Source organism: Bradyrhizobium sp. CCGB01 (assembly GCF_024199795.1).
Classification (GTDB): Bacteria; Pseudomonadota; Alphaproteobacteria; order Rhizobiales; family Xanthobacteraceae; genus Bradyrhizobium.
This window is the reverse complement of sequence record NZ_JANADK010000001.1, coordinates 9,062,600-9,177,942: the sequence shown is the minus strand read 5'-3', so window position 1 is coordinate 9,177,942 and position 115,343 is coordinate 9,062,600. Positions and strand designations below refer to the sequence as shown.

At 65.0% G+C, this 115,343-nt stretch carries 95 protein-coding genes (2 of these 95 running past the window's edge); 41 read left to right on the top strand and 54 right to left on the bottom strand.

The genetic code is table 11. The features are described from left to right. The 7 genes from urtC to NLM25_RS43170 form a co-directional block, all read left to right on the top strand. Positions 1-636, top strand: the 3' portion of a protein-coding gene (gene urtC / locus NLM25_RS43200; RefSeq protein WP_254123999.1) for an urea ABC transporter permease subunit UrtC. Its footprint begins 507 nt before the window's first position; 636 of the gene's 1,143 nt are visible here — the last part of the coding sequence; the start codon falls outside the window, past its left edge; its stop codon occupies positions 634-636. A gap of 10 nt (positions 637-646) precedes the next feature. Beyond that, entirely contained in the window at positions 647-1,402 is a 756-nt protein-coding gene (gene urtD / locus NLM25_RS43195) for an urea ABC transporter ATP-binding protein UrtD (protein ID WP_007615920.1), read from the top strand. A gap of 11 nt (positions 1,403-1,413) precedes the next feature. Continuing rightward, a complete protein-coding gene (gene urtE / locus NLM25_RS43190) occupies positions 1,414-2,103 on the top strand; it encodes an urea ABC transporter ATP-binding subunit UrtE (RefSeq protein ID WP_254140992.1) in 690 nt (229 codons plus the stop codon). Between the two features lie 28 nt (positions 2,104-2,131). Next, positions 2,132-3,361 carry a formamidase gene (gene fmdA / locus NLM25_RS43185; protein ID WP_254140991.1) on the top strand — a complete coding sequence of 410 codons (1,230 nt, stop codon included), beginning with the start codon at positions 2,132-2,134 and terminating at the stop codon, positions 3,359-3,361. A 94-nt stretch (positions 3,362-3,455) separates the two neighbouring features. Next, entirely contained in the window at positions 3,456-3,833 is a 378-nt protein-coding gene (locus NLM25_RS43180; RefSeq protein WP_254123996.1) for a zinc ribbon domain-containing protein, read from the top strand. A 98-nt stretch (positions 3,834-3,931) separates the two neighbouring features. After that, positions 3,932-4,972: an aliphatic amidase gene (locus NLM25_RS43175; protein WP_254140990.1), complete on the top strand. Its 1,041-nt coding sequence runs from the start codon at positions 3,932-3,934 to the stop codon at positions 4,970-4,972. 201 nt (positions 4,973-5,173) lie between these two features. Beyond that, positions 5,174-8,308 carry an autotransporter domain-containing protein gene (locus NLM25_RS43170; protein WP_375167896.1) on the top strand — a complete coding sequence of 1,045 codons (3,135 nt, stop codon included), beginning with the start codon at positions 5,174-5,176 and terminating at the stop codon, positions 8,306-8,308. A gap of 51 nt (positions 8,309-8,359) precedes the next feature. Here NLM25_RS43170 and NLM25_RS43165 read toward each other — a convergent pair whose 3' ends face one another. From NLM25_RS43165 to NLM25_RS43145, 5 genes are all read right to left on the bottom strand, one after another. After that, positions 8,360-9,190 carry an MlaD family protein gene (locus NLM25_RS43165; protein ID WP_254140988.1) on the bottom strand — a complete coding sequence of 277 codons (831 nt, stop codon included), beginning with the start codon at positions 9,188-9,190 and terminating at the stop codon, positions 8,360-8,362. 140 nt (positions 9,191-9,330) lie between these two features. Then, complete coding sequence (locus tag NLM25_RS43160) at positions 9,331-11,550, bottom strand: acetate--CoA ligase family protein (protein ID WP_254140987.1); 2,220 nt, start codon at positions 11,548-11,550, stop codon at positions 9,331-9,333. A 236-nt stretch (positions 11,551-11,786) separates the two neighbouring features. Continuing rightward, on the bottom strand, positions 11,787-12,767 hold the full coding sequence (locus tag NLM25_RS43155) for a glycosyltransferase family 2 protein (protein WP_254140986.1): 981 nt from the start codon (positions 12,765-12,767) through the stop codon (positions 11,787-11,789). Positions 12,768-12,928: 161 nt separating this feature from the next. After that, the gene (locus NLM25_RS43150) at positions 12,929-13,498 is read right to left on the bottom strand and encodes a class GN sortase (RefSeq protein ID WP_254140985.1); all 570 of its coding nucleotides are present in this window, start codon (positions 13,496-13,498) and stop codon (positions 12,929-12,931) included. Between the two features lie 174 nt (positions 13,499-13,672). Further along, positions 13,673-15,934: a marine proteobacterial sortase target protein gene (locus tag NLM25_RS43145; RefSeq protein WP_254140984.1), complete on the bottom strand. Its 2,262-nt coding sequence runs from the start codon at positions 15,932-15,934 to the stop codon at positions 13,673-13,675. Between the two features lie 186 nt (positions 15,935-16,120). Between NLM25_RS43145 and NLM25_RS43140 the strand changes: the two genes are divergently transcribed. Both NLM25_RS43140 and NLM25_RS43135 read left to right on the top strand, forming a co-directional pair. Next, positions 16,121-16,891 (top strand): helix-turn-helix transcriptional regulator, encoded by a 771-nt coding sequence (locus NLM25_RS43140; protein ID WP_254140983.1) that lies wholly within the window; start codon positions 16,121-16,123, stop codon positions 16,889-16,891. Between the two features lie 48 nt (positions 16,892-16,939). Further along, the gene (locus NLM25_RS43135) at positions 16,940-18,430 is read left to right on the top strand and encodes a glycosyltransferase family 2 protein (protein ID WP_254140982.1); all 1,491 of its coding nucleotides are present in this window, start codon (positions 16,940-16,942) and stop codon (positions 18,428-18,430) included. Here NLM25_RS43135 and NLM25_RS43130 read toward each other — a convergent pair. Both NLM25_RS43130 and NLM25_RS43125 read right to left on the bottom strand, forming a co-directional pair. Next, a complete protein-coding gene (locus tag NLM25_RS43130; RefSeq protein ID WP_254123986.1) occupies positions 18,427-19,647 on the bottom strand; it encodes an ABC transporter substrate-binding protein in 1,221 nt (406 codons plus the stop codon). The genes NLM25_RS43135 and NLM25_RS43130 overlap by 4 nt on opposite strands. A 76-nt stretch (positions 19,648-19,723) precedes the next feature. Beyond that, positions 19,724-21,274, bottom strand: coding sequence for a long-chain fatty acid--CoA ligase (locus NLM25_RS43125; protein ID WP_254140981.1), 1,551 nt, complete (start codon positions 21,272-21,274; stop codon positions 19,724-19,726). Positions 21,275-21,540: 266 nt separating this feature from the next. On the opposite strand from NLM25_RS43125, the gene NLM25_RS43120 reads away from it, so the two are divergent. From NLM25_RS43120 to NLM25_RS43085, 8 genes are all read left to right on the top strand, one after another. Next, positions 21,541-22,677, top strand: a complete 1,137-nt coding sequence (locus NLM25_RS43120; RefSeq protein WP_254140980.1) for an acyl-CoA dehydrogenase family protein — start codon at positions 21,541-21,543, stop codon at positions 22,675-22,677. 118 nt (positions 22,678-22,795) lie between these two features. Then, positions 22,796-23,959 carry an acyl-CoA dehydrogenase family protein gene (locus tag NLM25_RS43115; protein ID WP_254140979.1) on the top strand — a complete coding sequence of 388 codons (1,164 nt, stop codon included), beginning with the start codon at positions 22,796-22,798 and terminating at the stop codon, positions 23,957-23,959. Further along, complete coding sequence (locus NLM25_RS43110) at positions 23,959-24,615, top strand: glutathione S-transferase family protein (RefSeq protein WP_254140978.1); 657 nt, start codon at positions 23,959-23,961, stop codon at positions 24,613-24,615. The genes NLM25_RS43115 and NLM25_RS43110 overlap by 1 nt, the downstream gene beginning before the upstream one ends. 174 nt (positions 24,616-24,789) lie before the next feature. Further along, a complete protein-coding gene (locus NLM25_RS43105) occupies positions 24,790-25,590 on the top strand; it encodes a helix-turn-helix domain-containing protein (protein ID WP_254140977.1) in 801 nt (266 codons plus the stop codon). Positions 25,591-25,810: 220 nt separating this feature from the next. Further along, a complete protein-coding gene (locus tag NLM25_RS43100) occupies positions 25,811-26,677 on the top strand; it encodes a 3-keto-5-aminohexanoate cleavage protein (protein WP_254123980.1) in 867 nt (288 codons plus the stop codon). Positions 26,678-26,788: 111 nt separating this feature from the next. After that, a complete protein-coding gene (locus NLM25_RS43095; protein ID WP_254140976.1) occupies positions 26,789-28,405 on the top strand; it encodes an acyl-CoA carboxylase subunit beta in 1,617 nt (538 codons plus the stop codon). Beyond that, entirely contained in the window at positions 28,402-30,378 is a 1,977-nt protein-coding gene (locus tag NLM25_RS43090; RefSeq protein WP_254140975.1) for an acetyl-CoA carboxylase biotin carboxylase subunit, read from the top strand. Before NLM25_RS43095 ends, NLM25_RS43090 begins: the two co-directional genes overlap by 4 nt. A gap of 251 nt (positions 30,379-30,629) precedes the next feature. Beyond that, the gene (locus tag NLM25_RS43085; RefSeq protein WP_254140974.1) at positions 30,630-31,421 is read left to right on the top strand and encodes a hypothetical protein; all 792 of its coding nucleotides are present in this window, start codon (positions 30,630-30,632) and stop codon (positions 31,419-31,421) included. Between the two features lie 49 nt (positions 31,422-31,470). Here the strand turns inward: NLM25_RS43085 and NLM25_RS43080 are convergent, their stop codons facing one another. The 7 genes from NLM25_RS43080 to NLM25_RS43050 form a co-directional block, all read right to left on the bottom strand. Further along, entirely contained in the window at positions 31,471-32,466 is a 996-nt protein-coding gene (locus NLM25_RS43080; RefSeq protein WP_254140973.1) for an ABC transporter ATP-binding protein, read from the bottom strand. Next, on the bottom strand, positions 32,463-33,470 hold the full coding sequence (locus NLM25_RS43075; RefSeq protein ID WP_254140972.1) for an ABC transporter ATP-binding protein: 1,008 nt from the start codon (positions 33,468-33,470) through the stop codon (positions 32,463-32,465). Before NLM25_RS43075 ends, NLM25_RS43080 begins: the two co-directional genes overlap by 4 nt. Further along, the gene (locus NLM25_RS43070; RefSeq protein ID WP_254123974.1) at positions 33,470-34,363 is read right to left on the bottom strand and encodes an ABC transporter permease; all 894 of its coding nucleotides are present in this window, start codon (positions 34,361-34,363) and stop codon (positions 33,470-33,472) included. The genes NLM25_RS43075 and NLM25_RS43070 overlap by 1 nt, the downstream gene beginning before the upstream one ends. A 9-nt stretch (positions 34,364-34,372) precedes the next feature. Further along, a complete protein-coding gene (locus NLM25_RS43065; RefSeq protein WP_254123973.1) occupies positions 34,373-35,320 on the bottom strand; it encodes an ABC transporter permease in 948 nt (315 codons plus the stop codon). A 35-nt stretch (positions 35,321-35,355) separates the two neighbouring features. Further along, positions 35,356-36,954, bottom strand: a complete 1,599-nt coding sequence (locus NLM25_RS43060; RefSeq protein ID WP_254123972.1) for an ABC transporter substrate-binding protein — start codon at positions 36,952-36,954, stop codon at positions 35,356-35,358. A 180-nt stretch (positions 36,955-37,134) separates the two neighbouring features. Then, the gene (locus tag NLM25_RS43055; protein WP_254140971.1) at positions 37,135-38,685 is read right to left on the bottom strand and encodes an AMP-binding protein; all 1,551 of its coding nucleotides are present in this window, start codon (positions 38,683-38,685) and stop codon (positions 37,135-37,137) included. An 18-nt stretch (positions 38,686-38,703) separates the two neighbouring features. After that, positions 38,704-39,858 carry an iron-containing alcohol dehydrogenase gene (locus tag NLM25_RS43050; RefSeq protein WP_254140970.1) on the bottom strand — a complete coding sequence of 385 codons (1,155 nt, stop codon included), beginning with the start codon at positions 39,856-39,858 and terminating at the stop codon, positions 38,704-38,706. A gap of 457 nt (positions 39,859-40,315) precedes the next feature. Here NLM25_RS43050 and NLM25_RS43045 point away from each other — a divergent pair, with 457 nt between their 5' ends. From NLM25_RS43045 to NLM25_RS43035, 3 genes are all read left to right on the top strand, one after another. Then, a complete protein-coding gene (locus tag NLM25_RS43045) occupies positions 40,316-41,533 on the top strand; it encodes an efflux RND transporter periplasmic adaptor subunit (protein ID WP_254140969.1) in 1,218 nt (405 codons plus the stop codon). Further along, positions 41,530-44,694 carry an efflux RND transporter permease subunit gene (locus NLM25_RS43040; RefSeq protein ID WP_254140968.1) on the top strand — a complete coding sequence of 1,055 codons (3,165 nt, stop codon included), beginning with the start codon at positions 41,530-41,532 and terminating at the stop codon, positions 44,692-44,694. The genes NLM25_RS43045 and NLM25_RS43040 overlap by 4 nt, the downstream gene beginning before the upstream one ends. Positions 44,695-45,006: 312 nt before the next feature. Beyond that, positions 45,007-46,200: an ABC transporter substrate-binding protein gene (locus tag NLM25_RS43035; RefSeq protein WP_254140967.1), complete on the top strand. Its 1,194-nt coding sequence runs from the start codon at positions 45,007-45,009 to the stop codon at positions 46,198-46,200. 128 nt (positions 46,201-46,328) lie between these two features. On the opposite strand, the gene NLM25_RS43030 is transcribed toward NLM25_RS43035, so the two are convergent. The 4 genes from NLM25_RS43030 to NLM25_RS43015 form a co-directional block, all read right to left on the bottom strand. Beyond that, positions 46,329-46,715 carry an MAPEG family protein gene (locus NLM25_RS43030; RefSeq protein ID WP_254140966.1) on the bottom strand — a complete coding sequence of 129 codons (387 nt, stop codon included), beginning with the start codon at positions 46,713-46,715 and terminating at the stop codon, positions 46,329-46,331. 89 nt (positions 46,716-46,804) lie between these two features. After that, a complete protein-coding gene (locus NLM25_RS43025; protein WP_254140965.1) occupies positions 46,805-47,887 on the bottom strand; it encodes a lipocalin-like domain-containing protein in 1,083 nt (360 codons plus the stop codon). Next, on the bottom strand, positions 47,877-50,339 hold the full coding sequence (locus NLM25_RS43020; protein ID WP_254140964.1) for an ABC transporter permease: 2,463 nt from the start codon (positions 50,337-50,339) through the stop codon (positions 47,877-47,879). The genes NLM25_RS43025 and NLM25_RS43020 overlap by 11 nt, the downstream gene beginning before the upstream one ends. Next, positions 50,336-50,989: an ABC transporter ATP-binding protein gene (locus NLM25_RS43015; RefSeq protein WP_254140963.1), complete on the bottom strand. Its 654-nt coding sequence runs from the start codon at positions 50,987-50,989 to the stop codon at positions 50,336-50,338. Before NLM25_RS43015 ends, NLM25_RS43020 begins: the two co-directional genes overlap by 4 nt. Before the next feature lie 146 nt (positions 50,990-51,135). Between NLM25_RS43015 and NLM25_RS43010 the strand changes: the two genes are divergently transcribed. Further along, the gene (locus NLM25_RS43010; RefSeq protein WP_254140962.1) at positions 51,136-52,473 is read left to right on the top strand and encodes an MFS transporter; all 1,338 of its coding nucleotides are present in this window, start codon (positions 51,136-51,138) and stop codon (positions 52,471-52,473) included. Between the two features lie 189 nt (positions 52,474-52,662). Here NLM25_RS43010 and NLM25_RS43005 read toward each other — a convergent pair whose 3' ends face one another. From NLM25_RS43005 to soxX, 11 genes are all read right to left on the bottom strand, one after another. After that, positions 52,663-54,378, bottom strand: a complete 1,716-nt coding sequence (locus tag NLM25_RS43005) for an amidohydrolase family protein (RefSeq protein ID WP_254140961.1) — start codon at positions 54,376-54,378, stop codon at positions 52,663-52,665. Positions 54,379-54,573: 195 nt separating this feature from the next. After that, positions 54,574-55,782, bottom strand: a complete 1,209-nt coding sequence (locus NLM25_RS43000; protein ID WP_254140960.1) for an MFS transporter — start codon at positions 55,780-55,782, stop codon at positions 54,574-54,576. A 324-nt stretch (positions 55,783-56,106) separates the two neighbouring features. Then, complete coding sequence (locus NLM25_RS42995; RefSeq protein ID WP_254140959.1) at positions 56,107-56,277, bottom strand: hypothetical protein; 171 nt, start codon at positions 56,275-56,277, stop codon at positions 56,107-56,109. An 80-nt stretch (positions 56,278-56,357) separates the two neighbouring features. Next, entirely contained in the window at positions 56,358-57,395 is a 1,038-nt protein-coding gene (locus NLM25_RS42990) for an MBL fold metallo-hydrolase (protein ID WP_254140958.1), read from the bottom strand. Between the two features lie 283 nt (positions 57,396-57,678). Further along, complete coding sequence (locus tag NLM25_RS42985) at positions 57,679-58,137, bottom strand: hypothetical protein (protein ID WP_254140957.1); 459 nt, start codon at positions 58,135-58,137, stop codon at positions 57,679-57,681. Next, the gene (gene soxB / locus NLM25_RS42980; RefSeq protein WP_254140956.1) at positions 58,134-59,885 is read right to left on the bottom strand and encodes a thiosulfohydrolase SoxB; all 1,752 of its coding nucleotides are present in this window, start codon (positions 59,883-59,885) and stop codon (positions 58,134-58,136) included. The genes NLM25_RS42985 and soxB overlap by 4 nt, the downstream gene beginning before the upstream one ends. A gap of 55 nt (positions 59,886-59,940) precedes the next feature. Next, on the bottom strand, positions 59,941-60,246 hold the full coding sequence (locus tag NLM25_RS42975) for a hypothetical protein (protein ID WP_254140955.1): 306 nt from the start codon (positions 60,244-60,246) through the stop codon (positions 59,941-59,943). Beyond that, a complete protein-coding gene (gene soxA / locus NLM25_RS42970) occupies positions 60,243-61,106 on the bottom strand; it encodes a sulfur oxidation c-type cytochrome SoxA (protein ID WP_254140954.1) in 864 nt (287 codons plus the stop codon). Before soxA ends, NLM25_RS42975 begins: the two co-directional genes overlap by 4 nt. After that, positions 61,106-61,417, bottom strand: coding sequence for a thiosulfate oxidation carrier complex protein SoxZ (soxZ, locus tag NLM25_RS42965; RefSeq protein WP_254123954.1), 312 nt, complete (start codon positions 61,415-61,417; stop codon positions 61,106-61,108). The genes soxA and soxZ overlap by 1 nt, the downstream gene beginning before the upstream one ends. A gap of 13 nt (positions 61,418-61,430) precedes the next feature. Continuing rightward, entirely contained in the window at positions 61,431-61,922 is a 492-nt protein-coding gene (soxY, locus tag NLM25_RS42960) for a thiosulfate oxidation carrier protein SoxY (RefSeq protein ID WP_254140953.1), read from the bottom strand. Between the two features lie 37 nt (positions 61,923-61,959). Further along, positions 61,960-62,316, bottom strand: coding sequence for a sulfur oxidation c-type cytochrome SoxX (gene soxX, locus NLM25_RS42955; protein ID WP_254140952.1), 357 nt, complete (start codon positions 62,314-62,316; stop codon positions 61,960-61,962). Positions 62,317-62,576: 260 nt separating this feature from the next. Between soxX and NLM25_RS42950 the strand changes: the two genes are divergently transcribed. Next, positions 62,577-63,251 (top strand): DUF938 domain-containing protein, encoded by a 675-nt coding sequence (locus tag NLM25_RS42950; RefSeq protein WP_254140951.1) that lies wholly within the window; start codon positions 62,577-62,579, stop codon positions 63,249-63,251. Positions 63,252-63,462: 211 nt separating this feature from the next. Here the strand turns inward: NLM25_RS42950 and NLM25_RS42945 are convergent, their stop codons facing one another. Continuing rightward, positions 63,463-65,544: a prolyl oligopeptidase family protein gene (locus NLM25_RS42945; protein ID WP_254140950.1), complete on the bottom strand. Its 2,082-nt coding sequence runs from the start codon at positions 65,542-65,544 to the stop codon at positions 63,463-63,465. Between the two features lie 196 nt (positions 65,545-65,740). Between NLM25_RS42945 and NLM25_RS42940 the strand changes: the two genes are divergently transcribed. Continuing rightward, complete coding sequence (locus tag NLM25_RS42940; protein WP_254140949.1) at positions 65,741-66,988, top strand: MFS transporter; 1,248 nt, start codon at positions 65,741-65,743, stop codon at positions 66,986-66,988. Between the two features lie 195 nt (positions 66,989-67,183). Next, positions 67,184-68,422, top strand: coding sequence for an MFS transporter (locus tag NLM25_RS42935; RefSeq protein ID WP_254140948.1), 1,239 nt, complete (start codon positions 67,184-67,186; stop codon positions 68,420-68,422). Between the two features lie 115 nt (positions 68,423-68,537). Here NLM25_RS42935 and NLM25_RS42930 read toward each other — a convergent pair whose 3' ends face one another. Together NLM25_RS42930 and NLM25_RS42925 are read right to left on the bottom strand one after the other, a co-directional pair. Continuing rightward, positions 68,538-69,032: a VOC family protein gene (locus NLM25_RS42930; RefSeq protein ID WP_254140947.1), complete on the bottom strand. Its 495-nt coding sequence runs from the start codon at positions 69,030-69,032 to the stop codon at positions 68,538-68,540. A 90-nt stretch (positions 69,033-69,122) separates the two neighbouring features. Further along, entirely contained in the window at positions 69,123-69,668 is a 546-nt protein-coding gene (locus NLM25_RS42925) for a carboxymuconolactone decarboxylase family protein (RefSeq protein WP_254140946.1), read from the bottom strand. Between the two features lie 138 nt (positions 69,669-69,806). Between NLM25_RS42925 and NLM25_RS42920 the strand changes: the two genes are divergently transcribed. Then, on the top strand, positions 69,807-71,006 hold the full coding sequence (locus NLM25_RS42920; protein ID WP_254140945.1) for an acyl-CoA dehydrogenase family protein: 1,200 nt from the start codon (positions 69,807-69,809) through the stop codon (positions 71,004-71,006). A 144-nt stretch (positions 71,007-71,150) separates the two neighbouring features. Next, entirely contained in the window at positions 71,151-72,290 is a 1,140-nt protein-coding gene (locus NLM25_RS42915; RefSeq protein ID WP_254140944.1) for an acyl-CoA dehydrogenase family protein, read from the top strand. 199 nt (positions 72,291-72,489) lie between these two features. Here NLM25_RS42915 and NLM25_RS42910 read toward each other — a convergent pair whose 3' ends face one another. The 10 genes from NLM25_RS42910 to NLM25_RS42865 all read right to left on the bottom strand — a co-directional run bounded on the left by NLM25_RS42910 (position 72,490) and on the right by NLM25_RS42865 (position 83,955). Next, positions 72,490-73,527 carry an amino acid ABC transporter substrate-binding protein gene (locus tag NLM25_RS42910; RefSeq protein WP_254141364.1) on the bottom strand — a complete coding sequence of 346 codons (1,038 nt, stop codon included), beginning with the start codon at positions 73,525-73,527 and terminating at the stop codon, positions 72,490-72,492. A gap of 86 nt (positions 73,528-73,613) precedes the next feature. Then, positions 73,614-74,207: a L,D-transpeptidase gene (locus tag NLM25_RS42905; protein WP_254123944.1), complete on the bottom strand. Its 594-nt coding sequence runs from the start codon at positions 74,205-74,207 to the stop codon at positions 73,614-73,616. A gap of 347 nt (positions 74,208-74,554) precedes the next feature. Next, a complete protein-coding gene (locus NLM25_RS42900; RefSeq protein ID WP_254140943.1) occupies positions 74,555-75,529 on the bottom strand; it encodes a hypothetical protein in 975 nt (324 codons plus the stop codon). A gap of 78 nt (positions 75,530-75,607) precedes the next feature. After that, the gene (locus tag NLM25_RS42895) at positions 75,608-76,171 is read right to left on the bottom strand and encodes a thioredoxin family protein (RefSeq protein WP_254140942.1); all 564 of its coding nucleotides are present in this window, start codon (positions 76,169-76,171) and stop codon (positions 75,608-75,610) included. 32 nt (positions 76,172-76,203) lie between these two features. Continuing rightward, positions 76,204-76,902, bottom strand: coding sequence for a cytochrome c biogenesis CcdA family protein (locus tag NLM25_RS42890; RefSeq protein WP_254140941.1), 699 nt, complete (start codon positions 76,900-76,902; stop codon positions 76,204-76,206). Positions 76,903-77,460: 558 nt separating this feature from the next. Continuing rightward, positions 77,461-78,072, bottom strand: coding sequence for a sigma-70 family RNA polymerase sigma factor (locus NLM25_RS42885; RefSeq protein ID WP_212487708.1), 612 nt, complete (start codon positions 78,070-78,072; stop codon positions 77,461-77,463). Positions 78,073-78,402: 330 nt separating this feature from the next. Then, positions 78,403-79,137: a response regulator gene (locus tag NLM25_RS42880; protein ID WP_254140940.1), complete on the bottom strand. Its 735-nt coding sequence runs from the start codon at positions 79,135-79,137 to the stop codon at positions 78,403-78,405. Between the two features lie 23 nt (positions 79,138-79,160). Next, entirely contained in the window at positions 79,161-80,906 is a 1,746-nt protein-coding gene (locus tag NLM25_RS42875; RefSeq protein ID WP_254140939.1) for a DUF3369 domain-containing protein, read from the bottom strand. Next, positions 80,876-82,876 carry an ATP-binding protein gene (locus NLM25_RS42870; RefSeq protein WP_254124724.1) on the bottom strand — a complete coding sequence of 667 codons (2,001 nt, stop codon included), beginning with the start codon at positions 82,874-82,876 and terminating at the stop codon, positions 80,876-80,878. The genes NLM25_RS42875 and NLM25_RS42870 overlap by 31 nt, the downstream gene beginning before the upstream one ends. Before the next feature lie 83 nt (positions 82,877-82,959). Next, positions 82,960-83,955, bottom strand: coding sequence for a TRAP transporter substrate-binding protein (locus NLM25_RS42865; protein WP_254140938.1), 996 nt, complete (start codon positions 83,953-83,955; stop codon positions 82,960-82,962). A gap of 201 nt (positions 83,956-84,156) precedes the next feature. Here NLM25_RS42865 and ugpB point away from each other — a divergent pair, with 201 nt between their 5' ends. The 10 genes from ugpB (at position 84,157) to NLM25_RS42815 (ending at position 95,418) form a co-directional block, all read left to right on the top strand. Beyond that, on the top strand, positions 84,157-85,482 hold the full coding sequence (gene ugpB / locus NLM25_RS42860; RefSeq protein WP_254140937.1) for a sn-glycerol-3-phosphate ABC transporter substrate-binding protein UgpB: 1,326 nt from the start codon (positions 84,157-84,159) through the stop codon (positions 85,480-85,482). Positions 85,483-85,668: 186 nt separating this feature from the next. Beyond that, positions 85,669-86,616, top strand: a complete 948-nt coding sequence (locus NLM25_RS42855) for an aminoglycoside phosphotransferase family protein (protein WP_375167871.1) — start codon at positions 85,669-85,671, stop codon at positions 86,614-86,616. A gap of 249 nt (positions 86,617-86,865) precedes the next feature. Further along, a complete protein-coding gene (locus tag NLM25_RS42850) occupies positions 86,866-88,488 on the top strand; it encodes an ABC transporter substrate-binding protein (protein ID WP_254140936.1) in 1,623 nt (540 codons plus the stop codon). A 188-nt stretch (positions 88,489-88,676) separates the two neighbouring features. Further along, positions 88,677-89,690 (top strand): ABC transporter permease, encoded by a 1,014-nt coding sequence (locus tag NLM25_RS42845; RefSeq protein ID WP_145657084.1) that lies wholly within the window; start codon positions 88,677-88,679, stop codon positions 89,688-89,690. 9 nt (positions 89,691-89,699) lie between these two features. Continuing rightward, complete coding sequence (locus NLM25_RS42840) at positions 89,700-90,599, top strand: ABC transporter permease (protein ID WP_254140935.1); 900 nt, start codon at positions 89,700-89,702, stop codon at positions 90,597-90,599. A gap of 250 nt (positions 90,600-90,849) precedes the next feature. Further along, complete coding sequence (locus NLM25_RS42835) at positions 90,850-92,697, top strand: ABC transporter ATP-binding protein (protein ID WP_254140934.1); 1,848 nt, start codon at positions 90,850-90,852, stop codon at positions 92,695-92,697. 18 nt (positions 92,698-92,715) lie between these two features. Continuing rightward, on the top strand, positions 92,716-92,895 hold the full coding sequence (locus NLM25_RS42830; protein ID WP_018316853.1) for a DUF4089 domain-containing protein: 180 nt from the start codon (positions 92,716-92,718) through the stop codon (positions 92,893-92,895). Positions 92,896-92,902: 7 nt separating this feature from the next. Beyond that, positions 92,903-94,297, top strand: a complete 1,395-nt coding sequence (locus NLM25_RS42825; RefSeq protein WP_254140933.1) for an AtzE family amidohydrolase — start codon at positions 92,903-92,905, stop codon at positions 94,295-94,297. A gap of 1 nt (position 94,298) precedes the next feature. Further along, positions 94,299-94,691 (top strand): oxalurate catabolism protein HpxZ, encoded by a 393-nt coding sequence (hpxZ, locus tag NLM25_RS42820; RefSeq protein WP_254123930.1) that lies wholly within the window; start codon positions 94,299-94,301, stop codon positions 94,689-94,691. A 4-nt stretch (positions 94,692-94,695) separates the two neighbouring features. Further along, complete coding sequence (locus NLM25_RS42815; protein WP_254140932.1) at positions 94,696-95,418, top strand: GntR family transcriptional regulator; 723 nt, start codon at positions 94,696-94,698, stop codon at positions 95,416-95,418. Between the two features lie 120 nt (positions 95,419-95,538). Here the strand turns inward: NLM25_RS42815 and atzF are convergent, their stop codons facing one another. Both atzF and NLM25_RS42805 read right to left on the bottom strand, forming a co-directional pair. After that, complete coding sequence (gene atzF / locus NLM25_RS42810; RefSeq protein ID WP_254140931.1) at positions 95,539-97,347, bottom strand: allophanate hydrolase; 1,809 nt, start codon at positions 97,345-97,347, stop codon at positions 95,539-95,541. A 193-nt stretch (positions 97,348-97,540) separates the two neighbouring features. After that, the gene (locus tag NLM25_RS42805; RefSeq protein WP_254140930.1) at positions 97,541-98,047 is read right to left on the bottom strand and encodes a MarR family transcriptional regulator; all 507 of its coding nucleotides are present in this window, start codon (positions 98,045-98,047) and stop codon (positions 97,541-97,543) included. Between the two features lie 148 nt (positions 98,048-98,195). On the opposite strand from NLM25_RS42805, the gene NLM25_RS42800 reads away from it, so the two are divergent. Then, complete coding sequence (locus NLM25_RS42800; RefSeq protein ID WP_254140929.1) at positions 98,196-100,046, top strand: feruloyl-CoA synthase; 1,851 nt, start codon at positions 98,196-98,198, stop codon at positions 100,044-100,046. A gap of 369 nt (positions 100,047-100,415) precedes the next feature. Here NLM25_RS42800 and NLM25_RS42795 read toward each other — a convergent pair whose 3' ends face one another. Continuing rightward, complete coding sequence (locus NLM25_RS42795) at positions 100,416-100,919, bottom strand: MarR family winged helix-turn-helix transcriptional regulator (RefSeq protein ID WP_254140928.1); 504 nt, start codon at positions 100,917-100,919, stop codon at positions 100,416-100,418. Between the two features lie 83 nt (positions 100,920-101,002). Between NLM25_RS42795 and NLM25_RS42790 the strand changes: the two genes are divergently transcribed. The 3 genes from NLM25_RS42790 to NLM25_RS42780 are packed head-to-tail and all read left to right on the top strand — an operon-like array spanning position 101,003 to position 103,828. Further along, positions 101,003-102,223 (top strand): cytochrome P450, encoded by a 1,221-nt coding sequence (locus tag NLM25_RS42790; RefSeq protein ID WP_254140927.1) that lies wholly within the window; start codon positions 101,003-101,005, stop codon positions 102,221-102,223. Between the two features lie 11 nt (positions 102,224-102,234). Then, positions 102,235-102,558, top strand: a complete 324-nt coding sequence (locus NLM25_RS42785; protein WP_254140926.1) for a 2Fe-2S iron-sulfur cluster-binding protein — start codon at positions 102,235-102,237, stop codon at positions 102,556-102,558. 58 nt (positions 102,559-102,616) lie between these two features. Beyond that, positions 102,617-103,828, top strand: a complete 1,212-nt coding sequence (locus NLM25_RS42780) for an ABC transporter substrate-binding protein (RefSeq protein ID WP_254140925.1) — start codon at positions 102,617-102,619, stop codon at positions 103,826-103,828. 186 nt (positions 103,829-104,014) lie between these two features. Here the strand turns inward: NLM25_RS42780 and NLM25_RS42775 are convergent, their stop codons facing one another. Next, the gene (locus NLM25_RS42775; protein ID WP_254140924.1) at positions 104,015-105,277 is read right to left on the bottom strand and encodes an NAD(P)/FAD-dependent oxidoreductase; all 1,263 of its coding nucleotides are present in this window, start codon (positions 105,275-105,277) and stop codon (positions 104,015-104,017) included. Between the two features lie 311 nt (positions 105,278-105,588). Here NLM25_RS42775 and NLM25_RS42770 point away from each other — a divergent pair, with 311 nt between their 5' ends. Next, positions 105,589-106,761 carry an ABC transporter substrate-binding protein gene (locus NLM25_RS42770; RefSeq protein WP_254123920.1) on the top strand — a complete coding sequence of 391 codons (1,173 nt, stop codon included), beginning with the start codon at positions 105,589-105,591 and terminating at the stop codon, positions 106,759-106,761. 194 nt (positions 106,762-106,955) lie between these two features. Here NLM25_RS42770 and NLM25_RS42765 read toward each other — a convergent pair whose 3' ends face one another. The 8 genes from NLM25_RS42765 to NLM25_RS42730 all read right to left on the bottom strand — a co-directional run. Beyond that, positions 106,956-108,827 (bottom strand): bifunctional sugar phosphate isomerase/epimerase/4-hydroxyphenylpyruvate dioxygenase family protein, encoded by a 1,872-nt coding sequence (locus NLM25_RS42765; RefSeq protein WP_254140923.1) that lies wholly within the window; start codon positions 108,825-108,827, stop codon positions 106,956-106,958. Next, positions 108,824-109,882, bottom strand: a complete 1,059-nt coding sequence (locus NLM25_RS42760) for a Gfo/Idh/MocA family protein (RefSeq protein ID WP_254140922.1) — start codon at positions 109,880-109,882, stop codon at positions 108,824-108,826. Before NLM25_RS42760 ends, NLM25_RS42765 begins: the two co-directional genes overlap by 4 nt. Continuing rightward, positions 109,879-110,616: an ABC transporter ATP-binding protein gene (locus tag NLM25_RS42755; RefSeq protein WP_254140921.1), complete on the bottom strand. Its 738-nt coding sequence runs from the start codon at positions 110,614-110,616 to the stop codon at positions 109,879-109,881. The genes NLM25_RS42760 and NLM25_RS42755 overlap by 4 nt, the downstream gene beginning before the upstream one ends. A gap of 10 nt (positions 110,617-110,626) precedes the next feature. After that, positions 110,627-111,370, bottom strand: coding sequence for an ABC transporter ATP-binding protein (locus NLM25_RS42750; protein ID WP_254140920.1), 744 nt, complete (start codon positions 111,368-111,370; stop codon positions 110,627-110,629). Further along, complete coding sequence (locus NLM25_RS42745) at positions 111,367-112,365, bottom strand: branched-chain amino acid ABC transporter permease (RefSeq protein WP_254140919.1); 999 nt, start codon at positions 112,363-112,365, stop codon at positions 111,367-111,369. Before NLM25_RS42745 ends, NLM25_RS42750 begins: the two co-directional genes overlap by 4 nt. Beyond that, positions 112,362-113,237: a branched-chain amino acid ABC transporter permease gene (locus tag NLM25_RS42740; RefSeq protein ID WP_254123914.1), complete on the bottom strand. Its 876-nt coding sequence runs from the start codon at positions 113,235-113,237 to the stop codon at positions 112,362-112,364. The genes NLM25_RS42745 and NLM25_RS42740 overlap by 4 nt, the downstream gene beginning before the upstream one ends. A gap of 181 nt (positions 113,238-113,418) precedes the next feature. Next, positions 113,419-114,549: an ABC transporter substrate-binding protein gene (locus tag NLM25_RS42735; protein ID WP_254123913.1), complete on the bottom strand. Its 1,131-nt coding sequence runs from the start codon at positions 114,547-114,549 to the stop codon at positions 113,419-113,421. A gap of 57 nt (positions 114,550-114,606) precedes the next feature. After that, on the bottom strand, positions 114,607-115,343 hold the 3' portion of the coding sequence (locus NLM25_RS42730) for a shikimate dehydrogenase (RefSeq protein WP_254140918.1). 142 nt of this gene lie beyond the right edge of the window; the window shows 737 of its 879 coding nt (coding positions 143-879); its start codon lies beyond the right edge, outside the window; its stop codon occupies positions 114,607-114,609.

Sequence of the window (115,343 nt, the reverse complement as noted above, 5' to 3'; positions counted from 1 at the left end):
CAGCAGGGCTACACCGGCGGTATCAACGGCATGACCGACCTGCGGACGTTGAAGGGCTGGGACATCCGGCCCGACCACGCCAAGATCGTGCTGTACTTCTTCGAGGTCGGATGCCTGTTCGCCTGCATCATGATCGCGCAGTTCGTCCGGCACTCCAAGCTCGGGCGCATCCTGGTCGCGATGCGCGAGAAGGAGGACCGGGTCCGCTTCTCCGGCTACAGCGTTGCGAATTTCAAGATCTTCGCCTTCTGCATCGCCGCCGTGTTCGCTGCGATCGGCGGCGCCATGTTCGCGCTCAATGTCGGCTTCATGTCACCGTCCTTCGTCGGCATCGTGCCGTCGATCGAAATGGTGATCTACACCGCGGTCGGCGGCCGGTTGTCGATCCTCGGCGCAGTCTACGGCACGCTGCTGGTCAATTTCGCCAAGACCAGCCTGTCGGAAACCTTTCCGGAATTGTGGCTGTTTGGCCTCGGCGGCTTGTTCATCGCCGTGGTCCTTGCCTTCCCGAACGGTCTTGCCGGAATCTGGGGCGATTACGTGCAGCCGCGCATCGATCGCCTGATCTCATCGCGCAAATCGAAACCTGACGGCTGGACCGACAGCTCGGTTGCCGACGGCGCCCCGGCGGAGTGAGGAGATCATCATGCTCGTAGGTCACCAGCCCAAGGAATTCCTGCTCGCGGTCGAGGCGCTGACGGTGTCGTTCGACGGGTTCAAGGCGGTCAACGATCTCTCCTTCTATGTGGACGAGAACGAGATCCGCGTCATCATCGGCCCCAACGGCGCCGGCAAGACCACCGTTCTCGACCTGATCTGCGGCAAGACCAAAGCGACGTCGGGCTCGATCCAGTTCCGCGGCAAGGAGCTGACGCGGATGCGGGAGAACGAGATCGTCAAGACCGGCGTCGGCCGCAAGTTCCAGAACCCGTCGATCTACGACGATCTCACGGTGTTCGAGAATCTGGAGATCTCCTATCCGCGCGGCCGCTCGGTGTTCGGCGCGCTGACCTTCACCCGCGACGCTGCCGTGCGCGACCGGGTGCACGAGGTCGCCGAGATGATCTTCCTGAAGGACCGGCTCAACGTGAACGCGGACCTGCTCAGCCACGGCCAGAAGCAGTGGCTCGAGATCGGGATGCTGCTGATCCAGGATCCCGATCTGCTGATGCTGGACGAGCCTGTCGCCGGCATGAGCGTGTCGGAGCGCGCCAAGACCGCCGAGCTCCTCAACCGCATCATCAAGAACCGCTCGGTGCTGGTGATCGAGCACGACATGAAGTTCGTCGAGGACATCGCGCACAAGGTCACCGTGCTTCACCAGGGCCAGATCCTCTCGGAGGGCACCATGGAGAAGGTGAAGAACGACCCCAAGGTCGTCGAAGTTTACCTGGGTCACTGAGGAGAATTTCGATGCTGGCAATCTCAGATCTTCACGTCGCCTACGGCCAGAGCGAGGTGCTGCACGGGCTCAACGTCAAGGTCGCGCCCAACGAAATCGTGGCGATCATGGGCCGCAACGGCATGGGCAAGACCACGCTGATGAAATCGCTGATGGGCATCCTGCCGGCCAAGAGCGGCTCGGTGACCATGGACGGAACGGAGCTCGGCGGCCTGCCGAGTTATGAGCGCGTCGCCAAGGGCCTCGCCTATGTGCCGCAGGGCCGCATGATCTTCTCCACCATGACGGTGAAGGAGAACATCGAAACGGGGCTGGTCGTCTCCGGCGGCTCCGAGGTGCCTGGCGACATCTACGAATTATTTCCGGTGCTGCTGGAGATGAAGGGCCGCCGCGGCGGCAATCTCTCCGGCGGCCAGCAGCAGCAGCTCGCGATCGCTCGCGCGCTCGCGACCAAGCCGAAGGTTCTGCTGCTGGATGAGCCGACCGAGGGCATCCAGCCGTCGATCATCAAGGACATGGCGCGCACCCTGAAGCGCATCCGCGACGAAAAGGGATTGTCGATCGTCGTGTCCGAGCAGGTTCTCAGCTTCGCACTCGACATCGCCGACCGCGTGCTGGTGATCGAGAACGGCGAGATCGTCCGCGACGATCCGCGCGACGCCGTCGATGCCGCACAGGTCTCGAAATATCTGTCCGTCTAACCAACCGTGTAAAAAGGGGAGCATCTCGATGCCAGAGACACTGATCAAGGTCGATCTCACCAAGTCGGCCTACGAAAATGACATGGTGCATAACCGCTGGCACCCCGACATCCCGATCGTCGCCTGGGTCAATCCCGGCGACGATTTCATCATCGAGACCTATGACTGGACCGGCGGCTTCATCAAGAACAACGATTCCGCCGACGACGTGCGCGACATCGACCTGTCGATCGTGCACTTCCTGTCCGGTCCGATCGGCGTCAAGGGTGCCGAGCCCGGCGATCTCCTCGTCGTCGACCTCCTCGACGTCGGCCCGATGAAGGAGAGCCTGTGGGGCTTCAACGGCTTCTTTTCCAAGCAGAACGGCGGCGGCTTTCTCACCGACCATTTCCCGCTGGCGCAGAAGTCGATCTGGGACATCAAGGGTCTCTACACCTCGTCGCGTCACGTCCCCGGCGTGAATTTTGCCGGCCTGATCCATCCAGGCCTGATCGGCTGTCTGCCCGATCCGAAGATGCTGGAGACCTGGAACAAGCGCGAGGCCGAGCTGATCTCGACCAATCCGACCCGCGTGCCCGGTTTGGCCAACCCGCCGTTCGCGCCGACCGCTCATGGCGGCCGCGCCAAGGGCGACGTCAAGGCCAAGATCGGCGCGGAAGGTGCGCGCACCGTGCCGCCGCGCGAACATGGCGGCAATTGCGATATCAAGGACCTGTCGCGCGGCTCGAAGATCTACTTCCCGGTCTATGTGCCGGGCGCGGGTCTGTCGATGGGCGACCTGCACTTCAGTCAGGGCGACGGTGAGATCACCTTCTGCGGCGCCATCGAGATGGCCGGCTGGCTGCATCTGAAGGTCGAGGTGATCAAGGACGGCATGGCGAAATACGGCATCAAGAACCCGATCTTCAAGCCGTCGCCGATCACGCCGAACTACAAGGACTATCTGATCTTCGAAGGCATATCGGTCGACGAGGCCGGCAAGCAGCACTATCTCGACGTCCACATCGCCTATCGCCAGGCCTGCCTCAACGCGATCGAGTATCTGAAGAAGTTCGGCTACTCCGGCGCCCAGGCCTATTCGATCCTCGGCACCGCGCCGTGCCAGGGCCACATCTCCGGCGTGGTCGACGTGCCCAATGCCTGCGCCACGCTATGGCTGCCGACGGAGATCTTCGACTTCGACGTGATGCCGTCGGCGGCGGGCCCGATCAAGCACATCACCGGCGATATCCAGATGCCGATCTCGCCGGACAAGTAATCCCTGCGCGACGGGATGCGGGACGGCCAGCTTTTGGGCCGCCCCGCATCCGCCGCGGGAATTCTCTCACAGGCAACAGCGTAGGGATGATGCGATGCCGGTCTATGAATATCTCTGTGACGATTGCGGTCCGTTCAAGGATCTCAGGCCGATGGCCGAATGCGACGATCCGCAAAGCTGCCCGCATTGCGAGACGATGGCGCCGCGCGTCATCCTGACCGCGCCGAACTTCTTCTGCATGCCGGCCGAAAAGCGCAAGGCCCATGCCGTCAACGAGCGCAGCACGCACGCGCCGCAGACGCTCGCGCAATACAAGGCCTCGCATGGCCCCGGCTGCGGCTGCTGCTCGTCGGGCAAGACCGTGAAGGACAAGAGCACGTCAGACCGCAAGAAGCCGGCGCGGCTGGTGACCAAGACCAGGAGCGGCGCCAAGGGCTTTCCGACCGCACGCCCCTGGATGATCAGCCACTAACGCATGATCCGGAAAAGTGTGCAGCGGTTTTCCGGCAAGATCATGCGCGAATAACGCACGCGATGACCTCAAACGAATAAAAGACAGGAGCGCTCAACATGCTTCACGGTGACATTTCCAGCAGCAACGACACCGTCGGCGTCGCAGTGGTCAATTACAAGATGCCCCGCCTGCACACCAAGGCCGAGGTGCTCGATAACGCCCGCAAGATCGCCGACATGCTGGTGGGCATGAAGGCCGGCCTGCCCGGCATGGACCTCGTGATCTTCCCGGAATACTCCACGCAAGGCATCATGTACGACTCCAAGGAGATGTACGAGACCGCCTCGGCGGTGCCCGGTGAGGAGACCGCGATCTTCGCCGAGGCCTGCCGCAAGGCCAAAGTGTGGGGCGTGTTCTCGCTGACCGGCGAGCGCCACGAGGAGCATCCGCACAAGGCGCCCTACAACACCCTGATCCTGATGAACGACAAGGGCGAGATCGTGCAGAAGTACCGCAAGATCATGCCATGGGTGCCGATCGAGGGCTGGTATCCCGGCAATTGCACCTATGTCTCCGACGGCCCGAAGGGGATGAAGGTCAGCCTGATCATCTGCGACGACGGCAACTTTCCGGAGATCTGGCGCGACTGCGCCATGAAGGGGGCCGAGCTGATCGTACGCTGCCAGGGCTACATGTATCCGGCCAAGGAGCAGCAGGTCATGATCTCCAAGGCGATGGCATGGGCCAACAACGTCTATGTCGCGGTTGCCAACGCCGCCGGCTTCGACGGCGTCTATTCCTACTTCGGTCACTCCGCGATCATCGGCTTCGATGGCCGTACGCTCGGCGAGTGCGGCGAGGAGGAGTACGGCATCCAATATGCCCAGCTGTCGAAGAATCTGATCCGCGATGCGCGCCGCAACGGCCAGTCGCAGAACCATCTCTACAAGCTGGTCCACCGCGGCTACACCGGCATGATCAATTCCGGCGAGAGCCCGCGCGGCGTCGCGGCGTGCCCCTATGACTTCTACAAGAACTGGATCGCCGATCCGGAAGGGACGCGCGACATGGTCGAGGCGATGACCCGCTCGATGCCGGGAACCGCGGAATGTCCGATCGACGGCATCCCGAACGAGGCGGCGCCCAGCAATTACTGAGCAATTGCGGTCGCCGGAGCGAGCCGCTTCATGCGCGAAATGGGAATTCGGCCCCTTAAACCGTGGCGCGGTTGCAACATCACGGCCGGATTCTGCCCCGGTTGTGGGGCAAACGGACGCATTTCGGTGCCGTCGTAGTTCTACGGAGCCCCCTCATGGCCTAAGTTCCCCGCGGAACTGGCGGGAACGGGGAGCGTGACGTTGAGGGGCGAGGGGCCATCGAGGCGGCAGGGTCGACTGCGCCGGTGCGCTGTCGCGTTGCTCGTCGGCGCATCTGCGCTCTGTCTGGGATTGAGCCTCAGCGCGACGCCGGCCAGCGCGGCCTGCGCGCCAGATCCGGCGACGAGCGGCCAGACTGTCACCTGTAGCGGCACCGACGCCGACGGTTTTCAGGCCGGGGTTGGCGTCGACAGCCTCAATGTCAACGTGCTGTCCGGCGCGACCGTGAACGACAACGGCGCGGTCGCGATCGGCGTCAACGATTCCAATACCGTCACCAACAACGGGACCGTGTCGGCGGGCTCGGGCCTCACCGGCATTGCCGTTGGAAATTCCAACTCCGTGACCAACAACAGCACCATCACGGTGCTCGACAACGGTCTCGGCATCCAGGCGATCGACCACAACGTCATCACCAATGCCGGAACCATCACGACGGGCGACAGCGGTGCCGCGATCTCGGTCGGCAACAGCAACACCGTCACCAACAGCGGCGCATTGTCGATCGGTGCGTCGGGCGTAGGCGTCTTCGCAGCCCAGAACAACACGATCACCAACACCGCGACGGGTACGATCACCGGGGTCGACGGTTCGTCCGGGATCTTCGTGTTCGGCGGCGCGATCGTCACCAACGCCGGCGCGATCACGGTCGGCGATTCCACCGGCTTCTCCGGCGGCATTATGGCGATCACCGCCAACAACACGGTCACCAACACCGCCACCGGCACGATCACGGTCGGGCAGAACGCCGCCGGCATCTTCATGCAGGGCGACTTCCAGACCGCCAGCAATTTCGGCACGATCACGGCTGGCGACCTTGCCGTCGGCATTGCCGTGCAGGGCGATGATTCGAAAGTCACCAACGCCGGCACGATCAACGTGGGCGGCAGCGGATCGGCCGGCATTTCGATGCAGGGCGACAGGGCCACGATCAGCCAGAGCGGCACGATTAATGTCGGCCTGGCCGGTGCGGGCGTTGCCTATAACGGCTCGTCCTCCACGATCACCAATAGCGGACGGATCACGGGCGCGGATGCTGTCGAAGGCATCATCGTGTTCGGTGATTCCAACATTGTCACCAACAGCGGCACGATCACCGTCGGCGCATCAGGCGTCGGTATGGACGTAAGCGCGTTCTCGACAACGAACCAGATCGTCAATACCGGCACCATCACCGTCGGCGCGGGCGGCACAGGCATCCTGGTGAGTGGAGGCAGCGTCTTCAACTCGGGCACCATCGACGCCAGTGCGTCCGGTGCCATTGCGATCGACCTCTGCGGCTGCGGCTCCAACACGCTCACGCTTGGCCCCGGCAGCGTCATCAAGGGCCAGGTGTTTGCATCGGGAACCGACACGTTCCAGCTTGGCGGCACCGGCAAGGATACGTTCAATCTCGACCAGATCGGGACCGGCCTTCAGTACGACGGCTTCTCGACCTTCAACAAGGTCGACAGCTCGACCTGGACCGTGACCGGCACCGGCAATCAGGATTGGAGCGTGCTCGGCGGCACGCTCATGCTCGCCGGCACCATCAACGGCACCGTGACCGTTGCCACGGGCGGCACCTTTGGCGGCGTCGGCACGGTCGGCACGACCACCGTCAATGGCGGCACGCTGGCGCCGGGAAATCCGACCGGGACGCTCACCGTGTCCGGCGACCTCTCGTTCACCAGCGCGTCGAGCTACATGGTGCAGATCTCGGGCGCCAGCAACGGCCTCGCGGTCGTGACCGGCACGGCGACGCTCGGCGGCGCGACCGTCGTCGTCGTTCCGACCGGCTCGATCGCGAAGCACTACACGATCCTGAATGCGGGGACGTTGCCCGATACCTTCAATCCCGTTGTCGCGGGCCTGTCGTCGAACCTGAAGGCGACGCTGAGCTACGGTCTCAACGATGTCTACCTCGACCTCGCGCTGGGCTATGGCGGCGGCCTCAACGTCAATCAGCAGAACGTCGCCAACGTGCTGACGAACGTGTTCAACAGCACCGGCAGCCTTCCCGTGGCGCTCGCCAATCTCTCGCCGGCCGGCCTGACGCAGGCCTCGGGCGAATCGGCGACGGGATCGCAGCAGACGACGTTCGACGCGATGAACCTGTTCCTTGGCCTGTTGACCGACGTGTTTGGCTCTGGGCGCAGCGGTGCGCCCGGTGCGACGCCCTATGCGGATGAGGCGAGCGCGAATGCCTATGCCGCGACCGGTAAAGGCGCGCGTGACAAGACCACGCGCGATGCCTTCGCTTCGATCTACCGCAAGGCGCCGGCTGCGTCGTTCGAGCAGCGCTGGAACGTCTGGGCGGCTGGCTATGGCGGCTCGCAGACCACTGACGGCAATGCTGCCCTTGGTTCGAACAACACCAGCAGCAGCATTTATGGCACGGCCGTCGGTCTCGACTATCGCTTCTCGCCGTCGACGATCGCGGGCTTTGCGCTGGCCGGCGGCGGCACGGGCTTCAATGTCAACGGGCTCGGCTGGGGCCGCTCCGACCTGTTCCAGGCCGGCGCCTTCGTGCGTCACACGATGGGACCGGCCTATATCACGGCCGCACTGGCCTATGGCTGGCAGGACGTCACGACCAACCGCATCGTCACCGCAGCTGGCGTCGATCAGCTGCGTGCGCAGTTCAACGCCAACGCGTTCTCGGGCCGCATCGAGGGCGGTTATCGTTACGCCACACAGTGGATTGGCCTGACCCCCTATGCTGCGGCCCAGGCCACCATGTTCAGCCTGCCGAATTATTCGGAGTTCGCGGTGGTCGGCAACAACACCTTCGCACTCAACTACGCCGCCAAGGACGTGACCAGCACCCGCACCGAGCTCGGCCTGCGCGCGGACAAGTCCTTCGCCGCGGCCGGCGGCCTGATGACCCTGCGTGGCCGAGTCGCCTGGGCGCATGATTACAATCCGGACCGCACTGTCGGTGCGGTGTTCCAGACCCTGCCGGGATCGGCCTTCGTCGTGAACGGCGCGGCTCTGGCGCGCGATTCCGCATTGACCACGGCGTCGGTACAGATGAACTGGATGAACGGCTGGTCCGCGTCGGCGACCTTCGAGGGCGAGTTCTCGAACGTCACCCGCTCCTACGCCGGCAAGGGCGTCGTGCGCTACGCGTGGTAGGCGCCAGATCAGGCGGAACTGTCACCCTCCAGGGGAGGATAAGAAAAACAGTTACTGCTTCTTCTGCGGCGGTTTGCGCGGCGGGCGCGGGGCGGCAGCGGGCGAGGGCGTTCCGCTCATCTTGTTGGCGGCCTCGCTGACGTCGAGCAGCGAGCGACGGATGTCCTCGACGTAAGCAGCCGATTTCTTCTTCATGGTATCGGCGAGCTCGTGCAGTCCCTTGATCTTCTCGAACAGCTCGTCAGCCTTGCCGTCGGCGAAGCCGGGCACCACGCCTTCGATCTTCGTGACCGCCTTGTCGAAGCCTGCGAAGGCGGTGTCGACCTTGGCCATGACGGAGTCGATTTCGCCGCCCTTGCTTCTGAGATCGGCGGTGTGGTTCTCGAACGTGCGCAGGCCGTCCTTGATCGCGGGGGCGTTGCTCACGATCGTGCGGTCGACACTGTGCAGGGTGTCGACGATGGATTCGGCGTCGCTGAGATCGGCGGTCAGCACGGGGACGCCGTCCGTGTCCAGCGGCACCGGCGGCGCGGAGGGTGCGCCGCCGATCAGCGAGATCGCGGCGACGCCGGTGAGGCCCTGGAACTCGATGCCCGCGACCGTGTCCTTGCGGATCGGCGCGGTGTTGTCGAGCATCACCAGCGCGACGATCTTGCGCGGATTGTCCAGCTTGATCGACAGGATCTGGCCGGCGGGAACACCGTCGAAGTTGACCGGCCCGCCGCGGCGCAGTCCGCTGGCGGAGCCGCCCTCGAACACCACGCGCAACTGGCTCCGGCTCTGGGCGGTGCGCCATTTCTGGACGCCGAGCACGCCGCCGAACGCCACGGCGATGACCGCCAGCGTCGCCGTTCCGATGACAAGGTTGCTCGCGCGTGCCATGTGGCTGAGTCTACGGCCAAAGCGGAAAAGTTGGAAGCAGGCCGCAGTGTTAAGTAGGGCGGGTTAGCGAAGCGTAACCCGCCACTGCTTTCTGGATGCAAGAGGGCGGATTACGCTGCGCTAATCCGCCCTACGCGACATCAATGTCCGGCCGCGCGTTTTGCCGCGGCATTGTTCAGCACGATCAGGGCGTCGACGGCGACGCCTGTTCTGGTGTTGATCAGGAACGGGTTGACGTCGATCGAGGCGATCCGGTCGCCGGCATCCGCGATCAAATTGGACAGGCCGACCAGCGCTTTCACCGCGGAGGCCTCGTGCAGGGACGGCTTGCCGCGATAGCCGCGCATCTTGATGCCGGCCTTGGTGCGGCCGATCAGGAGCCGCGCCTCGGCCTCGTCCAGCGGCGCGCCGGCGAGCGCGACGTCCTTCATCAGCTCGATGTCGATGCCGCCGGTGCCGAACAGCACGACCGGTCCCATCTCGGCATCGAGCGAGGCGCCGACCACGAGCTCGAGATCGGCCTTGACCTGCTGCGCGATCAGGATGCCGTCGAGCTTCGGCTTCCCCTTCAGCTTGCTCACCCGCGCGGTGATGTCGGTGAATGCCTTCTTCACCTCCGCCGCGCTGGCGAGGTTCAGCACCACGCCGCCGATGTCGGATTTGTGCAGGATCTCGGCGCTGACGACCTTGGCCACAACCGGAAAGCCGATCTGCTTGGCGATCTTCACGGCCTCGGCCGCCGTCTGCGCGATTGCCTCCTTGGAGATCGGGATGCCGTAGGCCTTCAGCAGCTTCTTCGAGGCGACCTCGTCGAGTGCGGCGCCGCTCGCCGATTTCAGCGCCTTCTCCAGCACCGCGCGCGCGGCAGGCTTTGAGCTCGAGGCGATGTCGGGCACTTCCTTGCGCAGCTTCGCATAGTCGAGCAGCGACTTGATCGCGGTCACCGCGCGGTCCATGCCCTGCATGACCGCGAGATGCGGCAGCGATTTGCGCAAGTCCTTGGTGAATTCGGTGAAGCCGATCGACATCGCGCTGATGTAGATCACGGGTTTCGAGGCCTGGCTCGCCATCTCGTTGACGATGCGCAGATTGCGCTCGCGCAATTCGTGCGGTGTCTTGGGCAGCTCGGCATCGACGATGACGATGTCGATATCGGGGTCGTCGATCATCAGCTTGATCGACTTCATGTAGACGGAGGGGTCAACCACCGCGGCAAAGCCGGCGTCGAGCGGATTGCCGACGATCGAGCCCGGCCCGAGCATCTTTGCCAGCTCAGAGCCGACATGCGGGCTCAGCGGTGCAAAGTTCAAGCCTTCGGCATAGAAAGCATCGAGCAGCATGCCACGCTTGCCGCCGGACAGCGTGACCGCGGCGAGCCGGTCGCCCTTGGGCACGGCAGAGTGAACGAAGCATTCGGTGGTCTCGATCAGCTCGTCGAGCCCGCCGACCCGGATCACGCCTTCGCGGGTTGCGATCGCGTCGAAGGTCTCGATCGAGCCTGCAAGTGCACCGGTATGCGCCATCGCCGCGGCGCGGCCGCCTTCGGATGCGCCGAGCTTGAGTGCGATCACCGGCTTGCTCGCGGCGCGTGCCGCCTTGCACGCATCGCGAAAGGCCTTGGTGTTGCGCACGCCTTCCAGATAGACCACGATCACCTTGACGCTCGGATCCTCGGCGAAATAGCGCATCAGGTCCGGCGTCTCGAGCCCGGCTTCGTTGCCGGTCGTCACCATGTAACCGACCCCGACGCCGCGATCCTCCAGCGCCTGGCGGATCGCCATGACAATGGCGCCGGATTGCCCGGCGATCGCCACCGCACCCTGTTCCATGGTGACGTTGCGGTCGTCGATATTGGTGAAGAGCTTTTCGCCGGCGCTTAAGTTGCCGAGGCAGTTGGGGCCGGTGACGGCAAGGCCCGTCTCGCGTATCGCGGCTTGTAATTCGGCGGCGAGCTTCTGGCTCTCATCATCCTGCAACTCGCTGAAGCCGGAGGTGACGATGGTGGCCGAGCGCGCGCCGGCGGCAGCGGCGTCGCGGATCACCTGCACGGCGAAGCGCGCCGGCACCAGCACCAGCACATGATCAGGCTTTTCCGGCAGGCTGGCAAAATCCTTGAAGCAGGGGACGCCCCAGATGGTCTCGCGCTTGGCGTTGACCGGATAGAGCCCGCCCTCGTAGCCGTACTTGACCAGATTGTTCCAGATGCGTTCGGCATAGTTGCCGGGCTTGTCAGTCGCCCCCACCAGCACGATGTTGTGCGGGTGCAGCATGGCGTGAATGCCTTTGACGATGTCGCTGGCGTCGGGTGCTGGAGACCATGGGCGCGGAGAAACGGACGCAGCAGACACCTGGGCTTCCATGGCGCTTCCTCACTTATTGTTTTTGTTGCAGCGCGCTGTCATGCGCCGGCTTCTGGCGGGACTGATCGTGACTGGCTCCATGCCGCGTGACGGAATGAAGTGGCTTTGCGACAAGGCTAGCATCACCAGACTTTTGGCGAAAGTGCGAACGGCGAGGTGAAGTGCTACGACGTCGTGACGCTCATTCTCGCAATGGACGACGCGCGCTCCAAGCACTTCGCTGATCTCCTGCTTGTTCAGTAGCGCAGCAGGCTCAGCTTGTAGGCGTAGTGATAGGCCAATTGCTTCGCGAGATAGGGAGCGATGGCGCGCCTGATCTGCATCTGCGTCGGGTCGAAGCCGAGACAGCGGCGCCGCAGGATGCCCATCTCCCTGACGCCGACTGCGTAGGTCGAAGCCGTCTTCTGTGCATCGTGGATTCGGAAGCAGGCGAGAAATCGCGGCAGCCGCACGAGCTTGAATTCCGCAGCCTGCGCCCGCAGGATGAAGTCCCAGTCCATCGCGTAGTGGAAGTTCTCGTCGATCGGCCCGATCCGGTCCCACACGCGCTTGCGCCAGAACATCGTCTCCTGCGGAATGTAATCGGCATATTGCAGCGCCTTGCCGTCATGGGGTGGCAGCACGGCGCGGCCGACCTCGAGCCCCTCGCGATCGACAAAGACGCGATGGCCGTAGACGACGTCGACATCGGGGTGCGACATGAAATAGTTGGCGACATAGGCGAGTGTTCCGGGCAGCAGCATGTCGTCGCTGTTGAGATAAGCCATGATCTCGCAATCGGCACCGGCGAAGCCGAGATTGATGGCGTTCGACTGCCCCGTGTCCGGCTCGCTCTTCCAGCTGATGCCGTCGCCAAGGGTCTTCAGGAGATCGATCGTGCCGTCGATCGAGGCGCCGTCCTGCACATGATAATACAGGCTCGGATAGTTCTGGCTCACGATGCTCTCGATCGCGGCGCCGAGATATTGCGCATGGTTGTAGCTTGGCGTGACCATCGCGATCCGCGGCGCACGCGCCGGGATCGCAGGCGCAGGCGGGAAAGCGGTCAGGTTGAGCAGGCGCGGCGGATATTGCTCGAAGGTCCACATCGGCGGGCGTCGCCAGAGGCTCCGAAGCGAGGACCGTCTTTGCCCGGCGGCAATGAGATCCTGGTTCCTTTCCAGGAGTGCGATGCGGTTCTCGAGCTGTTCGAGACGCTGCCTGAACTCGTCGGCCATTACCGTTTGTCCTGAAAATTGCAGCGTCAAATCAATCGGCCTTTCTTACAGGGCGACGGGCGAGGACGCCAGTTCAGTGGCCCCATCAAACGCGATTGCCGGGCGTGGCAGGTGCCATCTGCGAGGCTTCAACCGGTCCCGAACGGGCCGATTGCGAACCGCTATTCATCGGCTTTGATCAAGGTGGCATGCAGGGTGTAGCGTTCGGGGCCCGAGGTGACGGCGTCGAACGGCCAGCAGGTCGCGAGCACGAGCTCGAAGTCCTGCGTTGCGGGATCGATGCCCGATGCATCGAAACGAACGACCGCGGAAGAATCCGTGCGATAGCGGAAGTGTTTGCCGTCACTGCGTGTGACATCGATTACGTCACCAATGGCAACATTCCGCAGGAAACGGAAATGTGTGTCGCGATGTGCAGCATATACCGCAATGCCGCGCTCGCCGGCATCAACCGTTTGGTGGATATGGCCGGGTCCGAAGGCAAGTGCCTGACCGCTGGTGCCTTCCAGCACGATGGCGCTGGCGCCGATCCGCTTCACCTCGATCCGTGCGACCGGCCAGGTGTCGGCCCAAGACCATGGCTTGACCATCGTGCCGGTCGCAACGCTCCTGTCGAACGCGCGCTCCAGCAGCACCTGTGCGAGCCATGCCTTGGCGTGGATGTACGCGCCGTCGCCGAACAGGATGGTGCCGATCAGCGCGAGCGCCAGGGGAGAGATGAAGCGGGGCATTGTATCCACAATCGTCATTGCGAGCGAAGCGAAGCAATCCAGATTCTTTCCCCGGAGGCAGTCTGGATTGCTTCGCTGCGCTCGCAATGACGGAAGAAGAAAAAGGCGCGCGCGGCCGTTGGTGTGGGACGGGCGACCGCGCGCGCTAACAGAGGAGTTCGGGGGGCTCCTCTCTCAAGCAGCGTCAGTGAGCAAGGACTGACGCCGGTTGAACACGAACAGGATCAGGGCGAGCACGATCAGGACGAGGCCAGCGATCATCTTCAGCTCGGCCGAGGTTGCAGTCTTGGGCAGGCGAACGGCATCGGGGGCGGCAGGTGTCGGCCGTCGCACTGCCGGCTGGTTGCGCGCGTCGGCATGACGTTCGCGGAGTTGCGCCGGCACCTGCGGCCGTTCGCCAAAGACCTTCGCGAAATCCCAGCCGGCCGGCAGGTTGAGCGGCAGCTCGCTGAGCTTGAGCGGCTCGCCCTCGGGGCGGCTCGGCGTCTTGTCAACCGCGACGAGGCTGGTCAGCCGCGTGACGATCTGATGGTCGAGCGCCAGTGCCAGGATCGCTTTGTCGGATGCGTCGGGTGTCATCTCGCGCAGGGTGCGGGCGACCTCTGCGTCGCCGATCTTGCGCTGTGCCCAGAGTTTTGACAGGCCCTTGCCTTCGGCGGCGTTTTGTAGCGGCAGCGTCACCGACCACGGGCGATCGCCGACGCGTCCCTTGATCTCGAGCGAACCCGCGAGCTTGTCGAGCTTTGCCGCCAGCACCAGCGGCTCGTCGCGATAGATGTCGGGAACGATCGCCGGCGTGACGTCGGCCTTCGCGTCAGAGAACTTCGCACTGAGGCCGGTCACTGCCGGGTTCTCCAGTTTGGCGAACAGGCCGCGCATGCGCTCCTCGACCTGCTCGACGGAGCCGATATGGGTGAAGGCACCGCGGCCGAGTTCGGCGGCGCGCGTCATCAGATAGGTGTTGGGCGCGGATCCGATGCCGACCATGAAGACGCGCGAGCGCCCCCGCATCGCCGTGATCGTTTCGAACAATTGCTGCTCGTTGCCGATCGCACCGTCGGTCAGGAATACCACCTGGCGGACCATGCCGGTGTCGCCGAGCTTGTCCGTCAGCGCCGCCCGCATCGCCGGCACCATCTCGGTGCCGCCGCGCGCCTGCAACGCGTCGACGAACGAGGTTGCGTCCCTGACATGCGCTGCATCAGCCTGTACGGCGGTCGGGAACAACACATCCATGGTGTCGTCGAACCGGATCACGTTGAAGCGGTCGTTCGGCTGAAGGCGCCCAAGGGCGTAAAGCAGGCTGGCCTTGGCCTGCACGATCGACGTGCCGCCCATCGAGCCGGAATTGTCGATCACGAACACGACCTCGCGCGGCAGCGGCTTTTGCGTCGCCTGCTCGGCGCTGGGCGGGGTGACGAAGGCGAGCAGATAATCGGCATCGCCGACACGCTCACGGAACAGGCCGACCGACGGCGCCTTCTCCGCGGCGGGCTTCCAGGTCAGCTCGAAATCGCGGTCGGCGGGTACAGTGCCCTCAGCGAGCGTGACGATCCGCGTCGCATTGTCCGGGCTCTCGACCTTGACGTTATGGTGGTGGCTCTTGACCTCGCCGAGCGCGAAGCCGGCTTTCAAACGCACCGTGATGCTGGTCGGATTGACCGGCGCGTTCTTCGCGGGATCCAGCACCGGCGGCGAGATGCGGTCGCGGTCAGGCACCGGATCCGAATTCGTCGCGCCCCAGCCCGAGCCGTCGTTGCGGAAGTCGACGCTCTGTACGATCGGCGCCGGATTGTAGCGCGGTCCGACCACGAGCGGCAGGCGCAGCGAATATTCATTGCCGGATTGATGCACCGGCTCCTGGTATTCGATCTGCACCAGCACGGTTTCGCCTGGGCCGATATTGGCGACCGAGTTGGTGAAGATGTTCGGCCGCTCCTGTTCGGTGAGCGCGGCCTTCTGGCCGGTACGGCGCGCCTGCTCGTAGACCAGGCGGGCCTGCTGCCGCTCCTTGATGTCGCCGACGATGACGCGGTCGCCGACCACCATCTTCAGCGTATCGACGGCGCCGCCGGTGGGAAGCGGATAGACATAGGTCGCCTCGACCCAGTCCTTGGTCGGATTGCGGAAGATCTGGGTGACGCGGGCGCGCAGCGTCGGACCGGATACCGTGATGTCGACGTCGATGCCGAGGCGGATCGCTTCGGCATAAGCGCCGTCCTCCTTCAGCAGAAGGGTGCCGGATCTGGCATCGCCGGGCTGGAGCAGGCTGGCCTGCTCCGCCGTCGCCGACCATCCCGGCTCAAAACTCACCAGCAGGGCCACGAAGGCGACCAGCATCACTGCGATGCCCTGCACCAGAAGAAATAGTCCGATCGTGATCAGCCGCCCCAGCATGGGGTGTTCGTCACTGTCGGCCGTGTCGTAGGTATCCATTTCGCCTGCTCCCGAAGGATGTTTGCTGGCTCGGAGCATCCGTCGGGAGGGCCTGAATTCGCGAGCAGAATGATCGGCAATGTTCCGCCGCAGCCGGCCCCGGCAGCCGCGGCCGGAACGGCCAAGTGCGGTTTTGTGCTGGTTTGTCCGCCCTGCTAGACTGGCTCTCGCAAGGCAGGGTTGACGATGCAGATGCAGGATAAAATCACCGATAGACAGCTTTCGGACGAGCAGAGCCGCGAGATCGCGGAGACCATCCGCGAGGAGCTCGCCAGGCGACGGATTTCCCGGCAGGCGCTGGCCGAGCAGGCCAAGCTCAGCCTGTCCACGCTGGAGAAGGTGCTCGGCGGCCGGCGGCCGTTCACGCTGGCAACGACCGTGCGGCTGGAGCAGGCCCTCGGCGTATCCTTGCGCAAAAGCGTCATCGTGGTGGCGCCCCCGGCCGCAAACGATGTCGCGCCCGACAGCCTCGGCTCTTATGCGCATCGCGCGGTGACCTGGCTCGAGGACGTCTACATCACGCTGCGGCCATCCTTCGGCGACAAGGATGCGATCTTCGCCTATCGCACCGAGATCGTCTGGGAGCCGAAGGTGTCTTCACTGGTGTTCCGCGAGGGCGAGCGGACCGATGCCGCCTATGAGCACACCGGCGAGGTGGCGGTGCCGCATCAGTCCGGCTTCATCTACCTCGTCATCATCAAGCACGGCCAGCATCGCGTGATCACGGTGTCGCGGCCGACGGTTGCCGGCGAGATGTACGGCATCATCTCGACGCTCCGCGCCGGCCCCGGCTCGCAATTGACGCCGATCGCGGCGCCGATCGCCTATGTGCCGCTCCGCAATGTCCCGAAGCCGTCGCTGGGACGGGTCGGTCCCGACGATCCCAACCACGCGTTGTATGCAAGGCATCTGCGCCGCACGGTGGAGGAATCGTTCGCATTGTTTCTGTCGGTATAGTCTGTGAGAAAAGTCCGAAAATGGCGTCGCATGCGTCTATAAGGAGGCATGCAGGACGTGCCCGCGTCATACGGTGGTGAATCCCCGCTTTTCTCCGTCATCATCCCGCTCGAGTTTCATCGCGGGCAGTGGGAGCTGTCGTGGCTCGGCTGGACATCGCAGACAGCGGACGCATCTCTTTACGAACTCATCCTGGTTGTGCCGCCCGACTTCACGGCGCACGACAAGCTGAGCGCCCTCGCCGGCGACAGTGCGCGTCTCGAATTCACCAACTCGGATCACGACATCGGGCTCTGCGCCTTCGGCGCGGCCAAGGCCCGCGGCAAATACCTCTTCTTCACGGAGTCGCATTGCTGGCCCGAGCCCGACGTGATCGATGTCTGCATCCGCGCGATCGACGCTCATCCCGACTGGGCCGGGTTCTCCTGCCGGTCGGTGCCGATCTGCCATAACCGGCTGTCGGTGGCGGAGGCCGCCATGTACCAGGCCGATATCGAGTTCGGCATGAAGCAGCATCCCTGGCGCAAGGTGCTGGACCAGTGCTTCGTGACGCGGCGCGACGTCTATCGGGAATGCGGCGGGCTGCGCGAGGAGTTCGGTCATTTCGCCGAATGGGTGCTCGCCGCCGCGTATCACGCGAGGGGCCATAAGATCGGCTATCTCGAGGAGGCGCGCTTCCATCACTACTATGTCGGCGAAATCGGCGAGCTGAAGAAATTCACGCTCGATTTCGTGCAGGGCGAGATCCGCTATCTCAGCGAGGCGCGTAGCGATCCCGGCAGCGATCTGCTCGACATTCCGATCGAATGGAACAGCCGCGGCGATTTCAACGTGGCGCTCGCGCGCAGCGCCCTGGTCGCACGGATGCGATCCGCGCACGTGAATCGCGAGAGCCTGGATGGCCTCTGGCGCTGGGGACCGATCGCGCTGACGGGCGGCCGCTCTGCGTGCAGTTCAGCGCGCGTTGCCGCGGCCTATGCGCGTTGTGTGCTGACCATGCTCACGATGGTCGGCTCGCGCGACGGCATTGCACGTTGGCTGAAGCGCTATATCGCCTCGCTGATCCACTTTCAGCGCCTCGATTGCATTCACGGCAGCGGCGAGGCCGCCGGCGCGAAACTGCCCCGCCTTGGAGATCGGGTGGTGGCGCAGGCGGGGTTCCACGCGCCTGAAGTCTGGCAGCACCGCAGCTTTCGCTGGAGTGAGCCGGAAGCCGCGTTGCGGATCAAGGTGCCGAAGGGGCGCAACATGATCCGCATTGCATCGCCGGAGATTCGCGGACCCCTGGATCGAATCGGGGTGCGGTTCTATCTCGACGGCGTACGCCTCTCCAATGCAGCGATCGCCATCGACGCCGACGCCTTCGTCCTGCAATTCGATCAGCCGTCATCCGGCACGGCGATACTGGCATGGACATGCTCGCGCTTTGCGGCGCGAGGTGACGAGCGCCGGCTTGGTCTGCCGGTGGCAGGGATCAGCATCGGGGCGGACGAAGGCGCGAACGACGCGCCATCGCCCGCCGCCATGATGCAGGGCTAGCCGCCCGTTTCGGCGCTGATGATGTCGCCGAACAGCTCCCACTGGCCCTTCTTGAACCGCCACATCTTGAGCTGCTCGATCGGCGCGAAGTCGGTGGAAGAGGTATTGATCTTGATCCCCGGGATCAGCGTGTCGGGGACGAAGTCCTTCAGGCTGGCGGCCTGCTTCATCACGTTCTCGCGGGTCAGGTTGTCGCCCGACTGCTTCAGCACCTGCACCATCGTCTGCGCCGCGGCATAGGCGTACACCAGATTGGCGTCCGAAATGTTGGCGCCGGGCATGTACTTGTCGATGAAGGTCATGAACTTCTTCATGCCCTCGTCGTCCTTCCACTGCGGGTCCGACGCATCCTTCAGATAGCCCGCCGACAGCACGCCTTCGGAGGCCTCGAGGCCGGCCGGCTTCATCACCGCGCCGATGGACACCGACACGTCGGTCATCAGGTGCATCGGCTTCCACTCCAGCTCCGCGATCTTCTTGATCGCCTGCGCGGCGAACTTCGGGGTCGCGATGTTCACGAAGACATCGGCGCCGGTGCCCTTGAGCTTGACGATATGGGCATCGATCGACGGCTCCGACGTCTCGTAGCTCTCTTCGGCCACGATCAGCTTCGCTGCCTTGTCACCGAACACGTCCTTGATGCCGGCGAGGTAGTCCTTGCCGAAGTCGTCGTTGGCATAGAAGATCGCAACCTTCGCGTCCGGCTTCTCCTTCAGAATATACTTTGCGAAGATCTGTGCCTCGACCCGGTAGCTGGGCTGGAAGCCCATGGTCCAGGGAAAGTTCTTCGGGTCGTTCCACTTGCTGGCGCCGGTGGCGAGGAAGAGCTGCGGCACCTTCTTGGCGTTGTGATATTTCTGCACGGCGGTCTGGGTCGGTGTGCCCAGCGCGTTGAACACCAGGAAGACCTCGTCGCTCTCGATCAGCTTGCGGACCTGCTCCACCGTCTTCGGCGGCGAGTAGCCGTCGTCATACGAAATCCAGTTGATCTTGCGGCCGTTGATGCCGCCCTGGTCGTTGATCATCTTGAAATAGGCTTCCTCGGTCTTGCCGATGATGCCGTAGGCGGAAGCGGGACCCGAATAGGCCTCGACATTGCCGATCTTGATCTCGGTGTCGGTGACGCCGGTGTCGTACGCCTTCTGCGCATACGCGGATGGGGTCGCAAGCAGTGTCAGCGCCGTTGCTGCGGCAAGCAGGGAGAGTTTCTTGTTCATGAAAATTCCTTGGGGTTCTTTTGGTTTTGGGCAGGCACGTCGAAAAACAAAAGCGCCCGCGAGAGGGGCGCTTTGATCAGGCGTTGGCGACTTTCTTGTCGACTTCAGAGGCCACCGAGAATTCCTTGCGCAAGGTCGGCTTGTGGATCTTGCCGGTGGCGTTGCGCGGCAGCGCATCGACGAAGCGGATCTGGCGAGGGCATTTGAAGCGCGCCAGGTTCGCCGCGCAGTGCGCAAAGACATCCGCCTCGGTCAGTCGCTGTCCGGGCTTGGCCGCGACGATGGCGAGTCCCACTTCGCCCCATTGCGGATCGGGAATGCCGATCACGGCGGCTTCCGCGATGGCGGTGAGCTGGTGCAGGACGTTCTCGACCTCCGCCGGATAGACGTTCTCGCCGCCCGAGATGTACATGTCCTTCCAGCGGTCGACGATGTAGTAGAAGCCCTCCTCGTCGACGCGGGTCGCATCGCCGGTGTGCAGCCAGCCGTCGGTGAAGGAATTCTTGTTTGCCTCCGGCCTGTTCCAGTAGCCGGGCGTGATGTTCGGCCCCTTGACCCAGAGCTCACCGAGCTCGCCGACATCGGCGTCGCTGCCATCGGGGCGCACGATGCGGACTTCCGTGTGCAGCACCGGCTTGCCGGCCGAGCCCGCCTTGCGCGCCGCATCCTCGCGGTCGAGCACCAGCACGGCCGGCGAGGTCTCGGTCATGCCGTAGCCCTGCTGGAGCGCGACGCCGCGCGCCTCCCACACTTTCAGTAGCGGCACCGGCATCGGTGCGCCGCCGACACCGCCGACGATCAGCCGGCCGAGGTCGGTCGTCGCGAAGGCCGGGTGCTGCGCCATGAACTGGTAGATCGCGGGCACGCCGAAGAACACGTTGATGCCCTGCGCGGGATCGTTGATCAGGCCGAGCGCCGTGCCGGGATCGAAGGCGCGCATGATCATCACGGTGCCGCCGGCATGCAGCACCGGATTGGTGTAGCAATTGAGACCGCCGGTGTGGAACAGCGGCAGCACGGTGAGCAGCACCGAGGACGGTCCGATGCAGGCGGGGCCGCCGAGATTGACGCAATTCCAGAAGGTCATGCCATGGGTGATGGTCGCGCCCTTCGGATGACCCGTGGTGCCCGACGTGTACATGATGGTCGAGACGTCATCGAGCGTGACCTCTTCGGCGCGGTCGAGCGGCTTGGCTGCCGCGATGCCGGCCTCATAGGCGCCGCCGGGCCCGAGCAGCAGGCTGGTCCCGATGTTGCAGAGCTTTGCGACGCTCAGCGCGGTCTCGGCGAGATCGGTGTCGTGGATCATCACCTTCGGCGCGCAGTCGCCGGTGATGAACTGGAGCTCGGGAACGGTGAGGCGGGTGTTCAGCGGCACGAAGATGGCGCCCAGCCGCCCGCAGGCGAATTGCACCTCCAGCGTATCGGTGGTGTTCAGCGCCAGCACCGCGACGCGGTCGCCGCGCGAGACTTTCAGCGTGTCGCGGAGAAATCCGGCGAGGCGTGCGACGCGGCCATCGAGCTGCGCATAGGTGAAGCGGCGCTCGCTCGCGAGGTCGATCACCGCGACCTTATCAGGCGTGCGGCGGCCGTGATGGACGATCCAGTCGTAATAACGAACGGCCAAAAATTCCTCCCTCGGCGGTCTTGTGTCGCCTCTCGTCCCTATCGGGTGCACCATGCCCGGCGTGGCCCTGGGGCCAGCCGGAGTTTGTGCGCCACGTCTTTTTTTGCTCCGGAGTTGGCCTGCGAGGGGTGAAAATCGTCTTGCGTTGAGTTGCTAGGTTATGGCCTGCCGTGGACCGGATCCCCCGCCAGCCACTCTGCGCAAGTGAACCGCAGATGTTCCGGCCATGGTGGAGAGGACGAATCCGCCAACAAGGCGAGAGTGCGATGAAGAGCCCATTCTATACCGCCGAGCATGACGCCTTCCGCGAGGTGATGCGCCGCTTCGTCGACAAGGAGATCGCGCCGTTCGCCCATGAATGGGACGAGGCTGGCGAATTTCCCCGCGCGCTCTATCGCAAGGCAGCCGAGATTGGCCTGTTGGGGCTCGGATTCCCCGAGGAATATGGCGGGATCGCCGCCGACCAGTTCATGAAGATCGTCGCGAGCCAGGAGTTGGCGCGGGCCGGCGCCGGCGGCGTCAGCGCCAGCCTGATGAGCCACACCATCGGCTCGCCGCCGATCGCGCGGGCGGCGCGCCCGGAGGTCAGGGCGCGGGTGCTGCCGCAGGTACTGGCGGGCGAGAAGATCTCCGCGCTGGCGATCACCGAGCCGGGCGGCGGCTCGGATGTCGCGAACCTCCGCACCAAGGCGCGGCGCGATGGCGATCACTACGTCGTGAGCGGCGAGAAGACCTTCATCACCTCCGGCGTGCGCGCCGATTATCTGACCGTTGCGGTGCGCACGGGCGGCGAGGGCGCCGGCGGCGTCAGCCTGCTCCTGATCGAGGGCGATACGCCCGGCCTGTCGCGGACGAAGCTGAAGAAGATGGGCTGGTGGGCGTCCGACACCGCGACGCTGCATTTCGACGAGTGTCGGGTGCCGGCCGAAAACCTGATCGGCGAGGAAGGCCAGGGCTTCAAGATCATCATGCGGAACTTCAACAGCGAGCGCATGGGCATGGCGGCGGGCTGCACCGCGTTCGCGCGGGTCTGCCTCGACGAGGCGATCGCCTACGCCAGGGAACGCAAGACCTTCGGCAAGCCGCTCGCCCAGCACCAGGTGATCCGCCACAAGATCGTCGACATGGCCCAGAAGGTCGCGGCCTCGCAGGCGATGCTGGAGATGCTGGCGTGGCGACTCGAGCAGGGCGAGAGCCCGGTCGCCGAAATCTGCATGATGAAGAACCAGGCGACGCAGACCATGGCCTTCTGCGCCTCGGAGGCCGTGCAGATCTTCGGCGGCGCCGGCTTCATGCGCGGCATCAAGGCCGAGCGCATCTACCGCGAGGTCAAGGTCAACGCCATCGGCGGCGGCACCGAGGAGATCATGAAGGATCTGGCCAGCCGGCAGATGGGATTGTGACTTTCACCGTCATTCCTGGGCGACGCGAAGCGTCGAACCCGGAATCTCGATCTTGTAGGACTCATCTCTGGATTCCGGGTTCGCGCTTTGCGCGCCCCGGAATGACGAAGGGGAAATAATGCTGTTCACCGCCGACCACGACGACATCCGCCGATCCCTGCAAAAGTTCATCGCGGGCGAGATCAATCCCCATGTCGACGAGTGGGAAAAGGCCGACATCTTCCCGGCGCATGAGCTGTTCAAGAAGATGGGCAGCCTCGGCTTTCTCGGCCTCAACAAGCCGGTCGAGTTCGGCGGCTCGGGCCTCGACTACTCCTACGCGCTGATGATGGCGGAGGAGTTGGGCGCCATCACCTGCGGCGGCGTGCCGATGGCGATCGGGGTGCAGACCGACATGGCGACGCCGGCGTTGGCCCGGTTTGGCTCCGACGAGGTGCGGCGTGAGTTTCTGGTGCCCTCGATTTCGGGCGATTACGTCGCCTGCATCGGCGTCTCCGAGCCCGGCGCGGGCTCCGATGTCGCCTCGATCAAGACCAATGCGCGCTCGGACGGCGACGACTACGTCATCAATGGCGGCAAGATGTGGATCACCAACGGCACCCAGGCCGACTGGATCTGCCTGCTCGCCAACACCGGCGATGGGCCCGTTCACCGCAACAAGTCGCTGATCTGCGTGCCCATGAAGAGCAACGGCGTCACGGTGGCGCGCAAACTCGACAAGATGGGCATGCGCTCGTCGGACACCGCGCAGATCTTCTTCGACAATGTCCGCGTGCCCAAGCGCAACCGGATCGGCGAGGAGGGCAAGGGCTTTACCTACCAGATGATCCAGTTCCAGGAGGAGCGGCTCTGGGGCGCGGCCGCCTGCCTGAAAGCGCATGAATACATCATCAACGAGACCATCGCGTACACGCGCAACCGCAAGGCCTTCGGGAAGTCGATCCTCGACAACCAGGTCGTCCACTTCAAGCTCGCGGAGATGCAGACCGAGGTCGAGCTGCTGCGCGCGCTGATCTATCGCGCCGCCGAGCAGCTGGTCGCCGGCGAGGACGTGACGCGGCTTGCAACCATGGCCAAGCTGAAGGCCGGCCGGCTCGGGCGTGAGCTCACCGACGCCTGCTTGCAATATTGGGGCGGAATGGGCTTTACCAACGAGACGCCGGTCAGCCGTGCCTATCGCGACAGCCGCCTGACCTCGATCGGTGGCGGCGCCGACGAGGTCATGCTGACGGTCCTGTGCAAGATGATGGGCACGCTGCCCGGCAGCAAGGGAAACGCCTGATGATTACGCTTTATCACTGCGACGGCGCACGTTCGTTTCGCCCGCTCTGGATGCTGGAGGAGATGGGGCTCCCCTACGAGTTGAAGATGCTGCCGTTCCCGCCGCGGGTCTTCGCCAAGGACTATCTCGGCATCAATCCGCTGGGCACGATTCCCTTCATGGTCGACGGCGAGACGAAGATGACCGAGTCCTCCGGCATCTGCCACTATCTCGGCGTCAAGCACGGGCCGACGCCGCTGATGGTCGGGCCGGAAGATCCCGCCTATGGCGCGTTCCTGAACTGGATGTATTTCAGCGACGCCACGTTAACCTTTCCGCAAACGCTGGTGCTCCGCTACACCCAGCTCGAGCCGGAGGAGCGCCGCAATCCGCAGGTCGCCACCGATTATGCAAAATGGTTCTTGGGGCGACTGCGCGCCGTCGAGGCAGCGACGGCCAATGCCGAAACATTGTGCGCGGGCCGCTTCACCGCCGCTGACATTGTCATTGGTTACGCGCTCCGCCTTGCCGACAGCATCGGGCTCGCGAAGGACTTTGGGCCAAATGTCGCAGCCTATTGGGCGCGCTTGCAGCAGCGCGACGGTTTCAGGCGCGCGGTCGCTGCGGAGCAGAAGGCTGGCGTCGAGCAGAATGTTGCACCGCGTGTGAGGGCGTAAGCTTTCACTGATTGGGACTACAGTCTCACGACGGTTCCGGGCGAGCCACCTTCGTCCTGGGATGCCAACGTTTTGCGCCTCGTGACAGCGCTATCGCGCCGTGACAGCGCCCAAATTTCCGCTAAGGTGACCTCCGTCCGCAGCGGCCAAAGAGCCGCGCGAGGAGGACCGCCAATGGAAGATAAGGGTCGCGAATCCGACCATCTGATGCTGATCACGCCGGAACGGGTATTCTATGCCGGTTTGCTCGGACGGCCCCGCAAGCGAACCCCGGGCTGCTGCCACGTCTATGTGGCGGTGAAGGGCAGCCTGCATCTGACCATCGACGACGTATTCGCCACTGGCGAGCTGTTCGTGACACTGCCGAACCAGCGGCATTCCATCGCCAGCGACTACCGCACGGCAATCAGCGTCACGCTTGAACCTGAGAGCATGTCGGACGGCGTGATCGAGACGTTGGCCGAGCGGTTGATGGGACCGGACCGGGCCGTGTATGCCCGACAAATCCTCGCTGCCTACGCTCTGCTGCGCCAGCGCCGCTATGGCGACATCACCACCGCTGAATTCGACGAGATGTGTTTTGGCGAGGCGCTGCCGCGCCGCGTCCTCGACCCGCGCGTGACGCGCGCGGTCGCCCGCATCGAGCGCTTCTCCGGCGAGCCGGTGACGGCGGATACATGCGCGGCGGAGGCGGGTCTCTCGGCCTCGCGCTTCCTGCATCTGTTCAAGGAAGAGACCGGCATTTCCTTCCGCTCCTTCCGCGCCTGGAAGCGTGCGCGGCATTTGCTGCACTTCGCCAACCAGGACCTCAACCTCGCCCATCTCGCGCAGGACATCGGCTATCCCGACTCCACGCATTTCAGCCACTCGATCCGCCGCTTCTACGGATTGAAGCCGCGGGCGATCTTCGTCGGCTCGCGCGACCTTGCGATCTATCGCAGTAGCGAAACTGTGCGGCTCGCTGAGGCGAGCTAGCGCTTTTGTAGGGTGGGTTAGCCCTGCAGATGCGCGAAGCGCATCTGCTCGGCGTAACCCACCTCTTCATTCGCCGCCGAGATGGACAGTGGTGGGTTACGCCTTCGGCTAACCCACCCTACGATTCCTCGTTTTTCCCAGCTTCTCCGCGCAAGAAGCCGCATGTCGCGCGTCACATGATCGCAAACGTTGAATGATCAACCTGCGAGACATGAGTGGCATGAGCGACAAGGCCGTCATCACCTGCGCGCTGAACGGCGTGCTCACCGACCCGAAGCAGCACAACGTGCCCGTCACGCCCGAGCAGATGGCGCGCGAGGCCAAGGCTGCGTTCGATGCCGGCGCGTCCATCATGCACATCCATCTGCGCCAGCAGGCGCCGGACAAGGGGCACCTGCCGTCCTGGGACGTCAGCGTCAGCAAGGAAATCCAGCAGGCGATCCGCGAAGCCTGCCCCGGCGTCATCATCAATCACACGTCGGGCGTGTCAGGGCCGAACTACAGCGGTGCGCTCGACTGCATCCGCGAGACCAGGCCCGAGATCGCCGCCTGCAATGCCGGCTCGCTGAATTACCTGAAAGTGAAGGCCGACAATACCTGGGCCTGGCCGCCGATGATGTTCGACAACGCGGTCGAGAAGGTGAAGGACTATCTCGACGTCATGAACGCGGTCGGCACCATCCCCGAGTTCGAATGTTTCGACGTCGGCATCGTCCGCTGCGTCGGCATGTATCATCAGGTGGGCATGTACAAGGGCCCGCTCGAATATAACTTCGTGATGGGCGTGGCCTCCGGCATGCCGTCCGATCCCGAGCTGCTGCCGATCCTGATCAAGCTGAAACGCCCCGAGGCGCAGTTTCAGGTCACGGCGATCGGCCGCGAGGAAATCTGGCCGCTGCATCAGCGTTGCGCCGAGCTCGGCGGTCATCTCCGCACCGGTCTCGAGGACGCCTTCTATCTCGCCGACGGCAAGAAGGTGACGTCGAACGGCCAGCTGATCGAGGCCATCGCCGCCTGCGCCCGCCGCGCCGGCCGCGAGATCGCAAGCCCAGCCGAGGCGCGGAAGATCTTTGGGACGAATCGCTGAACGTCGTTCCGGGGCGCGCGAAGCGCGAACTATGGTGCGCAATTGCGCACCTGAGAACCTCGAGATTCCGGGTTCGATGCTGCGCATCGCCCCGGAATGACGGAGTAAACTGTGTCCATTCTCGAAAACACCATTTCCCCCGGCAGCGCTGCCTACCACGCCAACCGCGACGGCATGCTCGGTCTGATCGACCGCATGCGCGCGTTGGAAGAGCGCACGCGGGCCGCATCGGCCGCGGCAAAGGATCGCTTCCACAAGCGCGGTCAGCTGCTGCCGCGCGAGCGCGTCGCGCTGGTGCTCGATCCCGGAGCGCCTTTCATCGAGCTGTCGACGCTCGCCGGCTACATGTTCGACGTGCCGGATGCGGGCAAGAGCGTGCCCGGCGGCGGCGTCATCGCCGGCATTGGCTTTGTCTCCGGCATCCGCTGCATGGTCAGCGCCAACGACGCCGGCATCGATGCCGGTGCGCTGCAGCCCTACGGCCTCGACAAGACGCTGCGGGTGCAGGAGCTCGCGCTGGAGAACAAGCTGCCTTACGTGCAGCTGGTCGAAAGCGCCGGCGCCAACCTCCTGCGCTATCGCGTCGAGGACTTTGTCCGCGGCGGCAACATCTTTCGCAATCTCGCGCGGCTCTCGGCGGCGGGGCTGCCGGTCGTCACGGTGACGCACGGCTCGTCCACCGCGGGCGGCGCCTACCAGACCGGTCTCTCCGACTACATCGTCATGGTGCGTGGCCGCACGCGCGCCTTCCTTGCGGGACCGCCGCTGCTGAAGGCCGCGACCGGCGAGGTCGCGACCGAGGAGGAGCTCGGGGGCGCCGAGATGCATACCCAGGTCTCCGGTCTCGGCGACTATCTCGCCGAGGACGACCGCGATGCCCTGCGCATTGCGCGCGAGATCATGGCGGCGCTGGAATGGGAGCGGCCGGGCCGGGCGGCTCCGGAGTTCAAGCCGCCGCGCTACGACCAGGACGAGCTGCTTGGCATCATGCCGATGGACCACAAGCGCCCGGTCGATATGAAGCAGGTGATCGCGCGCATCATCGACGATTCCGATTTCACCGAGATGGCGCCGAATTACGGTCCGGCCACCGTGTGCGGCCATGCCCGCATCGAGGGCCAGGCGATCGGCATCATCACCAACAACGGCCCGCTCGATCCCGCTGGCGCCAACAAGGCGACGCATTTCATCCAGGCCTGCTGCCAGACCCGCACGCCGATCCTCTATCTCAACAACACCACCGGCTACATGGTCGGCAAGGCCTATGAAGAAGCCGGCATGATCAAGCACGGCTCGAAGATGATCCAGGCTGTGACCTCGGCGACGGTGCCGCAGATCACCATCTATTGCGGCGCCTCGTTCGGCGCCGGCAATTACGGCATGTGCGGCCGTGGCTTCCATCCGCGCTTCTGCTTCTCCTGGCCCAACGCCAAGACCGCGGTGATGGGCGGCGAGCAGGCCGCCGAGACCATGGCGATCGTGACCGAGGCAGCCGCCGCGCGCCGCGGCAAGCCGGTCGAGAAAGAGAAGCTCGATGCGATGAAGGCGCAGATCATCGGCGTGTTCGACGGCCAGATGGACGTGTTCTCGACCAGCGCGCGCGTGCTCGACGACGGCGTGATCGATCCGCGCGACACCCGCGCGGTGCTGTCGGAGGTGCTCGCGATCTGCCGCGAGGGCGATACGCGCACGCCGCAGCGCATGCAGTTTTCGGTGGCCCGCCCATGAGGAACGGATCAGTGCAGCACCGGCCGTTCTTCAAGGTCCTGGTTGCCAATCGCGGCGAGATCGCACTGCGCGTGATGCGTAGCGCGCGGCAGCTTGGTCTCGGCGTCGTCGCGGTCTATTCGGATGCGGATCGCGATGCGCTCCACGTCAAGCAGGCCGACCAGGCCGTGCGCATCGGCGAAGCCTTGCCGGCGCAGTCCTATCTCAACATCCCAGCGATTATCGCAGCCGCCAGGACGAGCGGCGCCGATGCCGTGCACCCCGGCTATGGCTTCCTCGCCGAGAACGAGGATTTCGCCCAGGCCTGCAAGGACGCCGGCCTCGTCTTCATCGGCCCGTCCCCGCAGGCGATCGAGGCGATGGGCAACAAGGCCGGCGCCAAGGAGATCATGAAGAAGGCCGGCGTTCCCTGCGTCCCCGGCTATCAGGGCGTGGACCAGGGTGACGAAGTCATGCTCGCGGAAGCCAAAAAGATCGGCTTCCCCGTGATGATCAAGGCGGTTGCCGGCGGCGGCGGGCGCGGCATGCGGCTCGTCACCGACGCAGCCTCCTTCGGCGATGCGCTGCGTAGCGCGCGGTCGGAGGCAAAGGCCGCGTTCGGCGATCCCACGGTCATCCTCGAACGCGCCATCCAGAATCCCAGGCATATCGAGATCCAGGTGTTCGGCGACAGCCACGGCAACGCCATCCATCTCGGCGAGCGCGACTGCTCGGTGCAGCGACGGCACCAGAAGCTGATCGAAGAGGCGCCATCGCCGGCCGTGACGCCTGAGCTGCGTGCAAGAATGGGCGAGGTCGCCGTCGCTGCGGTGAAGGCGCTGCGCTACGAGGGCGCCGGCACGCTGGAATTCCTGCTTGATGCGAGCGGCGAGTTCTACTTCATGGAGATGAACACCCGCCTTCAGGTCGAGCATCCCGTGACCGAGGCGATCACCGGGCTCGATCTCGTCGAGCTCCAGCTGCGTGTCGCGCGCGGCGAGCCATTGCCGGTGAAGCAGCAGGAGATCAAATTCTCCGGTCATGCCATCGAGGTGCGGCTCTGCTCGGAAGATGCCGCGCAAGACTTCATGCCGCAGTCCGGCCGCATGGCGCGCTGGCAGGTGCCGGATGGCATCCGCGTCGAGCACGCGCTGCAATCGGGCTCGGAGATCCCGCCCTACTACGATTCCATGATCGCCAAGGTCATCAGCCATGGCGCGAGTCGCGAGGAGGCGAGGGGACGCCTGATCGTCGGCTTGGAGCAGCTCACGGCGTTTGGCGTGACGACCAACCAGGCGTTCCTGATGTCCTGCCTGCGTCACCCCGGATTTGCCGGAGGCGAGGCGACGACGGCGTTCATCGGCGCGCATCGCGACGCGCTGCTGGCGCCCCGAGCGGACGCCGCATTCGACACAGCGCTGGCGGGTCTGCTGCTCTACGTCACAAATCCCAGCGCGCCGTCATGGCAGCGTGGCCGTAGCCTGTCGGCCACGTTTCCCCTGCCTGCGAAAGTTGATATCGCCGGCCACGCGCACGAGCTCGAAGTCACCCGCGAGCGCGATGGCAGCTACACCGTGGCCTCCGACGGCCGTCAGGACAAGTTCGAGATCGATCAGCTCGATCCCGGCGCCATCCGCTTCCGCCACGACGGCGTGATGGACAGCGCAAAATTCCTGCGCGACGGCGACCGGCTCTACCTCCAGCGTCGCGGCATCCCGCTCGCGGTCACCGATCTCACCCTCGCCGCGCCGAAGGCTGCCGCGGCCAATGGCGGCGACGGAAAAGTCCGCGCCGCGATGAACGGTCGCGTCGTTGCCGTTCTCGTCAAGCCGGGCGATCGCGTCACCGCCGGTCAGCCGGTGATGACGCTGGAAGCGATGAAGATGGAGCACATCCACAAGGCCGGCATCGATGGCGTGGTCGCCGCGATCGACGTTGCCGAGGGCGAGCAGGTGACGACCGGCAGGATCGTGGCCGAGATCGGGGCAGGTTAGTGCGGCACGCGTCGCACTCGAGGGTGGGCAAAGGCGCGAAGCGCCGTGCCCACCCTCGTGCGGCAATTGCGTTTGGATTGGTGGGCACGCTTCGCTTTGCCCACCCTACGGCACTGCGCGCGTCGCGTACGGAATTCAAAATAATTTCAAAGGGATACTGGTCTGATCGTGCTTGCGCGTAGAATCCATTGAACATTGTTCATTTTTATGCTACTAATCTTAAACGTCGCTCGATACATGCGGAGGCTTGTATGTTGCGCGCAAATAATCCTGCCCGGGAGACCGGTGCTACACTCCCCTCAGCTTCTCGCCGGCTTTCGTTCCCCGTCCTGCAAGCCCGCGAAAACTACCTGCTCGCCGCGCTCCTCGGCCTGGCGCTGGCGGCGCTGTTCGCGCCCGCGATGCCCGCCTCCGCCTGGCATATCCCGCAATTTGTCGACACCCGCACTTGGCTGGGCGTGCCCAACGCCGGTGACGTACTGAGCAATCTCGCCTTCCTCGCGATGGGCATCTGGGGCTTGGTGAAGCTGCGCGCCAGCCGCGATGCGCCCGCGGGTGCAGGTTGCCTCTTCGTGGGCCTGATCCTCACTTGCATCGGATCGTGCTTCTATCATCTCGCCCCCGACGCGCCGCAGCGGCTCGTGGCCGATCGTCTCGGCATGGCGGTCGCGTTCGCGGGCTTTTTGGGCATCGCGGCCGACGAGCGCATCAGCGCACGCGCCGGTCGGGCGGTGGTGGTGCTGGTGACGGCGGCCGGCCTGCTTGCGGCCTGGGTGGCGTACGAGAACCTCACGCCATGGGTGGTCGTGCAGTTCGGCGGCATGGCGCTCGCTGTCGGACTGGCGCTGACACGGCCCCGGCCCGGTGCGCTTGGCGTGCCGCTGGGCGGCGTGATGTTCTTTTACGTGCTGGCCAAGCTTTTCGAGCTCGGCGACGAGACCATCTTTGAGGCGACAGGGCACATTGTCTCGGGCCATACGCTCAAGCATCTGGCTGCCGCGCTGGCGGCCTGGCCGGTGATCCGGACGTTACGCAAATCGTAGGGTGGTTAGCCCTGCGACTGCGCGAAGCGCACTTCGCTGGCGTACCCCTCTACGGGATCGCGTTGCTTCGTCCCGTGCCGTCGTTGAGCAGGCACGCCACCTGATGCCCGTCACCGGCATCCACCAGCGCCGGCCGCTCCGTCTTGCACCGCTCCATCGCGAACCGGCAGCGGGTGTGAAACGCGCAGCCCGGGGGCGGATTGACCGGGCTCGGCACGTCGCCGTCGACGAGCGGCGCGAGTTTTTTCGCAAACGGGTTCGCAACCGGCACTGAAGCGAGCAGGGCCTGCGTGTAGGGATGCCTGGGGTTTCGGAACAGCTCGTCCTTGTCGGCGATCTCGACGATCCGGCCGAGATACATCACGGCGACGCGGTGGCTGATATGGGCGACCACGGCGAGGTCATGCGCGATGAAGAGATAGGAGAAGCCGTGCTGGCGTTGCAGATCGATCAGCAGGTTGATCACCTGCGCCTGAATCGAGACGTCGAGTGCGGAAACCGGCTCGTCGCAGACGATCAGGCGGGGCTCCAGCGCCAGCGCCCGTGCGATGCAGATGCGCTGGCGCTGGCCGCCCGAAAATTGATGCGGGAAATTGCGCATCTGGTCGGGCCGCAAGCCTACCTGTTCGAACAGTTTTGCGACGCGCGTCTCCAGCGCCTTGCCGGTCGCGAGGCCATGCACGGCCAGCGGCTCGCCGACGATGTCGCCCGCGGTCATGCGCGGATTGAGCGAGGCGAAGGGATCCTGGAACACGATCTGCATCGAACGGCGGTGCGGGCGCAGTGCCGTCTTGGAGAGGTGGGTAATGTCCTCGCCCTCGAGGCGGATCTGGCCCGAGGTGGGTTCGACCAGCCGCAGCACACTGCGCGCCACCGTCGACTTGCCGCAGCCGGATTCGCCGACGAGGCCGAGCGTCTCGCCGATGCCGAGCGCAAACGAGACGCCGTCGACCGCGTGCACGGTGCCGACCTGCCGGCGCAACACGCCGGCGCGCACCGGATAATGCTTCTTGAGGTCGGTGACTTCGAGCAGCGCTTCGGTCATGCCACCTCCGCCACTTCAGCCGCGCGCCAGCATGCGGCGAGATGGCCGCCGCCCCAATCCGTGAGCGGCGGATATTCGGCTTCGCAGCGCTTGATCGCGAGCTTGCAGCGCGGCGCGAACGCGCAACCTTTCGGCAGCCGCACCAGCGAAGGCACGGTGCCGGGGATTTCGTTCAGCCGCTCCTGCGCGGCGACGCCGGATGCCGGCACGGCCGGGATCGAGGCCATCAGCCCGCGCGTATAGGGATGCTTTGGCGACGTGAACAGCGCCTCGACGCTGGCTTCCTCGACCTTCCGTCCGGCGTACATCACGATCACGCGCTGCGCGGTCTGCGCCACGACGCCGAGATCATGGGTGATCAGCACGAGGCCGGTGCCGAGCTCCTTCTGGAGGTCGAGGATCAGCGCCAGGATCTGCGCTTGGATGGTGACGTCGAGCGCGGTGGTCGGCTCGTCCGCGATCAAGAGCGCCGGCCGGCACGCCAGCGCCATCGCGATCATCGCGCGCTGGCGCATGCCGCCGGAGAGCTGATGCGGATATTCCCTTGCACGCCGGGCCGGCTCGGGGATGCGCACCAGCCGCAGCATCTCGACCGCGATGTCATGTGCTTCCCTGGCCGAGATGTGCCGGTGCAGCCGGACGGCTTCGACGATCTGGTCGCCGATCCGCATCACCGGATTGAGCGAGGTCATCGGCTCCTGGAAGATCATCGAGATGCGGTTGCCCCTGACAGCGCGCATCTGCGCTTCATCCAGCGCCAGCAAATCGGTGCCTTCAAGCGAGACCGAGCCGCCGACGATGCGGCCGGGCGGATCGGGCACCAGCCGCATCAGCGACAGGGCGGTGACGCTCTTGCCGCAGCCGGATTCGCCGACGATCGCCAGCGTCTCGCCGCGCTTTACGGTGAAGGAGATATCGTCGACGGCCTTGAACAGGCCGGAGTTCGTGAAGAACACCGTCTTCAGGTTCCTCACGTCGAGCACGAGATCGGATTGTTTTGCCATCAGCCGCGCTGCCGGGGATCGAGGATGTCGCGCAGGGCGTCGCCGAACAGATTGGCGCCGAACACGGCGAGACTGATGGCGATGCCCGGGAAGATCACCAGCCACGGCGCCGTGCGGACATATTCGGCGGCCGACTCCGACAGCATGCGCCCCCAGGACGGATAAGGCTCGGGAATGCCGAGCCCGAGGAAGGAGAGCGAGGCCTCGGTGAGGATGGTCGAGCCGAGCTGGGCCGTCGCGAGCACGATCAGCGGCGCCAGCGTGTTCGGCAGCACGTGGCGGAGCGCGATGCGCACCTCGCTCATGCCGATCGACTTGGCGGCCTCGACGAAGGGTTGCTCGCGCAGCGCCAGCGTGTTGGCGCGGATGACGCGCGACACGGTCGGGATCAGCGGAATGGCGATGGCGATGATGACGTTCGGCAGCGACGGGCCGAGCGCGGCCGTCATGATCAGGGCCAGAACCAGCAGCGGCAAGGCCTGGAGAACGTCGGAGACGCGCTGGAACACGAGGTCGACCCATCCGGAGAGATAGCCGGAGGTCAGGCCGACGATCACGCCGATCGCGCCGCCGAGCGCGGTCGAGCCGATGCCGACCGCGAGCGAGATCCGCGCGCCGTGGATGATCCGGCTGAACACGTCGCGGCCGAAGGAATCGGTGCCCATCCAGTGCGCCCAGCTCGGGCGGGCCAGCGCACGTGCGGCATCGACCGTGAGGGGATCATAGCGCGCGATGAAGTCGGCGAAGATGGCCGTGAGCACGAACACCGTCATGATGACGAGCCCGGCCGCACCCAGCACGTGCCGTTGCGCCAGGAACAGCACGCGCCGCCAGCCGCCGGTCGCATGTGCCCCGGCGCGCCTCAGTTCAACGTCGAAGTCGATCGCAGCCAAGCTGATCTCCTAATCCGTGTATCTGATACGTGGATCGAACACGGCGTAGAGCATGTCGACGATGAAATTCGCGCTCACCACCACGACCGCAATCAGCATCACGAGGTTCTGCACGATCGGATAGTCGCGCCAGCGGATCGCCTCGACCAGGAAGCGGGCGACGCCGGGGATGTTGAACACGGTCTCGGTGACGATCAGGCCGCCGATCAGGAACGCCGCCTCGATGCCGATCACGGTGATGACCGGCAGGATCGCGTTCTTCAGCGCGTGATGATAGTTCACCGCCGCATCCGATGCGCCCTTGGCGCGGGCGGTGCGGATATAGTCCTGCCGCAGCACCTCCAGCATCGAAGAGCGGGTGATGCGCATGGTCAGCGCCGCGCTGCGGAAGCCGACCGCGGCGGCGGGAACGGCGTAGGTCGCGAACGCCTCCAGCCAGGTCTGTGGATTGGGATTGAAGATCGGCATCTGGCCGAACATCGCCACCGAGGCGGTGAGGATGAGCAGGCCGAGCCAGAACGAGGGCAGCGACAATCCGCTGAGGCTGACGACGCGGAGCGCGTAGTCGAGCCGCGTGCCCTGCTTTACCGCACTGATGACGCCTAGGGGAATGCCGATCGAGGCCGAGAACAACAGCGCCAGGCCGGCGAGCCGCGCGGTGATCGGGATCCGCGGCAGGATCTCCTGAAGCGCGGGCTTCTCGGAGACGTAGGAGTAGCCGAAATCGCCGCGCAGGAACCCGCTGATCCAGTGCCAATATTGCACGATCAGCGGCTGGTCGATGCCGAGCTCCTTCTCCAGATTGGCCTTGTCGGCAGGATCGACATAGCCGGCCGCGGCGAACAGGATATCGACGATGTTGCCGGGCACGATGCGCAGCAGGAAGAAGATGACGACCGAGATCCCGAACAGGGTCACGAGCATCAGGAACAGGCGCCGCACCAGATAGGCAAACATGCATCGCCTCCTGTCGAAACCGTCAGCCGCCAGCGCTACTTGTCCATCCAGACGTCCTCGTACCGGTACCCATTATAGGAGCTGTTCGACATCACGGTCACGCCCTTGACGTAAGGCTGCCAGCAGGAGCCGGTGCGCGCGTGGAAGATGATCGGACGGGCGACGTCCTCCTGCAACTTCTTGTCGATGTCCCACACCAGCTTCTTGCGCTTGTTGACGTCGGTCTCCTGCGACTGCACGTCGAACAGCTTCTCGATCTCCTTGTTGCAGTAATTGGTGTAATTGCGCTCGGAACCGCAGGAATAGTTCTCGTAGAACGACTGGTCGGGGTCGTCGACCGCGTTGCCCGTCAGATTGAGCCCGAGCATGTAGTCCTTGCGCGCGACCTTCGGGAACCAGTTCGCGGTTTCGACCACATCGAGTTCGCCGTCGATATAGATGCTCTTGAGCTGGTCGATCAGGATCACCGCGGGATCGCGGTAGACGGGGATGTTGCGGGTCGAGACCTTGACGGCGAGGTGCTTGTCCGGCCCGTAGCCGGCCTTCTGCATCAGCTTTTTCGCTGCCTCGCGGTTGGCGTTCACATCGGGGCCATAGCCCGGGATGGTCTCGAGCATCTCCTTCGGCATGCCCCACAACCCGTTCGGCTGCGGCAGCAACGTGCCGCCGATGTCGCCCTGGCCCTCGAACATGATCGAGATGAACGCCTTGCGGTCCAGCGACAGCGCCATGGCGCGGCGGATGTCGATATTGTCGAACGGCGGTGCCGACGAATTGACGATGATGTTGGTCGCGACGTTGTTCGGCTCGACCACGCAGACTGCATTCGGCGCCTGCGATTTGACGTCTTTGAGCAGCGGAATGCTCACTTCGGTCGGGAAGGCCATGTCGAACTTGCCGGCGACGAAGGCGAGGATCGCTGTCGAGCGGTTCGGAATGATGGTGAACTCGATGCCGTCGAGATAGGGCCGGCCCTTGCGCCAATAGTCGGGATTGCGGGTCAGCTTGATCGATTCATTGGCCTTGAATTCGACGAACTTGAACGGACCGGTGCCGATCGGATGCGTGCGCATGTCGCCGGGCGAGACGTGGCAAGGATAGACCGGCGTGTAGCCGGAGGCGAGCAGCGCCAGCAGCGACGGCTGCGGCCGCTTCAGGTTGAAGGAAACCTCGAGGTCGCCGTTGGTGGAGACGTCGTTGACCTGTTCGTACCAGGTCTTGCGCGGGTTCTGACGGAACTTCTGCTGCGACTTGCCCATCAGCATGTCGAAGGTGCATTTGACGTCCGCCGAGGTAAACGGCTTGCCGTCATGCCATTTCACGCCCTGGCGCAGCTTGAAGGTCAGCGTCTTGTTGTCGTTCACCCAGGCCCAGCTCTCGGCGAGCTCGGGCACGATGTTGTCCATCCTGTTCTGGGCTTCGTCCTGCTTGTAGATGACGAGGTTGTTGAAAACAGGCATGAAGGGAACATTGAGCGAGTAGGTCGCGCCTTCATGGATCGAGGCATTGCCGGGGCTGTCGCGGTGGTACATCCGCAGGATCCCCCCCTGCTTGGGCTCGCCGGCGAGCGTGGTGGTTGAGGCCGTCAGCACAGATAGCGCCGCCATCACGGCGAGCGCCCACACGCTCCGCATGCTCATCCTCCCTGGACAACGGCCTTTTCGGCCTGTTTGTCAGACGATAGCGACGCAAGTTGAGGGAGGCAACCCGCAAGGCCAGTAGCCGTCTCGACAATTCGGATGACGGAAGGCCGCAGGGGTTTCACATTCTCATCATGTGAGAGTGCAGGTGCGAACGCGCTGAGCGGCGCCCCCTCACACGATCCGCGACGTCTTGTTCCCCCAATACCGATCCCGCAGCAGCCGCTTGTAAAGCTTGCCCGTCGGCAGCCGCGGCAGCTCCTTCTCGAAATCGACCGAGCGCGGCACCTTCTGCCGCGACAGCGACTGGCCGCAGAAGGTGATCAGTTCGTCGGCGAGCGCGGGTCCCGGCACCACGCCGGGCATCGGCTGCACCACCGCCTTCACCTCTTCGCCGAGATCGGGATTGGGCACGCCGAACACGGCGGCATCGGCGACCTTCGGATGGGTGATCAGCAGGTTTTCGCATTCCTGCGGATAGATGTTCACCCCGCCGGAGATGATCATGAAGGTCGCGCGGTCGGTGAGATAGAGAAACCGATCCTCGTCGACATAGCCGACGTCGCCCACCGTGCTCATGCTGCCGTCGGCCGAGCGCGCCTCTTTGGTTTTCTCAGGGTCGTTGAAATATTCGAACGGCGATCCCGTCTTGAACCACACCTGGCCGGGCGTGCCGGTCGGGCACGCCTTCATGTTCTCATCGAGAATGTGGAGGTCACCGAGCAGCACCTTGCCGACGGTGCCGCGATGGGCGAGCCATTCCGCGCTGTTGCACGCCGTGAAGCCGAGCCCCTCGGTCGCGCCGTAATATTCGTGGATGATCGGCCCCCACCATTTGATCATGTCGTCCTTGACCAGCGCCGGGCAGGGCGCGGCGGCGTGGATCGCGATCTCCAGCGACGACAGGTCGTAGCGGCTGCGCACCTCCTCCGGCAATTTGAGCAGGCGCGAGAACATCGTCGGTACCAGCTGGGTGTGGGTGATACCCCATTGCTCGACGAGCTGGAGATAGCGCTCGGGATCGAAAGTCTCCATGATGATCACGGTGCCGCCCATGCGGATCGTGAGGTTCACGGCCGCTTGCGGTGCGGAATGATAGAGCGGCGCCGGCGACAGATAGACCATGCCCTCGCGGTAGTGCCAAAGTTTGGTCAGGAAATCGAACAGCGGCAGATTATGCTTTGGCGGTTCCTCCGGCAGCGGCCGCAGGATGCCTTTCGGCCGCCCGGTCGTGCCGGATGAGTAGAGCATGGCGGTGCCCAGCCACTCATCCGCGATCGGTGTTGGCGGCAGGTCCGCGGTCACCTCGGCAAGGCCGACGATGCGGTCGCTCTCTCCAGGGCCGTCGGCGACGATGCAGAGCTTGATATCAGGACAGGCCTTGATCGCCTCGCGCGCGATATCGAGTTTTGCAACAGACGTGATCAGGATTTTCGACTGGCTGTTCACCAGGAGATAGGCGAGCTCGCCCGGCGTCAGGAACGAGTTGATGCAGGTGTAGTACAGCCCGGAGCGCTCGCCCGCGCCGCAGGCTTCGAGATAGCGCGAATTGTTCTCCATGAAGATCGAGAAGTGGTCGAGCCGCTTCAAACCGTGCTTGCGGAACAGATGCGCGAGGCGGTTGCTGCGCGCATCGAGCTCGCGATAGGTGACGGCCTCGCCGGTCGCAGCCATGATGAAGGCCGGCTGGAGCGGGCGTAGACGGGCATGCTGACCTGGATACATCAGTCCTCCGGCTCTGGATTATGCGGCGAGAAACAGGATTTCGCGCAACTGTGCGGGGCCGTCGATCTTGCGCGGATTGCGTGGGATCCAGTTCGTGCGCATCGCAGCTTCCGCGATGGCGTCGAAATTGTCCGGCGAGACCCCCACCTCAGCGAGGCTGCGCGGCATGCCGAGCGAGCGGATGAAGGCATCGAGCACGTCGGCGGCGTTGTGCCCGGGAAAGCCCATCGCGGCGGCGACGATCATCTGGCGCTCGGCATTGGCGCTCGCATTCCAGCGCATCACCGCCGGCAGCATGATGCAGGAGGTGTGGCCGTGCGGCACGTCGAAGGCCGCGCCCAGCACATAGCCAATGCCGTGGCTCGCGCCCATCGGCACGCCGGCGGCGAGCGCGCCCATCGACAGCCAGGTGCCGATCTGCGCATCCATGCGGGCGTCGAGGTCGGCAGGATCGGCCTTCACCCGCGGCAGCGCGTCGGCGAGCATGGCGAGGCCCTTGACCGATTGCGCGTCGGCATAAGGGTGCGTCTCGCGCGAGCAGATCGCCTCGACGCAATGGTCGACGGCGCGGATGCCGGTAGAGAGGAACAACCATTCCGGCGTGTGCACGGTGATGGCGGGATCGAGGATGGTCGCGCGCGGCACCGTGAGCGGATGTCGCAGCATCTGCTTCACATGCGTGCCGCGGTCGGTGACGCCCGCGATCGCGCTGAACTCGCCGCCGGCGATCGTGGTCGGAACGCTGACCTGTCGCACGCTTGGCGCGGTCATCTCGGGTGCGACGCCCTTGTGGACGCGGATGCGCTCGATGCCGTCGATATCGTCGATGCCGTTGGCGAGGCAGAGCTGCACCGCCTTGGCACCGTCGGTGATCGAGCCGCCGCCCACGGTGACGATCAGGTCCGCGCCCGCCTCGCGCGCCGCGTTTGTCGCTGCGATCACCGCCTCGCGCGGCGTGTGCGCCGGCATGGCATCGAACAGGCCGGCGCAGCGGGCGCCGAGTGCTTCCTTGATCTTGGTGATTTCGTCGGTCTGCCGGTTGAGCGTGCCGGAGACCATCAGGAAGGCACGGCGCGTCCCCAGCCGGTCCATCTGCGCAACGACGGCCTCGGCCGCGGGATGGCCGAACACGACCTCTTCGATCGCGCCGTAAACGACACGTCCCTGGTGCACGCCTGTCCTCCCCGGACAATCCGTCTTTGTTCTTGTGGCGCCAATCTAGCCGAGCCCGCCGTGCCCGTCATGTGCGAAGACGCTGGCCGTTTCCTTACCCTCCCCTGGAGGGGGAGGGTCGATCGCGCGAAGCGCGAGCGGGGTGGGGTGATCTCTCAACACGGGCACTGTTGGTCGTGGAGAGACCGTCACCCCACCCCGTCTCACATTTCGCTTGCGCTCCATGTGAGCCGACCCTCCCCCTCCAGGGGAGGGTGGCGCGCGTCGCTCCTTCGTCACCCTCCTTACGTCGCGCTCGTCATCTCTCTCCCTTGTCAACCCGCCATCCGGCCAGGGCATCCGTCCGGGCAATGCGCGTGTATTGGTCTTGAAGATTTCATCATCGCCGCCCATCCTGTGGCGCCCGCGGGGCGACGCGTACCCTGCTTTTTCCGTGGCTTTGATGCGAGGACCTAGGATGACTGGACTGGACGGAAGCGAGCCACTTGTCAAAAAGCACGATTTCGTTCGATCGCGACCTTTCGCAATTGCCGGTCTCCTCGCCGCGGCAATAGCTCTTACCGGTTGCGACAGGCCCGCCTCGCAGGCGGGCGCTCCGCCGCCTGCGCCGGTGACCGTCGCCCAGCCGGTCAAGCGCACCGTCACCGATTGGGACGAGTTCACCGGCCGCTTCGAGGCGGTCGAGGAGGTGCAGGTGCGCCCCCGTGTCGGCGGCTTCGTCAACTCCGTCGAATTCCAGGACGGCGCGATCGTGCGTCAGGGCGACCTGCTCTACGTCATCGACCCGCGCCCGTTCGAGGCAGTCGCCGAGCAGGCCGACGGCCAGTTGTCCGACGCGCGTGCCAAGGTGGAGCTTGCCAAGCGCGAGCTCGACCGTGGCCTGAACCTGGTCCAGACCAGCGCGGTCTCCGAGCAGGCCGTCGACCAGCGCCGCCAGGCCTTGCAGGCTGCGCACGCCGCGGAGACGCAGGCCGCCGGTGCGCTGAAGGCCGCCCGGCTCAACATCGAGTTCACGCATGTGACCGCGCCGCTCACGGGCCGCGTCAGCCGTCATCTCGTCAGCCCCGGCAATCTCGTGCAAGGCAGCGATACCGGCACCTCAACGCTGCTGACCTCGATCGTCGCGCTCGACCCGATCTACGTCTATTTCGATATGGATGAGGCGACCTTCATCAAATACAGCAAGCTGTGGTTCGAAGGCCGCCGCCCGAGCTCGCGCGACACCGCGAACCCGGTGCAGGTGACGCTCGCCGGCGAGACCAAGCCGTCGCATGAGGGCACGATCAACTTCCTCGACAACCGCCTCGATGTCTCCACCGGCACGCTGCGCAGCCGCGCCGTGATCAAGAACACCGATCTCTCGATCCTGCCGGGCCAGTTCGGCCGCGTCCGCCTGATCGGCAGCGCGCCCTACGAGGCGCTGCTGATTCCCGACGTCGCGGTCGCGACCGACCAGTCCCGCAAGATCGTGTTCGTCGTGAAGCCGGACGACACCGTCGAGGCGCGCCCCGTGGTGCTGGGTCCGCTCGACGACGGGCTGCGCGTGATTCGCGAGGGGCTGAAGGCGGAGGACCGCGTCATCGTCAACGGCATCCAGCGCGCCCGCGTCGGCGCCAAGGTCGCCCCGTCTCCCGCACCCGCGCCGGCCGGTGGCAAGCCCGGTGACAAGTCATGAACCTTGGCCGTCTCTCCATCAACCAGCCCATCCTGGCGATGGTGCTGTCGATCGTGCTGCTGATCGTCGGCGCGCTCGCCTATACGACGCTGCCCGTCTCCGAATATCCGCAAGTGGTGCCGCCGACCGTCGTGGTCACCACGCAATATCCCGGCGCCTCCGCGCAAACCGTGTCCGACACGGTCGCAGCTCCCATCGAGCAGGAGATCAACGGCGTCGAGGACATGCTGTATCTCTACAGTCAGGCGACCTCGAACGGCCAGCTCACCATCACCGTCACCTTCAAGCTCGGCACCGATCTCGACAAGGCCCAGGTGCTGGTGCAGAACCGCGTCGCGATCGCGCAGCCGCGTCTGCCTGAAGAGGTTCAGCGCAACGGCGTCACCACACGCAAGAACTCGCCCGACATCCTGATGGTCGTGTTCATGCTGTCGCCCGACGACACCTTCGACCAGCTCTACATCTCCAACTACGCGTTGCTCCAGGTCCGCGACCAGCTGCTCCGGATCGACGGCGTCGGTGACATCCAGATCTTCGGCGCGCGCGACTATTCGATGCGGCTCTGGCTCGACCCGGATCGAATCGCCAATCTCGGCCTGACCTCGACCGAAGTGCTGGCCGCGATCCGCGCGCAGAACGTGCAGATCGCAGGCGGCCAGATCGCCGAGCCGCCGATCGCCGACCGCGCCTTCCAGCCGAACCTCACCTTCACGGGCCGCCTGAAGGACCAGAAGCAGTTCGAGGACATCCTGATCAAGGCCGGCTCCGACGGCCGCACCGTGCGCCTGCGCGACGTCGCCCGCATCGAGCTCGGGGCGCTCGCCTACAGCACCAACAGCTTCCTGCTGCGCAAATCGGCGGTGGCCATGCTGGTGACCCAGCGGCCGGGATCGAACGCGCTCGCGACGGCAAAGAACATCTCCGACACGATGGTGAAGCTCAAGGAGGTCTTTCCCAAGGGCCTCGACTACAACATCGGCTACAACCCGACCGAGTTCATCGCGCAGTCCGTCCACGAGCTGATCAAGACCATCTATGAGGCCATGCTGCTCGTGGTCATCGTGGTGCTGGTGTTCCTCCAGGGCTGGCGGCCCGCGATCATCCCGATCATCGCGATCCCGGTTTCGCTGGTCGGCACCTTCGCGGTGATGGCGGCGCTCGGCTTCTCCATCAACAATCTCACGCTGTTCGGCCTCGTGCTCGCGGTCGGCATCGTGGTCGACGACGCCATCGTGGTGGTCGAGAATGTCGAGCGGCATCTCGAGCACGGCATGAGTCGGCGCGACGCGGCGCTGAAAACCATGGAGGAGGTCGGCGGCGCCCTGGTCTCGATCGCGCTGGTGCTGTGCGCGGTGTTCGTCCCCACCGCATTCCTCGGCGGCATCTCCGGGCAGTTCTTCCAGCAATTTGCCGTCACCATTGCGGTGGCGACCGCGATCTCCTGCTTCTGCTCGCTGACGCTGTCGCCGGCGCTGGCCTCGCTGATCCTCACACCGCACGAGGAGAAACGACCGCCGGCTGCCTGGAACGTCATTGCGCGCGGTTGGAACGCTTTCACTGGCGTGTTCAATCGCGTGTTCGACCGGCTCGCGCATGGCTATGCCGGCCTCGCCAATTTCGTGATCCGGCATTCGGTGGTGATGATCCTGATCTATATTGTGCTGATCGGCAGTGCCGGCTGGCTGATCGGGACCACGTCGCAAGGCTTTATTCCGGCGCAGGACCGCGGCTACGTCATCATCTCCGTGCAATTGCCGGGCGCGGCGTCGCTGGCGCGGACCACGGAGATCGTCCGCGAGATCGAGCGGATCTCGCTGGATACGCCGGGTATCGTCCGCGTTGCCGCTTTCGCGGGCTTCTCCGGCGCGACGCGCACGCAGGCCGGCAACGCGGCCGCACTGTTTCCGGTGTTCGATGAACCCGAGGTGCGCCTGAAGAAGGGGCTGACGGCGAACGCCATCACGGCCGAGCTGCGCAAGCGGCTCTCCGTGCTCCAGGGCGCGTTCATCATCGTCATTCCGCCGCCAGCCGTGCCCGGCATCGGCACCGGCGGCGGCTTCACCATCCGCATCCAGGACCGCCAGGGCCGCGGGCCGGAGCTGCTCGCCGCAGCCACCGACGAGCTTGTCGCAGCGGCGCGCAAATCGCCTTCGCTGCTCGGTCCCACGGTGTTCTCGCCGTTCTCGGCCAACACGCCGCAGCTCTTCGTCGACATCGATCGCACCAAGGCGCAAAAACTCGGCGTCCCCATCGCCAGCATCAACGACACGATCCAGACCTATTTCGGATCGACCTATGTCAACGACTTCAACCTGTTCGGCCGCACCTATCACGTCACCGCGCAGGCGGACTTCCCGTTCCGCAAAGAGCCAAGCGACCTCTCACGCCTGCGCACGCGCAACGCCTCCGGCGACATGGTGATGCTGGGCAGCGTGGTCGAGTTCAAGGATGTCTCTGGCCCCGACCGCGTCGCGCGCTACAATCTCTATGCGGCGTCCGAATTGCAGGGCGAGCCGGCGCCGGGCACCAGCTCGACCACCGCGCTCAACACCATCAAGAAGCTCGCGGACGACACTCTGCCGAGCGGCTTCACCTTCGAATGGACCGACCTGTCCTATCAGCAGGTCACCGGTGGCAATGCGGGCCTCTACGTGTTCCCGATCTGCGTGCTGTTCGTCTATCTCGTGCTCGCCGCGCAATATGGCAGCTGGACCCTGCCGTTCGCGGTGATCCTGATCGTGCCGATGTGCCTGCTCGCTGCCACCATCGGCGTGCGCATCATGGGGCAGGACGTCAACATCCTCACCCAGATCGGCTTCGTCGTGCTGGTGGGGCTGGCGGCAAAGAACGCGATTCTGATCGTCGAATTCGCGCGCGACATCGAGAACGAAGGCAAGCCGCGGCTGGAGGCCGTGATCGACGCCTGCCGCCTGCGCCTGCGGCCGATCCTGATGACCTCGTTCGCCTTCATCCTCGGCGTGCTGCCGCTGGTGATCTCGAGCGGCTCCGGCTCGGAGATGCGGCAGGCGGTCGGTGTTGCCGTGTTCTTCGGCATGATCGGCGTTACCCTGTTCGGGCTGCTGTTCACCCCGATCTTCTATGTGGTGGTGCGGAACCTGGCGGAAGGGCGGCGCGACAAGAAGCCGGAGGTAGTGGCCTGACAGGTCAGGCGGCCACCGGTGCGTCCTCAATCACAGTGTCGTCCCCGCGAAAGCGGGGACCCATAACCCCAGGGGGGCGTGTGGGGTAAAGGGGCAACCACGAGTCTTCGCCAAACCTCTCCCTATGGTTATGGGTCCCGGATCTGCACTCCGCTTCGCTTCGTTTGTCCGGGACGACACCGGTTGTTGGGTGCAAAGCTTCCCATGCCTCCCGCCCATACTAACGGCCTACGCCGAAATGGATGGGCATCGCCGGTGTTCTTCACTAGTATCCGCGCGATTTCAAAACAGAATACTGCTGGGAGCTAACACATGAAATCAGCACTTTTGGCCGCTGTCGCAACGTCTGCCCTGTTGCTGGCTGCGCCGGCCTTCGCGCAGGGCGTCAAGATCGGCATCCTCAACGACCAGTCCGGCGTCTATGCCGATTACGGCGGAAAATATTCGGTCGAAGCCGCCAAGATGGCGATCGAGGATTTCGGCGGCGAAGTGCTGGGCCAGAAGATCGAGATGGTCACGGCCGATCACCAGAACAAGCCGGATCTCGCCGCCTCGATCGCGCGGCGCTGGTACGACGTCGAGAATGTCGACATGATCACCGAGCTGACGACCTCCTCGGTCGCGCTCGCGATCCACGAGCTCTCCAAGGAAAAGAAGAAGATCGACATCGTCGTCGGCGCCGCGACCTCGCGCCTCACCGGCGATGCCTGCCAGCCCTACGGCTTCCACTGGGCCTATGACACCCGCGCGCTCGGCGTCGGCACCGGCGGTGCGCTGACCAAGGCCGGCGGCGACACCTGGTTCTTCCTCACCGCCGATTACGCCTTCGGCTACGCGCTGGAAAAGGACACCAGCGAGATCGTCACCGCCAATGGCGGCAAGGTGGTCGGCTCGGTGCGCGTGCCGCTCAACTCCTCGGACTTCTCCTCCTTCCTGCTCCAGGCGCAGAGCTCGAAGGCGAAGATCGTCGGCCTCGCCAATGCCGGCCTCGACACCACCAATTCGATCAAGCAGGCGGCCGAGTTCGGCATTGTCTCGGGCGGCCAGAAGCTTGCCGGCCTCCTGATGACGCTCGCGGAGGTGAACGGCCTCGGCCTTCAGGCCGCGCAAGGCCTGGTGCTGACCGAGGGCTATTACTGGGATCTCAACGATCGCACCCGCCATTTCGGCGAACGCTTCTTCAAGCGCACCAGCCGGATGCCGAACATGATCCAGGCCGGCACCTATTCGGCGACGATCAGCTATCTCAAGGCGGTCAAGGCCGCCGGCACCAAGGACCCGGACGCAGTCGCCAAGAAGCTGAAGGAGCTTCCGGTCGACGACGATTTTGCGCAGGGCGGCAAGGTGCTCGAGAACGGCCGCATGGTCCACGACATGTATCTGTTCGAGGTCAAGAAGCCGTCGGAATCGAAGAAGCCGTGGGACTATTACAAGCTGCTCGCCACCGTCCCTGGCGACAAGGCGTTCTTCGCCGCCAAGGACAGCGGCTGCCCGCTGACGAAGTGACGCGTAGCGTCATTCCGGGGCGATGCGAAGCATCGAACTATGGTGCGCAATTGCGCACCTGAGAATCTCGAGATTCCGGGTTCGGCGCTGGCGCGCCGCCCCGGAATGACGGCTTACAATTCTTCCCTTTACACCATCCGCAGCACCACCGCCCCCAGCGCACCGACCCACAGCGCGAACGCGGCGAGGACCTGGATCGCGAAGCCGGGGCCGCGCTTGGCCGCCGCTTTCGAATAGCCGATGAAATAGACGATGCGGCCGATGATCCAGACCGCGCCGATCCCGGCAGCGGTGGCGTCGCCGATATAGACTGCGAACAGCCAGAGCGACGGCAGGAAGATCGGCATCCATTCCAGCGTGTTCATCTGGATGCGAAAGGCGCGCTCGAAATCCGGATGGCCGGACGTTGCCGGAACCTTGATGCCGGTGCTCGTCCGCGCCCGCGAGACGTTGATGCTGGTGAAGAAATAAAATGCGATCGCCAGCAGCGTGACGAGGGCGGTGAGATGATACATTGCTGATTTCCCTCAAGCGTTTCGAGCGAAGTGGACACCGGTTCGCGCAAGGAATACGCGTCAAAACCAGAATCTACGCAGGTCGGGCTTCAATAGCCGGTCAGCTCGAGATAGCCAACGCCGTCATGCGTGCCGGCAAAGCTGATCGGTCCCTCCCAATAGGAGAAGCCGGTCCCCATCCAGGCCTTTGGATTGAGCGGCTTGCAGGCAATCGAGAACGATCGTGAGGGGATCGCGATCTGCCATTCCAACGACAGCTTGCGTCCCGCGATCTCGGCGGTCGCCTTCGGAACCATCTGGATATCGCCACCCGCGATCATCTGCGTGTCGCCCGTGGCGCTGATCCAGTTGCCGAACGGATACTCCTTGCCGTCCTTCTGCCGCAGCCGGTACAGCATCAGCTTGTCGCCGGATGAAAGGTGCAGCGACAGCCAATCCCAGCCGGATTGGTCGGCATCGAGCGGCTGGCTGCTCCACTCGCGGTCCATCCAGGCCTGGCCCGAGACATCGACGGATTTGTCGTCGATCGTGAGGCTGCCGCGCGCGCGATAGAATGGCTGGCTGTAATAGTAGGACGCTTGCCCGCGCTCGGACTTGCGGCTGTAGCCGCCATCGCCCTGCAACACCACCGGACGATCGGCCTCCAGCGTCAGTGCGTAGCTGAAGTCTGTCCCGGAGGCCTTCAGCGTCAGTGGCGCCAGGGAGCGATCGTCGGTGCGTTCAAAACCCTTCATCTCCCAATCGTCGATCCAGGCCGCGAACGGCTTTGCCGTGACGCCGGCCTGCCCGATGCCGCCGCGCGAAAACACCTCGTTGAAGCGGTGTGTATCGGCGCGCGTGACTGCCGCATGCGCCATCCAGATCTGCTGATTGGCCCAGCCTTCGCCTTGCGGGCCCGGCCGCGCCGCCTGACGGAACAGTGTCCATTGCAGCCCGCAGGCCGCGCCGCTGCTGTCGGTGAGGTTCGCCGTCAGATACCACCATTCGATGCGAAACTCCGGATGCGGTCCGTGATCGGCGGGGAAGGTGAACAGCTTTCCCGGCGTGACCTTCGCAAAGCCGTCAGCGGTCTCGCCGAGCCCGGCATAGCCTTGTGCGCCGGCACGGCGTGTGAGCGCGAGTGCGGCAATGCCGCCGGCAAACGTGCGCCGCGAGATCGTCTCAGCGCTCATTGGCAAACACCTTTACGAGGCTCGCCGGCTGCATCCGCGCCAGCCGCACCATCGGCAGCAATGCGGCAAGCAGCGACGCGATCAGCGCGACCGCAACCAGCTCGACCAGTTGCAGCGGAAAGACGTGGAACGGCAGCCGCCAGCCGAACGCCTTCACGTTGACGATGGCGATCAGGCACCACGCCACCAACAGGCCGAGCGGCACGGCCAGCAGGGACGTGAACAGCGCAACGGAGAGCGTCTTGGTCAATTCGATCGCGGCAAGGCGCGGGCGCGTGAGGCCGATCGCCCACAGCGGCGCAAGCTGCGGCAGGCGGGAATTCGCCAGCGTCAGGAGACTGGTCAAAAGTGCGATGCCGGCGACGCCGAGCGTGAACGCATTCAGCGCCGATGTCACCGCGAAGGTGCGGTTGAAGATGCGGATCGATTCCGCCTTCACCGTCGCCTGGTCGGCAACGCTGCGATCATCGAGCGCAAACTGCTTCTGTAGGGCCGCGATCAAGCCTGGGATATCCTGCTTCGCGACGATCAGGCCGATCCGTGTCTGCGGCGTCTGCGGAAAGTGCCGGATCAGCGCCGCGACATTCACCGCGAGCTGCCCCTTGGGATTGCCGTAATCGGCATAGATGCCGACGATATCGAGCTCCCAGGTCCCGCCGGGCGCCGGCACCTCGATGACGTCGCCGACACGGACATTGAGGCGGCGGCTCAACTGCTCGCTGATGAAGGCGGCATTGCCCGGCACCAGCTGGGTCCACGCCCTCGGCGCGGTCTCCAGCAGCGGCCAGCGCTCGCGATAGAGCGCGTGATCGGGCAGGCCGAGCAATTCCACCGGCTGGCCCTGGACCTGCGCCTCGGCGCGCCCGCCCGACAGGATCGCCTGGACATCGCTGCGCTCCTTCAGCCAGTCGCGGATCGCAACGCCTTGCGAATTGTCGGAGGCGCTGATGTAGACGTCGGCTGCGAGCCGCCCGTTGAGCCAGCCGAGGAAAGTGCGGCTGAAGGTCTCCACCATGGTGGAGACCCCGACATTGACGGCCAGCGCGAGCAGCAGCGCCATCAGCGCGAGCGACAGTCCGGAGAGCTGTTGCCGGCTGTCCGCCCAGAACCAAAGCGACAGCGGTCCGCGCGACCAGCGCTGGCCGATGAGCAGGATGATCTCGAGGAAGGCCGGCAGGATCAGTGCCGCACCGAGCATCAGCGCCGCGAGTACGCCGAAGCCGGCGATCAGCGATTGTCCGTAGTGAAGCAACAGCAGCGCGACCGCAAACACGGCGCAGGCAGCAAGGCTTTGCAGGATCAGCCAGCGCCGCTGCCGCTGCTGCCAGGCGCGCGGCTGCGCGGTCGCCAGCACCGGCATCCTGATGGCCTTGATCAGGCTCGTCGCCGCCGCCACCAGCGCGCCCGCGATGCTGATGCCGATGCCGGCGAGCCACCACTCCGAGCGCAGCGCGAGCTGCCCGGGGATCTGCGCGCCATAGAGCCCGCGCAGCGAGGCCGCGACGTCGGGCAGCAGCGCGGCTGCGATGAAATAGCCGCAGACGAGCCCGATCAATCCTGCGACCAGCGCCAGCGCCACCAGCTCGATCACCAGCACCGTGTTGACCAGCCGCGCCGAGGCCCCGCAGGCCCGCAGCGTGCGCAGCATCGGCAACCGCTGCTCGAAGGCGAGGCCGACGGCCGAGTTGACGATGAAGAGGCCGACGAAGAACGACAGCAGGCCGAAGGCCGTGAGGTTGAGATGGAAGCTATCGGTGAGGCGCTCCAGCTCCGTCTCCGCATTCGGCTCGACCCGCTGCAACTGCCCGCTGACGATGCTGGCCAGCGGCGCCGGCCTGCCCTTCGCTTTGCCGATCAGCAGCCGCGACACCTGATCCGGCTTGTTGAGCAGCCGCTGCGCCACGCCGATGTCCACGACCAGAACGTCGGGCACGAGCTGCGGCAGCACGCGCAGCGGCGGCAGTTTTGCGCCGCTGCTGATCGGCGGTGCCGCGCCCTCCTGTTCCTGCATGTCAGCGAGCGTTTCGCGCGCCACCAGCGTCTGGCCCGGAGGCGCGACGAAGCTGCTCAGATCCGAAGCACCGAGGCGCGGCGCGTTGCCGACGTCCGCCGGCATCGTCACCGGCTCGATGCCGAGCAGCCGCACCGAACGTCCGTTGACCTGGACGCGGCCTTCCAGCACCGGCGAGACCGGCCAGCCCGCGCGGCGAAGCTTGACGAACAGGCCTTGCGAAAAGGTCGCCGCGTCAGGCGCAACCAGCATCGCCGTGCGCACGCCGCCGAATGTCGCCGCGGCGCGGTCATAGGCATTGCGGGCCTGCTGGTTGATGGCCTGCACGCCGCTCCACAATGCGGTTGCCGCGATCAGGCCGATCAGCAGCGTCGCGAACTGCATCTTGTGCCGCCGCCAGTGGCTCAGGAGCACCGCGAGGACCCACAGCGCGCGCCTCATGCGATCCGCCCCGCATGCAAGGTGAGGTGGCGGTCGAGCGTGCCGGCCAGATGCAGGCTGTGCGTCACCATCAGGAAGCCGCAGCCGGTGCGGCTGACGAGATCGCGCGTCAGCGCCAGCACGCCTTCGGCGGTCGCTTCATCCAGATTGCCGGTCGGCTCGTCGGCGAGCAGCAGCGACGGCTTTGTCGCCAGCGCCCGGCCGATCGCGACCCGCTGCTGCTGGCCGCCTGATAATTGCTCTGGATAACGCTTGAGCAGGCCGTCGAGCCCGAGCCGCTCGACCAGCTCTTTTGTCCAGGCCGCATCATGCCGGCCGGCGATCCGCGCCTGGAAGGCTAGATTGTCCGCCACCGACAGGCTCGGGATCAGGTTGAACTGCTGGAACACGAGGCCGATCCGGTCGCGCCGCAGCCCCGCGCGCCCCGCATCGGAGAGTTTGGTGACCTCGGTGTCCTCCAGCCGGATCGAGCCGCCATCGGCGGCATCGAGCCCCGCGATCAGGTGCAGCAGCGTGCTCTTGCCGCTGCCGGATTCGCCTGTCAGCGCGACGCGTTCGCCAGCCTTGAGGTCAAGGTCGACGCCGCGCAGCACATGGACCGGCTCGCCGGCCGAGGAGAAGGTCTTTGAGAGGTTTCGGATGCTCAGCAAGGTCAATGCGCCGGACGGAATTAACTCAATGCTGCGTAGCACACTTGCCGTGGAAATGCCGGGGTTGCGTTGGCCTTGAAGCCGTTGTTAGCTCCCAAAACGGCCAAATCAAAAAGTGCCGACAATAAAGACATACGGGGAGAATGATGAGCGCTCAGGGAACGCCGTCCGCGGCGGGTAAGACGGCAGGGGATTCCAAGGCAACGCCGAAAGGCGCCTGGACCGTCACTTTTCTCCTCTTTCTCTTCATGGTCGTGAACTTCGCGGACAAGATTGTCGTCGGACTCGCCGGCGTGCCGATCATGACCGACATGAAGCTCAGCGCCGAGCAATTCGGCCTGCTAGGCTCCTCGTTCTTCTTCCTGTTCTCGATCTCGGCCATCGTGGTCGGCTTCATCGTCAACAAGGTGCCGACGCGCTGGGTGCTGCTGACGCTGGCGGTGATCTGGGCGCTGGCGCAGTTTCCGATGGTCGGCACCGTCTCGTTTACCACGCTCCTGATCTGCCGCATCGTGCTGGGCGCCGGCGAAGGCCCGGCCTTCTCGGTCGCCGCGCACGCGATCTACAAATGGTTCCCGGATGAGAAGCGCACGCTGCCGACCGCGATCCTGTCGCAGGGCTCGGCCTTCGGCGTCATTCTCGCGGTGCCGGCGCTGAACTGGGTCATCGTCAATCATTCCTGGCATTATGCCTTCGGCGCGCTCGGTGTCGTCGGTCTGATGTGGGTCTGCGCCTGGCTCACCTTCGGCGAGGAAGGCCCGCTGGAGGACACGCAGGTCCTCGCTGTAACCGAGGCGAAAATTCCCTATTTGCACCTGCTGACCTCGCGCACCTTCGTCGGCTGCGTGATCGCGACCTTCGGCGCCTATTGGGCGCTGTCGCTCGGCCTCACCTGGTTCACGCCGTTCATTGTGAAGGGCCTTGGCTTCTCGCAAAGCCAGGCCGGCTTCATCTCGATCCTGCCCTGGGTGTTCGGCGCGACCGTCGTCATCCTCACCGGCTGGATCTCGCAGGTCATGAACGCGCGCGGCTACACCACGCGCATCTCGCGCGGCGTGCTCGGCTCGGTGCCGCTGATCATCGGCGGCCTGATCCTGGCGATGATGCCGCATGTCACCGGCGCTGGTCTCCAGATCGCGCTGCTCGTCGTCGGCTCCGGCCTGTGCGGCGCCATCTATGTCGTCTGCCCGCCGATGCTCGGTGAGTTCACGCCGGCGTCGCAGCGCGGCGCGGTCCTCGCGATCTACGGTGCGCTCTATACGCTCTCGGGCATCATCGCGCCGATGGTGATGGGCACCGTGATCCAGCGCGCCGGCGCCATGCTCGACGGCTACCTGACCGGCTTCACCATCAACGCGGTGGTCATGGTCGGCTCCGGTGTCATCGGCCTGCTGCTGCTCTGGCCGAACACGGAAAAGGCCAGGCTGACGCGCGGTGCCGCTCCGCAGGCAGCTCCTCTGAAGGGCGCGGTGTCGCCGACGTAAGAGGGCGGGTTGTCTTACCCTCCCCTGGAGGGGGAGGGTCGATCGTGCGAAGCGCGAGCGGGGTGGGGTGATCTCTCAACACGGGCACTGTTCCGTGCGGAGAGACTGTCACCCCACCCCGTCTCACATTCCGCTGCGCTCCATGTGAGCCGACCCTCCCCCTCCAGGGGAGGGTAAGCAGCTCCTCGTTTAATTCATCCCCTGCGCGCCCCGAATCAGCTTCCCCGGCCGGCGTCCCGTCGCCTCACCGTGCCGCCGCGTCACGACACCCGAGACGATCGTCGCCTCGTAGCCATCGACGTCCTGCAACAGCCGCCGCCCGCCGACCGGCAGATCGTAATGCACCTTCGGCGGATGCAGATGCAGGCGGTCGTAGTCGATCACGTTCACATCCGCCTTGTAGCCCGGCGCGATCAGCCCGCGATCGGTGAGGCCGACCGACAGCGCGGTCTTGCGCGACTGTGCGGCGACCACGAACGGGATTGTCAGCTTCTCGCCGCGCTTGCGGTCACGCGTCCAGTGCGTCAGCAGATAGGTCGGGAAGCTGGCATCGCAGATAATGCCGCAATGGGCGCCGCCGTCAGACAGGCCCGGCACCGATTGCGGATCGATCAGCATCTCGCGCGTCGCATCGAGATTGCCGTCGGCATAGTTGAGGAACGGCACGTAGAGCATGCCGCGGCCCTCGTCCGACAGCATCGCGTCGTAGGCGAGCTCCTCCGGCTGGCGGCCCTGCTTGCGCGCCTGCGGGCCCAGCGCATTCTCCGGCGGCTGCTCGTAATCCGGGGGATCGCCGAGCAAAAACATCTTGTCGTAGTTGGGCCGGAAAAACAGCGGGTCGTCGGTCGCGGTCGCCGTCTCGCTCAAGATGGCTTTGCGCACCTCCGGCTGATGCAGCGCCGCCAGCCGCTCCTTCAGCGGCAGATGCGCGATCGCCTTGTAGCTCGGATGGGTCTGGAACGGGTTTCGCGACAGCTCGAGACCGAGCAAGAGCCCGACCGGGCGCGCCGCGATCTGCGCGGTGATGGAGAGGCCGCGCTTCGCGGCTGCATTGATCTCGTCCAGCGTCTGGCGCCAGCGGTTTGGCGCCTTGTCGTTCTGCGTGATCGAGAACGAGATCGGGCATTTCGTGGCGTCCGCCACCCGCAGCATCATCGGCAGATCTTCGTGGAGGGTCGACAGGTCCAGCACGAATTGCAGCACGCTGCGGCCCTGGCTGTGCATCGCGCCGGCAATCGCGGTGAGCTCGTCCTCGCCGGCCTTCAGCGTCGGCGTGAAATCGCCGGTCGAGGTGCGGTGGTTGAGCGTGCGCGAGGTCGAGAAGCCGAGTGCGCCGGAACGTACGGCTTCACCCGCGAGCTTCGCCATCGCCGCGTTGTCTTCGGCTGTGGAGGGATCGCGGCGCGCGCCGCGCTCGCCCATGACATAGACGCGCAGCGCCGCGTGCGGCAGCTGCGCGCCGACGTCGATGTCGAAATCGCGCCTGGAAAGCCAGTTCATGTAATCCGGAAAGCTCTCCCAGGCCCAGGGAATGCCGGCGCTCAGGACAGGCTCGGGAATGTCCTCGACGCCTTCCATGAGCTGGATCAGGCGGGTGTGGTCGGCGGGCTTGCACGGTGCAAAGCCGACGCCGCAATTGCCCATGATCGCGGTGGTGACGCCGTTCTGCGACGACGGCGTGATGTCTTGGCTCCAGGTGACCTGGCCGTCATAATGCGTGTGGACGTCGACGAAGCCCGGCGTCACGAGTTTCCCGCGTGCGTCGATCTCCTCGTTGCCTTTGGCCGAGACCTTGCCGACCTCGCTGATCTTGCCGCCGGTGATGGCGACGTCGGCCTCGAACAGCTCGCCGCCGCGACCGTCCGCGACAGTGCCGCCGCGGATCACGAGATCAGGGGTGCTCATGATGTTTCTTCCCGTTTTGTTTTGTTGTGTTTTGGCTTTAACGGCTCGTCGTCCCGGACGAGCGAAGCGAAGATCCGGGACCCATAACCACAGGGAGCTATCTGGCGAAGACTCTTGGTGACCAGTCCGCGCCGCCAATTTCTCCCTGGGATTATGGGTCCCTGCTTTCGCAGGGACGACAGTTGAATTCGTTGCTCAAGCCTTGCCTTGCGGCTTCCGCTCCGTGAACGGCGACAGCACCACCGTGGCCAGCATGAAGATCACCGACGCCCCGAACACCCAGTGCGGCGCGCTCTGGTCCATGATCCAGCCGAACAGCAGCGGTGAGACGATGCCGCCGAGATTGAAGCCAGTGGAGACGATGCCGAAGGCGCGCCCCGCTGCACCGGGAGGCGCGGCGTTGCGCACCAGCATGTCCCGCGACGGCGCGATGACGCCGGAGAGGAAGCCCGCGGTCGCCATCGTGACGGTCAAAGCCCAACCCGGCAGCGTCACCAGTGCGATCAGCAGCACGATCGCCGCATTCGCCGCAAAGCAGGCGGCTGCGACATAGCCATGGCGCTCGGTGTAATCGGCGAGGAAGCCGCCCGCGAGCACGCCCACGGCGCTAGAGCCGAGGAACGCCGTCAGCGCGACGTTGGCGATGGAATAGGTCGCGCCATAGCCGCTCATCAGCGCGACCACGCCGAAATTGTTGATGCCGGCGACCGAGAGGCTGAGCAGCATGAACAGCATGGTGAGCGTGATCAGCGCCGGCGTGATCACCGCCTGCTTCGGCGCGTTCTCGTCGCCCGGCTTTTTCTTGTGGGCGCCGGCATCGGGAATGTTCATGACGACCAGCAGCAACGCCACCAGCACGCCGATTGCGCCCGAAGCGATGATGGCGCCTGTCCCGCCAGAGATGGTGATGAGGGCCGCAACGATCGCCGGTGCCAGCGCGCCGCCGAGATAGCCGGCAAAGGTGTGGATCGAGAACGCGCGGCCCATCCGCGCCTCATCCATATGCTCGGCGAGGATGGCGTAGTCGGCGGGATGGTAGACGCTGTTGGCAAGACCCAGCAGCACCGCGCAGGCAATCAGCGAGGCGTAGCTGAGGTGCAGGCCGAGCAGGATCAGCGCGAAGCCGCCGAGCGTCAGCCCGGCCAGCAGGATTCTGCGCGCACCAAAATGATCGACGAGATAGCCGGTCGGCGCTTGCGTCAGGCCGGATACGACCGCTGACACAGTGAGTGCGAAGCCGAGCTCGATATAGCCGACGCCGAGCTGGCTCTTGAGGAACGGAAACAGCATCGGCAGGACCAGCAGATGGAAATGGCTGACCCAATGCGCGATCGAGATTCCGGTCAGCGTGCGCAGCGCGCTGTCCGCCTTGCCTTGTTGCGGTGCGGCGAGAACGTCGACCATCGTAGTTCCGTTTCACGTCCTTGAGAGACGCGCAAACTATCGGGGAGAGCGGTTATTTGTCCATGAACGCAGGCGCATGGCAGGTAGTGCGGGTGGGGTGCTGCGATCTCAGTGATCGCTCGGCGGTGCAGTCGGGCAAACTGCGCTCCCTCCCCCCTTGCGGGGGAGGGCGGGGGAGAGGGGTAGCCCAGCAAACGGTCTGTCGGTCGTCGTGCAAGAATCGTCGCGATCTTGAAAGAGTGTGCCGTGTGGCACCCCTCTCCCTAACCCTCCCCCGCAAGGGGGGAGGGAACGCACCATGCGTGAGGTGAGCCTCGTACCCCCTCACAACGGCTCATCATCATTCCCATCGCGATCGCGCTTCGGCGAAACAAAATCGCCGTCTTCGTAATCGTCGTCGATCTCGCGTGGAGGCGGAGGCTTTTTCGCCTTGTCATCCGCTTGCTTGTTGTCCGCAATTTTGGGCGGCTTGCTCGGCTTGCCGATCTTGGCCATGGCTGGTCCCGGATGGTGATGCTGCACCCGTCTTACCAGGAGGATATGTGCAGTTCCTGACCTATCGCAAGCCTGCGCCGTCAGTGCAGCACCGGCCCGCCCGCCTTCTTCCAGGCGTCGATGCCGCCGGCGATGTGGGCGGTGTTGGTGAGCCCGGCTGCCTTGGCGGCGGTGACAGCCATCGCCGAGCGTTCGCCGAAAGCGCAGAAGAACACGACGCGGCGGCCGGTTGAGGCTGCGACCTCGCGCAGCATGCCACCGGGCTTGAGGCTGTCTTCAACGGACGGATAGGGCGTATGCAGCGCGCCCTCCAGCATGCCGTGCTTCATCCGCTCATTGGTCTCGCGCAGATCGACCAGCAGGATGTCGGGCCGGCCGAGCGAGCTGATCGCCTCGACCGCGCTGAGCGCGCGGCCCTCTTTCTCCAGCTCCTCCTGATGCAGGCCGACATGCATGTTGGCGGGCACCGCGACGTCCATCATCTTTGGATTGGGCAGCTTCAGGTTCGCCATCAGCTCGATATATTCGTCGACCGAGCGCACCTGGAGCCGCGGATTGTAGCGTTTCTCCTCGCCGATGGTGGAGACGGTGTCGCCCTTGTAGTCGTGTGCCGGGAACACCATCGTCTCGTCCGGCAGCTTCAGCAGGCGGTTGAAGATCGATTCGTATTGCGCGCGCGACGACCCGTTCTGGAAGTCGGTGCGGCCGGTGCCGCGGATCAGCAGCGTATCGCCGGTGAAGACGCGGTCGCCCATCAAATAGGAATAGGAATCGTCGGTGTGGCCGGGCGTGTACATCACGTCGAGCGACAGGCCCTCGATCGTCACCTTGTCGCCGTCGGCGACCCGCATCGCCACCACGTCGGCCTTGGTCTGGTCGCCCATCACGGTCATGCAATGGGTGCGGTCGCGCAGCTCGCCGAGCCCGGTGACGTGGTCGGCATGCAGATGGGTGTCGACCGCCTTGACCAGCTTGAGGTCGAGCTCACGCAATAGCTGGCAGTAGCGGTCGACCTTCTCCAGCACGGGATCGAGGATCAGTGCCTCGCCGCCGGGACGGCTGGCGAGGACGTAGCTGTAGGTGCCCGAAACGCTGTCGAAGAGCTGGCGGAAGATCATGGCAGGACCCGGCGTGAGTTGGCTTCGAGGATTCTACTACATTTGGGACTATAAAGAGAAGTAATCCACTGCATGGCAAGAAGATTTAGAAAATTTTTATTGTGCGTGATGAGGCCGGTGCCCGCCACATGCTCGCTGTCATCGCCCGCCTTGTGCGCAATCGCGCACTGGAGCGGGCGATCCAGTATTCCAGAGGCGGCGAGGGGTACGGAGAAGTCGGGGCGTACTGGATTCCCCGCTTTCGCGAGGAATGACAGCGGTGAATGAGGCGCGGCGGAAGCCCTTACGGCCTCACCACCGTGTACCCGTTCTCCGCCAGGAACAGGATCTGCCCGACGCCGACCTGCACCGGTGTCGCCGCCGGAATGAACTCCGGCCGTTTTCCGGTCTCGCGCTCGATCGTGTCGACTGTGTTCAGGCAGATATCGAACCGCACGCCCTGCGCGATCAGGCTTTCGACCTGCTTGCGGCGCTCGCTGCCTGACAACAGCAGGTCGATGCCGGGGCCGAACGCGACCACCTCGATCGCGACCTTGTCGGGGTCGTAGGCCTTGAGGAGATTGTTGGCGACGCTCAGCACCAGCGCCTGCTTCTTGGCATCGCCGTCGGAGAGTTGAAGCACGATCTTGTGCTCGGCGAACGGCTTGTCCTGGAGCGGCGCGTGCTGCGCAAAAATCGGCGGCAGCACCGCCCATGCGAGCAACGCCAGCAGCATCGCGGAAAAGATTTGCGGCCGCATCATCCCTGTCCTGCAATGCCCGGATTGCCGTCGACGCCTTTCAGCGTGACGCCGGAGCCGAGCCGCTCCTGCAACATCCGGCCCGAGCGCAGATATTTGCCGACGACATCCCACACCGGTGCGCCCTGCTGGCCGTTGACCGAGGCCCAGCCCGCGACCTTGTAGCGGTGGCTCGCGCTGAGCGCCTTGCCGTCCCTGAGCTTCAGCTCGGAGATGCGGCTGCCGATCGCCGCGGTCGGCGTGCAGGTGTAGCTGAGCCCGCCGGCCCGCACCATGTCGCCACCCTGCTGGTAATAGGGGTCGGGGTTGAAGAGGTTGTCGCAGATGTCTTCCAGCACGTCCTTGATCTCTGCGCCGGTCATCTCCTGCACGTAGGTCTCGGGATAAGTGATCGCGGTTTCTGCGAGCACATCCTCCATGGTTAGCGGCTGGCCGGACAGCGCGGTGACGCCCCAGCGGAAGCCCGGCGACAGCGCGATCTCGGTGTCGAGCTCGGTGCGCAGCGCGGCGCAGATCAGCTCGTCCATGGGGCCGGCAAAATTGTCGCGCCGATACAGCAGGCGGTCTGGCGTTGCGATCTTCTCCGACCAGTCGGTGACATGCGGCGCGCGCAGCCGGCCGATCAGCTCGGCCATCGCAGGGTCCGGCTTCAGCAGCTCGGAATAGACCGGCAGCAAATGATAGTGGATGTCATTGACCTTACCCTTGTCGAGCGCGAGATCGAGCACCGCGAGAAATTTTCCGTTGGAGCCGGCATTGGTGACGAGTGTCGTGCCGCCGGCGTTCTTCACGGCAATCGGCTGCGGCACGGCGTCATGGGTATGGCCGCCGAGGATGACGTCGATGCCGGTGACGCGGCTTGCGAGCTTGAGGTCGACATCCATGCCGTTGTGCGACAGCAGGATGACCGCATCGACCTTGTCGGTGTTGCGCAAGGCATCGACATGCTTCTGCAGCTCTTCCTCGCGAATACCAAAGGTCCAGTCCGGCGTGAACCGCTTGGGATGCGCGATCGGAACGTAAGGGAAGGCCTGGCCGACGATCGCGACGCGATGGCCGCCAAGCTCCTTGATCACGGAGGGCTTGAACACGCGTCCCGTAGCCTTGTCGAAGGCGCGGGCGTCGTTGAATGCGGCTTCCTCGGTCAGGAAGACGTTCTGCGCCAGAAACTCGCCCTTGAAGCGCTCGAGATTCTCGCGCAGCACCTGCTCGCCATAGGTGAATTCCCAATGTCCGGTCATCGCCTCGATGCCGAGCAGGTTGGCGACCTCGACCATGTCGCGGCCCTGCGTGACGTTGGCAAGCCCCGTGCCCTGCCAGAGATCGCCGCCGTCGACCAGCACGGCGTGCTTTTCGCCGGCATCGCTGCGCAGGCGATCCACCAGCGTCTTCAGATGGGCGAAGCCGCCGAGCTTGCCGAACCGGCCGGCCGACTTCTCGAACTCGAAGCAGCTGAAGGCATAGGCATCGGCGCTGTCGGGCCGGATGCCGAAACGTTCGAGAAACGCGCGGCCGACCAGGTGCGGCGGCTGTCCCGCCATCTCGCCGATGCCGATATTGACGCTGGGCTCTCGGAAATACACCGGATTGAGCTGCGCGTGCGTGTCGGTGATGTGCAGGATCCGCGCATTGCCGAACCGTTCGAGGTCGTAAATGCTCGCATTGTCGGCCCCGCGCGCAAGCCGCGGCAGGCCAATCGATGCGGCAGCAGCGGCTGTGCCCTTCAGGAAGTCGCGGCGGCGGATGGCCATCCAAAAAATCTCCGCGCCTGTTCTCGGCAGCTCGACGGTTCCACGAGATCTTATTCTAGCGGATTTCCATCGCCTTCCAGGCTTCTTTTTCGGACGTGGCCTGGACAACCGACGCCTTCGCCAGCGCTTCGGCTTCCTTGGCTGCGGTCACTGCGCGGTCGAAATCGCCGCCGTCGGCCGCCTTCCTGGCTGCCGCCAGCGCAGATACGGTCACGGTCCACTGGTTGCGCATGCCGGCAGCCTCCTTGGAGGCGGCCTCCGCAGCGGCATAGGCCGCCTTGTAGTCCGCCTCATTTGCCGCGCGCGCCGCTGGCGCGAGGCTGAAGGCAAGCAGCATGGCGAGAGCAAGTGACAGCTTCATGGCCGCGCTCCCGGGCCTGATATCGGCAGGCCGTTGGCGACGTAGGAGAGGAAATATTCGACGTCGCGATATTCATCCGCCTGCGGCTCCAACGGAACCGCGCGGGTCTGACTGTTGCAGGTGACGAAGCGGCGGCTGGTCGTGCCCATGCCGCTCCACTCGGAGCGGTAGATCGGCATCGCGTTCAGGATGCCGAGCGCGGGCGCCAAAATCTCGGCGCGAATGCGCTCGCCCGGGCTCTGCACGTGGCAGCTCGCACAGGAGAAATTCATCTGGCCGCGGCGGGTGTAGAAATAGCGCTTGCCGTTCTCGAACGCCGCGAGCGCGCGGGGATCATCGGGGATCTTGATGTCCATCGGCTTGCCGCGCGAGGTGAACGCCATGTAGGCGGTCAGCGAGGCCATCTCGTCCTTGACGTAGGAATAGGGCGCTTCGCCATTGGCCTCGCGGCAGCGGTTGAGCGCGAGCTCCAGCGTGACGACCTTGCCTTCGCCAGTGTCGAAGTAGGGATAGTTCTGGCGGATGCCGATGCCGCCGTTCGGGAAGCAGTCCGCATAGGTCTTGCCGTTCTTGAACGGCGTCGAAAACATCTCCTTGCCGGCATCGAGCGCGAACTCGTAGGGCGGGAATTCTTCCTTTTCCTGCCACTGCCGCTTCATGTCCTCGTTCATCGAATAAGGACCGTTGACGAAATCGTCGTGCTTCACGGTCGGAAACTTCTGGAAGAAGAAGTTCTGGAACGCTTTCGCATCGGCAACGGGATCGACCTTGTCGGCCGCGATCACGCGCGGAGAGGTGAGGGCGAACGCGACGAGCGCGGCACTCAGCGAGCCAAGCAGCAGGGCAAAACGGGCCTTCATCACGCGATCTTCGCGGTGGTCGTATCCGACCCACCCTTGTTGTCGGTCCAGGAGATCTTGAGGTCGTCGCCCTTCTTGGCGCCCTTGAAGCTGAACTTGACGTAGGGGTCCTTGGAGACCGCAGTGCCCCAATTGGCGACGAAGACGTCCTTGCCGTTACATTCGAACTTCAGCACCTGGATGTAGTGCGCCGGGATCAGCTCGCCCTTGGAATCCTTGACCAGGCCGGTATCCATGGGGTGCTGGATCAGCGCCTGCACCTCGGTGATGTCGCCGTTGGCGGTGGCGCGTACGCGAATGCTTGATGCCATCGGATCGATCCTCCTAGCCGCCGCAGCCGCCGACGGTGACCTTCACTTCCTTGGTCGCGCTGTAGAGCTTGCCGTCGGCTTCTACGATGGCGACCACGTTGCTGGTCTTGGCCATCTTCAGCCGGTTGGCGACACTGGGCATCGTGCCGTCGGGTATCTTGTAGGACGCCGCGAGCGCGTTCGGATTCTCGGCCACGAAGAGCGAGATCGAGGTCACCTTGTCGAGCGTCGTCGTCACTGCGATCGGCACGACGCCGCCGTTCTCGGCGATCTCGGGTGCATCGAGCTTGACCTTGTCGGAGGGCTCGGCGGTCTTGCCATAGAGCGCCTTGATCGCGTCGGCCTCGCTCTTCTGCTTGAACGCCTCGTCGGGATATTTGTCGTTGGCCGCGGCAAGCGCGGACGTCGCGCCGAACGGCAGGTTACCGAGGCCGAGCAGCGCGACCGAGGCTGTGCCCTGAAGGATCAGGCGCCGCGTCGGATGAAGGCCGGTGCGTGTCGTCATCAGAGGTCTCCTGGACAGTCTCTTGGCGTGCCTGAAGTCACAGGGTCTGGAGGAAATCAACGATCGCGCTGATCTCCTGTTCGTTCAGAATCCGGTTCCGGCCGAACGGCGGCATCATGGTCTGCGGATTGCGCTTGGTCTCGTCGAAGATGATCGCGACCAGCTCGTTGCGATCAGGGTATTTTGACTTGATGTCCTTCAGCTCCGGGCCGATCGTTCCGGGCAGGTCGCCGCCCTTGATGACATGGCAGGTCAGGCAATTGCCCTTGCCGCGATCGAAGGCGAGCTTCTGGCCGTCGGCCACGGCGGATTGCGCCTGCACGGGGCTTGCGGCAAGGCCGGCGGCGATGGCCAGCAGGAGGGTAAGGACGGGCGTCCGTGGAAGGGCGGTCAAGGCGTCGTTCCGAGGCGTTATGTCGATGATCTCGTTCGCGGAAATATAGTGTTCCAAAGCACAAAGGGCATCGCCTGACAATCAAGACTATGCACGCGGCAAAATGGAGTTAATATCTTCCGCATTGCAACTAAAGAGATTATTTGTTCGGCGAATTCGGGCCCAGGACTAAAGGCAATGGGCGCTGGCTGGCTGTTTTCGGGGCGTTTGGGCGCCCATCCTGTTTTCTTACTCGTTCTCGTTTTTCAAGGGGACCTCAATTGGCTGAATATGTCGTCGAATTTGGCAGGGACGGCGGACGGGTCGAGTCCGATGGGCGGCTCGATGCCCCGGCATTTCATCGCAATCACGAGCCGCTCTGGGCGGCGCTGGAAAAGCATCTCGCAGGCCTGACCGGCAACGTGGTCGAGCTCGGCAGCGGAACCGGCCAGCATGTGGTCCATTTCGCCCGCCATACGCCCGGCCTGACCTGGTGGCCCAGCGACCTCAACCAGCGGCATCTCAAGAGCATCGAAGCCTGGCGCATTCATTCGGGCCTGCAAAACATCCGCAGCCCGCTGCGGATCGATCTCACCGATCCCGATTGGTGTCCGGAGATGCGAAGCGGGCAGGGCCCGACAAGCCTTGCCGCGTTGTTCTGCGCCAACGTCATCCACATCGCGCCATGGAGCGTGGCCGAGGGCCTGTTCGCCGGCGCCGGCCGCTATCTGCGCGCCGACGGCAAGCTGTTCCTGTACGGGCCGTTCAAGCGCGACGGCAAGCACACCGCGCTCAGCAATGCCGTGTTCGACACCTCCTTGCGCGAAGGCAATCCCGAATGGGGCGTGCGCGATATCAGCGATGTCGAGACGCTCGCAAAAGCCGCAGGGCTTCGCCTCGTCGATACGATCGACATGCCGGCGAATAATCTGACGCTGGTGTTTGCGCGCTCGTAGAGCACTGCTGACTTAGGCTGGGTGCGCGCCACGAAGGTGGTGCGCTCCCTCCCCCCTTGCGGGGGAGGGCGGGGGAGAGGGGTAGCCCCAAGCGAGATCGGAGTTTGTGGCCACCCCTCTCCCTGCCCCTCCCCCGCAAGGGGGGAGGGAATGAGAGAGCGGTGCCTCCCTCACCTCGCGCTACGATCAAAGCCTCGAGCGGACGGCGCTCTCACGCCTCGCCATCCCTCCACCCGATCTTCTCCTTCAAGAACCGGAAGCCGAGCACCTCGAAGCCGGCGCGCTCCTTGTTGTCCTTGCCGTAGCCGTGGCCGCCCGCTGCCGGCTCGTAGAACCAGGCCTCGTAGCCCATCGCCTGGAGCTTTGCGGCCATCTTGCGCGCATGGCCGGGATGAACGCGGTCGTCGCGCCGCGTCGTGGCGATCAGGATCGGCGGGTAAGTCTGGCCGTCCCTGACGTTGTGATAGGCGGAGTAGGTCTTCAGCCACTCCCATTCGTCGGGCTTGTCGGGGTCGCCATACTCCGCGATCCAGCTCGCGCCCGCGAGCAGCTTCGTGTAACGGCGCATGTCGATCAGAGGAATGGTGCAGAACAGCGCGCCGAAGCGCTCGGGATAACGCACCAGCATGTTGGTGATGAGGATGCCGCCGTTCGATCCGCCCTGCGCGGCGATGCGCTTTGCCTTGGTCACGCCGCGGCGGACGAGATCGGCGGCAACGGCCGCGAAATCGTCGTGCGAGAGTTTCTTGCCGGCGAGCCGGCCGGCGTCGTGCCAGCGCGTGCCGAACTCGCCGCCGCCGCGCAAATTCGCCTGCACGACGGTGCCGCCGCGCTCCAGCCACAGCTTGCCGAGCGAGGGGTTGTAGTATGGCTTCACCGCATGGGCGAAGCCGCCATAGGCGCTCATATAGACGGGCGCATCGCCGGTCTCGCCCGCCGGGCCGGTCTGCACATAGGGAATGCGTTCGCCGTCGACAGAGATCGCCTCGTGCTGCGTCACCACGAGGCCGTCAGGGGTGAACGTCTTCGGCGCCTGCTTCAGCACGGTCGGGCTTGCGACGCCGCGCGCGAGCAACAGCAGCGACGGTGGCGTCAGCGGGTCCTGCACATTGGCGAGCAGGTCGCCATTGCTTTCGGACGGATGGCGATCGAGCGGCCAGATGTCGACGACGCCGATCTGCGGGAGGCCGGGAAGTGTCTCGCGGCTCCAGCTCGTGGTGGACGGCGTGCAGATCTCGAAGCGCGGCCTGAGCTCGTCGAGGATCGAGAGGACGAGCTTGCCCGCGGTCCAGAACAGGCCCTGCAGGGCGCGTCGCGGTGCCGGCTCGAACAGAACCGCGAAATCGCGGCTGCCGGCGAGGAACGCCGAGAGCGATATGCCGAGCACGGTGTCGGTGGCGTAGGTTCGTTCTTGAGTCTGCTCTTGGACCGTCCAGTCCTTGCGCAGCTTCATCGCGAACCAGTCGCCATGCGCCTGCATCCAGATGCCGGTCGGCAGATCGAGCTTTGTCGTCGCACCAGTCGCATCGCGCAGCCAGATCGCGTGATTGAAGAAATCGATCTGGTCGACGATCCAGACCCGCGGCGCCGCCCCGGTGTCGTCGACACCACCATAGATCACCATGTGATCGGCGGTAGTCTCGGCGATCATTTCGGCCTGATCGACAGGCTGGCCACGCCGCCAAAGCCGCACGGTTCGTGCATAGCCGGAGCTCGTTGCCATGCCCTCGCCATGCGCGCTCGACAGCAGCAGCGTGTCGGCATCGAACCAGTCCGCGCCGCCTTTCGCTTCCGGTAGCGTAAAGCCGTCCGGCAAAAAATTTTTCGTGGCGAGGTCGAACTCGCGCAAGGTAACGGCGTCGCTGCCGCCGCGCGACAGGCTCAGAATCGCCCGCGAGCTTCCCGGCCTCGTGGCGATTCCGCTGAGCAGCCAGTCCTCGCCTTCGCGCGCCGCGAGTTGGTCGACATCCAGCATGATCTCCCAGGCCGGATCGGCCTTGCGAAATTCCGCCAGATTGGTCCGCCGCCACAGGCCGCGCGGGTTGGTGGCATCCTTCCAGAGATTGTGCAGATCATCTCCGCGGCGGCTGACATAGGGAATGTTGTCGGGACGATCGTAGATCGTGGCGAGGATGTCGCGGTCGCGCTCATAGGCCTTCCCGCCGAACGCGGTGAGCGTCAGTTGATTCTGCCGTTCGACGAAGTCGAGCGCCTGCTTGCCTTCGATCTCTTCCAGCCAGAGCCAGGGATCGTCGTCGGGAGCGCTGAGCGTGGGTCTGTCGTCGACGGTCATGATCGAAACTCCGGAAGTCACGGCGGATAGGATTTGATCGAGCGCAAGCCGTCAAAAGCGCGGCCCGCTATCATCCCTCCGATTGCGTCAGAGGCATGGCCTGCGCCCGTTTGCGCCGGTTGCCCGCCCTCCCGCGCCCCTCCATAGTGCCGGGAATCAACCAAGCTCCCGAACATCCCCCTGGGCGGAAATGCCGATGCTAGACGTGACGACAGCCAACGAGATCGCCGACGATGTCCGCGTGCGTGCCAATGTGGTGCGTCTCGCCGCGGCGCAGGCGCTGACCGGCGCCAACTCGGCGGTGATCTTCGCGACCGGCTCGATCGTCGGCGCGACGCTCGCGCCCGACATGTCGTTCGCGACCGTGCCGATCTCGATGTATGTGCTGGGGCTAGCGGCCGGCACGCTGCCGACCGGCGCGATCTCGCGCCGCTTCGGCCGCCGTGCGGCCTTCATCGTCGGCACGGGTCTGGGCACGCTCACCGGTCTGTGCGGCTGCTTTGCGATCCTGCACGCTTCGTTCGCGCTGTTCTGCCTCGCGACCTTTCTCGGCGGCCTCTACGGCGCGGTGGCGCAATCCTACCGCTTCGCCGCCGCCGACGGCGCCAGCGCCGCCTACCGGCCGAAAGCGGTATCCTGGGTGATGGCCGGTGGCGTGTTCGCGGGCGTGCTTGGTCCGCAGCTCGTGCAATGGACCATGGACGTCTGGTCGCCCTATCTGTTCGCCTTCAGCTTCCTGGTGCAGGCCGCGGTCGCACTGGTCGCGATGGGCATCGTCGCCGGCGTCGACATGCCCAAGCCTGCGCCCGCCGATCTGCACGGCGGCCGGCCGCTGCTTACCATCGTGACCCGGCCGCGCTTCATTGCGGCGGCTTTGTGCGGCGTCATCTCCTATCCCATGATGAATCTCGTCATGACCTCGGCACCGCTCGCCATGAAGATGTGCGGCCTGTCCGTGTCCGATTCCAATTTCGGTATTCAATGGCACATCGTCGCCATGTACGGGCCGAGCTTCTTCACGGGTGCGCTGATCGCGCGCTTCGGCGCGCCCAGGATCGTCGCCGCCGGCCTGCTGCTGGAGGCCGTCGCCGCCGGCATCGGTCTCTCCGGCCTCACCGCGATGCATTTCTGGGCCACGCTGATCGTGCTCGGTGTCGGCTGGAATTTCTCCTTCATCGGCGCCTCCGCGCTGGTGCTGGAGACGCACCGGCCGCAGGAGCGCAACAAGGTGCAGGCCTTCAACGATTTCCTCGTGTTCGGCATGATGGCGATCGGCTCGTTCTCCTCCGGCCAGCTGCTCGCCAATTACGGCTGGTCCGCGGTGAACATGGTGGTGTTCCCACCGGTGGTGCTCGGCCTCGCCGTGCTCTCGCTAGCGTCCTGGGCTCGCCACCGCAAGGCGCGGCTCGAGGCTGCGATGGGCGAGTTCCCGGATGCGATCTGACGTATGATCCGGAAAAGTGTGGAGCGGTTTTCCGATAAGATCATACTCAACAAGGTTGGCAGGAGGCTGTCAGCAACGTTGATACTTCGATCCCGGTCGAAGTGATTTTCGAGAGCCCGGTTGTTACATGATGCTCGTCATCGACAGGCTGGCGTGAAGCACGGCGCTCGCGGGGGAAACGAAGGACCAGCGCAAATGCTCGACAATCCCCAGCCGACCGCGCCCATCGACGAAACCTCGCTTCGTTACGAAGGCTGGCGCATCGTCGCGGTCTGCTTCCTGCTTGCGACCTTCGGCTGGGGGCTCGGCTTCTACGGGCAGAGCGTCTACGTCGCCGAGCTCCAGCGGGCGCGGGGCTGGCCGGCTTCGCTGGTCTCCTCGGGCACGACGTTCTTCTACCTGTTCGGCGCGCTGCTCGTCGTCTTCGTTGGCGAGGCCGTGAGGAAATACGGCCCGCGGCTCTGCCTGATCGCCGGCACGCTGGCGATGGCGGCGGCCGCGGTCGCGATCGGCGCAGTGCGCGAGCCCTGGCAGCTCTATCTCGCCGACGCCGTGCTCGCCTTCGGCTGGGCCGGCACCAGTCTCGCCATGATCACCAACACGATCAGCCTCTGGTTCGACCAGAAGCGCGGCATGGCGATCAGCCTGGCGCTGAACGGCGCCAGCTTCGGCGGCATCGTCGGCGTGCCGCTGCTGGTGACGTTGATCGGCCATGTCGGCTTTGCCAGTGCGATGTACGCCGCCGCCGGGGCCATGCTGGTGCTGCTGCTGCCGGTGATCCTCATTCTCGTCGGACGGCCGCCCGACCTTCACGGCTGGCATGCGGCGGCGAAAGCGAAGCCGCAATCGTCGACGCAAATCCGCGCATGGGCGTTGCGCGATGTCGGCTTCCTCACGGTGACGATTGCGTTTGCGCTGGTGCTGTTCGCGCAGGTCGGCTTCATCGTGCACCTGATCTCGTTCCTCGATCCCGTGATCGGCCGCGAACGCGCCGCTGTTGCCGTTGCGCTGCTGACCGCGATGGCGGTGGTCGGCCGGGTGCTGTTCTCGATGGTGATCGATCGCCTCAACCAGCGGCTGGCCTCGGCGCTGTCGTTCCTGAGCCAGGCCGCGGCGCTGTGCGTCGTCATCAATTTGCACAACGACTATGTGCTGATCGCGGCCTGCGCAGTGTTCGGCTTCTCGGTCGGCAACCTCATCACGCTGCCGTCGCTGATCGTGCAGCGGGAGTTCGATAGCGCCTCGTTCGGCGTGCTGATCAGCTTGAATACGGCGATCAACCAGGTGACGTATGCGTTCGGCCCTGGGGTCGTCGGGGCCTTGCGCGATTGGTCCGGTGGCTACGCGCTGCCGTTCTATCTCTGCATCGCGCTGGAGGTGATGGCCGCCGGGCTGATCATGGTGCGGGGGACGCCCCGGGCGAAGCTCTCGTAGGGTGGATTAGCCGAAGGCGTAATCCACCAACTTCGTCCTGCATTCGCCGAGGCATGGTGGGTTACGCCGAGTGGATGCGCTTCGCGCATCCACGGGGCTAACCCACCCTACGGCATCACCCCTCGCGCACTCGCAACAACCCCTCCACATCCAGCCGCTTCGTGACCATCGCAAGCTTGCCATCCGGCCCGAACGGCCATTGCTCCCGCGGCTTGTCCCAATACAGCTCCACGCCGTTCTGGTCCGGGTCGCGCAAATACAAGGCTTCGCTGACGCCGTGGTCGCTGGCGCCGTCCAGCGCAATGCCGGCCGTCAGCACCCGATGCAACGCATCCGCCAGCGCCGGCCGCGTCGGATAGAGGATCGCGGTGTGGAAGAGCCCCGTGCTGCCCGGCGGCGGCGGCGAGCCGCCCTTGCTTTCCCAGGTGTTGAGCCCGATGTGGTGATGATAACCGCCGGCCGAGATGAAGGCCGCACCGGAGCCCATGCGCTGCATCAGCTCGAAGCCGAGCACGCCGCAATAGAAGCCGAGCGCGCGATCGAGATCGGCGACCTTGAGGTGAACGTGGCCGATCCTGGTGCCGGCATGGACGGCTGGGCTTTGCGACATGTGGCTGCTCCGTTGATGAACTCCACATAGGCCCGGCTTCAGGACAGCGCTACGGCCCTATCCCGAAACCCTGCGTTTCCGGACACGAAACTATGACAGCTCCGGCACCTCGCCCTCGGGCAGCTCGAACTCGAACGTGTTCAGTGTCATCGACACCATGGTGTAGTAGCCGCATAGCCCGATCACCTCGACGACGCCGCGCTCGCTGAGCACTTTCACCGCTTCATCATACAGCCCCTTCTCGACGCCGTGACCCTCGTGCAGCGACTTCGCGACGTCGTAGATCATCCTGCCCTTGGGATCGTCGAACTCAGGCGTGCGACGGTCGCGGATCGCGTCGATGATTTTCGGGTCCATGCCGCCCGCAAGCGCGAGGCGCTTATGCGCATACCATTCGTAATGCGCAGTCCAGTGCCGCGCCGTCACCAGGATCGCGATCTCCGAGAGCTTGGCGGGGAAGATCGTGTCGTAGCGCAGCACCTCGCCGAGCCGCGTGGCGTGACGGGCCATGTCGGGGCTGTTGAGCCATGCCATCATCGGCGCCGGCGGCTTGCCGCGCTTGCCGGCAATCGACTCGTCATAGGTCTGCCGCTGGCTCTCGTTCATTTCGCCAGGCGAAAGGAGTTTCAGGCGCATTCTCGTTTCCTCTTTGTTTTCAAGCACCGTCGTGGCGGCGACTATAGCCGAACGCGCGCCACGGAAGTGGTTGAATTCCACGGTGCGATGGCCCAGAGTCGCGCCCAACAAGTCGATTTTTGATTGATGGAAACGACCATGAGCGACACTGAGACAGCCGATCTCGAAGAATTCCGCAAGCAAACGCGCGCCTGGCTGGAAGCCAATTGTCCGCCGGAGATGCGTAAACCCGTGACCTCCGACGGCGACGTGTTCTGGGGCGGACGCAATACGAAATTCGCGTCCGAGCCGCAGCGCATCTGGTTCGAGCGCATGCGCGACAAGGGCTGGACCGTGCCGGATTGGCCGAAGGAATATGGCGGCGGAGGCCTCAGCGCTGCCGAGCACAAGGTGCTGCGCGCCGAGATGGCGAAGATGGGCGCGCGTCCGCCGCTGTCGAGTTTCGGCATCTGGATGCTCGGACCGGCTTTGCTCAAGTATGGCAATGAGGCCCAGAAGAAGGAGCATCTGCCGAAGATCGCGGCGGGCCTCATCCGCTGGTGCCAGGGTTATTCCGAGCCGAACGCCGGCTCCGATCTCGCCTCGCTCCAGACCCGCGCCGAGAGTGACGGCGACGATTTCGTCATCACGGGTTCGAAGATCTGGACGTCCTACGCCAATTACGCCGACTGGATCTTCTGCCTCGTCCGCACCGATCCCGCCGCGAAGAAGCATGACGGCATCAGCTTCATCCTGTTCGACATGACCTCGAAGGGTGTGACGACCAAGCCGATCCTGCTCATTTCCGGCTATTCGCCGTTCTGCGAGACTTTCTTCGACGGCGTCCGCGTGCCGAAGTCGCATGTGGTCGGCAGCGTCAACCGCGGCTGGGACGTCGCGAAATATCTGCTCCAGCACGAGCGCGCGATGATCTCGGGCATGGGCGAGCGTGGCGTCGGTCGTCCGCTCGGCCAGATCGCGGCCGACTCCGTCGGCTCCGATGCGCTGGGGCGGCTCGACGATTCCATGCTGCGCGGCAAGATCGCGATGTTCGACGTCGATGAAGCTGCGCTTGCGGCTTGCGCCGAGCGCGCGGTCGATCTCGCCAAGGCGGGGCAGGCGCATCCGGCGTTCTCATCGGCGATGAAATATTATGGCACCGAGCTCAACAAGCGCCGCTACGAGATCCTGATGTCCGCCGGCGGCGTCGATGCGTTGGAATGGGAGAGCGAGCGCTCCAAGCAGGGCGCCCGTCCGCGCGCCTGGCTGCGCACCAAGGCCAACTCGATCGAGGGCGGCACGACGGAGGTGATGCTCGGCATCGTCGCCAAGCGCATCCTGGATTTGCCGGGGGCGTAAGGTTCTCCGTCGTTCCGGGGCGCGCGATAGCGCGAACTATGGTGCGCAGTTGCGCACCTGAGAACCTCGAGATTCCGGGTTCGATGCTGCGCATCGCCCCGGAATGACACCAACAGATTTGCAAGACCTTAGAGATTGAACATCATGGCCCTCGTCCTCACCGAAGAACAATCGATGCTCCGCGACTCCGCGCGCGGGCTGATCAGCGACAAGGCGCCGGTGTCGCACCTGCGGCATTTGCGCGACGCCAAGGATCCGACCGGATTCTCCAAGGAGCTGTGGCACTCCTTCGCCGAGATGGGCTTTGCCGGCCTGCTCGTGCCGGAAGAGTTCGGCGGCAGCGGTCTCGGCTTCATGGAGGCCGGGATCGTGATGGAGGAGATCGGCCGCACCTTGATGCCGTCGCCGTTCCTCGCCACCAGCGTGGTGGCAGCCTCGGCGCTGAACCGCGGCGGCAATGCCGCGCAGAAGTCGGAATATCTGCCGAAGGTCTCCAACGGCTCGCTGCTCGCGACGCTCGCGGTCGACGAAGGCGCAAAGCATCGCCCGCTCCAGACCAGCCTCCAGGCGGTGCGCGCCGGCAACGGCTTCAAGCTCTCCGGCTCCAAGGCGCTGGTCGTCGACGGTCACGTCGCCGACCTCTTCATCGTCGCCGCGCGGACCGCTGGCGCGGCCGGCGAGCGCGATGGCTTGACGCTGTTCCTGGTCAACCCCAAGGCCAAGGGCGTATCGATCGAGCGCACCATCATGGTCGACGCGCATAATGCGGCGCGGATCGAGCTTGCCAATGTCGAGGTCAATGCCGACAGCGTGCTCGGCGAGGTGGATCAGGGCGCGAGCCTGCTCGAGGGCGTGCTCGACATCGGCCGCGGCGCGGTCGCGGCTGAAATGGTGGGTCTCAGCGACGAGGTGTTCAACCGCACCGTCGAGTATCTCAAGAACAGAAAGCAGTTCGGCAAGCTGATCGGCGAATTCCAGGCGCTCCAGCACCGCGCCGCCGAACTCTATGTCGACATCGAGATCACCCGTGCCGCCACGATGAAGGCGCTCCAGGCACTGGATGCCGACGTCGCCAAGGCCGCCTCAGCCGTCGCCGTCGCTAAGGCACGCGCCGGCACCACCGCCACGCGCGCGGTGCAGGAAGGCGTGCAGATGCACGGCGGCATGGGCATGACCGACCAGTTCGACATCGGCTTCTTCATGAAGCGCGCAAGGGTGTGCGAGGAACTGTTCGGCGATGCGAATTACCACACCGAGCAACTGGCGCGCACGCGGGGGTATTGAGGCAGCGGACGTGAGGCGCGAGCGCGTGCCTCACCCTCAGTGTCGTCGCCCGGCTTGACCGGGCGACCCAGTATTCCAGAGACAGAAGTGATTTACGGAGAGGCCGCGGCGTACTGGATCGCCCAGTCAAGCCGGGCGATGACAGTTGAGTGTGGAGAGCGGCCGCCCCAAGCTCGCAGTGACGGCGGTGAGACCGCCGTTACCTCATCGGCGGGGCATACTGCACACCACCTGCATTCCACAGCTGGTTCATGCCGCGCGGGATCTTCAGCTTCGACTTCTCGCCGATGTTGCGCTCGTACATCTCGCCGTAATTGCCGACGTGGCGGATGATGCGGACGACCCAGTCCTTGGTGAGGCCGAGCTGCTCGCCGTAATTGCCCTCGGTGCCGACCAGGCGCATCACTTCCGGCTTCTTCGACTTCAGGGCCTCGTCGATATTCTCCGAGGTCACGCCGAGCTCTTCGGCGTTGATCATCGCGTAGAGCGTCCATTTCACGATCATCATCCAGTCGTCGTCGCGCTGGCGCACGACGGGAGCGAGCGGCTCCTTGGAGATCATATCCGGCAGGATCATGTGGTCGCCGGGCTTTGAGAGGTTGAGCCTGAGCGCGTAGAGCTGGGAGACGTCGGCCGACAGCGTGTCGCACTTGCCGGTGTCGTAGGCCTTCACCACGTCATCGAGCTTGTCGAACTTCACCTCTTCATACTTCATGTTGTTGGCTTTGAAGTAATCGGCGACGTTGAGCAGCGTGGTGGTGCCGGCCTGCACGCAGACCTTGCTGCCGGTCAGGTCCAGCGAAGTCTCCTTGTTGCGCGAGCGCGGCAGCATGAAGCCTGCGCCGTCGTAATAGGCGACCGCGGGGAAATAGAGGTCGTAGTCGAGCTCGCGCGCCATGCTCCAGGTCGAGTTGCGCGAGAGGATGTCCACTTTCCGGCTCTGCAATTCCTTGAAGCGTTCGCCGGCGTCGAGCGGGACGAACTTCGCCTTGCCCGGATCGTTGAAGATCGCGGAGGCCACCGCGCGGCAGAAATCGACGTCGAAGCCGGTCCAGTTGCCCTTGTCGTCCGGGATCGAGAAGCCCGGCAGGCCCTTGTTGACGCCGCACAGCACCTCGCCGCGGCGCACGGTGCGCTTCAGCGTGCGGGTATCGTAGAATTCATAGATGATGGCCAGGACGGCGACCAGCACGGCGACTGCGAGCCCGATCAGCAGGCCGCCTCGGAATGTGCGCATCATGTTGCTCTCTCGAAAAATCGGGAAAAGGAATTTGGGGGAGGGCGCAGAGCATGATCCCTGGGGATCATGCTCCAGCGATAAGCTTAGAGTTCGGGCTTCTGCCGGATGACGACCTTGGTGCCAACAGGGACGCGATCGTAGAGATCGGCGACGTCATGGTTGACCAGACGGAAGCAGCCTGAGGACACCTTGGTGCCGATCGTGTCGGGGCGGTTGGTGCCGTGGATGCGGTAGACCGTGGTGCCGAGATACATGGCGCGGGCGCCGAGCGGATTGCCGGGGCCGCCGGCCATGAAGCGCGGCAGATAGGGCTGGCGCTGGATCATCTCCGGCGGCGGCGTCCAGTCCGGCCACTCTTTCTTGTTGGTGATGTTCACCAGACCCTGCCACTGGAAGCCGTCGCGGCCGACGCCGATGCCGTAACGGATCGCGCGCCCGCCGGGCTGCACCAAATAGAGATGCCGCTCGGCGGTCGAGATGATGATGGTGCCCGGCGTTTCGGTGGTGCGGAAGTACACGACCTGCTTCTGCCATTCCGGCTCGAGCTGGTAGGCGTCGTCGGCGACCAGACCCGGCTCGTCGCCGCGGTCAGGCTGCTGGGCGATGGCTTGCGGTGCGGACAGGATCAAGCCGATCGCGGCCACGACCATCCCGGTCAGTCGACGATAATCCGTCATTTCAAGCTCTCCCCGCTGCCACAGCGCAAATCATTCGGAACCATCAAATCTCAGGGGCATGTTCATGGCAAGTTAATGGCACGCCCGGCTGGTATGTCACGAGAATGCTTTGGTTTTTTGACGGGCTCTCGCAATGCCACAAACAGGGGATGGCGCGAAAAGCCTAGCGCTGGGCTGGATGCGCTCCCTCCCCCGCGTGCGGGGGAGGGCGGGGGAGAGGGTGTCTCCGCGATGGGACACTCCCGATGCGGAAAGAACCCTCACCCGCGCCTTCGCGACCTCTCCCGCAAGCGGGAGAGGCTCAGACCGAGTTCGAGGCTAAATCGTCCAACCCAACAGGCACTGCGCTAGATCTTGTTGCTCTCCGGCGAAATCCCGAGCCGCCGGACGATTTCGGTCCCCACGGCGCGGGCCTCTGGCCGAGAGCCGATGCGGGGGCTGCGAAACCGCCGCCCCGAGCGCAATCGGATCGTGACGATGCAGTGCTCGTCCTCGGAGCGGCCGCGGCGCTCGACGGTGATCGTCTTCACCTCGGGCCCCTCGATATGGTCCGCGCGCGGCGTGCCGTCGCCCCACAGGCGTTCGACGCGGATGTCGCTCTCGCGGATGATCCAGAACGCGCCGGTCACGAGGTTGGCGTAACGGTGCACGGCGAACGCTGCAATCACGCCAAGCGGCAGCAACAGGATGTCGACATGCGTGGGCGGCCACCCGCGCCAGAGCTTGTACGCGTAGGGCACGGCGGACAACGCGACCGCGATCAGCGACACGATGCGGATGTCCCGCGCGGAAAATGCCTCGAGCGGCTCGCCGAGATGCATCTCGGGATTGCTGGCATCGAGCGGATTGACCGGCTCCTCGACATTGGGAACTTCGAACTGCGCAGCGATCCGGGCCACGGTGTCGCGAACATGGGTGACGTCTGAGATCGGCGGGGATGTCAGGCGCTCGCCGGAAGCAAGCGTGAAGACGAGTTGAAAGCGCGCCTTTACCCGCTTGCCGCCGGGAACCTGCAATCCGCTGATGTCGTCTTTTGCGACGACCCTCGTGCGAAGCTTTCCGAACGGACTTTGTCGCCCGATCAGGATCTCGTTCGGCGTGATGATCCACACCACCGCCGGCGCCAGCATGATGCCGCCGACGAACCCGGCTCCCACGAGCAGCGCAACCACCGATATGATGATTTCCAGCGGATCGCGTGTGAACAGGCCCGGCGTGAAGCACAGCGCGACGGCCGCCGCGAAGGCGGACATGACAAGCCGCTGCGCGATCGAGGAGCCCTCACGAAGGCGAATGTCGGTGCTGATGGTCGCGGCGTCCATTGCGGGCAGCTGATTCCGATGCCGCGAAACTCCACGGACGGGTCCGTGGAGTCAAGCAACAACGTCGCGCCTGCGGCTTCAACTATTGGCGTTCAGCAGCCCGGCCACCGTGCGGTCGATCTGGTCGTAGGCGCCTTCGCCTTCGTGCTGGAACACGATCTTGCCGTCCTGGTCGATGATGTATTGCGCTGGCCAGTACCGGTTGCTGTAGGCGTTCCAGGTCTTGGAATCATTGTCCTGCGCCACCGGATAGGTGATGCCGTGGCGCTTCAGTGCGGCCTGCACGTTGGAGGCCGAGCGCTCGAACGGGAATTCCGGCGTGTGCACGCCGACCACGACGAGGCCCTTGTCCTTGTATTTGGCGTAGAGGTCGGTGACGTGCGGCAGCGTGTTGACGCAGTTGACGCAGCCATAGGTCCAGAAGTCGACCAGCACGACCTTGCCGCGCAGGTCGGCGATGTTGAGCGGCTTCGAGTTGAACCAGTTGTTGATGCCGGCGAAGTCGGGCGCGGTCTGCCGGTTTGCGGCCGCAGTCACCATTGGCGCTGCGCGCGCGGCCTCGTCGCAGATGCCGGGGATGACGGCGCCCGTTACGGCCATGCCGATCAGTGCAGCGGAGACGGCGAGCAGTTTGAAGGTCATGGAAAAAATCCTCCGGTTGAGATGCGCGATGATCACAGGCCGATCTGGCCGGTGGGATAGAAGCCGGTGAGCCACGCCACGATCAGCGTGTCGTATTGGAAGTAGGCGGCGACCGCGAAGGCGATCACGACGACGCCAAAACCCTGCTGCAGCCGCGGCGAGATCCGCGCGAGGCTGCGCACCCGCGTGGTCGCGGCCTGTCCGCCATAGGCGATCGCGAGCATTGGGATCGCTGCGCCGATGGCATAGGCAATCAGCAGCACGCCGGCCCAGCTGGCGTTCTTCGAGGTCGCGACCAGCGTCAGGATCGAGCCGAGCACCGGGCCTGCGCAAGGCGTCCAGACCAGGCCCAGCGTGGTGCCGAGCACGAGGCCGCCAAGTGCGCCCTCGCGCTGCACGGCGCCGGCATTGCCGAGATCGAACCAGCCGTTGAGCCGGACCGACAGCCATTCAAACGGCGCCGGCCACAGCATCAGCAGGCCGAAACCGAGCAGCAGGATCGAGGCGGCCTCGCGCAGCACGTTCGGATCGAAATCGAACAGCCGCGTGATGGCACCCAGCAGCAGCGCGGCCGCCGAGAACGAGACGACGAAGCCAAGTGCGATCATCGCCGGCCGCAAATGTCCCGCGCGCCCGATCGAGGCGCCAAGCAGGATCGGCAGCATCGGCAGGGTGCAGGGCGCGGCGATGGTGAGGATTCCGGCAAGCACGGCGAAGAGAAGTTCGAGCATGGGGCACTCGTGAAGGGGGTCACGAGGTTGTTTCGGGATGGATGCGCCGGTCGTTACGTGGCGTCACACGTTCGTGACGAAGCCCTTGTCTGAGAGGGAGTAGCGGGCGGCTTTGCGAGGCAACCGGGCCGGCCACGGCAATGCTGCGCTCCCTCCCCCCTTGCGGGGGAGGGCGGGGGAGAGGGGTAGCCCGGGAAACGGTCCATCCGCCTGCGATCGTGCCGCGCATATATCGAGAGAGTCCCCGTGGCTACCCCTCTCCCTGCCCCTTCCCCGCAAGGGGGGAGGGAATGAGAGAGGGTGCCCAACTCACTCAGATGCGGCCAAGAACATCAGGGCTGCGGCATCGCAAAACCCAAATACAAAACGACCCGGACGGGGGCATCGTCCGGGTCGCTGGAGGTCTTGGGAGGTTTAACGAAACCGTATGTGAGCTTTATAGGAGGGGAGTTTTTCCGCCTGATGTTGTGCTTTGTTTCAATTGTTTCGTCGGCGGTAACACTTCCGTGTCCGGGGACAGGGCCGAAGTGCGGTCCTATCCCACTGAAATCCTTGGCCTTAGGCGGCGAAACGGTCGACGCCGGCGCCCTTAAGCAAGTCTGCCAGTTGCTTGCGGGCATAGAACATCCGCGTCTTCACCGTGCTCTGCGGGATGCCGATGATCTGACCGACCTCCTCCACCGACTTCTCGTGGTAGTAGACGAGGTTGATGATCTCGCGATGCGCGGGCGACAGCTTCTGCACGCAGGCGCGCAGAATGGCGCTGGTGTCGTTGCGGTCGAGCGAGCTCTCCGGCGTCTCGGCATCGTCAGGGATCTGGCGCACGTCGTCCTGGTCGATGTCCTCGAAGCGGCGCTGGCGCATGGCGGTCAGCGCCTTGAAGCGGGCGATCGAGAGCAGCCAGGTCGAGACCTGCGAGCGGCCCTGGAATTGGCCTGCGGTGCGCCACACGTCGAGGAACACCTGGCTGACCAGATCTTCCGCCGTGGTCGCGTCACGCACGATGCGTAGGATGAAGCGATAGACCCGCACATTGTGCCGGCAATAGAGGATGTGCATCGCTGTCCGGTTGCCGTCGGCAATGCTCTCCAGAAGCATATCGTCCGAGGTCGCCTGAGCGGCAATGATGCTCTGGCTGGCTTGGGCGTTGATGGCGATGACGTTCGGCATTGACTTAGCTCCCCGTAGCGCCGCAACCGAGCGGCGTTTCCTTGGACCAAAGTGTTAATCAGCCAACGTTTCGGGACGTCTGCACCAAAAGCGGAAAATGGTTTCGTGCGCCGCCAAATTGTTTCGTCGGACAGGGCGCGACGAAACATTCGGGGCAAAAAATCGTGGAATTTCAATATACGGAAAATACGGGGGTCGGGTCTGGGGGGGCGCCGGAGGGCGGCTGGAACGAAGTACGAGGATTTGCGTTCGGTCGCGCCAAGAAATCAGCTGTCCGTCCCGGATCGACGCGCGCTTGTCTGGGGCGACAGCGGGTAGGTTTGGCGCGCCCTACGCCTTCTCGCCCGCGGGCGAGAACAGATAGCCGCCGCCGCGGATGGTGCGGATCACGGCCGGCTTGGTCGGGTCGGGCTCGATCTTGCGGCGGATGCGCATGATGCGGAGGTCGACGGCGCGGTCGAAGGCTTCGGCGTCGCGCGCATTGGCCAGTTCGAGCAGACGCTCGCGCGACAGCACGCGCTTCGGATTGGCCGCAAACACCTTGAGCAGCCCGAATTCGGACGCCGTGAGCGGATGCTCGTTGCCCTCGTCGTCGCGCAAGGCCTGCGCTTCGAGGTCGAGCCATTTGGTGCCGAAGCGCACCAGTTGGTCCTTGTCCGATTTCGCAGGCGCCTCTGCAGCGGCAGCCTTCACCGGCGTGCTCCGCCGCAGCACCGAGCGGATGCGCGCCATCAGCTCGCGCAGCTCGCAGGGCTTTGCCACGTAATCGTCGGCGCCGAGCTCGAGACCGACGACGCGGTCGATCGGGCTCGCCGTCGCCGTCAGCATGATGACAGGCACGTTGATCCGGCTCTTGAGGTCGCGGATGATCGAGAGGCCGTCTTCCTCGGGCATGTTGAGGTCGAGCACGACGAGGTCGGGCATGCCGCCGTCGATCGCGGCGCGCAAGCTCTTGCCGCCGTCGCACAGCGTCACGGTGAAGCCGTGCATCTTGAGGTAATCGCCGACCATCTCCCGGGCCGGGGCCTCGTCGTCGACGATCATGATGTGCTGGCTTTGGGTCATGTCATCAGATCTCGGTACTCAAATCACGGCAACTCGGTCGCGGGCAGGGTGATGGTGAAGGTCGATCCCTGGCCGGGACCGTCGCTCTCGGCCGTCACCTCGCCGCCATGCATGTCGATAATACGCTTGACGATGGAAAGCCCAAGCCCCGTCGAGCTCTCGCCCGCGGTCGGTTTGGCCGACAGCCGCTGGAACCGGCCGAACAGGCGGCCCAGATCCTCCGGCGACAGGCCGGCGCCCTGGTCGCTGACGCGGACGATGGTGTCGCTTCCCTCATGGGTGACCGCGACGACGATCTTGCCGCCGATCGGTGAGTATTTGATGGCGTTGCTGATGAGATTGTCGATCGCCTCGCGGATGCGGTCGGTGTCGCACATGGTGACGATGTTGGGTGGCGCGGTGACGCTGATCGCCTGCTGCTTGTTGACCGCGAGCGGATGGTTGGCCTCGGCGACCTCTTTCACCAGCGCCGCGACGTCGACCGGCTCGCGGCGGATGGTGATGTCGAAGGCATCGGCCATCGCGTCCGAGATCAGGTGATCGACCATCGTGGTCAGGCGCTTCGTCGCATCGCGGATGTGATCGACCTGGGCGACGACGCCGTCGGCCGACGCGCCGGTCGAGATCAGCTCCTTCAGCATCTCGGTGCGGCCGAGGATGACGCCGAGCGGGTTCTTCAGATCATGCGCGACGGTGCCGAGGATCTCGTTCTTGAAGCCGTTGGCGCGCTGCAGCCGCAGCCATTGCGCCGAGAGGCGGCGGTTGGCCTGCATCAGCGCGCGGGTGCGCTGGGCCACGCGATCCTCGAGCTGCGTGTTGGCGTCCTGGAGCTGCTGATAGAGGATGACGTTGTCGAAGGCGATCGAGAGCCGGCTGGAGAAGATCTCGACCAGCGAGCGATCGGTCTCGGACAGCTCGCGCTCGGCCTGGAGCAGCACCACCACCTCGCGGCCGCTTCCGGTGCGCAGATAGATCACGCTGCGGTGGTCGGCGAATTCGTTCTTGCGGCCCTGGAAGGCGGCTTCCACCATCGTGCGCAGGTCGGGGTCGAGCGCCTTCGACGAGGTCGTGCCGATGAAGCGGCTGTAGCAGCCGCTGCCGGCGAGCACGGAGAGTTCGGGGTCCACGCCGCCATTGTCGCGCAAGACCAGTATACCGGCGCAGTCGACATTGAGCAGCGAGGCGAGCTGGGTCAGCACGCCCTCGGCGAGCCGCTGCATCGACTTGAAGTCGTACAGCGTCGAGGCGGCGTCGATGATGATCTCGAGCCCGCGCCGGGTCTGCACCATGCGCTCGAGCTGCTGATAGGAGCGCAGCGCCGCGGTCAGCGAGGTGAACAGCTTGTCGGCCGTGAGCTCGGTCTTGGCCTTGTAGTCGTTGATGTCGTACTGCACGATCACGCGCCGTTCGGGCGCCTGGCCGGGCTGTCCGGTGCGCAGGATGATACGCACGGTCTCGTTCTTGAGCTCGTTGCGGATGAACTCGACCAGTTCGAGGCCGGCGACGTCGGTCTCCATGATGACGTCGAGCAGCACGGCGGCGATATCGCCGTGCTCGGCCATCAGCTTGCGACCTTCCGCCGCGGAATGGGCGGAGAGGATCTCCAGGCCCTGGCCATTGAGGCTGTAGTCGGACAGCGCGAAGCGGGTGCCGTCATGCACGGCCGGATCGTCGTCGATGACGGCGATCTTCCACTTCCTTGCGTTCTGGTCCTCCGGTGCGGCACCGGTATCGTCGATCAGGTGGAGGACATCGTCCTGTTCGGCCATTGAGAAGTCCCGTCAGTCTCTGTGCTTTGCGTGCCGCCCTTGGCGATCCGCGGCATGATAATCCGAAAAGTAGTGCCTTGTCCCAGCTTGGATTCCAGCATCATGCGTCCGCCGAGCTGCTGGGTGACGAGGTTATAGACGATATGAAGCCCGAGTCCCGTACCACCTTCATTGCGCCGGGTGGTAAAGAATGGGTCAAAGGCCTGGCGCTGCACGTCCGGGGTCATGCCGGCCCCGTCATCGGCGAAGATGATCTCGATGTCGTCGGACCCGCGCGGCCGCGCCGAGATCGTGATCGTGCCGGCGCGGCCGTCGGCAAAGGCGTGGTTGGCGGCGTTGAGGAAGAGGTTGGTCAGGATCTGACCGTAGGAGCCGGGATAGCCGTCCAGCAGCAGCCCCTCGGGCACGTCGACCTGGAGCGTGATCGGCGAGCGCTTCAGGACCGGACGCAGGCTGGCGATGATCTGGTCGGTGGCTTCGCTGAGTGAGAACTGCCGCCGCTCGGCATGCGAGCGGTCGACCGCGACCTGCTTGAACGACTGGATCAGCTCGCCGGCGCGGGTGAGGTTGGCGACCAGCTGCTGCGAGGCGTCGCGCGAGGACTGCACGAACTCCTCCAGCTGCGAGCGGCGCAGGCCGCCGTCGCCCTTGAGCTGGGCCTCGAAGATCTCGGTGCGCCGGGCAAAGCTCGAGGCAACGGTCAGGCTGATGCCGATGGGGTTGTTGACCTCGTGCGCAACGCCGGCGACGAGGCCGCCGAGGGCCGCCAGTCGTTCGGCGTCGATCAGGTTCTGCTGTGCGGTGTTGAGCTCGAGCAGCGCGCTCTCGGCCTTTTCCTTGGACGCGCGCAGCTCGTCCTCGGTCTCGCGCTTCGCGATCGCGTTCTCGCGGAACACCTCCACCGCGCGCGCCATGGCGCCGACCTCGTCGCGTGCCTTGGTGCCCTGCACCTCGCGGTCGAGGTCCCCGAGCGTGATCGCGCGCATCGCGGTCATGATCTGCTGCAGCGGCAGCCGGATCGACAGCGCGATCAGCACGCCGGCGGCGAGGATGACGCCGAGGAAGATCATCGCAATGGTGAGGACGCGGCGAGAAATGGCCGCCAGCGTGCGGTCGAAGGTCTCCTGCGCCTTCTGCTCGCGCTGGCGCATCTTGGTGGAGAGATCGTCGATGGCGCCGATCGCCTCGGCCTGGCTGGCGTCGATGGTGTTGCGCAGCAATTCGGTGCGGTTCATCAGCTGCTCGGAGAGTTTGGCAAAACCCTCGCGCAGCGCCATGGTGCGGGCGCCGAGCCGTTGCAGCGCCATGCGCTGCAGATCGTTGTCGGCGAGATCGATCATGACCGGAATGGTCTTCTCGATCGTCTCGGTGTTGCGGCGCGCGTCGTCGGCAGCACCGGGCGACAGCGACAGATAGTAGGAATTCGCCGCGACCAGCATCGCCGTGAAGGCCTCGCGGGACTTGCCGAGCGAGGGCCAGATCAGCGCGTCACGATGGCCGGTGGCGCCCTCGATGATGGAATAGAGGCCGGCCATGTCCCTGGCCGGGCCCTGCACCTGCTCCTCATAGGTCTTGGCGATGGTCGCCTGCACGACGCGCAGCTCGCCGAAGCCGTTGAGGAAGCGGTCGGTGGTGCGCTCCAGCTCCTCGACCGAGCCCGACAGCATCGGGTCCTTGGCGGCACGATCGGTCAGCGTGCCCAGCACCGCCTCGCGCAGCAGCAGGATCTCGGCGAACAGGTCCGGGCTCGGCTGGTTGATGTAGCGGTGGATCAGATTGTGCAGGCGCCCGGTCTCGCTTTCGAGCAGCGCCAGAATGCGGTCTGACTCGCGCACCTGGCGGACGTCGTCCCAGGCCGACCCCAGCACCTGCGAGCCGTTCCAGATCAGGCCCACCAGCACCACCACCACGGCGGAGTTCAGCGCCGCGATCGACAGGATGCGCCAGCGGATCGGCACTGCCCGGAGCATGCCGACCAGGCGGGCGCGCAGCCGCCCGAGCGGGCCGGGCGGCCTGTCTCCGTGCTCGCTGTGTCCAAGTGCAGCCAAGCGGCTCACTCCACCTTGCGAATGCGTTCGATCAGCGCGGCCGCGGCGGGATCACGCCCCGCCTTGGCATAGATCGCAGCCATCGCGTCCTCGAACGGCTTGCGGTCGATGTCCTTGACGACCGTGATGCCGGCGGCCTCCGCCTTGCGCTGCGACTGCTCCTCGAGGTCGCGCCACTTCTCGCGCATGAACCGGCTGGAGCGCGCCGCGGCCTCGCGGAAAATCTGCTGGTCGTCCGCCGACAGGCTTGTCCAGGCCTTCAGCGAGATCACCAGCACTTCCGGGCTCATCGTGTGCTCGGTGAGCGCAAGGTGGCCGGCATGCTTGTAATGGTCCGTCGTCACGAAAGACGGCCAGTTGTTTTCGGCGCCGTCGATCAGATGGTTGGCAAGCCCGGTGAGCACCTGCCCATAGGGCATCTCGACCGGCTCGGCGCCGAGCGAGCGGATCATCTGGCTCATCAACTCCGACTGCTGCACCCGGATCCTCAATCCCCTGAGGTCCGCGACGCTCCGGACAGGGCGGACCCCGTTGTAGATCGACCGCGCACCGGAATCGTAGAAGGCGAGCCCGACGAAGCCGTAGGGCTCGAAACTGCCGAGGATCTCGCTGCCGATCGGCCCGTCCAGCACCTTCTGCATGTGCTCGATGGACCGGAACAGGAACGGCATAGCCAGCACGTTCATCGCAGGGACGAAATTGCCGATCAGCGCCACATTGGTCCGGTTGAGGTCGATCGCGCCGACCCGGGTCTGCTCGATGGTCTCCTTCTCCTCGCCGAGCTGGCGGGAGTGGAACACCTTCACCTCGTGCCGGCCGCCGGTGCGCTCGGCGATCAGGGCGCCCATGTAGCGCAGCGCCTGGACGGTCGGGTAGTCCTGGGTCTGGGTGTCGGCGGCGCGGAATTCGCGCGCAGCAGCGCTCGTCGCGCAGACCGCGAGCAGAATCGCAACGAAGATCAACCCGGCCCGCGAGAGTTCGGCACGGTTCAGCACTGGCACACTCAACCCCTCAGTGGTGGAGTCTATGGCGAAGCAAAAAGGTTCAACGCAATCTAGCAGATGGTTAAGGGAAGGCCATCCTGCCGCACCCCGCGGGGCGATTGTGCGTTGCAGCCGCCGTTCATTCCCGGTTGAAACAGGAAATGCCGGGCCTTAAGCAGGTATAGTCGCCCTTTGCCGCGCGACACGGGAAGAGCCATCGTGATTTCAGCATCGCGTCTTTTGCGGCTCGTCGCCGCCTTCACCATCCTCACCTGGCCGCTCCAGGCGCGTGCCGCCACGGAGATCGCATGGTGGCACGCCATGTCCGGCGAGCTCGGCCGGCAGCTGGAAAAGCTCGCCTCCGATTTCAACGCCTCGCAGTCCGACTACCGCATCGTGCCGAGCTACAAGGGCAATTACACCGAGACGGTGACCGCTGCGATCTTCGCCTTCCGCTCGCGCAGCCAGCCCGCGATCGTCCAGGTCAACGAGGTCGCCACCGCCACCATGACTGCGGCCAAGGGCGCGATCTATCCCGTGTTCAGCATGATGAGGGACATGAACGAGCCGTTCTCGCTCAACGATTACCTTCCCGCCGTCTCCGGCTATTACACCGATGCGGCCGGCAATCTGTTGTCGTTCCCGTTCAATTCCTCGACGCCGATCCTCTATTACAACAAGACCATGTTCCGCGACGCGGGCCTCGATCCGGAGGCGCCGCCGAAGACATGGCCCGAGCTGGGGCTTGCTGCAAAACGCTTGCGCGAGCGCGGCGCGGTGTGCGGCTTCACCACGTCCTGGCCGTCCTGGATCCATATCGAGAATTTCGCCGCCTTCCACAATCTGCCGCTCGCGACGCGGACCAATGGCTTTGCGGGGCTGGATGCCGAGCTGACCATCAACAACCCGGTCGTCGTGCAGCACATCGCCCGGCTTGCCGAGTGGCAGAAGGACAAGGTGTTCGACTATAGCGGCCGCGGGCAGTCGGCCGAGCCGCGCTTCCAGAAGGGCGAATGCGGCATCTTCATCGGCTCCTCGGCGACGCGGGCCGACATCAAGGCGAATTCGAAGTTCGATATCGGCTACGGCATGATGCCGTACTGGCCCGACGTGAAGAACGCGCCGCAGAACTCGATCATCGGCGGTGCCACGCTGTGGGTGCTGCGCGATCGCCCGCGCGAGGAATACAAGGGCGTCGCGCGGTTCTTCGCCTATCTGTCGCAGCCCGGCGTGCAGGCGGCCTGGCACCAGAACACCGGCTATCTGCCGATCACCCGCGCCGCCTACGAGCTGACGCGCGCGCAGGGTTTTTATGAGCGCAATCCGGGCTCGGCGATCTCGTTCGAGGAGATCACGCTGCATCCGCCGACAGAGAACTCGAAGGGCATCCGGCTCGGCTCCTTCGTGCTGATCCGCGGCGCCATCGAGGACGAGCTGGAGCAGGCCTTTACCGGCCAGAAGGGCGCGCAAGCCGCGCTCGATGCCGCGGTCGAGCGCGGCAACAAGCTGCTCCGCCAGTTCGAGCGCGCCAGCCCGGATAGGTAGCGGGCGGCCTGAGCGCGCGCCTCGTCCTTCGAGACGCCCGCCTCTGGCGGGCTCCTCAGGATGAGGCTAAGCGACATCGGGGCTCGTCGACATCGTTGCCGCACATTCCGTCCTCATCCTGAGGAGCCCGCGCAAGCGGGCGTCGCGAAGGATGGCCGCAGGGAATTTGGTCTGATTGAGTTTGCAATGTTGATGACACTGCCCCGCTTCACCGACGCGGAAAGCTTCCGCGCCTGGCGCTCCGATTCCTCGCAATGGCTGCCGATCGCGCTCGACATCGCGCGCGATCATGGTCTCGACGCCAGCGCACCGCATGTATTTGCAACCGGCACCAATCTCGTCGTCGGGCTCGGCGAAAAATTGATCCTGAAGATCTTCCCGCCGCTGCTCCGCGCACAATTTGTCTCCGAGCGCGGCTCGCTGACGCAGCTCAAGGGCCGCCTGCATCTGCCGATCCCCGAGATCGTCGCGGAGGGGATGCGCGACGGCTGGCCCTATCTGATCATCACGCGGCTATCAGGCACGCTGGGCTCGGAGGTGTGGCCGCAACTGGCGGAAGATCAGAAGGAGCGCCTGCTGCGCCAGATCGGCGAGACCATCGCTAGCGTCCAGCGCGCCCCGCTCGGACCGCTTGCGCAAATCGAGCCGCGCTGGGACGCGTTCATGCGTGCCCAGATACAGGGCTGCAAGGCGCGGCACACGCGCCTCGGCCTTGCGCCGAAATTCCTCGCCGGCCTCGACGATCTCCTGCGCGACGTAGAAAAGCTCATCCCGATGGATGCGCCGCCGGTGATCCTGATCGGCGAATACATTCCGGAGAACTTTTTGCTCGCCTGCCATGACAATCAATGGTCGCTCGCCGGCCTGTTCGACTTCGGCGACGTGCTGGCGGGATGGCGCGACTACGATCTGCTCGGCCCAGGCGCCTTCATGGCGGCGGGCCGGCCGGGCAGGGTGCGCAGCCTGCTCGAAGGCTTTGGCCATACCAAGCTCGACTACGCGCTCAAGCGCCGGCTGATGGCCCTGATGCTGCTGCACCGGGCCAGCGACCTCAACAGCCATATCTGCATCGAAGGCTGGCAGGAGAAGGCAAATGATCTGGTCGAGCTTCAGGAGCTGATCTGGGCGGGTTGACCTGCCGCCAAGGGCTCCGTGACAGTCCTGCTCAAACCCGCAGCGCTCAATTTTTCAGCCTAATTTCTCGGCAAATTTGCATCTTTGTATGCAATCAGGAGGGCTGCTCAAAACACGATCAGGCCGGCGACGGTACCTAAACTGATTTAAAATCAGTGGCTTATGTGCGGAGTAACGTCTCGTTAAGCCTTGGCACGAACCTTGCGAATCCCTGTTCCAACCAGAAACTTTTGCGTTGGAGCATTTTCGATGAAACGCCGCGATTTCCTCAAGTCCGTGTCCGGATTGGCCGCAGGCGCGGCGCTTCCGGCGATGCCACAGGTGATTTCGTCCGCCTATGCCGACGCGCGCTCGGAGACGCTGCTGATCGTCTCGGAAGGCGGCCCCAACAATCTCGACATCCACGGCGTCGGCACCAACGTGCCCGGCTATGAAGTCTCCTGGAATTGCTACGACCGCCTGATCAGCCACGAGATGAAGGCCGGCCCCGGCGGCGTGCCCTATTACGACCGCGACAAGTTCAAGGGCGAGCTCGCCGAGGACTTCAAGATCGACGACATGTCGGTCACCTTCAAGCTGCGCAAGAACGCCAAGTTCCACGACGGCACGCCTGTCACCGCCAAGGACGTGAAATGGTCGCTCGACCGCGCCGTCAGCGTCGGCGGCTTTCCCACCTTCCAGATGAGCGCGGGCTCGCTCACCAAGCCGGAGCAGTTCGTCGTCATCGACGACTACACCGTGCGCGTCGACTTCCTGAAAAAGGACAAGCTGACGATTCCCGATCTCGCCGTCATCGTGCCCTGCATCGTCAACTCCGAGCTGGTGAAGAAGAACGCCAGCGAGAAGGACCCCTGGGGCCTCGAATTCACCAAGCAGCAGACCGCGGGTTCGGGCGCCTACAAGGTGACGAAGTGGACCGCCGGCACCGAAGTCATCATGGAGCGCAACGAGGACTGGGCGTGCGGTCCGCTGCCGAAGATCAAGCGCGTGATCTGGCGCATGGTGCCGCAGGCCGGCAATCGCCGTGCGCTGTTGGAGCGCGGCGATGCCGACATCTCCTACGAGCTGCCGAACAAGGACTTCCAGGAGATGAAGGCCAACGGCAAGCTCAACGTGGTGTCGCTGCCGTTCTCCAACGGCATCCAGTATATCGGCATGAACGTCACCAAGCCGCCGTTCGACAACCCGAAGGTCCGTCAGGCCGTCGCCTACGCGTTGCCCTATCAGAAGATCATGGACGCCGTGATGTTCGGCCTGGCGAACCCGATGTTCGGCGCGCCGAAGGACAAGCCGACCGAAGTCGCCTGGCCGCAGCCGCACAAATACAACACCGACATGGACAAGGCGAAGGCGCTGCTGGCTGAGGCCGGTTACGCCAACGGCTTCGAGACCACGATCTCGTTCGACCTCAATTTCGCCGGCGTCAATGAGCCGCTCTGCGTGCTGGTGCAGGAGAGCCTCGCGCAGATCGGCATCAAGACCACCATCAACAAGGTGCCCGGCGCCAACTGGCGTACCGAATTGAACAAGAAGGAGATGCCGCTCTTCACCAACGTGTTCTCGGGCTGGCTCGATTATCCCGAGTACTTCTTCTACTGGTGCTATCACGGCAACAATTCCGTCTTCAACACCATGAGCTACAAGTCGGCGGAGATGGACAAGCTCATCGACGGCGCGCGCACGGCTGCCGCCACCGGTGACACCGCGACTTACGACAAGGACGTGAAGGGTTTTGTCGATCTCGCCTTCACCGACATCCCGCGCATTCCGCTGTACCAGCCCTTCGTCAACGTCGCGATGCAGAAGAACATCAGCGGCTACCAATACTGGTTCCACCGGAGGCTGGATTATCGCGCGCTGGCGAAGGGGTGAGCGGTCATGGGTGAGGTGAGCACGCTCTTCAGGCTCCCTCCCCCCTTGCGGGGGAGGGTTGGGGAGAGGGGTAGCCACGAACTCCGACCTCGCTTGGGGCTACCCCTCTCCCTAGCCCTCCCCCGCAAGGGGGGAGGGAACATAGCCGTGCGTGCAGAGAGAGTTTTGTCCACGATCGGGAGCACTTCATGCTGACCATGATCGGCAAGCGCCTGATGTTTGCGATTCCCTCGCTGATCGGCGTGGTCATCGTCACCTTCCTGCTGACGCGCGCGCTGCCGGGCGATCCCGCCGCGTATTTCGCCGGTCCGGCCGCGACCAAGGAAGCCGTCGAGCAGATCCGCAAAAAACTCGGTCTCGACAAGCCGCTGATCGAGCAGTTCTTCCGCTACACCAACGATCTCGCGCACGGCGATTTCGGCAATTCGCTGACCACGGGGCAGCCGGTCGCGGCCGAGATCCGCAATCGTCTGCCGGCCTCCGCCGAGCTGACGCTGCTCGGCCTCATCGTCTCCGTCGTCATCGCCATTCCGCTCGGCGTGCTGGCGGCGACGCGACCAGGATCATGGGTTGATCATCTCTGCCGTGTCACGACGACGGCCGGCGTCTCGCTGCCGGTGTTCTTCACAGGCCTCGTGCTGGTGTATGTCTTCTATTTCCGTCTCGGCTGGTCGCCCGCGCCGCTCGGCCGTCTCGACGTATTTTACAGCGCGCCGCCGACGGTGACCGGCTTCTATCTGATCGACACGCTGATCGCGCGTGACTTCGAAGCGTTCCGCTCGGCGCTCAGCCAGCTCATCCTGCCGGCGACGACACTCGCGATCTTCTCGCTGGCGCCGATCGCGCGCATGACCCGCGCCTCGATGCTGGCGGTGCTGGCTTCGGAGTTCGTCCGCACCGCGCGCGCCAGCGGGCTGTCGCCGTCGACCGTCATCGTCACCTACGCCTTCCGCAATGCGATGCTGCCCGTGATCACCACGCTCAGCATGGTGTTCTCGTTCCTGCTCGGCGCCAACGTGCTGGTGGAGAAAGTGTTCGCCTGGCCCGGCATCGGCTCCTATGCGGTGGAAGCGCTGATCTCGTCGGACTTCGCGCCGGTGCAAGGCTTCGTGCTGACCATGGCGGTGATGTACGTGCTGCTCAATCTCGTGATCGACATTTTGTACGGCGTGATCGATCCGCGCGTGCGGTTGGAAGGGTAGGGGTGAGACATGAGCTCAGTTGCGCCTGCTGTTGAACCTGTCGGCCCCGCTCGCACCTCGGGCCTGGTCGCGATCCTCGAACAGACCCGCTACGTCCTCGGCGAGAACAAGGTCACGGGTTTTGCCTTCGCGCTGCTGATCCTGATCCTGATTGCCGCGATCTTCGGTCCCTATGTGGTGCCGTATGACCCGCTCGCCTCGGATACCGCGGCGGCACTGAAGCCGCCTTCGGCGGCGCACTGGTTCGGCACCGATCAGTTGGGGCGCGACATCTTCAGCCGCGTCATCGTGGCAACAAGGCTTGATACCTTCATCGCGGTCGCCTCCGTCGTGCTGGTGTTCCTGATGGGCGGCCTCGCCGGCATCGCGGCGGGCTATTTCGGCGGCTGGACCGATCGCATCGTCGGCCGCGTCGCCGACACCATCATGGCGTTCCCGCTGTTCGTGCTGGCGATGGGCATCGTCGCAGCGCTCGGCAACACCGTGCAGAACATCATCCTGGCCACCGCCATCGTGAACTTCCCGCTCTATGCCCGCGTCGCGCGCGCCGAAGCCAATGTCCGCCGCAATGCCGGCTTCGTGCAGGCCGCGCGCCTGTCGGGCAACGGCGAATTTCGCATCCTGCTGGTGCACATCCTGCCGAACATCATGCCGATCATGATCGTGCAGATGTCGCTGACCATGGGTTACGCCATCCTCAATGCCGCAGGCCTCTCCTTCATCGGCCTCGGCGTGCGCCCGCCGACCGCCGAATGGGGCATCATGGTCGCCGAAGGCGCGGGCTTCATGGTCTCGGGGGAATGGTGGATCGCGCTGTTTCCGGGCCTCGCGCTGATGATCGCCGTATTCTGCTTCAACCTCCTCGGCGACGGCCTGCGCGACATCGTCGACCCCCAGCGGAGGACGTGATGGTGATCTCCAAGCACTCCACTGCGCTCCCTCCCCCCTTGCGGGGGAGGGTGGGGGAGAGGGGTAGCCCCGGGAGAGGTCTGAGTTCGTGGCTACCCCTCTCCCTGCCCCTCCCCCGCAAGGGGGGAGGGAATGAGAGAGTCGTGCCTCCCTCACCGCTAAACTTCTTCCATAAATTATCTAATAATTTCAAACACATCTCTACTGTGCATGGGGTTGTTTTCGCCAGTTTGAGTGACGGGAGCCCCTCATGACCGCCCAGCCCCTGCTCGACGTCCAGGACCTCACCGTCGAATTCACCACCCGCCGCGGCATCGTGAAAGCCGTGCAGCACGTCAACATCTCCGTCGCCAAGGGCGAGACGCTCGCGATCGTCGGCGAGTCCGGCTCCGGCAAGTCGGTGACGTCCTACGCGGTGATGCGCATCCTCGACCGTGCCGGTCGGATCGCCGAGGGTTCGGTGATGTTCTCCGGCATCGACGTCAAGGCCGCGACCGAAGACCAGATGCGCGACCTGCGCGGCCGCGAAGTCTCGATGATCTTCCAGAACCCGCGCGCAGCGCTGAATCCGATCCGCAAGGTCGGCGACCAGATCGAGGACGTGCTGCGCACCCATGTGCAGCAGGCGATGGTCTCGGACCACGGAGAAAAGGCGATCGAGGCGCTGGAGCAGGTCAAGATCGCCCGCCCGCGCGAGCGCTACCACGCCTATCCGTTCGAGCTGTCCGGCGGCATGTGCCAGCGCGTCGTCATCGCGCTCGCGCTTGCCTGCAATCCACAACTGCTGATCGCGGACGAGCCGACCACGGGTCTCGACGTCACCACGCAGAAGGCGGTGATGGACCTGATCGTCGAGCTGACCAGGCGCCGCGCGATGTCGACCATCCTGATCACGCATGATCTCGGCCTGGCCGCCGCCTATTGCGACCGCGTCGTGGTGATGGAGAAGGGCCGCGTCGTCGAGACCGCCAAGGCCGCCGACATCTTCGCCAACCCGCAGCACCCCTACACAAAAAAGCTGATGCGCGCGACGCCGCGGCTTGGCGTGAGCCTGCGGGATTTGTTGCCGGAGGAGGAGACTCTTGCCTCTCCCCGCGTGCGGGGAGAGGCCGACGCGCTCGGGAGCGCAATTGCGCTCCGGAGCGCGGCGGGTGAGGGGGGCTCTCCGCGAGTCGCGCTCGTGGAAACAGCCCCTCACCCCGACCCTCTCAGCGCGAGCGAAGCTCGTCGCGACCCCGTGAAGGACGGGGAGAGGGAGAAGACGCCTCTCCTCCTCATCGAAAAGCTCGTCAAGGAATATCCCCGCCAGGGCGCCACCGCCACGCTCGGAAAACTGTTCGGCCGCAAGCCGCCCCTGGAGCCCGACGTGTTCCGCGCGGTCGACGGCATCAGCTTCTCGATCGGCCATGGCGAGAGCGTCGGCCTCGTCGGCGAATCCGGCTGCGGCAAATCGACCACGTCGATGATGGTGATGCGCCTGCTCGACCAGACCTCCGGCCTGATCCGGTTCGACGGCGAGGACATCGGCGCCATCCAGCCGGCGTCGTTTGCCCGGCTGCCGCAGCGCAGCCGCATCCAGATGGTGTTCCAGGACCCGACCGACAGCCTCAACCCACGCTTCACCGCCGCGCGCGCCATCGCCGACCCGCTTCTGCAGCTCGGCGACATCAAGGGGCGCGACGCGCTCCGCGCCCGCTGCGAGGAGCTGGCGACCATGGTCGGGCTGCCGCACAATCTGCTGGATCGCTTCCCGCATCAGCTCTCCGGCGGCCAGAAGGCCCGCGTCGGCATCGCCCGCGCCATCGCGCTGCACCCGAAACTCGTCATCCTGGACGAGCCGACCGCGGCGCTCGACGTCTCGGTGCAGGCGGTCGTGCTGAACCTGCTCCAGGACCTCAAGGCGCGGCTAGGTATGAGCTACCTGTTCGTCTCGCATGATTTGAATGTAGTGCGCTTGTTGTGCGATCGTGTCATTGTGATGCGGTCGGGGCGGATCGTCGAAGAGGGCTCTTCCGAGAAGGTCCTGAGCGATCCGCAGGACGACTACACCAAGGAGCTGCTGACGGCGATTCCGCATCCGCCGTTACCGGTGCACTGAGAGATTGTTGGGAGCGTGATGGCCGAGCCGCTGGACGACTATATCGACGCCGTATCGAAAGCGCTGGCGCTGCCGGTCGAGGAGGCCTGGAGGCCTGCGGTGCGCGCCAATCTCGAAGTCTCGCTGCGGCTCGCCCGCCTCGTCGACGAATTCGCGCTGCCGGACGAGACCGAGCCCGCGCCGATCTTCACGGCTTGATGCTGCCATGACCACCAAGCCAGAGATGACGGCCGCCGAAATCGCGAGCGCGGTTGCGGGCGGCAAGATGTCCGCGCTCGATGCAACTGAATCCGCCCTCGCGCGCATCAAGCAGCACGACACCATCCTCAATTCCTTCACCGACGTCACCGCCGATCGCGCGCGTGCGAAGGCGCGTGCGGTTGATGCCGACATCGCGGCCGGTAAGACCGTCGGCCCGCTCGCCGGCGTGCCCTTCGCGGTGAAGAACCTGTTTGACGTCGCGGGGCTCGCCACGCGGGCGGGCTCGAAGATCAACCGCGACCTTGCGCCCGCAAAACGCGACGCGACACTGATCGAGCGCATGGAAGCCGTCGGCGCCGTGCTGGTCGGCGCGCTCAACATGGGTGAATACGCCTACGATTTTACGGGCGAGAACGTCCATGACGGTCCCTCGCGCAATCCGCACGACACGACGCGGATGACCGGCGGCTCGTCCGGCGGTTCCGGCAGCGCCGTCGGCGGCGCGCTGGTGCCGATCGCGCTGGGCTCCGATACCAACGGTTCGATCCGCGTGCCGTCCTCCTTCTGCGGCATCTTCGGCTTGAAGCCGACCTATGGCCGGCTGTCGCGGGCGCGCTCGTTCCCGTTCGTGGCGAGCCTCGATCATCTCGGTCCGTTCGCGCGCTCGGTCACCGATCTCGCGCTCGCCTATGACGCGATGCAGGGGCCGGATGCCGACGATGGCGCCTGCACGACGCGTGGGCTGGAGCCGACGCTGCCGCTGCTCGCCAATCCGGTTTCGGACCTGCGCATCGCGATCGCCGGCGGGTACTTTCAGAAGAACGTGTTCCCGGAAGCTGTCGAGGCGGTCAGCCGCGTCGCCAAGGCGCTGGGCGCAACGCAAGTGGTCGACGTCCCCGAAGCCGGGCGCGCCCGCGCCGCGGCCTATGTCATCACCACCACCGAAGGCGCCTCGCTGCATCTCGATCGCCTGCGCAAGCGCCCGAACGATTTCGATCCGGCCGTGCGCGACCGGCTGATCGCAGGCGCGATGGTGCCGGCGCCGCTGGTCGACCGCGCGCAGAAATTCCGCCGCTGGTATCGCGCCCAGCTCGCCGAGATCTTCAAATCCACCGACGTGCTGATCGCACCGGCCACGCCCTGCACGGCGCCGAAGCTTGGCCAGGTGAATTTCAATCTCGACGGCGTCGAGCTGCCGGTGCGCGCCAATATCGGTATCCACACCCAGCCGATCTCCTTCATCGGATTGCCCGTGGTCGCGGTGCCCGTGCCGCTGGAGCCGCTGCCGATCGGCGTGCAGATCATTTGCGCGCCCTGGCGCGAGGACATCGCGCTGCGCGTCGCGTACGCATTGGAACAGATGGGCGTGGTATCAGCGCCCAGCCCAAGAGGAATCTAAAATGGAGATCGATCTCCCCGACGTGATCGCGGAAGTGAAGGCCGCGTTCGAGCGCTATGAGCAGGCCCTCGTCACCAACGACGTCGCCGTGCTCGGCGAGCTGTTCCGCAACGATCCGCGCACGCTGCGCTATGGCATCGGCGAGAACCTCTATGGCTACGAGGCGATCTCCGGCTTTCGCGCCGGCCGCTCGCCAGTCGGCCTGAACCGCCGCACCGCCAAAACCGTCATCTCCAGCTACGGCCGCGACACGGCCGTGGCCTCTACTTTGTTCTATCGCGATACGGCTCCCGGCAAGGTCGGCCGGCAGATGCAGACCTGGATTCGCTTCCCGGAGGGCTGGCGCGTCGTTGCCGCCCATGTCAGCATCATCGGTGAGTCGCAAGAGACCTGATCGTATGACGCTTGACGATCTTCCGCAGGGAATATTGCCGGCCGAGCCGGTGGTGCCGCGCGTCGACCGGGCACAGCCCAGCGTGCACAAGATCACGCGCGCCGAGGAATTGCGGCTTCAGCTCGCCGACGAGATCGTGCGCGGAACCCTGGCGCCCGGTGCGCCACTCGACGAGACCGACATTGCGCGGCGCTTCAGCGTCTCGCGCACCCCGGTCCGCGAAGCGCTGCGCCAGCTCGTGGCGAGTGGTCTCGTCGAATCGCGCGCCCATCGCGGCGCGGTGGTGGCGCAGCCCTCGGTCGAGCGTCTCACAAGCATGTTCGAGGCGATGGCCGAGCTGGAAGCACTGTGCGCCGGCCTTGCCGCCGAGCGCATGTCCGCTGCCGAGCGTCACGGCCTGGAAGCCATTCACGAGGAACTGCGCGTTCTCAGCTACGCCGGCAATCCCGATCGCTTCCACGAGGTCAACGAGCGCTTCCACAACGCGATCTATGCGGGTTCGCAGAACGGCTACATCGCCGAGATCACGCTCGCCACCCGCGTGCGCGTGCAGCCGTTCCGCCGCGCCCAGTTCCGCAATCTCGGCCGGTTGGCGAAGTCGCAGGCTGAGCACGACCGCGTCGTCGTCGCCATCATGCGCGGCGACAAGCAGGGCGCCGCCGCCGCGATGCGCGCGCATATCGAGCTGGTGCGCGGGGAGTATGAGATCTACGCGGTGTCGGTGTAGGCGGCGCACGCGCGGTGCCGTAGTGCCGTAGGGTGGGCAAAGCGAAGCGTGCCCACCATCACCATTCGTCAGGACACATAGTGGGCACGGCGCTTTGCGCCTTTGCCCACCCTACGGCACCTACACCTTCGCAGCTTCCGCCATAAATTTTCGCCAGCCGCCATACGCGGTGATGTCGCGCGCCTCGCCCAGCACCTCCGGCTCGACGAGAAACCCCTTCACGCTGCGGCCATCCGCAAGCCGGATCGTGCCGATCGCCATCGGCGCGGGGATCGCATTGACGAACTTGCCGAAGGCGGATGACGACAGCGACCAGATCTCCAGCTCGATCGACGCACCCTTACTGGCCTCGACGCGCAGCATGCCAGGCTTCGGCGGCGTGGTCTTGAGCGCGTAGAGCTTGTAGTCCGGCGCGGTCCTGGTCGCCTCGATCAATCGTCCGTCCAGCGCCGTCAATTCGCCGTTCAGCGCCATGCCGGAGAGATGAGCGCCGACCACCGCGATCGGAATCTCATCACTTGTGACTGAAGGCAGCGGTGCAAGCGGTGCTTGCGCCACGCCCTTCGCGCCGACGGTCAGTTTCGTATCGGCATGAAACACGCGGCCGATGCTGGCAAGCAGCGCATCACGTCCCGCGGGCGCAAGCAGCGTGATGCCGAACGGAATGCCGTCGGCGCGCATCGATGCCGGCACGGCGAGGCCGCAGAGATCGAGCAGATTGACGAAATTGGTGTAGGTGCCGAGCCGGCTGTTGAGTTCGATCGGATTGGCCAGCACCTGCGCGGTCGTATAGGCGGTCGGCGCGGTCGGCAGCACCAGCGCGTCGATATTGGCAAATGTCCGCTCGGCGATCTTGCGCAGGCCCTGCAAACGGTAGAGTGCAGAGAACGTCTCCGCCGCGGTGAGCCGCGCACCGGCCGCCGTGATCTCGCGCGTCACCGGGTGGATGGTGTCTGGCGCGGACGCGAGCAGATTCTTGATCACGAGATAACGCTCGGCGACCCACGGTCCCTCATAAAGCAGCCGCGCCGTCTCGTAGAACGGCTCGAGGTCGAACTCGACCAGTGTCGCGCCGAGCGCGGTCCAGCGCTTCAGTGCATCGGCGTAAGCGGCCTCCGCCTTCTTGTCGCCGAAGAAGATCAGCTGTCCGTTGCGCGGCACGCCGAGGCGCAAGTTTGCCGGAAACGGCGTGAGCGCGCCGAGCGGCCGGTCGCGCGAGAACGGATCGGCCTGGTCCGGTCCAGCCATCACCGACAGCGCGAGCGCGGCGTCGTCGACCGTCAACGCGAATACGGAGATGCAGTCGAGCGTGCGGCAGGCCGGCACGAGCCCCGCATTCGAGATCATGCCAAGGCTCGGCTTCAGGCCGACGATGTTGTTGAGCATCGCCGGCACGCGCCCGCTTCCGGCGGTGTCGGTGCCCAGTGACAGCGGCACGAGCCCGGCGCCGACGGCGACCGCCGATCCCGAGCTCGAGCCTCCGGGAACGAGATCTTCGCGAATCGAATTCTTGGGAATGCCGTAAGGCGAGCGCACGCCGACGAGGCCGGTTGCGAACTGGTCGAGATTGGTCTTGCCGATGATGATGGCACCGGCCGCGCGCAGGCGCTCCACCGCGGTCGAATCATGCGTCGGCGTATACGAGAACGCCGGGCAGGCCGCGGTGGTCGGAAACCCCAGCGCGTCGATATTGTCCTTCACTGCGACCGGTACGCCATAGAGCGGCAGGCTCGCGGCATCCTTGCGCGCGCCAAGCTTCTCGGCTTCCGCGATCGCGTCCGTCTCGTCACGCAGGCTGATGAAGATCGCGGGATCGTTGTGATCGCGGATGCGCTGATAGGTGCGCGCAATCGTCTGCGCAGGCGTGCTCGTGCCCGCGCGATGCGCGGCCACAATCGCGGTGATCGTTTCAGGCTGCTCAGCCCCCATGGCGACAAAACTCCGGCAACAGGTCTCACCCGGATTGAAGCAAGCGGTGTGCCATTGTGTACAATATCCGGGCAGACGCTATGCCTCGGATATTATCGTGGGATCAGAGGCTTGAAAGATATTCCGTTGATTGATTGAGCCGTCTTGCGAGCGCCCCGATACGGGCATCTGCGTAAATATTGGGCAGCCTTGATCAGGTGAAGCCGGCGAGGATCTGGAGCAGCCGCTCCCTGTTCTCCTTGCCGATCTTCTCCTCGACATGCCGCTCGTGCTCGGCGGCGAGGAGCTTGAATTTGGCAAGTGCCCTCTCACCGGGGGCGGTGAGGTGCAGTGCGTGGGAGCGGCGGTCCGCCTTCGACTTGATCCGCTTCACCAGCCTGCGCTGTTCGAGGCTGTCGAGCAGATGCACCAGCCGGGCGCGCTCGATGCCGAGCCGCTTGGCCACCGCCATCTGCGACAGGCCGGGATTGGTGCCGATCACCGTCAGCACCGAATATTGCGTCGGCCGGATGTCGACCTCGCCGAGCGTCTTGATGAAGTCCTGGAAGATCCAGATCTGGAAGCGACGCACTGCATAGCCGGCGTGGCCGACCAAGGCGTCGAGGCCGATCTCGTCCGTATCGTCCGGCCGCGCGGCGCCGTTGCCGGTGCATTTGCGCGGGGAGGGGCGGGTGTCGGCTCGGGCTGCGCTGGCTGTCACATCGTGTCTCCTGCCGCGCAACCTTAGCGCCTCGACGGCCCAACCGGAAGATTGTTGTTGACGACAACAATTGTCGTGCCCAACATTATGGCCAAAGCAGCCCGGAACGAGGCCGCGTCCGGTCCGGATGTCCGGCGAGGAGGAAACCATGACAACCGCCCCAAGCGGTGACGCTTCGAGCCTGTTTGCAACGCCGAAGACTACCGCCGAGCATCGCGCCGACGGCAGCATCGTGCTGCGGTCGCCCGAGCCCTTGCGCGACAGCGCGCGTTGCATCGGCGACTGGCTGGAGCAATGGGCGCGGCAAACGCCGGATACGATCTTCCTCGCCGAGCGTGACAGCGCCGATATGCCCTGGGCCACCGTGACTTACGCGGGAGCCCTGCGGCGGGTGCGCGCGGCGGCGTCCTGGATCTTGACGCAAAGCCTCAGCGCGGTGCGCCCCGTTGTCATTCTCTCCGACAACAGCATCGATCACGCGCTGCTGGCGCTGGCTGCCCAGCATGTCGGTGTGCCCTCGGCGGCGATCTCGCCGGCCTATTCGCTGATGTCGAAAGACTTTGACAAGCTCAAGAGCATGATCGCGCTGCTTGAGCCTGGCGCGATCTACGTCTCCTCGACAAAACCGTTTGCGGCGGCGCTGGCTGCGATCAAGCCGCTGCACAGCGCGCAGATCATCAGCGGCAATGCTGGCGATGCCGATGCGCTCGCTTTCCGTGCCGTCGCCGCAACGCCTGAGACGCCTGACGTCGCCGAAGCCTTCGCCACGGTGACGCCTGATACGATCGCAAAGTTCCTGTTCACCTCGGGCTCGACCGGCACGCCAAAAGCCGTAATCAACACCCAGCGCATGCTGACCTCGAGCCAGCAAGCCAAGGCGCAGACCTGGACGTTTCTCGAACAGGGCGGCGGCGAGCTCGTGATCCTCGATTGGCTGCCCTGGAGCCATACGTTCGGCGCCAACCACAATTTCAATCTCGTGCTGCGCAACGGCGGCTCGCTCTATATCGACGGCGGCAAGCCGGCGCCCGGTCTCTTTGCGACGTCACTCGCCAATTTGAAAAGCGTGATGCCGACGGTCTATTTCAACGTGCCGCGCGGTTTCGATATGCTGATCGCAGCGTTGCGCGGCGACGCGGAACTCCGCCGCCGTTTCTTCAGCGAGGTGAAATTCGCCTTCTATGCCGGCGCCGCGCTGCCGCAGAATCTCTGGGACGCGCTCGAACAGCTGTCGATGGAGACGGTTGGCCGCGCGCTGCCGATGGTGTCGGCCTGGGGCTCGACCGAGACCTCGCCGTTGGCGGCCGACTGCCATTTCCTCGCGGAGCGCTCCGGCAATATCGGCGTGCCCATTCCCGGCACCGAGCTGAAGCTGGTCACCGCCGGCGACAAGCTGGAGGTGCGCGTGCGCGGCCCCAACGTCACGCCGGGCTATTGGAAGGCGCCGGAGCTGACCAGCCAGGCCTTTGACGACGAGGGCTTCTATCTGATCGGCGATGCCGTGAAGCTTGCAGATAGCGCGAGGCCGGAGCGCGGCCTGTTCTTCGACGGCCGCGTCGCCGAGGATTTCAAGCTCAATTCCGGCACCTGGGTCAGCGTCGGCACGCTGCGCGTTGCCGGCATCGCCGCGCTGGCGCCGCTTGCGCAGGACATCGTCGTCACCGGCCATGGCGGCGACGAGGTCCGCTTTCTCGTGTTTCCGAACATCGCTGCATGCCGCGCGCAATCAGGTCTACCCGAGACGGCAGGCGTGAACGACGTGCTGGCGCATGACAAGGTCCGGACCGCGATCTCGCAGGGCCTGGCAAAACTGAAGCAGCAGGGCGCCAACTCCTCCGGCCACGCGACGCGCGCGCTGCTGCTCGCCGAGCCGCCATCAGTGGACGGCGGCGAGATCACCGACAAGGGTTACATCAACCAGCGCGCCGTGCTGACGCGCCGCGCCGATGCGGTGGCGCGGTTGAATGACGAGGCGTCGGCGGAGTGGATCGGCGTTTAGGCGTGCGCTGACCAGGACGGCGCTTGGTGATTGAGGCGCGCTCGCTCCACAGCGTCATTGCGAGGAGCCCTTGCGACGAAGCTATCCAGAGTTCCTCTGCGGAAAGATTCTGGATTGCTTCGCTGCGCTCGCAATGACGGGGATGGATCAGGTCTCCCAAACTAGGCCAGCTAACCTGTCGCATTATCCTGCACGATTCTTTTGTTGCCTAAGCAACTAATTTGTGCGAACCGTTCCAGACAGCGACGACGGCGGGGGAACCGCCGCGTCGGACCTTTGGAGGAAGCAATGCTCGGCAGAGAGGGTGCCGCGGGCAAGCGCCCGCGCATGCCTGCAATTGACGCGAGATCGCGCCCGCCGCGCGATCGGTCAGGCTTCAGTGCTGCCGGTCACCGCGCCGAGATTTTCGTGCAGCCGGCGCAGCAGCTCGATCAGCACCTCGCGCTCGTCCGTGCTCAGGCAGGACAACAGCCGCCGCTCGCGCTCGAACGCCGCGACAATCACCCTGTCATGGGTGGCGCGGCCCTTCGCCGTCAGCGAGATCGAATGGGTGCGGCCGTCGTTCGGATCGGTACGAATCGAAACCAGCCCGCGCTTCTCCAGGCCGGCCAGCGTCCGGCTCACCGGGCCCTTGTCGAAGCCGATGACGTGGCAGATGCGCGAGGCGGGAATGCCGGGCTCGATCGCCAGCAGCGACATGATCCGCCATTCGGTGACGTTGACGCCGAACTGCCGCTGATAGAATGCGGTCGCGCTGTTCGAGAGCTTGTTGGCGATGAAAGTGATGAACGCCGGGACGTAGCGATCGAGATCGAGCGTCGGTCCCGTCTCGGCGGGCGCAGGCTTCTGTCGGGATCTTGTCGAAGGCGGCATATCGGACTTCTGACTTGCGGCGTGCCGGAAGACCTAAGGGCATGCGGCGGGGTTTCACAAGATCAAAATGAGGGAGGACTTCAATGAGTGCATCCGGCTCCCCTGTGCCAACCGGCGCTGCGGCTGTCCCGCATCTCGACGTCGATCCCTTCGCGATGAATTTTTTCGCCGATCCCTATCCCACGCATGATCTGCTGCGGGAGGCGGGTCCGGTCGTCTATCTCGACAAATGGAACGTGTATGGCGTGGCGCGCTATGCCGAGGTCCACGCCGTGCTGAACGATCCCGCGACGTTCTGCTCCAGCCGCGGCGTCGGCCTGTCCGACTTCAAGAAAGAGACGCCGTGGCGGCCGCCGAGCCTGATCCTGGAGGCCGATCCGCCCGCGCACAGCCGCACCCGCGCCGTGCTGTCAAAGGTGCTGTCGCCGACCGTGATGAAGCAGGTGCGCGACCGCTTTGCCGCGGCAGCCGAGGAGCGGGTCGATGCGCTGCTGGACAAGCGCAGCTTCGACGCGATCACCGATCTCGCCGAGGCCTATCCGCTGTCGATCTTTCCGGATGCGCTCGGGCTGAAGCGGGAGGGGCGCGAGCATCTGATCCCCTATGCGAGCGTGGTGTTCAACGCGTTCGGCCCGCCCAACCAGCTGCGGCAGGACGCGATCGCGCGCTCGGCGCCGCACCAGGCCTATGTCGCCGAGCAATGTCAGCGCGAGAACCTGACGCCCGGCGGCTTCGGCGCCTGCATCCATGCTCGCGTCGACGACGGCGAGATCACGGCGACCGAGGCGCCGCTGCTGGTACGCTCGCTGCTGTCAGCCGGCCTCGATACCACCGTCAACGGCATTGGCGCTGCGGTCTATTGCCTCGCGCGCTTCCCCGACCAATGGCAGCGGCTGCGCAACGATCCCACGCTCGCGCGCAACGCCTTCGAGGAGGCCGTGCGCTTCGAGAGCCCTGTGCAGACCTTCTTCCGCACCACCACGCGCGAGGTCGAGCTCTCAGGCGCGAGGATCGGCGAGGGCGAAAAGGTGCTGATGTTCCTCGCCGCCGCCAATCGCGATCCGCGGCGCTGGGACAAGCCCGACAGCTACGACATCACGCGCCGCACCTCCGGCCATGTCGGCTTCGGCTCGGGCATTCACATGTGCGTCGGCCAGCTCGTCGCGCGCCTCGAAGGCGAGGTGATGCTGACCGCGTTGGCGCGCCGTATCGCGAAAATCGAGATCGCCGGCGAGCCGAAGCGCCGCTTCAACAACACGCTGCGCGGGCTCGACAGCCTGCCTGTGACCATCACCCCGGCCTGACGAGGAGCTTCATGCCAGCGATCACCTTCATCCATCCTGACGGCAAGTCCGAGGGCGTCGAGACCGGCGACGGCGAGAGCGCCATGCAGGCCGCGACCCGCCACGGCCTCGACGGCATCCTGGCCGAATGCGGCGGCAACGCCATGTGCGCGACCTGCCACGTCTATGTCGACGAGAGCTGGCTCGCGCGTCTGCCCGGCATGGCGGACGATGAGGACGCGCTGCTCGACGGCACCGCGGCTGAGCGGCTGCCGAATAGCCGGCTGTCCTGCCAGATCCACATCACGCCCGCGCTCGACGGCCTCGTCGTGAGGTTGCCCGAACGGCAGGTCTGAAGTCTCGACCGCACCGGCAACGACCGGCGCGGCATCACATCGAACAGGGGAGGGAATCATGAAATATCTGAAGTGGACGCTGGCGCTGGCCGCCAGTCTCGTAAGTGGCGTGGCGAGCGCCGAGATATCCGACAATGTGGTGCGCGTCGGCGTGCTCAACGACATCTCCGGCATCTTCCAGGACACCAACGGTATGGGTTCGGTCGAGGCCGCGCGCATGGCCGCCGAGGATTTCAACGGCGGCGGCAAGGGCATCAAGGTCGAGATCGTCTATGCCGACCACCAGAACAAGGCCGACGTCGGCAACGCCATCGCGCGCAAATGGCTCGATGTCGAGGGCGTCGACGCCATCGTCGACGTGCCGAACTCGGCCGTCGGCCTCTCCATCAACACGCTGCTGCGCGACAGCCGCATGACGTTCCTGGCGTCCTCGACCGCAAGCTCTGATCTGACCGGCAAGGCCTGCTCGCCCAACACCATCCAATGGGTCAACGACGCCTGGGCGACCGGCAACACCACGGCGGCCGCGATGATGTCGCGCGGCGGCAAGGACTGGTATTTCCTCACGGTCGACTATGCGCTCGGCAAGGGCATCGAGGCGGAGGCTCAAAAATATATCGAGGGCCACGGCGGCAAGGTGCTGGGCTCCAGCAAGCACCCGCTCGGCACCTCCGACTTCGCCTCCTTCCTGTTGCAGGCGCAGGGCTCGAAAGCGCAGGTGATCGGGCTCGCCAATGCCGGCGGCGACACCATCAACGCGGTCAAGCAGGCCGCCGAGTTCGGCGTTCAGCAGAGCGGACAGAAGCTCGTGGCGTTCCTGCTCTTCATCAACGACGTCCACGGCATGGGCATCAAGGTCGCACAGGGCCTCCAGCTCATGGAAGCCTTCTACTGGGACATGAACGACGATACCCGCGCGTTCGCCAAGCGCTTCGCCGCGCGACCCGGCATGAACGGCAAGATGCCGAGCGGCAACCAGGCCGGCGTCTATGCCTCGACGCTCGCCTATCTCAACGCGGTCGCGGCGACCGGCAGCGACAACGCCAAGGCCGTCGTGCCCGAGATGAAGAAGTTCAAGGGCAACGACAAGCTGTTCGGCGAGACGACGATCCGCCAGGACGGCCGCGTCGTGCACCCCATGTATTTGTTCGAGGTGAAGAAGCCGGAGGAGTCGAAGTATCCCTACGACTATTACAAGCTGGTCTCGACGATCCCCGCGGACCAGGCGTTCCGCCCGCTGGCGGAGGGCGGGTGCGAGTTGGTGAAGTAGAAACGGTCTAGCCGCGAGCTCCGCTGCACCCTCTCCCCTTGCGGGAGAGGGTGGCTTCGCAAAGCGAAGCCGGGTGAGGGGTTGTCTCCGCGAGTGACTCTCTCGCTTTTGAAATTCGCTGAAGCAGACCCCTCATCCGGCGCTTCGCGCCACCTTCTCCCACAAGGGGAGAAGGGAAGAGAAAGACTACGCCACCTTGCTGCTTCCCTGCGTGATCAGCCGTGCCGCGCGCTGGTCGCGGGCGTAGATCCACAGCCAGCTCAAGGCGACGCTGAGGCGATGGCGGAGGCCGATCAGGAAGTAGATGTGGGCGATGCCCCAGATCCACCACGCGATCGTGCCACGCAGTTTGACCTTGCCGAAATCGATCACCGCGAGCCGCTTGCCGATCTGCGCGAGGCTGCCGGAGTGCTTGTAGCGGAACGGGCCCTTTGTCTCCCCGCGCAACCGCGCCTTGATGGTGTCGGCGACGTGGCGGCCCTGCTGCTTCGCCGCCGGCGCGATGCCTGGCACCGGCTTGCCCTCCCAGGCGTTGATCAAGACGGTGTCGCCGATCGCAAAGATTTCCGGATGACCGGGAATGCTCAGATCGTCTTCGACCTGCACACGCCCGGCACGGTCGGCGGGTGCGCCCAGCCATTCGGCGGCCGGCGAGGCGCGCACGCCGGCGGCCCAGATTCGCGTCTTGGCCTCGAGCAGCTTGCCGCCGAACACGACGCCCTCACGATTGATCTCGGTGACGGGCTGCCCCAGCACGACCTCGACGCCGATCTTCTCCAGCGAGGCCTGCGCATAGGCCGAGAGGTCGTCGGCAAAGCCGGCGAGCACGCGCGGCCCGGCCTCGATCAGCACCACGCGCGCCTTGGTCGTGTCGATGTTGCGGAAATCGCCGGGCAGGGTGTGGTGCGCCATCTCGGCGATGGTGCCGGCGAGCTCGACGCCGGTCGGCCCGGCGCCGACGATGACGAAGGTCAGCCGCGCCGCGCGCCTGGCCTGATCGGTCTCGCGCTCGGCCCGCTCGAACGCCACCAGGATGTGGCGGCGCAGCGTGGTCCCGTCCTCCAGCGTCTTCAGGCCCGGCGCGAACTGCTCCCATTCGTCGTGGCCGAAATAGGCGTGACGCGCGCCGGTGGCGAGCACCAGCGTGTCGTACGGCACCTCGCTGCCGTCGTCGATCAGCACACAGCGCCTGTCGGCATCGACGCCGCTCACGGTGGCGAACAGCGTCGTCACCTCGCGCCGGTCGCGCATCAGGTGACGTACCGGCCAGGCGATCTCGCTGGTCGCGAGCGAGGCGGTCGCGACCTGGTAGAGCAGCGGCTGGAACAGATGATGGTTGCGGCGGTCGATCAGCGTGATCTCGACTGGCGCGCCTGCCAGCCGGTAGGTCGTCTCGAGCCCGCCGAAGCCGGCTCCGACGATGACGACGCGATGCGGTTTGGTGGTCATGATGCACCCTCGAATCTCGCTGCTCACCCTCTTCATTTAAGTGCGGATCGGGTGCGGTGGTCCAATAGCCGTCATCAATTGACGGATAGGCGGCGTGTATCGACGAGCCGCGAAAAAGCGCCGCAGCCCAGGACAAGGCCTTGGTCGAAGTGAGTAGAATTATATTTCTTGCCATCCCCGATTGGGGCGAAATATGGTGCAGGGGCGGGCGCTGAGCCATTGGCGGCGCGACAGTTTTTGCGTTCAATAGCGACAGACCCGGGGCGGCGATCACCCCGTCTCCGGGCTCAATAATAAGGAGGGGAGTGGTTATGAGGACGGCATTCTGGCTGGCGGGCGCAGCGGCGCTGGTGCTGGCAAATCCGGCATTCGCCGGCGACACCATCAAGATCGGCTTCGTTTCGACCTTCAGCGGCCCGACCGCCGTGATCGGCAACGACATGCGCAACTCCTTCGAGCTCGCGCTGGATCACATCGGCCGCAAGATGGACGGCAAGCCGGTCGAGGTGATCTACGAGGACGACGGACAGAAGCCCGATGTCGGCAAGCAGAAGACCGAGAAGCTGGTGCAGTCCGACAAGGTCGACTTCATCGTCGGCTACATCTGGTCGAACGTGCTGCTGGCCTCGCTCAAGACCGCGGTGGACTCGCAGACCTTCCTGATTTCGGCCAATGCCGGCCCGTCGCAGCTCGCGGGGGAGCTGTGCAGCCCTTACGTGTTCTCGACCTCCTGGCAGAACGACCAGACGCCGGCCGCCATGGGCCTCTACATGAACCAGAAGGGCGTCAAGAGCGTGTTCCTGATCGGGCCGAACTACGCGGCCGGCAAGGACATGCTCGCGGGCGTGAAGAGCACGTTCAAGGGCGAGGTCAAGGGCGAGGAATACACGGTGTGGCCGAGCCAGCTCGACTTCTCCGCCGAGCTCTCCAAGGCGCGCGCCTCGGGCGCACAATCGATCTTCGTGTTCTATCCCGGTGCCGCCGGCGTGCAGTTCCTCAATCAATATGCGCAGGCCGGCCTGAAGAGCACGATGCCGCTCTACACGGCGTTCACCGTCGACGAGCTGTCGCTGCCGCTCCAGAAGGAGAACGCGCTCGGCGTGCCCGGCGCGCAGGAATGGGTCAACGACCTCCCCAACGAGCAGAACAAGCGCTTCGTCGCCGACTACCGCAAGAAGTATCCCGGCCTGCGTCCGACCTATTACGGCGCGCAAGCCTATGACGCGGCTCAGCTCATCAACAGCGCGGTGGTCGCGGTGAAGGGCGACACCAGCAAGAAGGACGCGATGAAGGCCGAGATGGAGAAGGCCAACTTCAAGTCGCTGCGCGGCCCCTTCAAATACGGCAAGAACCACATCCCGGTGCAGAGCTTCTATCTCCAGGACGTGGTCAAGGATGCCGAAGGCCAGCTCTCGCTGAAGACGGTCGCGACCATCGTGGAGAACGACCAGGATCGTTTCCACGACAAGTGCGCGATGAAGTGAGCTCTCTCCCTCTCCCCGCTTGCGGGGAGAGGGTTGGGGTTAGGGGGAGTCTCCGCGGGGGCGGTAGAAGTTGGACTCGCAGCTGCCCACCACACCGTCATTGCGAGCGCAGCGAAGCAATCCAGAATCTTTCCGCGGAAGGATTCTGGATTGCTTCGTCGCTTCGCTCCTCGCAATGACGGCGTCGAGAGAGCTTACACCCTTGGCATGCTCGCGGGGCGCACTTCGCGGGCTTGCGCTGCCAGCCTGATGCCTGCATTGGCCGCGCCAAATCCCTGGTAATCCCTGCGCTCGACGATCTCGAAGAAGAACCGTTCGTCGAAGATGTGGGTGTAGACCTGGAAGAACTCGCCGTCGCCTTCGCGGTCGTAGAGGATGTGGTTGGCGCGCAGCTGCGCCATCAGGTCGGGCGCGAGGTCGTATTTGGCTTCGATGTCGTCGTAGTAATTGTCGGGAATATCAAGGAAATCCGCGCCGCGCTTGCGCATCTCCGCGACCGTCGCAAAAATGTCCCGGCACGAAAACGCGACATGCTGCACGCCTGAGCCGAAGAACTCCGAAATGAAGCGGGCCGGCAGCGTGCGGTTGGCGGAGGAGCCGTTGAGCACGAAGCGCAGGCTCTGGTCGGCGTTGACGATGGCCTGGCTCTGCACGAGGCCACGGGGGTCGGCGATTTCCATCTGCGGCAGCCGCTTGAGGTCGAGGATGCCGGTGTAGAACAGCAGCCAGGACAGCATCTCGTCATAGGGCATCGACTGCGCGATGTGGTCGACGGCGAGCAGCGCGTCGGCGCTGGCGTTGCTCACAACCGGTTCGAAATCCGTGTCCCAGTTCTTGCCGGCCTGATCGAGGAAATAGAGCAGACTGCCGCCGACGCCGTGGATCGCGGGGATCTCAAGCTCGCCCGGTCCGACCGGCTGGTAGAAGGTGCGCGCCTTCAGCGCCTCGGCGCGCTGCATGGCGAGACCGGCATTGTCGACGTCGAGCGCAATCGCGCAGACGCCGGGGCCGTGCGTGACGTAATGCGAATGCGCAAAGCCGTCGGTCTCGCAGTTGATCACGAGCTCGACCTTGCCCTGCGACCAGCGTTCCACGGCCTTGCTGCGATGCTTGCCGCTTCTGCGGAAGCCGAGCTGCGCGAACAGGCGGGCGAGGTCGGCCGCCTTGGTCTCGTTCACGGCAAACTCGATGAAGCCGGTGCCGTGGCTCTTGGCCTTCGGCGCCAGCGGCTCGCTGACGAGCTTGGGCCAATCCGGTGCGAGCTGGTCCTCCAGCAGGATCAGCGAACGCAGGCCGTCGACCGCGGTCTGCGCGGCCGAGCCGGCGCGGAACTGGTCGTTGAAGATTTCGAGCGACAGCGGCCCGGCATAGCCGGTCGCCGCGACCGCCTGCATGAACTCGCCGACCGGCAGATCGCCCTGGCCGGGGAAGGAGCGGAAGTGCCGGCTCCACGAGAGGATGTCGAGCTCGAGCTTCGGCGCGTCGGCGAGTTGCACCAGAAAGATCTTGTCGCCGGGGATCGAGGCCATCGCCCGAACCGGAAAGCCCGGCGCCAGCGCATGGAAACTGTCGAGGATGACGCCGATCGCGGGGTGATCGGCGCGGCGCACGATCTCCCAGGCGTCGCGGTAGTCGTTGACGTGGCGTCCCCAGGCCAGCGCCTCGTAGCCTACGCGCAAGTTCCGGTTGGCGGCGCGCTCGCCGAGTTCGCGAAAATCATCCGCTGCGCGGTCGATGCCGCCGAGCGAGCTTGGGGAGACGTTGGAGCAGATCAGCAGCAGATCGGTGCCGAGCTCCTGCATCAGGTCGAACTTGCGCTCGGCGCGGGCAAAGTTGCGCGTGCGCTGCGGCTCCGGCATGCCCTCGAAATCGCGGAACGGCTGGAACGCGCAGATCTCGAGCTTGAGATCCTTGCAGAGCTGCGCCACCTCGCGCGGGCTTGCGCCGAACGACAGCAGATCATTCTCGAAAATCTCGACCGCGTCGAACCCGGCTGACGCGATGGCGCGGAGCTTTTCGTCCAGGCTGCCCGAGAGAGAAACGGTCGCGATCGAGCGCTTGTTCATGCTGCCTGCTCCATGATCCGCCCCGGCGATGTTTTTTGGCCCGTGCGTGCGGCCTCGCTGACGGCTTCGACGACTGCGAGCGTGCCCATCGCGTCCTCGACCGAAATCAGCGGCTGCTCACGCCCCGCGATCACGGCGAGGAAATGCCGGAGCTGCTCGACAAGCGGATCGTATCCCGCGAGTTCGACGGCGTTACGCGATAGCGGCGCATGCCAGCCCGGGTTTTGCGGATAGGACCACAGCTCCATGGTCGGCACCGAGAGCGAGCCGCGCGTTCCGGCGAAGACGTAACAGGGCTGGTCCTGCCGGGGGTAGACCGCGTTCTCGCCCGCGGTAAGCTCCCAGCTCCACGGCGCGGGTGTTGCATCGGAGACGGTCACCGTTCCCAGCGCGCCATTGGCGAAGCGCAGCAGCAGTGCGGCGGTGTCCTCGACCGCGAAGCCGCGCATCTTGTTCGACGTCAAGGCCTGCACCTCGACGATCTCGCCGCAGACGAAACGAAGATTGTCGATGTCGTGGATGAGGTTGATCAGCAACGGCCCGCCGCCCTGCTCGCACCGCCAGGCGACCTCGAAATAGTCGTCGGGCTTCTTCAGCAGCCAGAGCCCGACCACGGCGGTGAGCTGGCCAAGCTTTCCGCTGGCCACGCTCTCGCGGGCCGATTTGATGATGGCGTTATGCCGCCGGTGGTGGCCGACCAGCATCGGCACGCCGCTGCGCCTCACTGCGGCACAGAGGCGCTGCGCGGCGGCCACCGTCTCGGTCACCGGCTTCTCGATCAGTGCCGGCACACCGGCTTCGGTGCAGTCCAGCGCCATCGGCAGGTGCAGCGTGTTGGGCGAGGCGATGACGAGACCGTCGGGCTTCTCCTGCGCCAGCAGCGCGCGATGGTCGGGATAGCAGGGCACATTGTGCGCCTGCGCATAATCCCTCGCGGCGGGCGATGGATCGGCGATGCCGGCCAGCACGCAATCCCTGGAGGACTCGATCAATTCAATGTGGCGGCGGCCGATCAGACCGGCGCCGGCAACGCCGATACGCATTTGCGCGCTCATGCCGCACTCTCCTCCATCGCGCCGCCGAGGAACAGCTGGCCGATCCGCGGGTCGTTCAGAATGCGCTGCGCGCCGTCGACCATGCGGGTCTGGCCGAGCTCGAGCACGATGCCGATGTCGGAAATCTCCAGCGCCGAGCGCGCGTTCTGCTCGATCATCAGGATGGTGACGCCGCGATCGCGCAGGCTCTTGAGGATGTCGAAGGTCTGCTGCACCATCAGTGGCGACAGGCCGATCGAGGGCTCGTCGATCAGCACGAGCTTTGGCTCGAGCAGCAGCGAGCGCGCGATCTCGAGCTGCTTCTGCTCGCCGCCCGAGAGCGTCGAGGCCTGCTGCGTCGACTTCCGTCGCAGCGCCGGGAACAGGTCGAGCGCGGCCTCGATCCGCCTGGGCAGGTCGATGCCCTTGCCCGCGGAAACGCCGCCGAGCTCGATATTGTGACGCACGGACAGTTCGGGAAAGATGTTGCGGCCCTGCGGCACGTAGCAGATGCCGGCATTGAGCAGCGCGCGCTGGCTTAGATTAGTGACGTCGCGGCCGGCGAAGCTGATCTTGCCCTCGCGCAGCTTGAGCAGGCCGAAGATCGCCTTGAACACCGTGGACTTGCCCGCGCCGTTCGGGCCGATGATGGTGGTGATGGTTGCCTGCGGCACGGCGAAGGTCGTGCCGTTCAAGATCGTCATCTTGCCGTAGCCGCCGACGAGATTGTGAACCGAGAGGATCGGGTCGCTCATGGTCACCTCCTCAATGTCCCAGATAGGCTTCGATCACGGCAGGGTTTTTCCGCACTTCGTCCGGCCGTCCCATCGCCAGCACCTTGCCCTCCGCCATCACCATCACGCGCGAGCACAGCGACATCACGAACTCCATGTTGTGCTCGATCACGACGAAGGTCGCGTTCTTCTCGCGGTTGATCGCGACCAGGCGGTCCTTCAGGTCCGACAGCATCGACGGGTTGACGCCGCCGGCGGGCTCGTCGAGCAGCACCAGGCGCGGCCCGCCCATGAAGGCCATGGCGGCGTCGAGCAGCTTCTGCTGGCCGTAGGAGAGACCGCCGGCCGGTTCGTCCGCGAGATGGTCGAGCTTGAAGAAGCCGATCATCTGGTTGGCGGCCTCCGTCAGCCCGGCATCGGAGCGGCCGACCAGGCGCGAGGCCATGTTGCCCTGGTGCTCCTGGCCCGCGAGGATCAGGTTCTCGCGCACTGAGAGCTTCGGAAAGACCTGCAGGAGCTGGAAGGTGCGGCTGACGCCGAGCTTGTTGAGCTCCGCAGGCCGCAGGCCGGTGACCACCTTGCCGTCGAGCCTGACCTCGCCGCCTGACGGCGTGAGCTGGCCGAGGATGCAGTTGAACAAGGTCGACTTGCCGCAGCCGTTCGGACCGATCAGGCCGAGGATCTCGCCTTCGCGGACATCGAAGGAGACCCCGTCGACGGCGCTGATGCCGCCGAAATTCTTCTTGATGTCGGTGACTTCGAGGACCGCGCTCATTGCACCGTCTCCAGGCGCGACTTTGCGACGGCGCGCAGCGCGGAGGCGGCCTTGGTGCGGCGTTCGGCCAGATAACGGTCGAGGATTCCCAGAATGCCGGTCGGCGACCAGATCAGCAGCAGCATCACCGCGACCGCGTAGAGCATCAGATAGTAGCCTTCGGTGAAGCGCAGCCATTCCGGCAGCAGCACCGCGATCATCGCGCCGAGGAAGGGGCCGAAATAGAAACCGGCGCCGCCGACGATCACCATCATCAGGAGGTCGAGCGAGAGCGACAGGTTGAACGGCACGGGATCGATGTATTGCGTCAGCGGCGCATAGAGCGCGCCCGCGACGCCGCCGAGCGCTGAGCCGATCGCGAAGGCCATCAGAGTGTAGCGCCGCGTGTCGACGCCGAGCGACTGCGCGCGCAGCGGATTTTCACGCAGCGCCATGAAGGCGCGGCCCCAGGGCGAGCGGATCAGCCACGACACCGCAAGCGACACGATCGCGAGCGAGCCGAGGCAGACATAGTAGAACGGCAGGGGCTTGTTGGTCGCAATGCCGAAGAAATGCGGGCGCGGAATGTTGGAGATGCCGTAGATGCCGCCGGTGAGCCAGCTCTCGTTGCGGAACACCAGGAAGGCGAGGGTGGAGAAGGCGAGCGTCACGAAGGCGAGATAGTGGTGTTGCACGCGCAGTGCGGGATAGCCGAGCACCCAGCCGACCGCGAAGCTCAGGACGATCGCGACCACGATCGCCGCGGGCAGCGGCCAGCCATGGGTGGTCATGATCGCCGCTGCATAAGCGCCGATGCCGACGAACGCGCCTTGCGCCAGCGAGACCTGGCCGGCATAGCCGAGCGTGAGGTTCAGCCCCATCGCGGCGATGCTCATCACCGCCCACTGGCTCAGGATGAACAGGCCGTAGCGGTTGAAGTTCATGGGGACGATGATCAGCGCGGCGATGACGGCAAGGCCGAGCGCGATCTTCAACGGTTTGGCGAAGCCGCTCATACGGTGCGCTCCTCGGCGCGGCCGAGTAGTCCTTGCGGCCGGAACAAGATGACGGCGATGAGGAAGATCATCGGAACGGCGGCGCGATACTGCGTCGAGACATAGGCGGCCGCGAGATTGTCGAGCACGCCGATCAGGAGGCCGCCTGCGATCGCGCCGCGCACCTGGTTGAAGCCGCCGACGATCGCGGCGATGAAGGCGGCTTGGCCCAGCACCTCGCCGGAGGAGAATTTTGCCAGATAGATCGGCGTGATCAAAAGCGAGGCGAGCGCGACCAGGAAGGCGTTGATCAGGAAGGTCAGCAGGATCATGCGCTCCACCGGCACGCCGATGATGCGCGCCACCGTCGGATTCTGCGCCGCCGCCTGCATCTGGTGACCGAGCGAGGTGCGGTTCAAGAGCGTGGTCAGGCCGAACACGGCAAGAATGGCGACGACGAGGACGCCGATGCTTTGCAGCGACACCGCGTGGCCGAGGATGGAGATGTCGCCGGTCGGCACGATCGACGGGAAGGGCGAGGCTTCGGCACTGAAGAATTGTTTCACGGCCTCCTTGAGGCCGATCGCGAGCGCCATGGTGGCGATCGCCAGCGGCAGCACGCCGTGCCGCATCATCGGGTCGACCAGCAGCATCTTGAAGGCGAGGCCGAGCAGGAGCATCGAGAGCAGGATGCCGAGGATGATCGCGAGCCAGAACGGTGCGCCGGCATGCATCGCCGCCAGCATCAGGAACGCCGGCAGCATCACGAACTCGCCCTGCGCGAAATTGATGGTCTGCGAGGTCTGCCACAGCAGCGTGAAGCCGACCGCGACCAGCGCATAGATCGCGCCGGTGGCAAGTCCCGCGACCAGAAGATCGAACAGATTGGACATTTTCCCCTCTCTCCTCTCCCTCTCCCCGCTCGTTCTTCTCCCTCGCCCCGCTTGCGGGGAGAGGGGCGGGGTGAGGGGGAGCCTCCGCAAGGACGGTGACAGTTGGATTCGCGGAGAGTGCCCCTCACCCGCCGCGCTCCGCGCGTCGGCCTCTCCCCGCGAGCGGGGAGAGGCGAAGCGGTCACTTCACCTTCGGCAGCACCTGCTTCACGACCTGCTTGCCTTCGACCACCTCGACCAGGAAGCTCTGGCGGTCGATGTCACCGGTCTCGCTGAAGGTGACGTCCATCAGGATGCCCGGCTCGTCCGCGGCCTTGATGGTCAGGCCGTGCAGCGTGTCGGCGAACGCCTTGCTGTCGACCTTGCCCATCTTCTCGGTGGTGGCCTTGACCATGTAGACGGCGAGGTAGCCCTTCAGGCCGTTATGGTCGGGCACGTAATTGTACTTCTTGGAGAACTTGTCGCGGAAGGCCTTGATCAGATCGACCGGCGCGTCGGTGGTGAGGCCGACATGGCCGCGCGCGCCGTTGGCGGCATCGCCGGCAAGCTCGATCACCTTCTGGCCGATCAGCGTGGTCTCGCCCATCAGCGGCGCGGTGACGCCCTGGCGCTTCAGCTCCTTCAGGATGCGCGCGCTCTCTTCCTCGTTGAGGTAGACGAACACGGCGTCGGGATTGGCGGCCTTGATCTTGCCGACGTCGGCGGCGAAGTCGGCCTGGCCTGCTTCGGTCGAGAGGTCGGCGACCACCTTGGAGCCGAGCCGGTCGAGCTCCTTGACCACGACGTCGCGGCCGCCGCGGCCGAAGTCGTTGTTGACCCAGACCACCGCGACCGTCTTCGCCTTCATCTCGTCGTGGATGTATTTTGCGACCTTCGGCATCGAGGATTGCTGGCCGAACGAGGTGCGGAACAGGAATTTGTTTCCGGCCTGCGTCAGCTCGGCGGCTTCGCCGCCCATGATCTGCGCGATGCCGGCCTCGGCCGCGAGCGGCGCGGTCACCTTGACCGAGCCGGAATAGCCGGGCCCGAGCAGCACATAGGGCTCGGCGTCGAGCGCCTTCTGCACCTGCGCGCGGGCCACGCCGGGGTTGGATTGCGAATCGGCATGGGTGACCTCGAGCTTGCGGCCGAGCACGCCGCCCTTGGCGTTGATCTCCTCGATCGCGAGGTCGATGCCGTTCTTCCAGTTGGTGCCAACGGTGGCGCCGCCGCCCGAGAGTTCGGCGACGTCGGCAAGCTTGATCGCCTGCGCGTGGACGCTGGTTGCAGTCGCGAAGGCAAGCAAGGCGCCTGCCAGTAGGGTCGATTTCATGGTCTCTCCTCCCATTTTCGTTGATGTTGTCCGCGGCCTTGTGTCCGGCCGCTTCGGTTACGCTGCGTGATAGGCCGAGCTTCGTGCCGCCATCACCTCGTCGAAAGCCTCTCCCATGGCTTCGGTCGATGGAGCAAGGCCCGTGAACAGTTCGAAGGCGTCGGCGGCCTGGTAGATCGCGAGCTCGCGCCCGGTCATGATCCGCGCGCCCTTGGCTCGCGACGCAGCCAGCAAGGGCGTGATCAGCGGCGAATAGACGGCGTCGGCGACCCACAGGTTTTCGCGCAGCAGCGAGGCTGGGACCGGCGTGTCGCGGTTCGGCAGCATGCCGACCGGCGTGCCGTTGACGAGGCCGGTGGCGCCGTCGAGCGCGTCCTCGACGCTCGTCGCCACCCGCGCGCCACCATGCTCGGCCAGCAGCGCGGCGAGTTTTTCGGCTCGCGCCGGCTCGCTGTCGAAGATGCGGAGGTCTGCGACGTCCAGGCTCGCCAGCGCAAAGGCGATCGCCTTGCCGACGCCGCCGGTGCCGATCACGGCCACCGCGTTACCCGCGGGCGCCAGCAGCGGCGCGACGGCGCGTGCAAAGCCGGTCGTGTCGGTGTTGTGGCCGATCAGCCGGCCGTCCCTGACGACGACGGTGTTGACCGCCGCCATCGCGGCGGCGGCCGGGGCCAGCTCGTCGAGCAGCGGGACCACCGCTTCCTTGTAAGGGTAAGTCACGTTGACGCCGGCAAAGCCGAGCCGCCGCACGCCCTCGAGCATCATGCGGAGCCCGGCCGCATCGGCGCCGGCGA

Coding starts and splice junctions, on each gene's coding strand:
- urtD (WP_007615920.1), top strand. CDS start 647: ATGCTCGTAGGTCACCAGCCCAAGGAATTCCTGCTCGCGGTCGAGGCG.
- urtE (WP_254140992.1), top strand. CDS start 1,414: ATGCTGGCAATCTCAGATCTTCACGTCGCCTACGGCCAGAGCGAGGTG.
- fmdA (WP_254140991.1), top strand. CDS start 2,132: ATGCCAGAGACACTGATCAAGGTCGATCTCACCAAGTCGGCCTACGAA.
- NLM25_RS43180 (WP_254123996.1), top strand. CDS start 3,456: ATGCCGGTCTATGAATATCTCTGTGACGATTGCGGTCCGTTCAAGGAT.
- NLM25_RS43175 (WP_254140990.1), top strand. CDS start 3,932: ATGCTTCACGGTGACATTTCCAGCAGCAACGACACCGTCGGCGTCGCA.
- NLM25_RS43165 (WP_254140988.1), bottom strand. CDS start 9,190: ATGGCACGCGCGAGCAACCTTGTCATCGGAACGGCGACGCTGGCGGTC.
- NLM25_RS43160 (WP_254140987.1), bottom strand. CDS start 11,550: ATGGAAGCCCAGGTGTCTGCTGCGTCCGTTTCTCCGCGCCCATGGTCT.
- NLM25_RS43155 (WP_254140986.1), bottom strand. CDS start 12,767: ATGGCCGACGAGTTCAGGCAGCGTCTCGAACAGCTCGAGAACCGCATC.
- NLM25_RS43150 (WP_254140985.1), bottom strand. CDS start 13,498: ATGCCCCGCTTCATCTCTCCCCTGGCGCTCGCGCTGATCGGCACCATC.
- NLM25_RS43145 (WP_254140984.1), bottom strand. CDS start 15,934: ATGGATACCTACGACACGGCCGACAGTGACGAACACCCCATGCTGGGG.
- NLM25_RS43140 (WP_254140983.1), top strand. CDS start 16,121: ATGCAGATGCAGGATAAAATCACCGATAGACAGCTTTCGGACGAGCAG.
- NLM25_RS43135 (WP_254140982.1), top strand. CDS start 16,940: ATGCAGGACGTGCCCGCGTCATACGGTGGTGAATCCCCGCTTTTCTCC.
- NLM25_RS43130 (WP_254123986.1), bottom strand. CDS start 19,647: ATGAACAAGAAACTCTCCCTGCTTGCCGCAGCAACGGCGCTGACACTG.
- NLM25_RS43120 (WP_254140980.1), top strand. CDS start 21,541: ATGAAGAGCCCATTCTATACCGCCGAGCATGACGCCTTCCGCGAGGTG.
- NLM25_RS43115 (WP_254140979.1), top strand. CDS start 22,796: ATGCTGTTCACCGCCGACCACGACGACATCCGCCGATCCCTGCAAAAG.
- NLM25_RS43110 (WP_254140978.1), top strand. CDS start 23,959: ATGATTACGCTTTATCACTGCGACGGCGCACGTTCGTTTCGCCCGCTC.
- NLM25_RS43105 (WP_254140977.1), top strand. CDS start 24,790: ATGGAAGATAAGGGTCGCGAATCCGACCATCTGATGCTGATCACGCCG.
- NLM25_RS43100 (WP_254123980.1), top strand. CDS start 25,811: ATGAGCGACAAGGCCGTCATCACCTGCGCGCTGAACGGCGTGCTCACC.
- NLM25_RS43090 (WP_254140975.1), top strand. CDS start 28,402: ATGAGGAACGGATCAGTGCAGCACCGGCCGTTCTTCAAGGTCCTGGTT.
- NLM25_RS43085 (WP_254140974.1), top strand. CDS start 30,630: ATGTTGCGCGCAAATAATCCTGCCCGGGAGACCGGTGCTACACTCCCC.
- NLM25_RS43080 (WP_254140973.1), bottom strand. CDS start 32,466: ATGACCGAAGCGCTGCTCGAAGTCACCGACCTCAAGAAGCATTATCCG.
- NLM25_RS43075 (WP_254140972.1), bottom strand. CDS start 33,470: ATGGCAAAACAATCCGATCTCGTGCTCGACGTGAGGAACCTGAAGACG.
- NLM25_RS43065 (WP_254123973.1), bottom strand. CDS start 35,320: ATGTTTGCCTATCTGGTGCGGCGCCTGTTCCTGATGCTCGTGACCCTG.
- NLM25_RS43060 (WP_254123972.1), bottom strand. CDS start 36,954: ATGCGGAGCGTGTGGGCGCTCGCCGTGATGGCGGCGCTATCTGTGCTG.
- NLM25_RS43055 (WP_254140971.1), bottom strand. CDS start 38,685: ATGTATCCAGGTCAGCATGCCCGTCTACGCCCGCTCCAGCCGGCCTTC.
- NLM25_RS43045 (WP_254140969.1), top strand. CDS start 40,316: ATGACTGGACTGGACGGAAGCGAGCCACTTGTCAAAAAGCACGATTTC.
- NLM25_RS43040 (WP_254140968.1), top strand. CDS start 41,530: ATGAACCTTGGCCGTCTCTCCATCAACCAGCCCATCCTGGCGATGGTG.
- NLM25_RS43035 (WP_254140967.1), top strand. CDS start 45,007: ATGAAATCAGCACTTTTGGCCGCTGTCGCAACGTCTGCCCTGTTGCTG.
- NLM25_RS43030 (WP_254140966.1), bottom strand. CDS start 46,715: ATGTATCATCTCACCGCCCTCGTCACGCTGCTGGCGATCGCATTTTAT.
- NLM25_RS43025 (WP_254140965.1), bottom strand. CDS start 47,887: ATGAGCGCTGAGACGATCTCGCGGCGCACGTTTGCCGGCGGCATTGCC.
- NLM25_RS43020 (WP_254140964.1), bottom strand. CDS start 50,339: ATGAGGCGCGCGCTGTGGGTCCTCGCGGTGCTCCTGAGCCACTGGCGG.
- NLM25_RS43010 (WP_254140962.1), top strand. CDS start 51,136: ATGAGCGCTCAGGGAACGCCGTCCGCGGCGGGTAAGACGGCAGGGGAT.
- NLM25_RS43005 (WP_254140961.1), bottom strand. CDS start 54,378: ATGAGCACCCCTGATCTCGTGATCCGCGGCGGCACTGTCGCGGACGGT.
- NLM25_RS43000 (WP_254140960.1), bottom strand. CDS start 55,782: ATGGTCGACGTTCTCGCCGCACCGCAACAAGGCAAGGCGGACAGCGCG.
- NLM25_RS42995 (WP_254140959.1), bottom strand. CDS start 56,277: ATGGCCAAGATCGGCAAGCCGAGCAAGCCGCCCAAAATTGCGGACAAC.
- NLM25_RS42990 (WP_254140958.1), bottom strand. CDS start 57,395: ATGATCTTCCGCCAGCTCTTCGACAGCGTTTCGGGCACCTACAGCTAC.
- NLM25_RS42985 (WP_254140957.1), bottom strand. CDS start 58,137: ATGATGCGGCCGCAAATCTTTTCCGCGATGCTGCTGGCGTTGCTCGCA.
- soxB (WP_254140956.1), bottom strand. CDS start 59,885: ATGGCCATCCGCCGCCGCGACTTCCTGAAGGGCACAGCCGCTGCTGCC.
- NLM25_RS42975 (WP_254140955.1), bottom strand. CDS start 60,246: ATGAAGCTGTCACTTGCTCTCGCCATGCTGCTTGCCTTCAGCCTCGCG.
- soxA (WP_254140954.1), bottom strand. CDS start 61,106: ATGAAGGCCCGTTTTGCCCTGCTGCTTGGCTCGCTGAGTGCCGCGCTC.
- soxZ (WP_254123954.1), bottom strand. CDS start 61,417: ATGGCATCAAGCATTCGCGTACGCGCCACCGCCAACGGCGACATCACC.
- soxY (WP_254140953.1), bottom strand. CDS start 61,922: ATGACGACACGCACCGGCCTTCATCCGACGCGGCGCCTGATCCTTCAG.
- NLM25_RS42945 (WP_254140950.1), bottom strand. CDS start 65,544: ATGACCGTCGACGACAGACCCACGCTCAGCGCTCCCGACGACGATCCC.
- NLM25_RS42940 (WP_254140949.1), top strand. CDS start 65,741: ATGCTAGACGTGACGACAGCCAACGAGATCGCCGACGATGTCCGCGTG.
- NLM25_RS42935 (WP_254140948.1), top strand. CDS start 67,184: ATGCTCGACAATCCCCAGCCGACCGCGCCCATCGACGAAACCTCGCTT.
- NLM25_RS42930 (WP_254140947.1), bottom strand. CDS start 69,032: ATGTCGCAAAGCCCAGCCGTCCATGCCGGCACCAGGATCGGCCACGTT.
- NLM25_RS42925 (WP_254140946.1), bottom strand. CDS start 69,668: ATGCGCCTGAAACTCCTTTCGCCTGGCGAAATGAACGAGAGCCAGCGG.
- NLM25_RS42920 (WP_254140945.1), top strand. CDS start 69,807: ATGAGCGACACTGAGACAGCCGATCTCGAAGAATTCCGCAAGCAAACG.
- NLM25_RS42915 (WP_254140944.1), top strand. CDS start 71,151: ATGGCCCTCGTCCTCACCGAAGAACAATCGATGCTCCGCGACTCCGCG.
- NLM25_RS42910 (WP_254141364.1), bottom strand. CDS start 73,527: ATGCGCACATTCCGAGGCGGCCTGCTGATCGGGCTCGCAGTCGCCGTG.
- NLM25_RS42905 (WP_254123944.1), bottom strand. CDS start 74,207: ATGACGGATTATCGTCGACTGACCGGGATGGTCGTGGCCGCGATCGGC.
- NLM25_RS42900 (WP_254140943.1), bottom strand. CDS start 75,529: ATGGACGCCGCGACCATCAGCACCGACATTCGCCTTCGTGAGGGCTCC.
- NLM25_RS42895 (WP_254140942.1), bottom strand. CDS start 76,171: ATGACCTTCAAACTGCTCGCCGTCTCCGCTGCACTGATCGGCATGGCC.
- NLM25_RS42890 (WP_254140941.1), bottom strand. CDS start 76,902: ATGCTCGAACTTCTCTTCGCCGTGCTTGCCGGAATCCTCACCATCGCC.
- NLM25_RS42885 (WP_212487708.1), bottom strand. CDS start 78,072: ATGCCGAACGTCATCGCCATCAACGCCCAAGCCAGCCAGAGCATCATT.
- NLM25_RS42880 (WP_254140940.1), bottom strand. CDS start 79,137: ATGACCCAAAGCCAGCACATCATGATCGTCGACGACGAGGCCCCGGCC.
- NLM25_RS42875 (WP_254140939.1), bottom strand. CDS start 80,906: ATGGCCGAACAGGACGATGTCCTCCACCTGATCGACGATACCGGTGCC.
- NLM25_RS42870 (WP_254124724.1), bottom strand. CDS start 82,876: ATGCTCCGGGCAGTGCCGATCCGCTGGCGCATCCTGTCGATCGCGGCG.
- NLM25_RS42855 (WP_375167871.1), top strand. CDS start 85,669: ATGTTGATGACACTGCCCCGCTTCACCGACGCGGAAAGCTTCCGCGCC.
- NLM25_RS42850 (WP_254140936.1), top strand. CDS start 86,866: ATGAAACGCCGCGATTTCCTCAAGTCCGTGTCCGGATTGGCCGCAGGC.
- NLM25_RS42845 (WP_145657084.1), top strand. CDS start 88,677: ATGCTGACCATGATCGGCAAGCGCCTGATGTTTGCGATTCCCTCGCTG.
- NLM25_RS42840 (WP_254140935.1), top strand. CDS start 89,700: ATGAGCTCAGTTGCGCCTGCTGTTGAACCTGTCGGCCCCGCTCGCACC.
- NLM25_RS42835 (WP_254140934.1), top strand. CDS start 90,850: ATGACCGCCCAGCCCCTGCTCGACGTCCAGGACCTCACCGTCGAATTC.
- NLM25_RS42830 (WP_018316853.1), top strand. CDS start 92,716: ATGGCCGAGCCGCTGGACGACTATATCGACGCCGTATCGAAAGCGCTG.
- NLM25_RS42825 (WP_254140933.1), top strand. CDS start 92,903: ATGACCACCAAGCCAGAGATGACGGCCGCCGAAATCGCGAGCGCGGTT.
- hpxZ (WP_254123930.1), top strand. CDS start 94,299: ATGGAGATCGATCTCCCCGACGTGATCGCGGAAGTGAAGGCCGCGTTC.
- NLM25_RS42815 (WP_254140932.1), top strand. CDS start 94,696: ATGACGCTTGACGATCTTCCGCAGGGAATATTGCCGGCCGAGCCGGTG.
- atzF (WP_254140931.1), bottom strand. CDS start 97,347: ATGGGGGCTGAGCAGCCTGAAACGATCACCGCGATTGTGGCCGCGCAT.
- NLM25_RS42800 (WP_254140929.1), top strand. CDS start 98,196: ATGACAACCGCCCCAAGCGGTGACGCTTCGAGCCTGTTTGCAACGCCG.
- NLM25_RS42795 (WP_254140928.1), bottom strand. CDS start 100,919: ATGCCGCCTTCGACAAGATCCCGACAGAAGCCTGCGCCCGCCGAGACG.
- NLM25_RS42790 (WP_254140927.1), top strand. CDS start 101,003: ATGAGTGCATCCGGCTCCCCTGTGCCAACCGGCGCTGCGGCTGTCCCG.
- NLM25_RS42785 (WP_254140926.1), top strand. CDS start 102,235: ATGCCAGCGATCACCTTCATCCATCCTGACGGCAAGTCCGAGGGCGTC.
- NLM25_RS42780 (WP_254140925.1), top strand. CDS start 102,617: ATGAAATATCTGAAGTGGACGCTGGCGCTGGCCGCCAGTCTCGTAAGT.
- NLM25_RS42775 (WP_254140924.1), bottom strand. CDS start 105,277: ATGACCACCAAACCGCATCGCGTCGTCATCGTCGGAGCCGGCTTCGGC.
- NLM25_RS42770 (WP_254123920.1), top strand. CDS start 105,589: ATGAGGACGGCATTCTGGCTGGCGGGCGCAGCGGCGCTGGTGCTGGCA.
- NLM25_RS42765 (WP_254140923.1), bottom strand. CDS start 108,827: ATGAACAAGCGCTCGATCGCGACCGTTTCTCTCTCGGGCAGCCTGGAC.
- NLM25_RS42760 (WP_254140922.1), bottom strand. CDS start 109,882: ATGAGCGCGCAAATGCGTATCGGCGTTGCCGGCGCCGGTCTGATCGGC.
- NLM25_RS42755 (WP_254140921.1), bottom strand. CDS start 110,616: ATGAGCGACCCGATCCTCTCGGTTCACAATCTCGTCGGCGGCTACGGC.
- NLM25_RS42750 (WP_254140920.1), bottom strand. CDS start 111,370: ATGAGCGCGGTCCTCGAAGTCACCGACATCAAGAAGAATTTCGGCGGC.
- NLM25_RS42745 (WP_254140919.1), bottom strand. CDS start 112,365: ATGAGCGGCTTCGCCAAACCGTTGAAGATCGCGCTCGGCCTTGCCGTC.
- NLM25_RS42740 (WP_254123914.1), bottom strand. CDS start 113,237: ATGTCCAATCTGTTCGATCTTCTGGTCGCGGGACTTGCCACCGGCGCG.
- NLM25_RS42735 (WP_254123913.1), bottom strand. CDS start 114,549: ATGAAATCGACCCTACTGGCAGGCGCCTTGCTTGCCTTCGCGACTGCA.